The sequence below is a fragment of the Azospirillum brasilense genome (genome assembly GCF_008365405.1).
GTDB lineage: Bacteria > Pseudomonadota > Alphaproteobacteria > Azospirillales > Azospirillaceae > Azospirillum > Azospirillum brasilense_D.
This window is the reverse complement of the sequence record NZ_QOKV01000023.1, coordinates 1-93,014: the sequence shown is the minus strand read 5'-3', so window position 1 is coordinate 93,014 and position 93,014 is coordinate 1. Positions and strand designations below refer to the sequence as shown.

Sequence of the window (93,014 nt, the reverse complement as noted above, 5' to 3'; positions counted from 1 at the left end):
CCGAGGCCACGGTGATCGTCACCGTCACCGTGTCGCCGACCTTGGCCGCCTGGTCGGGGATCGTCACCGTGGTGATCGACGGCGGCGTCGTGTCGGCCGTGTTGTTCGTCACCGACTGGTTGGTGACCGTCGCGGCATCGCTGCCGCCGGTCGCGTTCTGGATCGCCGCCACATCGTTGCCGCTGGTGGGATCGGTGTAGCTGACGGTGACCGTCTGCCCGTGCTGGACCGCCTGGGCCAAGGTCAGCGTGACCGTCTTGTTGACGCTGTTCACGGCGACGCTGGAGACGGTGACCGTGCTGCCGCCAGCCTTGACCTCGAAGGCGCCTGCCGCCGGACCGTTCACGGCGTCCAGCGCGACGTCGTAGGTCAGGACCAGCGTCGTGCCCTCGACCTCGGCGCTTTGCAGGACCGGAGCGGGCGGGGCGAGCGCCACCAGGACGGAGCCGGACGAAATCGACACCTGAGGATACAGGCCGCTGGTGGAGGTGAAGATGCTGATGGGGAAGTGGCCGGCCGTGTCCGTGCCGGACGCTGTCACGTCGAAGGTCAGCGTTTGGACCCCGATCGGAATGACGCCGGTCAGGATGTTGTTCGCGGACCCGTTGAGCTGGAGATTCGCGATCGTCCAACCGCTCGGGGCGGCAACGTCGAAGTGGACATTGCTTCCCACCAGCGTCAGCGCCGTGCTGATGTTCACCGAGAAGGAAAGCTGGGTCGAGGTGCCGCTGGCGAAGGTGGCGGTCGGGTTGTCTGGCGTGATGGTGATGGGGGAGAGGCTGTCCGGCTGCGTCCCGAACGACGCGGTGACGAGCTTGTTGACCTCGGTCGTGTTGTTCGCGGCGCCGCTGTCGGAGATCGAGCGCAGGACGATGGGGCGCGTTTCGCTGAATCCGGAATTGGTCTGGCTGAGGCTGGAAACCAAGAATGCCGTGGTCTTGTAGGCGATGCCGTCGATCAGCGTGCTCATCGCGCTGTTGCTCAGCGCCATGCCGCTGATCGCCACCGTCGCGACGCCGTTCACCAGGGTGACCGCGTAGTTGCCGCCGGTGAAGCTGCCCGAGGTTCCGTCGCTCAGCGTGATGTCGGTTCCGGCGATGGTCAGGAACTCGTCGGTGCCGGTGCCCGCGACGTGGTGGACGGTCAGCACCATGCCGGTGAAGGTCTGCCCGCTGTCCACCGTGGAGGCGGTGACGGCATCGAACAGGTCGAAGGTCGGGTTGCCCATCACGAGCTGGCCGTAGCCGTTGACCGGCGTGAGCGTCAGTGTCGGCGGGGTGCCGTTCGGGTCGAGCGTGGTGTTGGTGACCGACTGGGCGGCGAAGGACGCGGCATCGGTGCCCGTGGTGCTCTGGACGGCGTTGGTGTCGTCGCCGGCGGTCGGGTCGGAGTAGGCGACCGTCACGGTGTCGGTGTGGGCGACCGCCTGACCGAGTGTCAGCGTGACCGTCTTGTTGACCCCATCCACCGCGACGTTGGTGACGGAGACCGTCGAACCGCCGATCTTGACCGTGAAGCCATTCGCCGCCGGGATGTTCGTGCCGTCCAGCGCCATGTCGTAGGTCAGCACCAGCGCCGTGCCGTCCACCGCCGCGCTTTGCAGGATGGGGGCGGGCTCGGCGATGGTCACCATCGTGGATCCGGACTTGACCGCGATCGTCGGGATGGGGGAGATGGTGTCGCTGTACCCCGCGGTGATGCTGATAGGGAACGCGCCGCTGGTGGTCGTGCCCGTGTTCGTCACGTTGAAGGTCAGGGTGTAGGTCCCGGGCGAGGCTCCGAAGGCGAAGACAGGCAGGCCGCCGTTCATCTTGACGTTCGAGATCGTCAAGCCGTCCGGTGCCTTGACGTTGAAGAAGAGGGCTCCGTCCCCGATTGTCGCCGGGTTGGCAACGGTTACGGTGAACGAAACCGCGGTTGTCGTGCCTGGTGCGAAGGTGACCGTCGGAACGGTCGGCGTCACCGTGATCATCGGGGACTGCGAGTCCTTCTGACCCAGCGACACCGTGGCGACCTTGTTCAACACGGTGGTGTTGTTGGAGGCGCCACTGTCCGTGATGGAGCGCAGGACGATGGAGCGCGTGTCGGTGAGGGGGAGCTGGTCGGAAGGGGCCAAGCTGATCCCCGCGTTGTCGCAGGCGTAGGCGAGGTCGTCGATCAGCGCGTTCATCTCGCTGTCGGTCAGGCTCATGCCGGACAGCGTCACCGTGGCGACGCCGTTCACCACCGTCACCACATAGTTGCCCTTGGAGAAGACGCCTGTCCCCGCCGTCAGCGTGATGGAGGTGCCGCCGATCGTGAGACGCTCGTTGGGGCCGGTGAGGACACCGTGGACCGTCAGCACCATGCCGGTGAAGGTCTGCCCGCCGTCGACGGTGGAGGCGGTCACCCCGTCGAACAGGTCGGCGGTGACGGTGCCGAGAGCCAACGACTGGCCGTAGGTGTCCTCCGCGGTGAGGGTCAGTGTCGGCGCGATGGACGTGGTGGAAGCACCCGCGACGCTGACGGTGGTGGAGACGCCAGTGAGGCTGGCGGTGTTGTTGCTGCCGCCGCCGTCGGTGACGCTGGTGACGGTGATGACGCGGTCACCGGGCGTGACGGTGCTGCTGCTGTTGGTGTAGGTCAGCCCGTCGATCAGCGCCGCCAGTTGGGAGTCGCTGTGGTCGAGCCCGGTCAGGGTGATGGTCGCCGTCGTGCCGGTCTTGGTGACGCTGGCGACGACCCCCATTCCACTGCCGATGATCCCCGGCACGACGACGGGGGCGCTGCTGGACAGGGCAAGGGGGTTGGTGCCGATGCCGAGCAGCGCCTCGTCGTCGGTGACGTTGGTGATCGTCAGGGTCAGGCCGGTGAAGACCTGCCCGCTGTCGTTGGTGCTGGCCGTCACTCCGGAGAACAGGTCTGCGCCCGACGCGTCGCCCTGGGTGTAGGTCGGCGCGTTGCCTGTCGCGGTCAGGGTCGGCAGGCTCGAAGCCGGCGTGCCGACGTTGATGGTTGCGGAAACCCCGGTGATGTCGCCTGTGTCGACGCTGCCGCCGTCGTCGGTGAGGCCGGTGACGGCAATGATGCGCTGGCCGTCGGATGGAGTGCCGGCCGCGTTGTAATAGGTGATGTCGTTGATGAGCGAGGCCATTTCGGCATCCGACAGGGCCATGCCGGAGATCCTGATGGTCGCTGTGCCGTTGCTGACGGACACCGTCCCGGTGACCCTTGTCGCGCTCATCTGCACGGGGTCCGCAAAGTGGGACGCGCCATCGACCAGGTAAAGTTCAAGCGGACCCATCATACCGGGCACGGTGAAGTACAACGCTTCGTTGGCGCCATCCAGCATGCCGGTCACGGTAACCGTCATGGCGGTGAAGATCTGCCCGCTGTCATTGGTGCTGGCGGTGGCCGATGAGAACAGGGGCAGCGTCTGGGAACCGCTGTAGGTCGGCGTGCCGCCCGTAGCGGTCACCGTGGGGGCATGAAGTTGAACCGTGAAGCTGGTTCTGAAATCCGGAATATCGACGCCGCCCTGGTTCTGGATGGCGGTGGTGCTGTCCACGGTGTCCCCGTCGTAATAACGGAGGGAGACAGCATCCCCACTTTGGAAAATATAACCGTTGCCAACCTCAACGATGACGGTGCTGCCAATGACGTCGACGCCGGAAACATTATAATAGACGCCGTTGATGCGAATCTGTCCCGACGTCGACGAGGAGCCGAAGAACTGCTGGATGGACGGGGGATTGTTGTCATCCAGCGCCTGATCGAAGGACAGGACGACCTTGTTACCTCCGCTTTGCGCAGATGCGGAGACGAATGCCGGAGGGCGAGCGGTCAGAACCGTAACGGAGACGTCCACCGAAAAGGTGTCCAGGCCGTAGGGGGCCTGGATGACGCCGGTCGCGTCGTCACCCGCCGGGTCCTCGTAGCGGAAGGCGACGCTGTCGTTCAGCTGGAACTGGTGGCCGACGGTGAGGGTCACGAGGTTGTCGGAAACCACGGCGCTGATCAGGGCGACCGGCGTTCCATTGATCAGAATGGAACCGGTGCCCGCGTTCACGGTGCCGTTGGTTGCCACGAAATGGGTCAGCAGCGGGTTGCTCGTGCTGTCCAGGCTGTCGTCGTACTTGAGGGTGATGGTGTTTTCGCCGGTGTAGGCGAACGCTTCGTCGAAGAACGGTGCGGCCAGCACCCCGCGATACTGGTCGATCCGCAGGGCTTCGGTCCGCACCGTGCCACGCGTCCAGGAGAGATCCCAATCGCCACCCAACTCCGCGGCGCCCGTCAGGGTCCGGGACGCCGCCATGGCGGCGTCGGTGATGCCGGCCAGCGCGTCGAGGAACGACTCGCCATGGCCGCTCGCCACGTTGCAGCCGTAGAGCAGGATGTCGCCCTCCTGGGCGAGGCAGGCGCCGATGGCCGTCAACTCCGCCTCGCGCGCCGTCAGCGCCGCTTCGTCGAGCCGGGCCGCGCCGAGTTGCAACCCGCCCTCGAAGCCGTGGCACAGCACATGGAGCGCCCGGATGCCGTGGCGCCCAGCCAAAGCCTGCGCCATGACCGCCACGCCGTCGCGGCCTTCGCCGATCAAGACCGCCTCCACGCCGGGGGGAAGCCCCGCCCGAAGATCCCGCCAGCCGGCAAGGGCGGTGTCGATGACGGCAATCTCGGTTGCCGTGCGGAGGAAGCGACCAGAGGTGGTGACGCGCGTGGTGGGGGCGACGGTGGACGCTTCGGACATGGCGGGCGTGTTTCCTGAATGGGATGCAATTAGGGGTAGAGATTTCTCGAAAGAAACGATTACCCCTTTTGATTTCACATACCCACAACATGATGGCTCGGTCAATACGTCCAATGCATAGAAGTGGCATTTGACACAGCTGTTCTGCTGTCATTTGCAAGAATAAGCACTCATTGTAATGTTTCATATTGCAGCATATTACGTTATTTGGTGCATTAATGCATTGTTAATGTGCAGAGTCGTTCCGATAAATTCATGAGTTTACTTGGTTTTAACTTCACAGATCTGCGAAGGGTTGTGAGGAATACCAGTAAAAGTGGCGCAAGCGGAAATTGCGACAGCAAGCAATGCCCGCGGTTTGCTGCGCCTCGCGTCTTGGCATGACGCAGCGACGGCGGGCGGGAAGGCCGCTCATCCTCGGTCAGGCCCTCGTCCTTCTTCGTCCGAAGGTGGCAAGCCATTCGTTCTGTTCATCGGGACGATTGCGGAAAGCCCTCCAGGGCTGACCTCACCCGGCGGTGGTCGACTCCCGCACCCGGTCGGGGGTGAAGGGCAGGTCGCGCAGGCGCCGGCCGGTCGCCGAGCGGATGGCGTTGCCGATGGCCGCGGCGGTCGGACCCTGCGCCGCCTCGCCGGTGCCGAGGAAGGGATCGCCGGGCCGCTCGACGATGTGGACGTCGATGCGGTCGGGCACGCTGGCGAAGCGCAGGATGGGGTAGCTGGCCCAATCCACCGAGGTGACGCGGGTGTCGTCGTAGGCGACGCGCTCGAACAGGGTCCAGCTCATCGCCTGGATGATGCCGCCTTCCGTCTGGTTGCGGATGCCGTCGGGGTTGACGATCTCGCCGCTGTCGATGGCGGCGGTGGCGCGGGTCATCCGCACCCGCCCGCTGCCGCGGTCCACCGACAGTTCCACGGCCAGCGCCAGATAGGCGGCGTGGTTCTTGTAGCGGGCGAAGGCGAAGCCATGGCCGAAGCCCGGCGCCGGTGCGGCGCCCGTCCAGCCGAAGCGCTCCGCCGCCAGTTCCACCACCCGGCGGGCGCGCGGGTCCTCCAGGTGGCGCAGGCGGAACTCCACGGGATCGGCACCGGCCAGCCGCGCCAGATCGTCCATCATGCTTTCCAGCGCGAAGACGTTGGCGTAGGCGCCGAGCGACCGCAGCGCCGACACCCGCAGCGGCATGTCGGGCAGGAAGTGCCAGAGGACGCGGCTGTTCGGGATGGCGTAGAGCGGGATGGCGTTGCGGTCGCCGTTGCCGGCGGGGGTGATCTGCAGCGCCGCCGGTTCGGCCGGGAAGGGGTCGGCCCGATGGCGGGCGGCCAGCAGGGCGCCGGCCCCGCCGGGGCGGGTGGTGTGGGTGTTGGACCAGACGTCGAAGGTCCAGCGGTCGATGCGCCCGTTTCCGTCCAGGGAGGCCGCGGCCTCGATCATCATGGCCGGGCCATAGGGCTCCCCGGCATGCTCCTGCTCGCGCATCCATTGCACCCGCACCGGGCGGCCCGGCAGCTTGCTGGCGATCAGCGCCGCGTCCGCCGCCGCGTCGTCGGCGCCGTTGTGGCCGTAGCAGCCGGAACCCTCCGTGTGGATCACCCGCACCCGCTCCACAGGCAGGCGCAGCATCTCGGCGATGGCCTTGCGGTCGGGATAGACGCCCTGGGTGTGCGACCAGACGGTCAGCCCGTCCTCGCCCATCACCGCCACGCCGCAGGACGGCCCGATGGAGCCGTGAAGCTGGTAGGGGCGGGTGAAACGGGCGCGCAGGCTGCGCGGCCCGTCCGCAATGACGCCGGCCTCGCCCTTCGCGGCCACCGTGCCGACCTCGCGCTCCAGCCCGCGCAGCAGGTCGGGCAGGGGAGTGTCGCCGGGTAGGGTCGCCGGTTCCTCCCAGCGGGCGGCGGCGGCGAGGGCGCGCATCGCCTTGACCGCCCGGTACTCCTTGTCGGCCACCACGGCGAGGAAGGTCCCGTCGCGCAGCACGGCGACCACCCCCGGCATCGCCTCCACCCCGGCGGCGTCGAGCGCGGTCAGCCGGGCGGCGGGGCTGGGGGGGCGGACGACGCGGGCGTGCAGCATGCCCTCCAGCCGAAGGTCCTGCACATAGGCCGCGCCGCCGGTCACCTTGGCCGGAATGTCGACGCGGGGCAGTGGCTTGCCCATCACCGACAGGCGGTCCGGCGCGGTCAGCGGGGCGTCCGCCGGCACATCCACGGTCAGGTCGAGCGACGTGGCCAAGTCCCCATAGCCGAGCACCCGCCCGTCCGGCGCCGTCACCCGCTTGTCGGCAAAGCCCAGCGCGTCGGCCGGCGCGCCGAGGCGCCGCGCCGCTTCCTCCGCCAGCAGGGCACGGGCCTGGGCGGCGGCGGCGCGGATGGCGGTGCCGCTGTTCTGCATGGACTGGCTGCCGGCGGTGTAGCCCTCGTTCGGGGTGCGGGCGGTGTCGGCGGTGACCAGGGTTATGGCGGCGGGCGGGACGCGCAACTCCTCCGCCGCGACCTGGAGTAGGGCGGTGCGGATGCCCTGACCCAGTTCGGCCTTGCCGGTGAAGACGGTGATGGCGCCGTCCGCGCCGATGCGCACCCAGGCGTCGAGCCGGGGCGTCTGGGAGAGGCTTCCGGGCCTTGCGTTACCGCTTGCTCCGGTCTGGGCGACCAGTGGGCGGGCCAGCGACACGGTGACGACCAGGGCGCCACCGCCGGCCAGCAGGCCGCGGCGGGTCAGCGGGAACGGGGTGTGGTCGCTCATCCGCCGGCCCTCCCGTTCGGAGCGCCGGTCTCGGCGTGGCGCATGGTGTCGGCGGCGCGGCGGATGGCCCGCAGAATGCGCATGTGGGTGCCGCAGCGGCACAGGTTGAATTCCAGCGCGCGGCGGATCGCGGCGTCGTCGGCGTCCGGCCGCTCCTGGAGCAGGGCCTGCGCCCGCATCATCATGCCGGGGATGCAGTAGCCGCACTGGGCCGCCTGCTCCTCGATGAAGGCGCGCTGCATGGGGCCTGGGGCCTCGGCGGTGCCCAGCCCCTCCACGGTGGTGACGGCGCGCCCCTGCATCAGCAGGACCGGCGTGACGCAGGACAGCACGGCGCGTCCGTCCACCATCACCGTGCAGGCGCCGCATTGGCCCAACCCGCAGCCGAACTTCGCCCCGTTCAGCCCCAGATCGTCGCGCAGCACGTAGAGCAGCGGCGTGTCCGGGTCCGCCTCAACCCGCTGGAGGGTGCCGTTCACCGTGAGGTCGATCGCCATGATGGGCTCCCTTCATTCAATCCGTGGCGCCGACGTTGCGGGGCGCCCGTTCGATGCCGTCGGCAGGGCGGACGGCGACATGGTGCGCGCCGCTCCGCGTGTCGGCCACCAGCCGCTCCAGCCCGTCCCACGGCGGCTGCTCGCTGAAGCGCCCGCGCAGGAAGCGCAGCAAGGCCACCATGTCGGCGTCGGACAGCGCGCCGCCGAAGGCGGGCATCACCGCGCTGACGGTGCCGTCGCCGGGCGGCAGGCCGAACAGCGTGACGTTGACGATGTTCTGGGGGGTGGACGCGTTCACCGCCGTGCTGAGCGCGAAGGGCAGCCCGCCGAAGGGCAGCGGCCGCCCGGACTCATGGCAGGTAGCGCAGGTCGTGCGGTAGATCGCCTCGCCCCGCTCGTCAGCTCTGGACGGAGCCCCTTCAGAGCCCGCGGCAGGGGGCCGGTTCAGGCTGTCGGCGGCGGATAGGCTGGAGCCCGGCGGCGTCCCGGCTTCGGCGGTGAGGCGCGGAACCAGGGCTTGCAGGTCTTCGCCGCGGCGCTGGCGCTCGGCGCTGGGGGGACCCATGCGGTCAGCGACATAGGCGGCGATGGCGGCCACGTCGGCGTCGGGCAACCCGGCGAGGTTGCCGGTGACCTCCGCCATCGGCCCGCGCGACACGCCGTGGGCGGGGTGCCAGCCGTGCCGCAGGTAGAAGGTCAGGCTGTCCGCCGTCCAGGGGACGGGCGCCGGGGAGTGTTCGTTGATGGGGTAGGCGGTCCAGCCCTCGGCCTCGCCGCCGGCCCAGGCGCGGTCCTCGTCCACCGCGCCCAGCGCGTTGCGCGGGCTGTGGCAGGCGCCGCAATGGCCCAGCCCCTCCGCCAGATAGGCGCCGCGGTTCCAGACCTCCGGCTTGGCCGGGTCGGGGGTGAAGGCGCCCTCGCGGAAATAGAGCAGCTTCCACCCGGCCACCGCCATGCGGATGTTCAGCGGAAAGGGCAGGTCGTTGGCCGGCGCCTCCGCCCGCACCGGGGAGCGCGTCATCAGGTAGGCGTAGAGCGCCCGGTTGTCGGCGTCGCCGACCCGCGTGTAGTGGTCGTAGGGGAAGGCGGGGTAGAGATGACGCCCCTCGCGGTCCACCCCGCGCCGCATGGCGCGGGTGAAGGCCGCCTCGCTCCAGCGGCCGATGCCGGTTTCCTCGTCCGGCGTGATGTTGGTGGAGTGGATGGTGCCGAAGGGCGTCGGCAGGGCCAGCCCCCCGGCGAAGGACCGTCCGCCCGGCACGGTGTGGCAGGCGATGCAGTTCCCCACCGCCGCCAGCCGCGCCCCTTCCGCCACCAGTTCCGGCGCGAAGCCGTCCGCCGCCGGGCGCGGCTGCGGCGGGATCGCCGTCTCCCACGCCCAGGCGACGGCTCCGGCACTCACCGCCCCGGCGCCCAGCGCCAGCAGGATGGCGACCTTGCCGATCAAACCACGCCGTGTCCTCCTTCGCCCCATGCGCGCCCCTCCCACGATGCGAACAGGCGGAGCGGGGGATTGTTCTGGAGACTCACCGCTCCATGACGTCGTCCAGCGTGGCGGCGAGGTCGCCGGGCTCCACCGGCTTGTGCAGCAGGCGGCAGCCGATGTTGCGGGCTTCGCGCAGCCGTTCCGGCGCCGTGTCGCCGGTGATGATGACGACCGGCACGTCCCAGCGGCGGCGCACCAGTTCCGCCACCGTGCGCCCGGTCTGTCCGCGTGGGAGCCGGTGGTCGGCGAGAACGACGTGCGGACGGCTGCGCAGCCGGGGCAGGCGGTCGGCCAGTTCCTCCGCCGAGCCGACGGCGGTCACCTGGACGCCCCAGCGTTTGAGCAGCATGGTCATGGCGTGGCGCACCCGCTCGTCGTCCTCCACCAGCAGCACCCGCCGGCCCTTCATCCGGTCCGTCGGGGATGCCGTCGCCGCGGCGCTGGTGGCCGCCGCCGCCATGGCGCGGGCAGCGGCGGTCAGGCGGCGGTCGGGATCTGAGATGCCGGGATCGGAGGCGCCGGGTTCGGTAGCGTCGGGTTTGGTGAGGACGGCGCGGGGTACGGTCACCGTGAAGACCGTGCCCCGCCCGACTTCCGACCGCAAATCCAGCGTCAGGCCCAGCAGCCGCGCCGTGTGGGCGACCAGCGGCAGGCCGAGCCCGAAACCCTTGACCGCGCTGCGCTCCGGATTGTCGAGTTGGTGGAACTCCTCGAAAATGGCGGCGCGGGCGTCGGGGGGGATGCCCCGCCCGTCGTCCCACACCTGGAATTCCAGCGCTCCGGGCCGCCGCCGGCAGCCGAGCAGGACGCGCTTTCCGCTCCCTCCGCCGTGGCGGATGGCGTTGGACAGCAGATGGGTGAGTATCCGTTCCAGAAGCCGCGCGTCGGTCCGCACCGCCACACAGGAGGGATGGACATGCAGGCTCGTCCCCTCGGACGTCGCGCTCTCCCGGAACTCCTGGGCCAGACGGCGCATCAGCGCGTCGGGGCGGAAGTCCGAGACCGCGACGTCCACCGCGCCGGCCTCCAGCCGGGCGAGGTCGAGCAGGCCGCTCAGCATGCCGCTCAGGCTGTCGATGGAGGCCTGGAGCAGGTCCGCCGCCTCTCTGGCCGCGGGGTTCGCGCCGACCGCGCCGCTCAGGATGTGGGCGTAGAGCGCCGCTGCCTGGATGGGTTGGCGCAGATCATGGCTGGCGGCGGTCAGGAAGCGGGCCTTGGCCCGGTCGGCACGCTCCGCCGTCTCATGGGCGTGGCGCAGCTCCTCCGCCCGAGCGGCGCGGCTGTTCTCGGCGCGATGCAGACGGTCGCGGAGCCGGCCCATCTCGCGCCGTTGCTCGACCAGTTCGGCGGCAAGCCGCGCGCTTTCTTCGACCAGACGACTGGCGTCGCGTTGCAGGCGGTCCGCGGTCCGCAGCCCCTCGGCGAGGTTGCGGTTCAGCGCCCCCAGGCTTTCCCGCAACGCTTCCCCGGTGGTTGACCCACCTTTGTCCGGTTTGTCCGAATCCGCTTTCTTGTTCGGCATTGACGTCTCCACGATGGCCCCCGCTCACCGCCGCAAAACAACTTTCGGCTCATAGATCCACGCATGTCGGGTCATAACAGCGCAGAACAGGAATTGTTTTCGAACCAGCAACGATTCACGCGCGTGCAAAGTTCCTGATCATCACCCCAAGGCTGTCGATTGCGGGGCGGCGACACGCGGTGCCCAAAAGGGCGGCAGATTGTCGCGCATATGACATGTCCTGTCGGCGACAGGATGGAAGGTGGAGGGCACCGGGACGGTCGTTGCACTGTTGAGTCCCGAGACGCCGTTCCGGCGTCGATACGGACGCCATGGGCCAATCAGGTGGAGTCTCAAGGCGATACGGGAACCCAGCGGCGTGGCGTGGCACCCCTGCGCCGTCGCCCCCGGCCGCTGGCACGACGGTTGCTTTGTGAACAAACGGACGCAGGTTTCCACCATGCGGGATGTTCTTGATCTTGTTCGTTTGACGAACAATCTAACGTTTCTGGCGCCTGCGCGGCCCGTGGCTGGTGCATTTGGAGGCAGGTTTGATCAACCCTATGATTACAGCCACCGCTGGTTGGTCCGAGGCGGTGGAAGAGCGGGCGCAACGCCTGCTTCGCTATCAGGTGGGGACCGAAGGGCCGGAGGGCGATCCGGTGACCGTACAGACCATGTTCGAGCGCTGCGGCTTCACGCCGGTTGCCAGCGCCCGCTTCCTGATGTGCATCCCGCCGATGACGGCGATGCACGAACTGACCAAGACCGTCACGCGCTTCCGCATCGACGGCGAGGTCTGCCCGGACCCGGCGGGCATGGCGAGGGCGGCGCTGTCCTTTGCCGGGCGCGCTGTGGCGGTGCATGAATTGCACCCGGAGCGCCGGTTCGTCGCCGGACTCATCTCCTCTCTCCTGGGGTTGCAAGGTCCCAGTCGGCGGTAGGGCGGGGCGATCGTCGGACGTGCCTTCGGCCCATGCGGAAAACCAAGGGCCGTGCGGTTTCGCGCGGCCCTTCACCCTGTCCGGCTGGGGGAATTCCCTATTCTTTAAAAGTTGTAACCGTCCTTTGGTTGCTCGTTCGGCGGACTCGCTTTATCAGTGTTCGACTGTATGACCATGGGCTGGTCCCACCAGTACCCTGGGCTCGGGCGAAGGAGGGTGCGGCGATGGACAGGAAGCCGGTCGACTACGGGCAGTACAGCATCCTGGTCATCGAAGATCAGCCCTTCGTGCGCCGGACCATCATGCAGATCCTTTCGCAGATCGGCTTCCGCTCGATCGCCGAGGCCGACAACGGGGAGACCGGCATGCGGGAATGCATCCGCGCCACCCCCGACGTGATCGTCTGCGACATCGACATGAAGCCGGTGTCCGGCCTGCAGTTCCTGGCCGAGCTGCGGGCCAGTGCCGAAGTGCGGAACCGCCGCACGCCGGTGGTCTTCCTGACCAACCACACGGAATCCGAAATCGTGAAGAAGGCCATGGCCCTGGGCGTCAACGGCTTCGTCGTGAAGCCGCCGTCCTTCGGCGCCCTGAAGGAGCGGGTTGACCGCCTGCTGGCCGGCAAGTGAGGACCGGCAAGTGAGAGAGAGGATGGGGGGCGTGGTGCGGCGTGCGGTGCTGTGCGGTCTGGCGGTGCTGCCGCTGGCCGCCTGTTCGGGGGAGCCGGGCGAGTCCGACATGCGCAAGCTGGTGGAATCGCACACCAAGCGAGCGCTGGATGGCCAGGGGCAGGGCGGCTTCCGCGGCTTCGAGGGCTTTCGCAAGCAAGGCTGCGTGGACACCAAATACCGGAACGGCGCCCCGAAGCCGGACGACAAGCAGTATGACTGCTATTACGCGGCGACCTTCGCGCCGCAGCCGGGCGTGCCGGCGATGACCGTGAACGGCAAAGGCCGCTTCACCCGCACCGACAAAGGCCTGACCTTCGAGGATCTGGGAGCGCAGCCACGTTGATATGGCGCGCTGATGCGGCAACAGTTCAGCGTTGTCTGGAAAAGGAAACGGCCGGCCATGACCCTGTCATGAACCGGCCGCGTCAGATGGTGGAAGGGGCTGGATTTGAACCAGCGTACGCTTACGCGGGCAGATTTACAGTCTGCTGCCTTTAACCACTCGGCCACCCTTCCGCTGATGCTTGACGCGACCATCGGAGACCTGCCGTTCATCGGGCCTTGCTTGGCCTTCCGTCCGGCGGGTGGCGTTATCTAACGGGTGGCGGCGCTCCGGTCAAGCGGCTTTCTTCACCCGCAACGCATCTTTGTTCACGCCCCTTCGTTCACGCCCCTTCGTTCACGCCCCTTCGTTCAGGACCCCTCGCCACGGGCCACGCGGGCCAGGGCGCTCAGCGGGTCGCCGTCCTCCGCGCTGAAGCAGGCGCTGAAATCGTCGCACACCTCGCAGTTCGGGGATTTGCAGAGCATCAGCCCCTCGCGCTCGCACAGTTGGCGGTAGAAGAACTTCTTCCACTTCATGTCGCCACTGTTCAGCGCGACCAGCGACGGGAAATGGCGGCGGAACATGGCGTTCAACTCCCGCCGGTTGGCGAAGCCCATGTCCTGCCAGAGATGGTTCGGCCCCAGCGTGCGGCGGGCGACGATGGCGGCCAGCCACTCCTCCTCGACCGTCCCGGCGGCACGGTGGTCGAGCAGGAAGGCCCGCAAGTCCTCCTCCTCGATGGCGTCCTCGCCGCTGCCGTCCGGCAGGGTGGCGAGAAGATGGGCGAAGCCCGCCGCGTGCCGCCGGATCAGTTCGACCAGCGCGTCGCACCCCAGCCCCAGCGAGGCGGTGACGCCGCCGGGATGCTGCGCGGCCAACCCCACGATGCGGGTGAACAGCAGCCGGTCGAGCGCCGGACCATCCGGAACGCGATCCAAGGCGTCGGCGGGCGGATGGATGGGGAAGGCCGCGGAATCGGCAACCTCCGCGGTCATGGGGTCGGCAATCATGGTCGGCGAACTCCCGCATCGGGGGGTTGTTCGGTCATGACCATGATGGTGGATCAAATTCCCGCAACTGCGAAGTGGTTTTTTGCGGGTGCGTTACTGGAGCCTGCCCGGCATCCGCTTCAGCCGTTCAGGACCTCCACCGTGAAGCGCTCGAAGAAGCCGTCGATGACGCGGTCGGCCTTGGCCTTGACCAGCTTGACCGCCAGCCGCCCGACGGCCCCGCCCAGCGCCGCCGCGAGGGTGAAGGACAGGTGGGTGTGGCCGTCCACCTCCTCCAGCGTGATGCGGGCCTCGCCCTTGACCGCTCCGGCAAGGCCGCCCTTGCCCTCGGCGTAGAGGATGTAGAAGCGCGGCGCGTCCTCCGGCGCCACCCGGACGTTGCCGGCGAAGCGCGCGTTCAGCGGCCCGACCGTGGCGCGCACGCGCGCGGTGTATTCGGTGGGCGACAGCCGGTCCATCTCCTCCAGCACCGGGATGCAGCGTTGCAGCACGGCGGGATCGCAGAGCGCGGTGAAGACCCGCTCGCGCGCCGCCGGAATCCGGCACTGGCCGTTCAGTTCCATGGATCACCTGTTGTTGGTCGGGAACGCCAAGCGATTTGGTGTATGGATGACCCGCTTCCAAGACGAGCAATCGAGCACGGAGGGCGACAAACATGCGGCAGGCCGTCACGACGCTGACCACCCGGACCCGCGGCCAAGGGCTGTTCGAGGTGACGGAGCCGGTGGCCCGCTGGGTCGCCGCCCAGGGCGTGGAGACCGGTCTGCTGACCGTCTTCTGCCGGCACACCTCGGCCTCTCTGGTCATCCAGGAGAACGCCGACCCGGATGTGCGCGGCGACCTGGAGCGATTCTTCAAGCGGCTGGTGCGGGAAGACCCCGCGCTCTACGACCACACGCTGGAGGGGCCGGACGACATGCCCGCCCACATCCGCAGCGCGCTGACCACGGTGCAGTTGTCCATCCCCGTGCTGGAGGGGCGGATGGCGCTGGGCACCTGGCAGGGGATCTACCTGTTCGAGCACCGCACCCGGCCCCACGACCGGTCCCTGGCGCTGCATCTGCTGGGCGAATGAGGGGAAGGCGTCCGCGCGTCTACCCCAGCCAACCCGCGACATGGGGTTCGAGCCACCAGAACAGGGCAGCGGCGGCGACCAGCCAGAGCCCGACCATCAGCGCGGCGGCGGCGTAGCTGACCGGTCGGGCGGCCAGCCGGGCGGCGGTGGCGCGGTGTTCCTCCAGAACCGCCGGCGGGATCAGGCGGATGACCAGCAGGATGCCGAGCGGCACGATCAGCAGGTCGTCCAGATAGCCCAGGACCGGCACGACGTCGGGGATCAGGTCGATGGGGCTGAGCGCGTAGGCCGCCACCGCGGCGGCGGCCACACGGGCGTACCACGGCGTCCGCGGGTCGCGCGCCGCCAGATAGAGCGCGATCACGTCGCGCTTGATCCGCCGCGCCCAGCCCTTCGCCGCGGCCAGCATCGCGGCCTGTCAGCCCGCCGCCGGGACGGGGGCCGCACTCTGACGCAGCCGCTCCAGCAGGGACTTGGTGGCGAAGCCGTCCGGCACGGCGCCGATCGACTGCTGGAAGCGGCGCACGGCGTTGCGGGTGTTGGCGCCGACGATGCCGTCCGCCGTCCCCGGCTCCATGCCCAGCGAGGCCAGCCGCTCCTGAAGCTCGATCCGCTCGTCGCGGCTCAGCGCCGGTTCGTGGCGCGGCCAGCTTCCCTGCACGCCGGAGCGGCCGGCGAGACGGTCGGACAGCAGCGCCACCGCCAGCGCATAGCTGGTGGAGGGGTTGTACTTCATGATCGCCCGGAAATTCTCCCGGACCAGGAAGGCCGGTCCCTGCGCCCCGGCGAGCATCAGGACGGCGGCCCGCTCCTCCTCGCCTCCCAGGTCGTCGCCGTTCAGCGGGCGCACGCCCAGACGGCGCCATTCGGAGACCGGCTTGCTGATGTTGTATTCGGCCTGCTCGTAGGGGAACCCGGCGGGCAGGGTGACCTCCTCGCCCCAGCGTTCGCCCGCGCGCCAGCCGTTGGCCTGTACGAATTTGGCGGTGGAGGCGAAGACGTCGGGCAGGCTGCCCCAGATGTCGCGCCGGCCGTCGCCGTCCTCGTCGGTGGCGTGCTTCAGGAAGATGGTCGGCATGAACTGGGTCTGGCCCATGGCGCCGGCCCAGGAGCCGCTCATCCGCTCCGGCGGGATGTCGCCGCTGTCGAGGATGCGCAGGGCGGCCAGCAACTCCGTCCGGAAATAGCTGGCGCGGCGGCCCTCATAGGCCAGCGTGGTCAGCGCGTCGACGACGGAGAAGCCGCCGGTGAAATTGCCGAAGTCGGTCTCCACGCCCCAGAAGGCCACCAGGATCTCCGCCGGCACGCCGGAGCGCTGGCTGATGCGGCGCAGCAGCGCGCCGTTGTCCTGGATGCGCTGGCGCCCGGCCTGGACGCGGCGGTCGTTGACCGCGCTGTCCAGATATTGCCAGGGCTGGCGGTTGAACTCCGGCTGGGAGGAATCCAGCTCGACCACCCGGTCCGACAGCTTCACGTTGGCGAAGGCGCGGTCGAAGGTCTGGGCGCGGATGCCCTGGCCGAGCGCCTCGGCGCGCAGGGTCTTCAGCCAGTCGGCGAAGCTGACGGCGGGCTGGACCGGGGCCACGCTGGCCGGGGCGGCGGCCGTCGCCTTCGCGGTTCCGGACGTGGTGGTGGCCGACACGGGCGGGGCGCCCGTCGTCTGGCAACCGGCCAGGATCGTGGTGGCGAGCAGGAGGCGGACGGGAAGGGACAGCAGGGGGCGCATGCGCTCTCGTGACCTACAGGGAAAAGCTGTGCCGGAGCCTAGGACGGACGGCCCTTTCACTCAACGGACAAGTTCAGGAAAGGCGCCCGAACAACCGTCAAAGCAGCCAGGGCTTGACCATGAACAAAACTTGAACATACGGGCTGAAATCCCCATATCCAAGGCATTCCGGAACCAGAGAAGAGACGTTCGCGGCCCGCCCCCCGGCGCGCCGCCGAGAGGGTTCGCCATGCCGTATTTTCCGACCATCGAGCTCACCCCGCAGGTGTCCCTGCTGCTGGCGCGGGGGGCTCTGCGCCTCAATCCCGGCCAGTGGGTGCGGGGTCCGAAGGGGCATGGCCGCTACCTGCGCACCGACCCGCGCAGCGGCACCACCTATGTGAGCTGGCTGCGCCCCGGCGACGATTGGGAAACCGCGTCGCAGCGCTTCCGCCGGGCCTGCCGGAAGGGCTTCATCGGGCGCTACCGCGGCGGCTACGAGGCGGAGAAGGCACGCCGGGAGATGGCCCGCCTGATCGCCGACGCTGACCACGCCGGTGGCGTTCCAATGCGGGACGAGCGGCAGCCGACGCTGTTCTAAGGCGGGAACGCACGCGCCCAGGGAGAGCAGAGGCTTGGCCGAAGGGACCATCAACAGCATCCGCATCGGCTGCGCCGGCTGGAGCATCCCGAAACCCTCCGCCCCGGCCTTCCCGGCGGAGGGCACGCATCTGGAGCGCTACGCCCGCGTCTTCCCGATGGTGGAGGTCAACAGCCGCTTCTACCGCCCGCACAAGCCGGAGACCTGGGAGCGCTGGGCGGCCTCGGCGCCGCCGGATTTCCGCTTCGCGGTCAAGCTGCCGCGTGCCATCACGCACGAGCAGCGTCTGAAGGACTGCGCCGCCCCGCTGGAGCATTACCTGCACGAGGTCGGGCATCTCGGCGACCGGCTGGGGCCGCTGCTGGTGCAGTTGCCGCCGACGTTGCGGTACGAGCCGGCGGTGGCCGGCCCCTTCTTCGCGGCCCTGCGCGAGCGGTTCGCCGGTCTCGTCGTCTGCGAGCCGCGCCACCCGAGTTGGTTCGCGGCGGAGCCGGACCGTCTGCTGGTCGACCACGCCGTCGCCCGCGCCGCCGCCGATCCCGCTCCGGTGCCCGCGGCGGCGGAGCCGGCGGGCTGGGACGGCATCCGCTACTGGCGGCTGCACGGCTCGCCGGTGATGTACCGCAGCGCTTACCCGCTGGACGTGCTGGACCGGTTGGCCCGGCGCTTCCGGGACGAGGCGCGGGAGCGTCCGGTCTGGTGCGTCTTCGACAACACGGCGGACTTCCACGCGGTCGACGACGCGCTGACGCTGATGAGCCGTTTGGGTGCCTCCACAGGTCAGAGAGACAAGCCCGGCGCCTGACCGCTATCGTTGCGCGAACGCAAGCGCAGCCGGGACGGTCGGGCATGGACGTCATTCTTCTGGTGCTGATCGGGGCCATCGTCGCCCACCGATTCAACCGCCGGCTGACGGCGCAGGAGCGCGAGATCGCCCGGCTGCGGCAGGCGCTGGAGCGGATGCAGGGTCCGGCGACGGTTGACGCCGCGCCGGTCGAGGCTCCGGTCGCGGACACCGCCGTCATGGTGGAGGCTCCGCCGGAGCCGCCGCCGATCCAAGCGTCGCCGATCCAGCCGCCGCCGAAACCCTCTCCACCCCCGCTGTCCGTGTGGAGCCGGCTGGAGGACGCGCTGGCCGGGCGCTGGCTGATCTGGCTGGGCGGGGCCACGGTCGCCCTGGCGGCGGCCTTTTTCATCAAGATGTCGATCGAGCAGGGCTGGCTCGGCCCCGGCGTGCGCGTCACGCTCGGCCTGCTCTCCGCCGCGGCGCTGATGGTCGGCGGGGAATGGCTGCGCCAGCGCGGCGGAGGGGCGGAGCCGGGTGGGCGCGATCCAGTGCCGCCGGCCCTGACCGCGGCCGGGCTGTTCACCGGTTTCGCCAGCGTCTATGGCGGCTATGTGCTCTACGACCTGTTCGCCCCGCCGGTGGCCTTCGCGCTGCTCGGCGGGCTGGCGGCGCTGGGGATGGCGCTGTCATTGCTCCAAGGGCCATACATCGCGGCGCTGGGGCTGCTCGGCGGATTCGCCACGCCGCTGCTGGTTTCGTCCATCGGGGGATCAGCCTGGGGGCTGTTCGCCTATCTGCTGGCCCTGTCCGGCGCCGGGATGACGGTGGTGCTGTGGCGCGGCTGGCGCTGGCTGGGGCTGGGCACGCTGATCGGGGCGGCGGGCTGGGTGCCGGTCTGGTACGTCGGCGGCTGGAACCCCGGCGACGCCCTGCCGGTCGGGATCTATCTGCTGCTGACCGCCGGGCTGTTCCTGATGCCCGCCCTGCTGGCCGGGCCGGTCGAGGCGATGCCGCGCACCACCCTGTTCGACCTGCTGCGCTGGAGGGGGCGCCCGCGCGCCGACCGTCTCGCCGTCGCGGCGGTGGCGGTGCTGGGGCTGCTGATGGCGATGCTCGTCACCGTGGACGGCCACCGCACCGGATCGCTGGTGATGCTGGCCCTGTTCGGGCTGCTCTGTATCGCTGCCGGTCGCCGGGTCGAGCGGATCGCCGGCATAGCCTGGATCGGTGCGCTGGCGGTTCTGCTGGCCTTCGCCGGCTGGACGGTGCCGCGCTGGCCGCTGCCGCCGCCCGCCGTCACCGCCGACGGGCATCCCATCGTTCCATCGCCGGGCGCGGGGTTGCCGTTCCAGTCCGGGCGGTTCCTGTGGGCGGTGGGCGGCTTCGCCCTGCTCTACGGGATGTGCGGCTTCATCGCCCTGTGGCGGTCGACGCGGGCGGCGCTGTGGTCGTCGCTGGCGGCCTGGATGCCGGTGGTGCTTCTGGCGCTCGCCTACTGGCGGTTGGACCCGCCGCAGGCCGACACGCTGTGGCCGGTGGCCAGCCTGGCGCTGGCGGCGCTGCTGGTCGCCGGAACCGGCCCGCTGGCCCGCCACCGCCACCAGCCGGGCGTCGGTCTGGGGCTCGCCGCCTTCGCCGCCGGGGCCGCCGGGGCGCTCAGCCTCGGCGCCGTCATGATGCTGCGCGAGGCGTGGCTGACCGTGGCGCTGGCCGCCCAGGTGCCGGTGCTGGCGTGGCTGGAGCGGCGGATGGGGCTGCGCTCGCTGCGCGCGGTGATCCTGCTGGTGGCCGGCGCCGTCCTGGTCCGGCTGGCGCTTAACCCGTCCGTGCTGGAGTATGGGGAGGACGGGCTCGGCTGGATCGTCTACGGCTACGGCCTGCCGGCGGCGGGCTTCTTCCTGGCCGCCCATTGGCTGCGCTCCGCGCCGGACGGCAGGGGGGATGACGGGGTGGTGGCGCTGCTGGAGGCCGGCGGGCTGGCCTTCGTCACGCTGCTGCTGTCGCTCGCCATTCAGGCGCTGACCCGCGGCACGCTGGACGAGCCGCCCGACACGCTGCGCGAGGTGGCGCTGCACACGCTGGTCTGGCTGGCGCTGGCCCTGCTGCTGGCGACGGGGCGGCGCTGGCGGACGCGGCCGGTGGCGGTGTGGGGGCGGCGCATCCTGGCCGGGCTGGCGGCGCTTCAGGCGGCGGCGCTGCATCTCGTTGCCCTGAATCCGTTGTGGAGCGACGAGGCGGTGGGCGCGTGGCCGGTGGCGAACACGCTGCTGCTCGCCTATGGGCTTCCGGCCCTGCTCGGGCTGCTGTTCCTATGGGTGGAGCCGCTGCCGGCCCGCCTGCGCCCCTGGGTCGCGCTGCTGCCGCTGGCGCTGCTCGGCATGAATCTGGCGCTGGAGATCCGCCACGCCTTCCAGGGACCGGTGCTCTCCGGTCCGGACCTGCCGGACGCCGAATGGTACGGCTATTCCGTCGGCTTCCTGGCGGCGGCGGTGCTGATGCTGGTGGCCGCCCTGCGGTACCGGCTGGGCTGGCTGCGCCACGCCGCGATGGCGCTGATCCTGGCGGTGGTCGCCAAGGTCTTCCTCAGCGACATGGCCGAGCTGGGCGGGCTGTACCGCGTCGCCTCCTTCCTCGGGCTGGGGCTGAGCCTGATCGGCGTCGGCTATCTCTACCGGCGGCTCCAGAGCGCTGCGCCGGAGGGAGGGCAAACAATCGCCTGAGCGAACGGTCGGGTTGACAGCCGCCCCCCTCCCGCGCTCCGATGGTGGGCAACCAATCCAGAAAAGCAAAACCAGGGAGGCCCGCAGCCATGACCAGCCCCATCGCCCATCCCATCCTGCCCAACGGCGACAGCGGCTTCACGGTGGAGGCCGCGTCGATGAAGTTCGGCCGCGGCATGCTGGCGGAGGCGGGGAACGACGCCAAGGCCATGGGCATGCGCCGGGTGGCCCTGTTCACCGACCCCCATGTCGCCGGGATCGCGCCCTTCGCGGCGGCGCTTGAGTCGCTGAAGGCGGCGGGGCTGGACGTTGCCGTCTTCGACCGATGCGCGGTGGAGCCGACCAGCGCGTCCTTCCTGGAGGCGGCGGATTTCGCCCGCGACGGCCGGTTCGACGGCTATATCTCCATCGGCGGCGGGTCGGTGATCGACACGGCCAAGGCGGCCAACCTCTACGCCACCCACCCGGCGGACTTCCTCGCCTACGTCAACAAGCCGCTGGGCGAGGGGCGCCCGGTGCCCGGCCCGGTCAAGCCGCACATCGCCTGCCCGACGACCTGCGGCACCGGCAGCGAGACGACCGGCGTCGCCATCTTCGACCATGTGGAGATGCGGGTGAAGACGGGCATCTCCTCCCGCTACCTGCGGCCGAATCTGGCGCTGGTCGACCCGGCGACCATCGACAGCCTGCCGCCGGGCGTCATCGCCTCCACCGGCTTCGACGTGCTGACCCACGCCATCGAGAGCCACACCGCGCGGTCCTACCGCTCCCGCCCCAAGCCCGACGCGGCCAACCCGCGCCCGCCCTACCAGGGCGCCAACCCCTGGTCGGACATCGGCAGCCTTCAGGCGATCCGGCTCGGCGGGCAGTATCTGGAGCGCGCCGTCAACGACCCGGCGGACGAGGAGGCGCGCGACGCCCTGATGTTCGCGGCGACGCTGGCCGGGCTGGCCTTCGGCAACGCGGGGGTGCACATCCCGCACGCCATGTCCTACTCGGTCGCCGGAATGAACCACCGCTTCACGGCGCGGGGCTACGAGAAGGCAAACCCGATGGTGCCGCACGGCATCTCGGTGGTGCTGAACGCCCCGGCCGCCTTCCGCTTCACCGGCTCCGCCGAGCCCGAGCGCCATCTGCGCGCCGCCGAGGCGCTGGGGGCGGAGGTGCGGGACGTGTCCCCGGCGGACGGCGGCGCCGTTCTGGCCGCCCGGCTGATCGCCATGATGCGCGCCACCCATCTGCCGAACGGCCTGTCGGCGCTGGGCTACGGCGCGGCCGACATTCCGGATCTGGTGCGAGGCGCGATGGCCCAGCAACGGCTGCTGACCATCGCTCCCCGCCCGGTGACGGAGGAGGATCTGCGCGGGCTCTACGCCGACGCCATGACCTATTGGTGAGCGCACCGGCAGGTGGCCTCATCCCGCGGGACGAGGCCACCCGCAACGATGTTACGGACGGTTCGGGTACAGCCCCTGGGTCGCGATGCAGACGGTCTGCCCGATCGCCGGAGACTGGGTGGAAACCTTCTGGGTGGCGCCGGCCGACGCGGGTGCGACGGCCACGGTGCCGCCGGTGATGCCGGTGTTGGGAATCGTGACGGTGCCGCTGGCCGTTCCGGCGACGCTGGCGGCCGTGCTCGGCGCCGGGCCGCTGGTGTTGTACGGTCCGATGATGGTGCTGCCGGCGCCGCCGTCGTCGACCGAGGTGCCACCGAGATAGACGGTGCCCGAGGTCGGGGCCGACACCGGGCTGCCGCCGGTGGTGATGGGCAGGCTGACGGTGCCGGTGAAGGGAACGGTGGTCGAGCCGCCCGAGCCGCCGCCGGTGCCGGTGAAGGTGGCGGTGTGGGTGTGCGGCTGCAGCGGGACCTGCGCCGCCGACAGCAGAAGCTCCTGCTGGCCGACCTTGGCGCCGATGGCGATGTTCGCCAGCCCGGGGCCGGTGCCGGACCCGATGGCGGCGCGGCCGCGCAGGTCGGGGATGCCGAAGAGATCCGCGTTGTTGCCGCCGTAGCGGTAGCCGATCAGGGCGAACAGTGCCTGGTTCTCGCGGACCGTCAGCGTGCGGCCGTCGGCCACCACATAGCCCTGCGGGCACCAGTCGAACGAGTAGGTGCAGATGGTGCCGATGTACGGTTCCACGTTGCAGGCGGCGGCGGGGGTGCTGAACAGAGCCAGGCCGCTGGTCATCGCAAAGGCGGCGGAGAGAAGAGTCTTGCGCATGATGTGTCCTCGGCGTTGAAAGGGGGCTTTTGTGGCAGCAACCCGTTACGGACGGTTCGGGTACAGGCCATTGGCTACGATGCAGATGGTCTGGCCAATCGCCGGGGACTGGGTGGAGACCTTCTGGGTGGCGCCGGCCGACGCGGGCGCGACGGCCACGGTGCCGCCGGTGATGCCGGTGTTGGGAATCGTGACGGTGCCGCTGGCCGTTCCGGCGACGCTGGCGGCCGTGCTCGGCGCCGGGCCGCTGGTGTTGTACGGTCCGATGATGGTGCTGCCGGCGCCGCCGTCGTCGATCGAGGTGCCACCGAGATAGACGGTGCCCGAGGTCGGGGCCGACACCGGGCTGCCGCCGCTGGTGATGGGAAGGCTGACGGTGCCGGTGAAGGGAACGGTGGTCGAGCCGCCCGACCCGCCGCCGGTGCCGGTGAAGGTGGCGGTGTGGGTGTGCGGCTGCAGCGGGACCTGCGCCGCCGACAGCAGAAGCTCCTGCTGGCCGACCTTGGCGCCGATGGCGATGTTCGCCAGCCCGGGGCCGGTGCCGGACCCGATGGCGGCGCGGCCGCGCAGGTCGGGGATGCCGAAGATGTCCGCGTTGTTGCCGCCGTAGCGGTAGCCGACCAGGGAGAACAGCGCCTGATATTCGCGGACCGCCAGCGTCCGGCCATCGGCCGGGATGTAATTGCGGGGGCACCAGTCGAACGCGAAGGTGCAGACGGTGCCGATGTACGCCTCGTCGTTGCAGGCGGCGGCGGGGGTGCTGAACAGAGCCATCCCGCTTGCCATCGCAAGCGCGGCGGTGAAAAGAGCCTTGCGCATGATGTGTCCTTCGCGTTGGGATTGTTTTTTGAGTTTTGACGACGGGTTGTCACACAAGTGAATGATTTTCTTTTTTCACGAATTTATTATCTCATATCCCTCTTAGGTGGTTAAACGACATTTTTATACAAATTCGTTCATAGTTGGGTCCGGTCTGTAATCGACACGCAAAGGGTGTGGCGTCGGCAGGAGAGCGGCAGGTCGGCCGGCCGGGGGCCCCTGGGGCACCCCCTCCGCGCGGGTCCGGCGCCCGGAACACGATCGGACGGAGCACGTTGTTCCGGAAGGGCCATCGGGATGGAGGCTCGGGGGCGGAGGCATGGCGCCAACATCATGAAAATCATCATCTTCGGACAGTCCATCAGCTCCTCCTGGAGCAACGGGCACGCCACCCTGTGGCGGGGGCTGGTCAAGGCCCTGGCGCGGCGCGGCAACCGCGTCGTCTTCCTGGAGCGCGACACACCCGAGCGCGCGGAGCACCGCGACCTGTGGGACATCCCCGGCGGGGAGCTTCTCCTCTACGACCGCTGGGAGGATGTGGCGGCGGCGGCGCAGCGTCACGCCGACGAGGCGGACGTCGCGATGGTGACCTCCGGTTGTGCGGACGGAGCGGCGGCCTCCCACCTCGTGCTGGGGTCGAAGGCGCAACGCACGGTCTATTACGACCTCGACACGCACATCACCCTGTCCCGTTCCGAAACGGGGGAGCGGCCGGCCTATCTGCCACCGGAGGGGCTGGGCGGATTCGACACCGTGCTGAGCAGCACCGGTGGGCAGGCGCTGGAGGCGCTGAAGACGCAATTGGGCGCGCGGTTCGTGGCACCGCTCTACGCCTGGGTCGACCCGGACCTGCACCGTCCCGCCGATCCGGTACGGCGCTATCTCGGCGACCTCTGCCACCTCGGCGCCTGGGTCGAGGACCGGCGGGCGGCGCTGGAAGCGCTGTTCATCGAGCCGGCCCGGCGGCTGGGACGGCGGCGCTTCTTCCTGGCCGGCGGCGGCTATCCGGACGACGCGTCCTGGGGGGCCAACATCCAGCGTGTCCGGCATCTGCCGCCGGCGGAGCACGCGGCCTTCTTCTGCTCCTCCACCCTGACGCTGAACGTGACGCGCCAGCCCCTGAAGGCGATGGGCTGGTGCCCGTCCGTCCGGCTGTTCGAGGCGGCGGCCTGCGGTGTTCCGGTGATCTCCGACGAATGGGAGGGGATCGGCGCCTTCTTCGAGCCGGGACGCGACATCCTGGTCGCGCGGGAAACCGACGACGTGACCACGGCGTTGATGCTGCCGCGCGGCCATCTCGCCACGCTGGCCCAGCGCGCGCGGTCGCGCGTTCTGGAGGAGCACACGGCGGAACGGCGGGTGCGGGAATTGCGCTCCATCCTCGACATCAAGGGGGGCGGCGATGATTGATCCGACGTTCCCCGGTTGCCCGGCTTGCCTCTGTTGGAAGTAAGCCGCCCTGGGCGTCCTGACCGTCCGGTCGGGTTCCCGGTTCCGAGGTCGGCAACCCGGTGCAGGACGGCTATCCCTTCCGCGAGTCGATCCACTTCCAATACCCCGGTTACCGGCGACGCATTTTCGTAGAAAACAATAACAGGGCAATGGCAACAGGACTGTCCCGATTCCGGCTTTTCTCCGGGCCGCCAAGATGTCGGAGAGAAAGAAGAGCGTGCGTCAGACAATAAGTTCCAATGAATAACACCACAGGGACATGGGATGAACGAAGCGGTGATGCGCAGGAACAGGCCGGCTGGAAAACGTCACCCGAGCGTCGGCGCCCCTTCGGGCCTTCGTTTTCTGGAGGCGGCACGATGGGATTGACCATCCTCACGGTGGCGTCGCCTTTCGCCCCGGTCGGTGCCGATCCGGAGAACGAAGGCACGGCCGAGCAGGTGGCCGGCGCCATCGACGCCGCCCTGGTCCGCGCCGGGCACCGCTCGGTCGTCATCGCGCCGGAGGATTCGGCGGTGGCGGGAACGCTGATCCCGCTGGCGCGCGTCCATGGCGGGGCCCATGGGCAGGCGCCGGACGAGCGGGCGCAGGCCGCCGTTCTGAGGCGGGTCGCCACCGTGGTCGCCAAGGCGGTGGAGGATCATGCGCCGGATCTCGTCCACCTCCATGTCCGTGACTTCGACATCCTGCTGCCGCCGCAGGACGTTCCGGTCCTGGCGACGCTCTACCAGCCGCTGGACCGCTACCGGCCGGAAGCGCTGACGTCCCCGCGGCCGAACCTGCACCTCCAGCCGGTGTCCGCCGCGCAGGTGCGCGGGGCTTCGCCCGGCCTGACGTTCCTGTCGCCGCTGGAGATCGGTGTGGCGGTGGACCGCCTGCACATCCGCGTGCCAAAGCGCCGCTTCGCCGTCTGCCTGGGCGACATCGAGCCGGAAATGGGTTTCCACATCGCGCTGGACGCGGCGCGGCAGATCGACATGCAGCTTCTTCTCTGCGGCGGCCTGTCCCGCGGCGCGGAGGAGCAGCGCTACCTTCAGGAAGAGATCCGGCCCCGGCTGGACCCCAAGCGCCGCTTCCTCGGGCGGATCGGCTTTGGGCGCAAGCGCTGGATGCTGGGGGCGGCGCGCTGCCTGCTGGCGCCCAGCCTGATGTCGGAGCCGACCCCCGTCGCGGCGCTGGAGGCGCTGGCCTGCGGCACCCCGGTGGTGGCGTTCCCGACCGGCGCCCTGGCCGACCTCGTGGAGCCTGGCGTCACCGGTTTCCTGGTCAAGGACGCCGAGGAGATGGCCCGCGCCATCGAGGACTGCGAGGGCTTGGACCCCGACGCCTGCCGCGCCGTCGCCCGCGCCCGCTACTCGCTGGATGGCATGACGGAACGTTATCTGGCGCGGTTCGAGGAGTTGGTCGCGGGACGTCCGGCGGCAGCGGCGGGGGTGGCGTAGCGCCCCTTCCTTTACGGCTTGGCTCCATAGAGCCTGGCCATCGACACCTGGTCGGCCAGCCGCCCGTCGATCAGGCTGTGGCGGCGGGCCACCGCCTCCTCCTCGAAGCCATGCTTGGCGTAGAAGCGCCGGGCGCGGCTGTTGTGGCCGAACACCCAGAGCGACAGCCGGTGCAGCCGCCGCGCCTGCGCCCAGAGCTCCGCCGCGACGATCAAGCGTCCGCCGACGCCCTGCGCCCAGAAGTCCCGGCGCACCGCCAGCCCCAGACCGGCCTCGTGCGCGGTGCGGGCGTAGGCGCCGGTCCACAGTGACAGCGACCCGGCGATGGTGCCGTCCGCGACGGCCAGCAGGGTGGCTGTCCGGTCGCCGATCCTCTGTTCGGCAAGGAAGCGCCGGGCCGCCGCGACATCCGGCAGGGATTCGGCGGCGCTGCGCATCAGGAAGTGGGTTTCGCTCCGCACCGCGCGGTCGTAGGCGAGGTAGGCGGCGGCGTCCGCGGGCAGGGCGGGGCGGATTTCCAACCGCCCGATCCGCGCCTGGAATGGCGCTTCGACGGTCAGGCCGGGCATCGGGACCGGCCATTCGGGAACGCCCTCCGCCCCGAGGACCTTGCCCATCAGCCGCTCGCTGCGCCACGCGCCGTTGACGCGCAGAACGTCGCGCATCAGCCCCTCGTCGAGAAAGCCGAGCCGTTCGTAAAGGGACAGGGCGCGGCTGTTGCTCTCGGCCACGGTGAGTTCCAGCCGGTGCGCGCCGGTCCGCCGCGCCCAGGTCTCCGCCGCGGCGAACAGCGCGGTGGCGACGCCGCGCCCGTTCCAATCGCGCCGCACGCCCACCGCCAAGGTCACCGCGCCGCGGTTGCGGCGGAACCGCCCGCCATGGGCGCTGAGATAGCCGACGAGGTCCGCGGAATGGTTGCCGACAGCCTCGGCGACGAAGATGGTGGAGTTGCCGGACGCCTGGAAGGCGGCGAGGTCGCGCGCCCAGAAGGGCCGCTCGCCGGGCTCGCGCAGGAGAAAATCGCTTTCCGCGTCGATCCGCGCGACCAGAGCCAGCAGGGCGTGGCGCTCGCCGGGCCGGGCTTCGCGGACGGAAAAGCCGCCGATGGTCTGGATGTCCCGCATGGCGCGCAGCCTAGGCCCACCGCCGGCGGATGGCAAAGCGGTTGTTGCCGTGTGGCCGGCGCGGCTATCGTCGCGCCATCGTGAGATCTGGAGTTGCCATGCCCACCGTGACCGTCCGTCCGGCCGTCGAGGCCGATTGCCCGACCATTCTCCGCTTCGTCCGGGAACTCGCCGCGTTCGAAAACGAGCCCCACGCCGTGAAGGCGAGCGAGGCGGACTTCCGGCGCGACGGCTGGGGCGAGCGTCCGGTGTTCGAGGCGCTGATCGCCGAACTGGACGGGGAGCCCGTCGGCTTCGCGCTGTGCTTCCGCAACTATTCCACCTGGGAAGGGCGGGCTGGCCTGTTCGTGGAGGATCTCTACGTCACCCCGCAAGCGCGGCGCTATGGCGTTGGCCGGAAGCTGCTGGCGACGGTGGCGAAACTGGCGGCCGAGCGGGGCTGTCGCCGTGTCGACCTGAATGTGCTGCACTGGAACCCGGCACGCGATTTCTATCTGCGCATCGGCTTCAAACAGATGGAGGAGTGGCTTCCCTACCGTCTCACCGGCGATGCGATCGCCGCATTGGCCGCGCAGGCGGATGAGGCTTGAGGGAACGTAAGTATCGGACTGTTCCGGTGGGCTGACGGTCGGGGCTTGTCGACGGCCCCGACCTCATCGCCACCACGCGGTACTTATGCCCGGGTGCTTATGCCCAGGTCGTCCGGGACCCTCAGGCGGCCTTGACCGGCATCGCGGCGTTCAGCAGGTCCAGGTAGCCGGACCGCTCCTCGCGCAGGGTGGACAGCAGGTCGGCAAGGCTTTCGCGGACGAAGGGGTCGTTCTGGCCGTCGATCCGGTTCAGCGCCAGCTGGATGAACTCATCGACCAGGGCGATGTGAACGCGAGAGGACGAGGTAATCTGTTCGGTGGTGGTGGCGATCAGCATTTTAAAACTCCGTTTTGTCTTGTGTGTTCGTGATGTCTCTATTTGGCCATGTCCCGGTTAACGACTTACTAACGGGGCCTCCGCCGGGCTGGTGTCTTGAGGGGTAATCCCGTGACCGACAAATATAGGGGGATTTTACCCGGAAGGATTACCACTTTTCTTGAAATGAGCAGGCGCTTTTCTGAGGCTGTGAGACTTTTCAAGGACTTCCGGCAAAGGTCGTAGCGGCCGAACCGTCATAGGCGGGAGGGAAGCGGAGCCTTAACGGCGGCGTCCGCAAGCCTTAAGCCGCCACGGCGGGACGTTAACAGGCCGTCCCGCCGGGCGGGGTACGTCCTTTGTGGGGCCCGGTGCGCCGGGCGTAGCTCCTTACGCGGCGCGCGGCAGCCGACCCGCGGCGTGGTCGATGCGGTCGGCGCGCTCCAACGCCTGGGCGACCAGATCGTCGAACAGATCGTTGACCAAGGCCAACAGGCGAACCGGTGCGCCGCCAAGCTGCGGCCCTTCCATGAGCAGGGAGCCTTCCTCGCCGGGGCCGACCACGCGCCAGCCCTTCGCCGTCATCTCGGCGACGCGGGTCTTGGCGATGAAGGCGCGGACATGGTCCGTGGCGAAGTCGCTCATTCGAATCTCCCAGGGCTGGAGAGGGGCAGCGGGATGGGGGCGGGATGGGATGCAGGGCCGGTCACGCCGAAACGGTAACGCAGGAAACGGAACGCAACAAGAACAAATTCGGCCGGACCCTTGCCCAAAGGGGATTCCGCGTTGATTCCCCTTGCCCGGCGGGCGATTCGGGAAAAAATTCGCTGACCGGAACGATGTTCGAACCGACGAGGACCTGACCATGACCGGTAAGACCGGGATGCGCACCGAGACCGACAGCTTCGGACCGATCGAGGTTGCCGCCGACCGTTACTGGGGCGCCCAGACGCAGCGCTCGCTGCGCAACTTCCGCATCGGCGGGGAGCGCATGCCGCCGGCGCTGGTGCGCGCGCTCGGCATCCAGAAGAAGGCGTCGGCGCTCGCCAACATGGCGCTGGAGGTGCTCGACCCCCGGCTGGGCCGCGCCATCGTCGAGGCGGCGGAGGAGGTGATCGACGGCACGCTCGCCGATCATTTTCCGCTGGTGGTCTGGCAGACCGGCTCCGGCACCCAGACGAACATGAACGCGAACGAGGTCATCTCCAACCGCGCCATCGAGGCGCTGGGCGGCGAGATGGGGTCGAAGAAGCCGGTCCACCCCAACGACCACGTCAACATGGGGCAGTCGTCCAACGACAGCTTCCCCACCGCCATGCACATCGCCGCGGCCGAGCAGATCCACCACGAGCTTCTGCCGGCGCTGGAGCATCTGCACGCGGCGCTGGCCGCGAAGGCGGCCGAGTTCGCCGACATCGTGAAGATCGGGCGCACCCACCTCCAGGACGCTACGCCGCTGACCCTGGGGCAGGAGTTCTCCGGCTACGCCACCCAGATCGCCTACGGGATCGAGCGGGTGAAGGCGTCGCTGCCGCAGCTCTACCGGCTGGCCCAGGGCGGCACGGCGGTGGGCACCGGGCTGAACGCCAAGACCGGCTTCGCCGAAGCCTTCGCCGAGGAGGTGGCCTCCATCACTGGGCTGCCCTTCGTCACCGCCGAGAACAAGTTCGAGGCGCTGGCGAGCCACGACGCGCTGGTGGACGCGCATGGCAGCCTGAACACACTGGCCGTGTCGCTGATGAAGATCGCCAACGACATCCGCCTGCTCGGCTCCGGCCCGCGCTGCGGCATCGGGGAGATCGCGCTGCCAGAGAACGAGCCGGGCTCCTCCATCATGCCCGGCAAGGTGAATCCCACCCAGTCGGAGGCGATGACCATGGTCTGCGCCCAGGTGATGGGCAACCAGACCACCGTCAGCATCGCCGGCGCCACCGGCCATTTCGAGCTGAACGTCTTCAAGCCGGTGATCGCCTACAACGTGCTGCAGTCAATCCGGTTGCTGGCCGACGCCTGCAACAGCTTCACCGACAACGCCGTCGTCGGCATCGAGGCGAACCGCGAGCGCATCGGCCAATTGCTGAACGAGAGCCTGATGCTGGTCACCGCGCTGAACCCGCACATCGGCTACGACAACGCGGCGACGATCGCCAAGAAGGCCCACAAGGAGGGAACGACTCTGAAACAGGCCGGCGTGGCGCTTGGCCTGCTGACCGAGGAGCAGTTCGATCAGTGGGTCAAGCCGGAAACCATGGTGAAGCCCCGGTGACCGGGGCCGTGCGCCGTCCATGAAAAAGCGCTCCGTCCTCATCGCCGGGCACCCGACCAGCGTCTCCCTGGAAGAGGAATTCTGGGAGGCGCTGAAGGGCCTCGCGCAGGTGCGGGGGATGTCGGTCAACGCGCTGATCGAGGAGATCGATTCGACCCGCAGCGGCAACCTGTCGAGCGCGATCCGGGTCCATGTGCTGAACGCGGTGCAGAGGCGAGGGTAGGGGCGTCCTGCCCCACCGGGGCGCCCCTGGACAGGCGGCGGGGGGACGGCTACACCCTTGCGCCGGACCGACCCCTTCCCCTCGCGCCAGAGTGTCCGCCCGTGACGCCCGACATCACCTTCCTCGACACCGTCGCCTTCCTGTGGTTCCTCGCCTGCTGGGCGGGTTTCACGCTGATCCAGGACCACATGCTGGGCGGGCGCATGGTCGTCAACCAGCATCTCAAGAAGGTGCGCCGCCATTGGATGGAGCGGATGCTGGAGCGCGACAACCGCATCATGGATTCGCAGCTCGTCGGCCACACGATGCAGAGCTGCACCTTCTTCGCCAGCACGAACATGCTGATCCTGGCCGGTCTGGTCGGTGCCTTCGGCGCGGTGGAGAGCGCCCACAAGCTGGTCGGCACGCTGTCCTTCACGGTGCAGACCACGCGCGAGTTCTTCGAGTTGAAGATGCTGCTGCTCGTGGCGATCTTCACCTTCGGCTTCTTCAAATTCACCTGGGCGTTGCGCCAGTACAATTACTGCTGCGCCCTGATCGGCTCCGCACCGCTGCCCCCGGTGCCGGCGGAGGAGAAGACGGCGATGGCCGACAGCATCGCCGCCGCCATGACGCTGGCCGTCAAGGCGCTGAACGGCGGCATGCGCGCCTATTACTTCGCCATGGCGGCGCTGGCCTGGATGCTCGGCCCCTGGTTCTTCATGGTGTCCACCGCGGCGGTCATCGTCGTCCTGACCCGCCGGCAGGGCTTCTCCGCGACGGAAAAGGTCATCCGCGTACAGGTGGATGCGCTTGAGAAGCTCGAGCGGCGATGATGCACGTTTTTGGCGATAAATATGTTAAAATGTTCTAAATCTGCGACGTTATGGCCAATACGCTGCAGCGCAAATTAATGCTTTTGTCATAGCCGCCTGATGAACGCGTGCATTGCAGCACGCCATGTTAAGGGGGCGGCCATGGACATCGACACAGCGGTATCGGTCTTGAATTCGCTGGACGAGGCGGAACGGCTTCTGGCGGAAGTCCGGCTGCATCCGGGGGCCTGCGGTGCCGCCAAGGAGTTCATGGACCGCAACCGCGAGCTTCTCGCCCAGGCACGCCACTGCATCGATGCAGCGCACGAACTGGCTTGATGCCGGCCTGATGCCGGCTTGACGATGGGCGGGAGCGGCCGGTTCCCGCCGCGCGTCAGCCTTTCCGGAGAACCTTGCCGCCTGTACCGGCCATCTTCGCCCAGTCCTTCGCGAAATAGGCGAAGTCGCGGGAGGGGCGGCTGTAGAGGTAGCCCTGCGCCAGCGGCACCCCCAGCTCCGTCAGGAGCTGCGCGTGCTCGGGCCCTTCCACCTGCTCCCCGATCAGCCCCAGCCCCAACTGGCGGCACACGTCCACCATGGACCGCAGCATGGCCATGTCGCGGCCGCTGTCCACGGCGCCGCGGACGAAGTGGCCGTCGATCTTGGCAAAATCCGCCTGGATGCCGTAGAGCGATTGAAAGGAGGTCGATCCGGCCCCGACGTCGTCCAGGCAAATACGAAAACCGGCGGCGCGGAGCTTTTGCAAAACCTCGTTCAACTTGGCGATGTCGGTGACGACGACGGTCTCGGTCACCTCAATCAGCAGCTTGCGGGCAAGCTCGCCATAGGGCTCCGTCACCGCCAGGAACTGGCGCAGGAAAATAGGGCTCATCAGCGTCTTGGCGGACAGGTTGATCGCCACGTCCGGCAGGGTCGGCTCCTTGCGGTGGGCGTGCATGGTGTCCAGCACCGACTGCGTCAGCAGCAGGTCGAAATCGTAGATCAGCCCGACATCCTCGGCGAAGGTGATGAAGTCCGCCGGGGACGGCATGCCCTCCACCCGCGTCAACGCTTCGAGATGATGGACGGTCCGGGTCCCGATATCGACGATGGGCTGGTAGACCACGAAGAAGTCGCGTTTCTCGATGGTCGCGCGCAGCCGGCCGATGCGGTCCACCGCGTCGGACAGCATGCGCTTGGCGCCGTCCTCCAGGCTGGAGATGGTGAACTCGCCGCCCTGGGCGGAGGCGAAGGCCTGCACCGTGTAGACCAGCGCGCGCGCCGCGTCGGCGGGGTCCAGCCGCTCGTCCGACACGTCCAGCGACCAGGTGCGGATGCCGCCGGGCAACTCGCCGCCGGCGCTCTGGATGATCTGGGTGATGTGGGCCTGCACCTCCTGCCCGTCGATGTCCGAGGCGTGGACGACGCCGTAACGGTCGGTGGCCAGTTGCCCGGCGCTGTCGCCGTTGGCGGAGATCGCCCGCAGATAGGCCTCGATCCCCTGCATCACCTCGCTCGCCGCCCCCTCGGGCAGGGCGTCCACCATCGACTGCAGGCCGTCGATCAGCAGCAGGGTCAGGGCGTTGTCCAGCCCCTTCTCCCGCGCCTTGATGATGCGGTCCTCCAGGATGTGGCTGAAGGCGTTGCCGTCGAGAAGCTGGCCCGCCGCGGCGAGCGCCTCGTTCGTGTTGCGCGGGCCGGAGGCCAACAGCACGGTCAGGAACAGCGACCCGGGGCAGGAGTCGAGCCGGCAGCCGCCGAGCAGCGCCGGAAAGCGGTTGCCGTCGCAGCCCTGGAAGACGACGCGCGCCGGCTTGATGCGGCCCTTGTCCTGGATGCGCTTGAACAAAACGGTGACGTATTTGCGGTCGTTCGGCGCCACGACGTCGAGCAGGCTGGTGCCGACCAAGCCGGCCACGTCCCCTTCGGTCAGGCGGCAGCGCGCGCCCGCGCAGAACAGAATGCTTCCGCGCCCATCCGTCTCGATCAGCAAATCCGCCGCGGCGAAAGCGAAACCGACGAAGCGGTCACGCTCGCGGTGCGACGGGCGTCGGACCTGCGCGTTGGTCTGCGGCACCGGGCGTCTGATCGAGTCATGCGCAAGCTGCATCGGCAATAGCCCGAAATTGAGAAAAAGTTTATCGAATTGCGTTCATTCATTGAGTGGAGACTAGCCGTGTTCCCGCCGTGAAAAAAGCGGCAAGATTCACCGCGTCATTCCAAACAAAATATCGGAACCTAGAATTTTCAATGATTTAAAGAGAAATGTGGTTTTGAGCCGCGCCGGATTATCGCACCCGACGCGAGAAAAAACGACGGCGGGCCGTTTCCGAACAGGAAACGACCCGCCGCGGCGGTCGGACGGAGGGAATCGACCGGAAGGGTCAGGAGCGGGGACGGAGCCGGGTCACATGGCCCATCTTGCGGCCGGGACGGGACTCCGCCTTGCCGTAGAGGTGCAGGCGGGCGCCGGGCTCGGCCATCAACTCCGGCCAACGGTCCGCGTCGGCGCCGATCAGGTTCTCCATCTCGGCGTCGGCCACCCGCTCCACCGAGCCCAGCGGCAGGCCGCAGACGGCGCGGACGAACTGCTCGAACTGGCAGGAGTGGCAGGCGTCCATGGTCCAGTGGCCGGAGTTGTGCGGGCGCGGGGCCATCTCATTGACCAGCACGCCGCCATCCGGAGTCACGAACATCTCGACCGCCAGCACGCCGACGAGGTCCAGCGCCTCGGCGATCCGGCGGGCGACCCGCTCGGCCTCGGCCGCCGTCTCCGCCGCAACGCGGGCCGGGGCGATGGTCCTGTCGAGGATGCCGTCCTTGTGCCGGTTCTCCACGGCGGGGTAGGCGGCCATGCTGCCGTCCAGCCCGCGGGCGACGATCACCGACACCTCGCAGGTGAAGGAGACGAAGCCCTCCACGATGCCGGCGTCGGAACGGATGGCCGCCCAGGCCTCCGCCGGGTCGCTGCCCGGTTCGATCCGCGCCTGCCCCTTGCCGTCATAGCCGAGGCGGGTGGATTTCAGGATGCAGCGCGGGCCGATCTCCGCCACCGCCTTCGCCACCTCGTCGGCGCTGCGCGCGGCGCGCCAGGGGGCGGTGCCGATGCCCAGCGCGTTGACGAAGGACTTCTCCTCCACCCGGTCCTGGGCGACCGACAGAACCTTGCCGCCGGGATGGACGGGGGTGAAGCGGCCGAGATGCTCGACCACGGCGACCGGGACGTTCTCCCATTCCAGCGTCACCACGTCGACGGAGCGGGCGAAGGCCTCCAGCGCGTCGAGGTCGTCCCAGCCGGCGGAGGTGACGGCCGCCGCGACCTGGGCGCAGGGGCTGCCCTCCGATCCCGGCGCGTAGACGTGCGTCTTGTAGCCCAGCCGGGCGGCGGCGAGCGCGGTCATGCGGCCGAGCTGGCCGTCGCCCAGCATGCCGATGGTCGAACCGGGCGAAAGAATGCGGTGGGCCATGGCTCAGGCGGGCTCGTCGACGGGGGCTTCGGCGACGGCGGCGGTCTGTCGGGCGCGCCAGGCGTCCAGCGCCTCGGCCACCTGCGGGTCCATCAGGGCGATGACCGATCCGGCGAGCAAGGCTGCGTTGATCGCGCCGGCCTTGCCGATGGCCAGCGTGCCCACCGGAACGCCGCCGGGCATCTGGACGATCGACAGCAGGCTGTCCATGCCCTTCAGCGCGTGGCTTTCCACCGGGACGCCGAAGACGGGCAGGGGGGTCATGGAGGCGGCCATGCCCGGCAGGTGGGCGGCGCCGCCGGCCCCGGCGATGACCACCTTCAGGCCGCGGTCGCGGGCGGTGGTGGCATACTCGACGAGGCGCTGCGGGGTGCGGTGGGCGGAGACGATCCGGACCTCGTGCGGGACGCCGAGCGCGGTCAGCGTCTCGGCGGCGTGCTTCATGGTGGTCCAGTCCGACTGGCTGCCCATGATGATGCCGACCAGCGGCTTGCGGTCGGTGGTGGCGGCGATGGATGCGGACACGGCGCGCGCTTTCCTCTAGGTCCGGAAAGCGGCGCATTATAGAAAGCGCGCGCGCGGAGTCCAGCGCGACGCGCGACGCCGGGCCATGTTCCCCGCCGAAAAGCCGCCTCAGGCGATGATGTCGGGCAGCATGCGACTTTCCAGGACCATGATCTGGTCCTTGAGCGCGAGTTTGCGCTTCTTCAGACGTTGCATCTGAAGCTGGTCGAACGGCGCACGTTCGTGCAGTCGGGCGATCACGTCGTCGAGGTCGCGATGCTCGCTGCGAAGCGTGGCCAGTTTTTCCTTCAGCATCTCTTGTTCGTTCATACGCGCGGGGCCCGCTGGCTGAGCGGCGGGGACTATACCAGATTTCCGCCGCAACGGCAGTGCGAAACCACGCATTCTTCGCAGGGTTATAATCCGGTCGCCGGAATGTAATATACTCGGAGGACCAGAACCATTGCGGTGGAGCAACGTTCTGGTATGACTACCTTTCGCAGCGGTTCCAGACGACACGGGACAGTCTCCATGACAGCAGGCAAGCGCATCGGCATTCTCACCAGCGGCGGCGACTGCGCCGGGCTGAACGCGGTCATCCGCGCGGTGGTCCACCGGGCCGTCCTGACCTACGGCTGGCAGGTCCTGGGCATCAAGGAAGGCACCCAAGGGTTGCTGCAGCGTCCGGTGCAGTATCAGGTGCTCGACCTGCCGCAGGTCGACGGCAACATGATGCGCATGGGCGGCACGATCCTCGGCACGACCAACCGCGGCGACCCCTTCGCCTACCCGATGGCCGACGGCACGCAGAAGGACCGGTCGGACGAGATCATCGGCGGCTACCGCGAACTGGGGCTGGACGCCCTGATCGGCATCGGCGGCGACGGCAGCTTCGCCATCCTGAAGAAGCTGGCCGACAAGGGCGGCTTCCAGATGGTCGGCATCCCCAAGACCATCGACAACGATCTCGGCCTGACCGAGGTGTCGGTCGGCTACGACACCGCCGTCGGCGTGGCGGTCGAGGCGCTCGACCGGCTCCAGCCGACCGCGGCCAGCCACGCCCGCGTCATGGTGCTGGAGGTGATGGGCCGCGACGCCGGCCACATCGCGCTGGCCGCGGGCATCGCCGGCGGCGCCGACGTGGTGCTGATCCCCGAGATCGCCTATTCCATCGAGAAGATCGCCCAGAAGATCAAGCAGGTGCGCTCGACCGGCCGCAACTTCGCCCTGGTCGTGGTGTCGGAGGCGGTGAAGACCGTGGACGGCACCGGCGTGCAGAAGCTGTTCCAGGGCGGCCAGAAGCGCTACGGCGGCATCGGCGACTACATCGGCGAGAAGATCGCCGACGCGACGGGGGCGGAAACCCGCGTCACCGTCCTGGGTCACGTCCAGCGCGGCAGCATGCCCAGCCCGCGCGACCGTCTGGTCGCCTCGGCCTTCGGCGTGCACGCCGTGGACCTGATCGCGGAGGGCAAGTTCGACCGCATGGTCGCCTGGTCGGACCGCGGCGTCATCGACGTGCCGATCACCGACGCCATCGCCAAATACGCCTGCGTGGAGCTGGACGGCGCCATGGTCAAGACCGCACGCGGCCTGGGCATCAGCCTGGGCGACTGAGCGGGGGCTTCGGGGAGGCAGGCGCGGCGATGTCGGAAAACCCGCTCTGGGACTTCGCGCTCGCCGTCTACGGACGGCCCGGCGTGCCCGCCGCCTGCCTCGACCTTCAGGACCGGCTCGGCCAGGACGTGAACCTTCTGCTGTTCGCCGCCTGGGCGGGCATGGCCTGCAACGCCGACCTGCCGGTGGAGGAGCTGGCGCGGATCGACTCCGCGGTCGCCCCCTGGCGGGCCGAGGTGGTCCGCCCGTTGCGCGCCGTCCGCCGCCGGGCGAAGGGGGAGGACGACGCCCTCTACCGACGCCTGAAGGCCACGGAGTTGGAGGCGGAGCGCGTCCAGCAGAACCGCCTCTTCGCCTTGTCCGGGCTCACGCCCAGGCCGGGGGGCGGCGTCGCGCTGGCCGCGGCCAACCTCTACCGGCTGGTGCCGGAGGGCGACCCGGCGCTGATGACGCTGCTGGCGGCGCTCGGCACGCCGCCCGAGCCCTGACGGAACCGGTGCGATGGCGCCGCTTGTCACCCTCACCTCTTCCCGTCTGATCCTGCGTCCTTGGCGCGGCGGGGACGCCGACGCCTTTCACGCGCTGTCGCAAAATCCCGCGGTGATGGAGCATCTGCTGCCGCTTCCCGACCGCGCGGCCAGCGATGCGGTGATCCGGCGCATCGGCGAGCATTTCGACCGGCATGGCTTCGGCTTCTGGGCGGTGGAGCGACCCGGCCACAGCCCCTTCATCGGCTTCGTCGGGCTGGCCCGCGTGACGTGGGAGGCGCCCTTCGCCCCCGCCGTGGAGGTGGGGTGGCGGCTCGACCCCGACCATTGGGGGCAGGGGCTGGCGACCGAGGCCGCCGCGCTGGCGCTGGCCCACGGGTTCGGTGCGGTCGGTCTCGACGAGATCGTGGCCTTCACCGTGCCGGCGAACCGGCGGTCGCGGCGGGTCATGGAGCGGCTGGGGATGGAGCGCGACGCGGCGGCCGACTTCGACCACCCCCGCGTTCCCGACGGTCACCGCCTGAAGCGGCATGTCCTCTACCGCATCGGGCGCGACCGCTGGCGGGATGGAATCAGCGCGGGTGTCAGCGGACCAGGATGAGGCTGTTGCGGTCGCCCGTCTCGTCGGACACCTGGAAGGGCTTGCCGACGTAGAAGGCCTGGCAGCGCTTGCCGCCGGACAGGCGGGTCAGTCCGGCTTCCCACTCCTGGCCGCGCGGGCCGAGGATGCGCAGTTTCAACTGGTCGAGCAGCGGGAAGATCTGATAGCCCTCGAGGTCCAGCGGCTCCCCCTTCGTGGCGAAGGCCTCCTGGTTCAGCGTGAGGGTCTTGCCGTTGAGGTCCAGCTTGACATCCTGCGCCCACGGGCAGCCGCCGCCGGCGGGCTTGTCGCTGGCCGCGGCCGGTTCCACGGTCAGGACCGCCGGGACGAGGGCACAGGTCAAGGCGAGCGCGCAGATGTTCACGGTGCTTTTCATCGGCAAGGTGCTTTTCATGGGCGGGACTTGGTCCTCGCGCTGAATACCCCGGTATGCTTCGGGGCGATGAATGCAGCATAATTTTAGCAAAAGTGAAATGCAACGCAGGGCTTCTCGTGGGTGGGTTGCGGGAACGGCAGGACTTGTGACCAATCCGTCAGCGACCCCGCCTGTTTCACCGGCCTCCGGTACCCCTCACACCCTCGGGCACCTCCCATGGCGACGATCATCGAGGCCCTTCTGGCCGCCATCGACCATCACCAGTCAGGCCGTCTGGCCGAGGCGGCGACGCTCTATGGGCGAATTCTGGAGGCCGACCCCGAACAACCCGACGCCGCGCAGTTCCTGGGCGTGCTCCACGCGCAGACGGGCCGTCCAGCGGAAGGGGAACGCCTGCTCCGCCGGTCGCTGGCGCTGCGCCCCGACTCGGCGGGCGCGCAATCGAATTTGGCTGGCGCGCTTCAGACCATGGGTGACGCGGCGGGGGCGGAGGCCGGCTATGCCCGCGCCCTGCGGCTGGACCCGTTGCTGGCCGACGCCCACGCCAGCCGGGCCGGCGCTCTGCGCGATCTGAACCGGGTGCCGGAGGCCGCCCGCTCGGCGCGGCGGGCGCTGGCGCTGCTCCCCGCCTCGGCGGAAGCCTTGGTGAACCTCGCCGAAACGGCCCTGGCCGGACAGCGGGCGGAGGAGGCGGAGCGCGCCGCCCGTCGTGCCGCCGCGCTGGCGCCGGGGTCGCCGGCGGCCCTGATGATGCTCGGCTCCGCCTGTACGGCGCAGAAGCGCTGGGACGAGGCGGAGGCCGCCTACCGGGGGGCGCTGGACCTCGCCCGCGGCTATGGCGCGGCGTGGGGAAATCTGGGGTCGCTGCTCGCCGGGCAGGGCCGCTTCGACGAGGCGCTGGAGGCCTTTGCCACGGCCGAGAGGCACGGCTTTTCCGGCCCGTCCCTGTGGGCGGCGCGCGGTGGTGCGCTGCTCGCCATGGCCCGGCCGATGGAGGCTCTGGCCGACTTCGACCGGGTGCTGGAGGCGCGCCCCGGTGACGCCGGGATGCGCTGGAACCGCGGCTTCGCCCGGCTGCTGGCCGGGGATTGCGAGGGTGGCTGGCCGGAGTTCGACTGGCGCCGCCACGACGCACGGGCGGAACCACCCTGGCGCCGCTTCGCCCAGCCCACCTGGACCGGCGGCGACATCGCCGGGCGCACCATCCTGCTCTACGCCGAGCAGGGGTTGGGCGACACCCTGCAGTTCGTCCGCTACGTCCCGTTGGTGGCGGGGCGCGGGGCGCGGGTGATCCTGGAGGTTCAACGGCCCTTGATGAGCGTCCTGTCGGGTCTGCCGGGGGTGGAGCGGCTGATCGCCCGCGGCGACCCGCTTCCGGATTTCGATCTGGAATGCCCGCTGATGAGCTTGCCGCGCGCCTTCGGCACGAAGCTGGACGACGTGCCCGCTGCCGTGCCCTATCTGCGCCCCGACCCGCAACGCGCCGCCGCCTGGAGCGGTCGGCTGGCGGATGGGCAGGGGCTGCGGGTTGGGCTGGTCTGGGCGGGAAACCCACGCTTTCCCGGCGACGCGCTGCGTTCGCCCCGGCTGGCCGGGCTGCGGCCCGTTCTGGATGTGCCGGGCGTGCGCTTCTACGGGCTTCAGAAGGGACCGGGACGGGAGGATCTGGAGCGGGGGGACATGCCGCCGTCCTTCACGGACCTTGGGCCGGACATCGCCGATTTCGCCGACACCGCCGCGATCATGGCCAATCTCGACCTCGTGATCTCCTCCTGCACCGGGCCGGCGCATCTGGCCGGGGCGCTGGGGGTGCCGGTCTGGGTGGTTCTGCCGTTCTCGCCGGACTGGCGCTGGCTGCTGGGGCGGGACAACAGCCCCTGGTATCCGTCCGCCCGGCTGTTCCGCCAGACGCGCGTCGGCGACTGGGCGGAGGTGGCCGGCCGCGTCGCCGATGCGCTGCGTGCCGCGGCTCTTACGACTTGAGCGTGATCGTCGTCGTGGTCATCTCGTCGGCGGTGGACACCAGCTTGGAGGCGGCGGAGTAGGTGCGCTGCGCCTGGATCAGCGTGGTGAACTGCTCCTCGATCTTGACGTTGGAGCCCTCGACGCTGGCCGTGCTCAGCGACGCCCCGACGGTCTTCGGCGCGCTGGTGCCGGTCTCGTTGGTCAGGTTGCCGAAGGAGTTCAGGCGGATGGCGCCCGAATTGGCGCTGGTCCGGAACATGGTGCCGGACACGCTTTCCAGATCGGTCGGGTTGATCACCGTCGCGTCGGGGATGCGGTAGATATAGCGCTGCTTACCGCCCTGGAAGTTGGCGGCGACGAAGCCGTCCTCGGTCAGCTCCGCCCCCTGATAGGTGCCGGCGCGGATGCCGTTGTTGCCCTGGACGATTCCCAGATCCATGCCGGCGATGGTGGTGATGGAGTTGGTCATCTTCCCGTAGGAACCGAGATCCAACGTCGTCTGGGCGAAGTCGCCGCCGGGATTCAGGGTCAGGGTCGCCGGGCTGCCGGTGGGGCCGCCGGTCAGCGTGCCGTTGCGGGCGAAGTTCAGCGTGCCGAGCGATTGCCAGGTGGTGGGGTCGTTCACGTTGCCGTTGCCCACCGGTTTGCCGTCGGCGCCGATGACGCCGGCGTTGAAGACCTGCCACGTCGAGGTGCCGTCCTCCGCCTGCCCGGTCTTCACGAACCGCAGGGCCATCGCCCCGTCGGCGCCGTTCTTGTCCACCATGTTCAGAACGACGCCGGTGGTGTTCGCCGTGGTGATCGGACCGGTCACCGGCTCCTGGTCGTAGGGCAGGTTGAGATTCAGCGACGCCTGGGTCGAGGCTTCGCGGTAGTCCTGCAACCCGCTCAGCGAGACCGGAGTCATGCTGCTCAGGCTGCCGAAGGAGCCGGTGCCGCTGGCAGGGTCGAGCTTGAACCCCATCAGCGCCTTGCCGGCGCCGTTCACCAGACGGCCCTCCTTGTCGGGAGAGAAGTCGCCGGACCGCGTCAGGAAGACCGAATCGTCGCTCGTCCGGGTGGCGGTCGCGGTCGTGCCGGTCTGGGCATCCAGATCCTGGACGAGGAAGAAGCCGTTGCCGACGATGGCCGCGTTGGTGGTGACGCCGGTCTGGGTGACGGTGCCGCCGCTGTGGTCCAGACGCTCGAAGGCACGCACACCGTTGCCGGGGTCCTTGTTGCCGGTGCGGTCGCCCAGCACGAAGTCGGCAAACTGGGTTTCCGACGCCTTGAAGCCGGACGTTGAGGCGTTCGCGATGTTGTTCGAAATGGTGCCCAGGGCGCGGTTCTGCGCCGTCAGCCCGAGAACGCCATTGTTGAAGATCGTGGTGATGCCCATGGTCCGGCCGCCTCATTCCCGTCGACGCGCGTCCGCCGGAACGCGCCGAACAGGAAACTGCAACCGTCGTGCCAGAAGGCGGGGAGCCGCTGAAACAACCTTCTTCCATGGCAGCGGAGGGATTTGTTCAGGCCGCGGAATCAAGGGATGGGCAGAAATTTCCCGGCGGACTTGGCTTATCACCGTCCGCTGGGCAGCTTTCGCCCACCCGGCACCTTCAATCGACCGGCCTCAATCGACCGGCTCGAACATCTTGGTCTGGGAGTTGATGGCCCACAAATCGCCGCTGTCCAAGTCGAACCACCAGCCGTGCAGTTCCAGCGTCCCGGCCTCCACCCGCTCGCGGACGAAGGGGAAGGTCATCAGGTTGTCGACCGAGGTGCGAACGGCGGCGCGCTCGATCACGTCGGGCTTCTGCTGAAGGCGCTCGAACTCGGCTTTGCGCCGCTCCTCGTCGGTCTCCCCTTGGGCGGGCGGGATGTAGGGATCGAGCGCCGCGCTGGCGATGGACACCCAGGGCGACACGAAGTCGTTCTGGTCCGGCTCGCCCTTGCGCAGGCGGATCAGCCCCTGGATGCCGCCGCACAGGGCGTGGCCCAGGACGATGACGTGGCTGACCTGAAGCACCCGCACCGCGTATTCGATGGCCGCCGAGGTGCCGTGATAGCTGCCGTCCGGCTGGTAGGGCGGGACGAGGTTGGCGACGTTGCGGACGACGAACATCTCGCCCGGCTCCGCCTGGGTGAGCAGCGCCGGATCGACGCGGCTGTCGGAGCAGCCGATCATCAGGATCTTCGGCTTCTGCCCCTCCTCGACGAGCTGGCGCATGCTGTCGGGCCGGCGCTCGTAGTAGCGGGCGCGGAAACCTTTCATCCCGGCGAGAAGCTGACGAATCGGAACGTCCTGGTCGCGGGTGTGTGGCATCGTTCTGATACCCCTCTACGGTCGGGATTTAGCGGATGCGGTATAGCCCAGGCCGGATCATGTTTCCAGAACCTCCGCAGGCGCCGGCTCGCCCCAGCGGCGGACGATGCCCGCGTCCAGCCCGAACAGGTCGAGCGCCCGCCCAACGGCGTGGTCCACCAGATCGTCGATGGTCTGCGGGCGGCTGTAGAAGGCGGGGACCGGCGGGGCGATCACCGCGCCCATCTCGGCCAATTGGGTCATCGTGCGCAGGTGCCCCAGATGCAGCGGCGTCTCGCGCACCATCAGCACCAGCGGGCGGCGCTCCTTCAGCGTGACGTCGGCGGCGCGGGTCAGCAGGGTGGAGGTCACGCCCGTGGCGATCTCGCTCATCGTGCGGACGGAGCAGGGGGCGACGATCATGCCCATGGCGCGGAAGCTGCCGCTGGCGATGGCCGCGCCGATGTCGGCGGCGGCGTAGGACACGTCGGCCAGAGCGCGCAGCTCCGCTACCTTCATGTCCGTTTCATGGGCCAGGGTGACCTCGGCGGAGCGGCTGACGACGAGGTGCGATTCGACGCCGATCCGGCGCAGCACGGACAGCAGCCGGATGCCCAGGATCACGCCCGAGGCTCCGCTGATGCCGACGACAAGACGGGAGGGTGCAGTCATGCCGAAGAAGTAGCGTGCGGGCCGGGCGTCGTCCAGAGCGCGGTCTTATGGACCCCTTCACGGGCCCGGCGCCGGGGGCGGAGGGACGGGCCGCACCCGGCGCATAAAAGCAAAAAGCCCCCCTCCCGCCGGGGGAGAGGGGCCGGGAAGGCGGCGTCAGCGCGCCTCTTCCTGCTCCGAATAGGGCGACTCGTCGCCGTAGCCGTCTTCGCCGTCCTGGGCCTCGCGCTCCTCTTGCGACAGCGGGACGCCGCCGCGACGGACGGCTAGGGCCAGCGCCTCCTCCAGCTCGCGCTGGGTGCACAGGCCGAGCAGCACCGGGTTGCGCGGCTTGATGTTCGGGGCGTTCCAGTGCGTGCGGTCGCGGACCGCCGCGATGGTCGGCTTGGTCGTGCCGATCAGGCGGCAGAGCTGGGCGTCCGACAGCTCCGGATGGTGCTTCAGCAGCCAGGCAATGGCGTCCGGCTTGTCGCCGCGCTTGGTGATCGGGGTGTAGCGCGGCCCCTTGGACCGCGCCGCCGGCAGCGGCAGGTCGGGGACCAGCAGCTTCAGGCGCAGATCCTGGTTGCGCTCGCAGCGTTCGATCTCGCCCTTGGTCAACTGACCGTTGGCCACCGGGTCCAGCCCGACCATGCCGACCGCCACCTCGCCATCGGCGATGGCCTGGACCTCCAGGGAATGCAGGCCGCAGAAGGCGGCGATCTGCTCGAAGGTCAAGGATGTGTTCTCGACCAGCCAGACGGCCGTCGCTTTCGGCATCAAGGGCAGTGCCATCGTCCCTCCTGACAACTCCAACCCGACCGCACCCGCTGGCGGGTGGCGCGATCGGCCATACTTTACCGGATGGTCCCGAGCTTCGCCCTCCATATAGGGCCGGAACCGGTCGATGTAAGCGTGCTCGGGCAGGCGGCCGGGAAAACCCGGACACCGATCCCTCTGCTAACCGTCTTGGCGCGCTTTAGCAAGCCCACCCGGCTGTCCGGGAACAAGAATGAAGCGAAAAAATTGCTTGAATGGGAATTCCCGGCTGTGAAACCGGGGAACTCCCTTCGCAATCCAACGGTTCGCGGGTGCGGCGACGGTCAGCCGCCAACCGTCATGACGATCTTGCCGATGTGCGCGCTGGATTCCATCAGAGCGTGCGCCTCGGCCGCCTGCTCCAGCGTGAAGACCTTGTGGATCACCGGCTTGACCGTGCCGCCTTCCAGCAGCGGCCAGACCTTCTCGCGCAGGGCGGCGGCCATGCGGCCCTTCTCCTCGACCGAGCGGGCGCGCAGGGTGGAGCCGGTGAGGGTCAGGCGCTTGGTCATCACCGGGAACATGTTGATGGAGACCTTCGGCCCCTGGAGGAAGGCGATGGAGACGTGCCGCCCGTCCGGAGCCATGATGCCGATGTCGCGGGCGATGTAGTCGCCGCCGACCATGTCCAGCACCACGTCGACGCCGCGCCCGCCGGTCTCCTTCTGGATGACCGCGGCGAAGTCCTCGGTCTTGTAGTCGATGGCGCGGTCGGCGCCGAGTTCCTCGCAGGCGCGGCACTTCTCGGCGCTGCCGGCGGTGGTGAAGACTCGTGAGCCGAAGGCCTTGGCAAGCTGGATCGCCGTGGTGCCGATGCCGCTGGACCCGCCATGGACCAGCAGCGTCTCGCCGGGCTTCAGCGCGCCGCGCTCGAACACGTTGGTCCAGACGGTGAAGAAGGTCTCCGGGACGGCGGCGGCCTCGACCATGCCATAGCCCTTCGGCACGGGCAGGAGCTGCGGCGCCGGGACCACGCAATACTGGGCATAGCCGCCGCCGGCGATCAGGGCGCAGACCGCGTCGTCGGCCGCCCAATCCATCACCCCTTCACCCAGGGCGACGACGCGCCCGGCGATCTCCAGGCCGGGCAGGTCGGAGGCGCCCGGCGGCGGGTCGTAGCGGCCCTGGCGCTGCAGCATGTCCGGACGGTTGACGCCCGCCGCCTCCACCGCCACCAGCACCTCGCCGGGGCCGGGCACCGGGGCGGGGCGCTGCACGGTGCGCAGGACCTCCGGGCCGCCGGGTTGCGAAATCTCCACGCAGGTCATGCTGTCCGGCAGGGCGATGCCCATGGTGTCTTCCCCATTCCTCGTTGATGCGGTGTCCACCGATCCGGCGCCGATCCGGTCATCTGCAATCCAGGCGGCCGGGCCGTTTGTGTCCGCAGGCGTCCAAAGTTAGAATTCCGCACCGGCGCTGACAAGCACGCCCCGCCGGCCTTTCCGACGGGCGGGAAGCGGACGGCGCGGGGCAGGGATGCGCGGATACGGGAGGAGAAGCCCTATGGACATCGACGAGCTGGAGCCGCGCAAGGCCAAGCCGGTCTTGAAGGACCTGACCGCGTTGGGCGTGGCGGAGTTGAAGGACTACATCGCCGGGCTGGAGGCCGAGATCGCCCGCGCCCGTGCCGCCATCGCCGCCAAGGAGGCGCAGAAGAACGCTGCGGAGGCCTTCTTCAAGAAACCGTCTTGAAGGATGGGAAAAGCCCCTCGCCCGGGATGGGAGAGGGGCATCGGGCCGTAGAACATCAGTCCGCGCCGACCAGATCGCGGTAGCAGTGCCAGGAGGCGTGGCCGATCAGTGGCAGGGCCAGCGCCAGGCCGAGGAAGCCGGTGACCATACCGGCCGCGGTGAACAGCACGATCAGGAAGGCCCAGCCGGCCATGGTCCGCAGATTCTTGCGCAGCACCGCGACGCTGGTCGCCATCGCGGTGAAGCTGTCGGTCTCGCGGTCAAGCAGCATCGGGATCGACACCACGCTGATGGCGAAGACCGCCGTCGCGATGACGCCGCCGACGATGGTGCCGGTCAGCAGGAACGGGATCGTCTGGGCCGAGAAGAAGATGCGGTCGACGAGCTGGTCGAAGGCCGGCGGCTCCGTCGCGAAGAACAGCGCGAACAGCAGGAAGGCGATGCGGATCCAGGCCAGCATGGCCAGCATCAGCGCCAGCCCGATCCCGGCGATCTGCACGCCGTTGCGGCGGTAGGCCCCGGCGACCTTCATCAGGGTCGGCGTCTCCCCCCGCTCCAGCAGGCGGCTGGTCTCGTAGAGACCGACGGCGAAGACCGGTCCCAGCAGCATGAAGCCCGCCGCCATCGGCAGCACCAGATACTGCATGTCCTGCATCGACAGCACCGCCACCAGCGCGAGGCTGGACAGGACCGCCAGCAGGCCGTAGGCGGCGCTGATCATCGGGCTGGCGCACATGTCGCGCCAGCCGGCGCTCAGCCACACCCAGGGGCGGTCGACGTCGACGCTGCGGATTCGCGGAAGATAGGGTGCCGGCTTGTGGAATTCAGAGGGTTCCTTGCGCCGGACCGGCCGATGAAATTGGGACGCACCGCGGTGAGACGACATGTCGACCATAATGATGGTCCTCCCCTTTGCCCATTGCGCCTCTCGTGAGGGAGGAGTGTAGCAAAGCGGTCCGCAGCGTTCCAGATTGTCTTACGGACGAATTGTTTGAATACCTAATTGTCACAAAAGCGATACCAAAGCACGGGCTTGGCCGTCATTTGTCCTCTGTCCCGCCCTCGACCTTCTTGCCGTCCAGCTCCGCCGCGCGGCGCTCGGCCTCCTGGCGGTCGCGCAGCTTCTCGGTCTTGGTGCGGCCGAAGCGGATGCGGTTCGCCTCCGCGTTTTTTTCACGCTCTTCCTTCTGGCGCATCTTCCGGAAGCGGTTCAGGTTGACGACATCGGCCATGGGGGAAATCTCCGCAGGGCGGGGCATTTGATCCTTCGTTCAACGCGGCCGTTGGAATGCCCAAATTGCTTGTTTTCTTTCGGGACGATAGTTTAGCGGAACCCCGTGCCACCCGGAAGACCGGAGCGGGCGCCAGCGGTTCTCGCGGCTTGTGGCGGCAACACGGCGACTCAACAGCCGAACGGTGGGGAAGGCGCGTCAACCGGTGAAGAGATTCCTGATCGCAGCTCTGATAGTCGTCGGTCTGCTGGTGGCCGCGGTGCTGATCGTGCCCAGCGTCGTCGATTGGAACGCCTACAAAGCCCAGATCGCGGAGCGGGTGTCCGCCGCGACGGGGCGTGAGGTGGAGCTGAGGGGCGACATCGGCCTGTCGCTGCTGCCGGCCCCGGCGCTGACCGTGCGCGACGCCCGTCTGGCCAACGCGCCCGGCGGGTCGGAGCAGGACATGGCCCGCCTGAAGGAGCTGGACGTCCGCGTGGCGCTCGGCCCGCTGCTCAGCGGCCACATCCAGGTGCAGAGCATCCGCCTGATCGATCCCACCTTCCTGTTCGAAACATTGCCCGACGGGCGCTTCAACTGGGACCTGTCCGGCGCAGGGCGACCGGCCGGAGCGGAGCGGAGCGGCTCCGGCGACGGGCTGGCCTCGGCGGTCAGCTTCGACCAGGTGACGGTGCAGAACGGCACCATCCAGTACCGCGACGCCCGCACCGGCCAATCGGAGGTGATCGACCAGGTCGACGCGCGCATCGTCGCAGGCAGCTTCACCGGGCCGTTCCAGGGGCAGGGCAGCTTCCGGGCGCGCGGCGTGCCGCTGCGCGGGGAGATGTTCGTCAGCCGGCTGATCGACGGCGCCGCCGTCCAGGTCCGGGCCGCCCTGTCGATGGCCGACACCGACGCCACGCTGCGCTTCGCCGGGATCGTGACCAACCCGCCGGGCAACGGCGGGTCGCGCGCCCAGGGCGACCTGCGCGCCGAGGGCAGCGACCTGTCCCGCGTCATTGCCCTGGTCCGCAACGGTGCGGCGGCCGGCGAGGACAGGAAGGCGAACGCGCTGCTCGCCCAGTCCTTCGGCATCCGCACGGCGGTCGAGGCGTCGCCGACCACGGCGACCTTCACCAATCTGGAGGCGCAGCTCGGCGACACGCGCGCCACCGGCACGGCGACCCTGCGCAGCGGAACGTCGGCGCGGGCGGAACTGACCCTGGCCCTGAACCGGCTCGATCTCGACGCATGGCTGGAGCGCGCTCGGTCGAGCGGCGGAACGGAGACCGGCACCCCGTCGGCCGCCCGCAACGGCAATGGGGGCAAGGGCGCGGCGCCTGGCGTTCCGTCCGCCGGCGCACCATCCGCCGGCGCCCCCTCCGCCGGCGCTCCTTCGGGTGGCGCTGGCCAGCCGGGCGGCTTCGCCCTGCCGGACGCGCTGGACGCCAAGCTCGACCTCGCGGTGGACGGCATCACCTACAACGGCGGCGTGATGCGCCAGGGGCGGGTGGAGGCCAGCCTGACCGGCGGCACGCTGAACATCGACCGCGTCAGCGCGCTGCTGCCCGGCGGGTCCGACATCGTGGCGGCGGGCGAGCTGGCGGCGGCCAACGGCCAGCCCAACCTCAACCTGCGGATCGAGGCGAACGCCGACAACCTGCGCGCCCTGCTGGAGTGGCTGCGGGTGGACGTCCGCGCCGTGCCGGCGGATCGCCTGCGCCGGGCCTCGATCGCCGCGCAGTTGCAGGGCCGGCCGGGGCGTGTGGACGTGAGCGGGCTTGACCTGCGGGTGGACGCCAGCCGGCTGACCGGCGCCGTCGCCTATGTGGACCGTGGCCGGCCCGCCTTCGGGGCGCGGTTCGACCTCGACCGGCTGAACCTCGACGCCTATCTGCCCCCGCCGGGCGGCGCCAACGCGGCCCAGACCGCTCCCGCTGCGAACGGGACGGCCGCCCCGGCGCGCAACGGGAGTTCGTCCGGCAATTCGTCGATGACCCCGGCCCGGCTGCTGGCCGGCGTGGACGCGAACCTGGAAGTGTCGGTCGGCCAGTTGACCGTGCGCAACACGCCGGTGCAGGGGCTTCGGCTCGACGCCACCGCCGCGGGCGGCGCCCTGTCGATCAAAGAGGCGACGGTGCAGGACGCCGCCGGGGTGAAGCTCCGCCTCGACGGGCAGATCGCCGGGCTGGAGCCGCTGCGCGGTGCCCATCTGACGCTGAACGCCGAGGCCCCCAGCCTGGATGGGGTGGCGCGCGCCGTTCCCTGGCCGGAGGGTGCGCCCTCGCCGGAGCGGCTGGGCGCGGTGAAGGCGCAGGCCCGCCTGTCGGGTGACGCCGACCGTCTGGCGGTCGAGCTGGGCGTCGAGGCGGTCGAAGGCTCGCTGGAGGCGGGCGGCACGCTGTCGAACGTCGAGAAGGACCCCAGCGCCGACCTCAAGCTGCGCGCCAAGCATCCGGAGCTGGCCCGGCTGGCCAGCCTGTTCGCCGACACGCCGCCCGCCGGTGGCGCGGTGCCGGCCTCCTACGGCCCGATGGACCTCTACACGGAGCTGGCGGGGACGCGGAAGGCCTTCACCCTGGGCAACATCCAGGGGACGGTGGCCGGCGTCACCGTCAAGGGCAAGGCCAGCGCCGACCTCAACGGCAGCAAGCCGCGGGTCGAGGCCGACCTGCAGACCGGCGACCTGGAGCTGGACCGGCTGGCGGCGCTCCCCGCCGCGGCGGCCCGCCCGGCGGCCGCCCCATCTCCGTCGGCCGAGACGTCCTCGGGCGCGCCCGTCGCGGCGGGGGATTTCAGCGGGCTGCGCCGCTTCGACGGGCGCTTTGCGCTGACCGCCTCCGCCCTCGTCAAGGGCGGCACGCGGATCGAGAATCCCGCCCTGCGAGCCACGGTGACCAACGGCGTGCTGACAGTGGAGCGGTTCGACGGCACCCTGATGGGCGGGCAGCTTGGCGCCACCGGGCGGCTCGCCGCGCCGGGCAACCAGACGCCGACCGCCGAGGCCGCCATCACCCTGTCCAAGGCCAAGCTGGCCGAGGCGGTGGGCGGCGGGCTGGGCGGCGGTGCGCTGGAGATCGCCGGCGGCGTGCTGGACGCCGAGGCCAACCTGACGACCAGCGGGGCCGGCGGCGACGCCATGCTCAAGGCGCTGGCCGGTCAGGGCCGCATCAGCGCCCGCGACGGATTGCTGCGCGGCTTCGACCTGGGCGCCCTGCGCGACCGGCTGACCAAGCTGGAGCGTCCGCAGGAGCTGCTGGGCGCGGTGATGGGCGGGCTTCAGGGCGGCGAGACCCGCTTCGCCCGGCTGGACGGCAGCTTCGCCATCGACAAGGGCGTGGCGCGCACGGAGGACACGCGCCTGACCTCCGATCTGGGCGAGGCGGTGGCGGCGGGGCAGGTCAACCTGCCGGCGCAGACCATCGACATGCGCGTCCGCCTGACCGTGCAGTCCGACCAGGCTCTGCCGCCGCTGACCGTCCGTATGACCGGCGCGCTCGACAAACCCACCCGCTCCTTCGAGATGCAGGAGGTGCAGGAGTATTTCGCCCGCCGCGCCGCCGAGGGGCTGCTGAACAAGGTGGTGCCGAAAGATCTGCCGATCCCCGGCGGCGGCAACGCGCCGAAGCCGGACGCGCTGTTGAAGGGGCTGATCGACGGTCTGCGGCGTTGAGAGTGGACGCGCGTGACGCATTGCGCCCAAGCCCCGTGACGCATTGCGTCCAAGCCCCGTGACGCATTGCGCCCAAGCCCCGTGACGCATTGCGTCCAAGCCCCGTGACGCATTGCGTCCAAGCCCCGTGACGCATTGCGTCCAAGCCCGTTGAAGTTCCGTGGGGCGGGTCCCATAATGCGGCAGACAAGAAGCGGATTTTGAGTCGATGCAGGTGGACAATAAGATTCTGGACGATCTGGCCCGCGTTGCGGGCGGCGCGCTCGGCGCGCTGTCGTCCCTGCGCGAGGAAGCTGAGGCGCAGATGCGCCAGCAGTTCGAGCGCGTTCTGTCGCGGATGGACGTGGTGAGCCGCGAGGAGTACGAGGCCGTCCGCGCCATGGCCGCCAAGGCCCGCGAGGAGCAGGAGGCGATGGCCGAGCGGCTCGCCGCGCTGGAGGCCACGGTGGCCGGCCTGCAGGCCGGACGCGAACCGAAGCCGGCGGCGGGCGCCGCCGCTCCCCCTGTTGGTCCCATCGCCGGAGGGGGCACCGGGCCGGTCTGATCCGGCCCTCCCTCCCGTCTCCGATCCTTCACGGATGCACCGCCGAAAACCAGTTGCGCCGGCCAGACCCTTTTGGCACGGTGCATCGGGTGGTACCCATCCGTCTGCCAGCCACAACATCTCGGGGCTTCCCCTTCTTGCGCGAAGGCGGACCGGCCCCGGGGCGGTTCCGTCCACCGCGCCTTTACAGGAGGACGCCGACATGTCGGCTGTTGCCGTCGACACCCCCTCATCCGCGCACAATCCCCTGGACATCGTCGAGGAGATCGTCACCGCCAACGAATGGCCCTTCGAGCGGGCCGGCGAGGACGAGCTGATCGTCGAGATCGGCGGGCGCTGGTGCGATTACCGGCTCTATTTCGTCTGGCAGTCCGACGTCAGCGCGATGCAGTTCTCCTGCCAGTTCGACATGAAGGTCCCGGCGGCGCGCCGGTCCTCGGTCAACGATCTGCTGGCGGAGGTGAACGCACGCATGTGGCTGGGCCATTTCGACGTCTGCTCCGAGGAGCACACCCCGATGTTCCGCCAGACCATGCTGCTGCGCGGTTCGCGCGGCGCGACGGTGGAGCAGCTCGAGGACCTCGTCGAGATCGCCCTGTCGGAGTGCGAGCGCTTCTACCCCGCCTTCCAGTTCGTGATCTGGGGCGGCAAGTCCGCGTCGGAGGCGGTGTCCGCCGCCATCCTCGACACCGCCGGGGAGGCGTGAGCGTTATGGCGCAGGGTGGAACGCAGGGGTGCACGTTGCTTCTGGCCGGCTGCGGCAAGATGGGCGGCGCGATGCTCGACGGCTGGCTGAAGGCCGGCATCGCATCCAGCGTCGCCGTGGTGGAGCCGTCCGGCCTGCCGGAGTCCCTGCGCGGCAGCCCCGCCGTCGTCCTGGCGAGCGGCCCGGACGCCGTGCCAGCCGGCTTCGCACCGGATGTCGTCGTTCTGGCCGTCAAGCCGCAGGTGATGGACTCGGTCCTGCCGGCCTACCGGGCGCTGGTCCGTCCCGGCACGGTGTTCCTGTCCGTTGCCGCCGGCAAGACCATCGCCTCCTTCGAGGCGGCGCTGGGGGAGGGGGCGGCCATCGTCCGCTCCATGCCCAACACGCCCGCCGCCATCGGCCGCGGCATGACCGTCGCCGTCGGCAACCCGGTGGTCACCGAGGCTCAGAAGACCCTGTGCGATTCGCTGCTGCGCGCGGTCGGCGACGTAGCCTGGGTCGAGGACGAGTCGCTTCTCGACCCGGTGACCGCCGTCTCGGGCAGTGGCCCGGCTTACGTCTTCCTGATGGTCGAGGCCATGGCGAAGGCCGGCGAGGCCGCCGGGCTGCCCGCCGAGCTTGCCATGCGTCTGGCGCGGGCCACCGTTGCGGGGGCGGGCGAACTGCTCCATCAGTCTCCGACCGCTGCCGCCGACCTGCGCAAGGCGGTGACCAGCCCCAACGGCACCACCCAGGCGGCGCTCGACGTCCTGATGGCCGGGGACGGCATGCAGCCGCTGCTCGACCGCGCCGTCGCCGCCGCCGCGAACCGCTCCCGCGAGCTGGCGAAGTAAGGCGCCATGGCCGCCCTCAGCCCCTCCGCCCAACGGGTCCAGGCCTTGCTGGACGGATTCGGCCATGGCCACAGCGTGGTCGAGCATGAGGGCAGCACCCGCACCTCGGAGGACGCCGCGAACGCTGTGGGCTGCGCCGTGGCGCAGATCGCCAAGTCCCTGATCTTCCGTGCGAAAGACAGCGGCCGTCCGGTGCTGGTGGTGGCCAGCGGGGCCAACCGTGTGGACGAGAAGGCGGTGGGCCGGCTGATCGGCGAGAGGATCGAACGGGCCGATCCGGACTTCGTCCGCGAGAGCACCGGCTTCGCCATCGGCGGAGTGCCGCCCATCGGCCACGCCGTGCCGCCGCTGGTCCTGATCGACGCCGACCTGATGAGCCTCGACGCGATCTGGGCCGCCGCCGGTACGCCCAACGCGGTCTTCCGCCTGACCCCAGCGCAACTCGTCGCCATCACCGGCGGGCGGGTCGAAGCCGTCCGCAAGGGCTGACCGCCCGCGGATCGATCCGGTCAACCGGGCAGGATGCCGCAGCGCGGCATGACCGCGCATCGCCCGGCCACCCCTCTTCCAAGCCTCTGGATTCTCTGGCAAGACTCATCCCAACGAGTTCTTGAACAGAGACGCATCAGGGAGGCCCCCCGTGACTGACGCCCGGCATAACCCGTACGAGACCGACCTCGACCAGAACGCCGCAAACGCGGTGCCGCTGTCGCCGCTCTCGTTCCTGCGCCGCACCGCCGCCGTCTATCCGCAGCGCATCGCCGTGATCCACGGCCCGGTCCGCCGCACCTGGGCGGAAACCTACGAGCGCTGCGTGCGCCTCGCCTCGGCCCTGGCCAAGCGGGGCATCGGGCTGGGCGACACGGTCGCGGTCATGGCCCCCAACACGCCGGAATCCTTCGAGGCGCATTTCGGCGTGCCGATGACCGGCGCGGTGCTGAACGCCCTGAACATCCGCCTGGACGCGGAGGCGCTGGCCTTCATCCTTGAGCATGGCGAGGCCAAGGTCCTGCTGACCGACCGGGAGTTCTCCGGCGTCATCTCCAAGGCCGTCCACATGCTGGAGCCGAAGCGCCGCCCGATCGTCATCGACATCGACGACCCTCAGGCCAAGGGCGGCGAATTGATCGGCGAGCAGACCTACGAGCAGTTCCTGGAGACCGGCGACCCGGCCTACGAGTGGCCGATGCCGGCCGACGAATGGCAGGCCATCGCCCTCAACTACACCAGCGGCACCACCGGCAATCCCAAGGGCGTCGTCTACCACCACCGCGGCGCCTATCTGAACGCCATGGGCAACGTGCTGACCTGGGCGATGCCGCACCATCCGGTCTATCTGTGGACGCTGCCGATGTTCCACTGCAACGGCTGGTGCTTCCCCTGGACGGTCACCGCCATGGCCGGCACCAACGTCTGTGTCCGCACCATCACCGCCAAGGGCATCTACGACGCTCTGGCCGACCTCGGCGTCACCCACATGTGCGGCGCCCCCATCATCATGGGCCTGATCGTCAACGCGCCGGAGGACCAGAAGCGGGAGATCCCGACCGGCGTGAAGATGATGACCGCCGGCGCCGCCCCGCCGGCCGCGGTGATCGAAAAGATCGAGCGGCTGGGCTTCGACGTCACCCACGTCTACGGCCTGACCGAGGTCTACGGCCCGGTCACCATCTGCGCCTGGCATGAGCACTGGAACGACCTGCCGCTGGAGGAGCGCGCGGCACTGAAGGCGCGGCAGGGCGTGAACTACGCCACGCTGGAAGGGCTGATGGTCGCCGACCCCAACACGCTCCAGCCGACCCGCAAGGACGGCGTGACGATGGGCGAGATCTTCATGCGCGGCAACACCGTCATGAAGGGCTACCTGAAGAACCCGCGGGCCACGCAGGAGGCCTTCTCCGGCGGCTGGTTCCACACCGGCGACCTCGGCGTCTGGCATCCCGACGGCTACATCGAGTTGAAGGACCGGTCGAAGGACATCATCATTTCCGGCGGCGAGAACATCTCGACCATCGAGGTCGAATCGGTGCTCTACAAGCATCCGGACATCGTCGAGGCCGCCGTGGTCGCCCGCCCGGACGAGAAGTGGGGCGAGACTCCCTGCGCCTTCGTCACCGTGAAGGAGGGCAAGCAGCTGACGGAAGCCGAGGTGATCGCCTATTGCCGCGAGCATCTGGCCCACTTCAAATGCCCGCGCACGGTCGTCTTCACCGCCCTGCCGAAGACCTCGACCGGCAAGATCCAGAAATACGTGCTGCGCGATCAGGCCCGCGCGCTGAACGGAGCGAAGGTGTGACCGCTGTGACCGGGGGCTTCGGCCCCCTTCTGCCCGAGGAGCGGGCGGACGCCGCGGCCCTGGTCCGCCAGGGCTTCGGCATCCCCCGCGAGTATTTCGACCGGTCGGTGGAGTTGTTCGGGCCGGACGTGATGCGCGGCCTGCGCGCCGGGCCGGAGGCCGGAAGCACCGGTCAACTCGTCGCCTGCGCCGCCGTCTGGCCGATGGATCAGTGGTTCGGCGGGCGCGCGGTGCCGTCCTGCGGCGTGGCGGCGGTGGCGGTCGATCCGGCGGAGCGCGGGCGCGGCTACGGCACCGCGCTGATGCGCAGTCTGCTGGAGGAGGCGCGGGCCGGGGGCGCCGCGCTGTCCGTGCTTTATCCGGCGACCCTGCCGGTTTACACCCGCCTGGGCTTCGGGCGGGGCGGGGTGTCCTTCGACTGGAGCGCGCCGCCGGCCGCCCTGGCCGCCGGGCCGCCGCCGGAGGACGGGTGGATTCGTCGAACCGACGCCAGCGACGCCAGCCAGCTTGCGGCGCTACGCCGCAGCCTGCTCACCACCGCCAACGGTCTGGTGGAGCGCAATGAGGGGCTGTGGAGCTTCGCCCTCTGTCCGGACGGCGCTCCGTCCGATGTTTACACTTTGGGTGGTCCAAGGGGGTTGGAAGGATACGTCGCGGTGGCGCCTCCATCGGACCGGAAGCTGGTGGTTGCGGACGCATGCCTGCTCAGCCCGCGAGCGGTGCGGCTGGCGCAGGGTTTCCTGGCCGGCTACCGGGCGCAGGTCGACCGCGTCTCCTGGCGCGGCGGGCCCGACGACCCTTTGGTCCTGATGGCGCCGGACAGCGGTCCGCGTGCCGACGCTCGGGACGAATGGCTGTTGCGCATCCTCGACCTTCGACGCGCCTTGGAGGCCCGCGGCTATCCACCTGGGGTTGCCGGCGAATTGACGCTGGACGTCACGGATGCGGTGATTCCGGAGAATTCCGGCACTTTCCGGTTGCGCCTGTCCGATGGAAAGGCTGGCGTGGACCGGATTCCGGAGAAGACGGGCGGCGGCGGAAAAGCGGCCGGATCGGGGCTTTCCCTGTCCATCGCGGCCCTCGCCGCCCTCTACAGTGGCCACAAAGGCCCGCAGATTCTCCGGCAGGTTGGCCTTCTGCGTGGAGGCGAGGATGCGGTGGCGCTGGCGGCGCGGTTTTTCTCGGGACCGGCACCGTGGATGCCGGACCGGTTCTGAAGCGGTGATACCAGTTGCGTTTATCAAACCAGAAATTAACCCTTTCTGATGTATCCCTTAGCGACAAAGGCATGACGACGGCCGGCGTATGAGGCCGTCCGATCCGGGGGGAGCCCGATTTCATGACGATTGGAACGCGGATTGCGCTCGGTTTTGCGGCGGTCCTTCTGATGACGGTCGCGGTGGCGTTCGTTGGCTGGAACAGCCTGCGCACCTACGCCGGACGCGTCGATCTGGCGGCCCACACCGCCGAACTGGATGCCCGGTTGAAAACCGTGCGGATCGAGGAAGCCCGCTTCGTCACGGAGCGCGACTCCAAGGCCGCCGACAACGTGCCCGGCATGCTGGACCGGCTGCGCGACGAAGCGCAGGGCACGCGGTCCGCGCTGGAGGACGCCGGCAGCATCCGGCTGGTCGACGAGATCCTGGCCGGCATCGCCGGCTACCGCAGCGCCTTCGCCAACTTCGTTGCCCAGGACAAGGAGGCCCGCGCCCGCACCCAGAGCATGGAGACGCGCGCCCAGGCCCTGCGGGAGATCGCGGAAAAGATCGGCAACCAGCAGTCCGACCGCTACGAGCAGAACATGGTCAGCCTGAAGGACGCGGAGCACGCCGTGCGGCAGAGCCGCGACACCTCCGACCGCGCCGACCGGCTGATCGAGATGGTGCTGGAGGCGCGGCGCCTCCAGTCCGACTTCGCGCACACCCGCAATCCCGCCACGATGGCGGCCGCCGGGGAGGCCATCGCCGTCCTGCTGGCCAACGCCGAGGCCATCGAGAAGGATCTCGTCGGCACCAACGACGAGGAACTGGCCCAGCGGATCGTCACCATCGCCGGCGCCTACCGCATGGTGTTCGAGCAAGCCGGCGCCGAAGGCGCCGGCGATTCGGCCAGCGGCCGCATCCAGGCGCTGGATCGCCATGCCCATGAGATCCAGAACCTCGCCCACGAGATGCAGGAGAACCAGGCGATGGTCTCCAGCGCGTTGCAGGAGGCCGCGAACTTCGCCCAGAGCGAGGTGAACGAGGCGGTCCAACTGCGCGGCATCGCCATGCGCCTGATCCAGGGCGCGCAGTCCGCGATGCTGGGGCAGCGCGACTTCGTCCTGATGAACGGGGACGATGCCGGCGCGCGGGTGCATGGCGCGGTGAAGGAGACGCTGACGCTCGCCAACCAGGCCGGAGCCGTGCTGGTCGACTCGGAAGGCCGCGCGTTGATCGCCGCCATCACCGAAGCGGCCCAGGCCTTCGACCGGGAGTTCGCTGCCCTCGTCACCACCAGCGAGAGCCAGCGCACCGCCTCCAAGACCATGGCCAAAGCCGCGGGCGACGTCAGCGAGCAGGTGACCCGTCTCGTCTCCATCCAGCGCGACGATCGCGAGAACGGGCGCAGCGGGGCGGAACTGATCATCATCATCGGCGCCGCCGTGGCGCTGGCGCTCGGCATGGTCATGGCCTGGATCATCGACCGCGCCATCACCCATCCGATGCACGCCATGACCAAGGCCATGGGACGGTTGGCCGAGGGCGACCTGACGGTGAACATCCCCGGCGGCGACCGCAAGGACGAGCTGCGCGCCATGGCCGACGCGCTCAGCGTCTTCAAGGAGAACGCCCTGGAGATGCAGCGCATGGAGGGTGAGCGGGAGGAGATGCGCCGGCAGATCGACGCCGACCGCCGTAGGACGATGAACGAGTTCGCCAACGGCTTCGAACAGGCGGTGTCGGGCGTCGTGCTGTCGCTGACCGAGTCCGCCGGCAACCTGGGCCGCGACGCGCAGGAGATGTCGTCCGACGCCGCCCTGACCACCGCCAAGTCCAGCGCCGTCGCCGCAGCGTCGGAGCAGGCCTCCAGCAACGTGCAGACCGTCGCGGCGGCGGCGGAGGAGCTGTCCTCGTCCATCGCCGAGATTTCCCGCCAGCTCAACAGCAGCTCGCAGGTGGCGGTGGGGGCGGCGGCCAAGGCGACGGAGACCAACGGCATCGTCGAAGGTCTGGCCGAGGCGGCGCAACGCATCGGGCAGGTGGTGGACCTGATCGGCGAGATCGCCGAACAGACCAATCTGCTGGCCCTCAACGCGACCATCGAGGCGGCGCGGGCCGGGGAGGCCGGAAAGGGCTTCGCGGTTGTGGCGACCGAGGTCAAGAACCTCGCCGGCCAGACCGCCAAGGCGACCGAGGAAATCTCCAACCAGGTGGCGCAGATGCAGGCGGCGACGGGCGGGGCGGTGGGCGCCATCCGCACCATCTCCGACGCGGTCGGGACCATCAGCAGCACGGTCACCGAGATCGCCCGCGCCATGGAGCAGCAGGGTCTCGCCACCCGCGAGATTGCCCAGAACGTCAACCAGGCCGCCGAGGGCACGCAGGAGGTGATGCACCACATCGCCGAAGTGACCAACGCCGCCACCAAGACCGGCGGCGCCGCCGACGCGGTGCTGAGCGCCAGCCGTACTCTGGCTTGTCAGGCCGACCATCTGCGCTCCGAGGTGCAGGGCTTCCTGAACAAGGTGCGGACCGCCTGATCGCGGTACAACGGGGAGCCGGGGGGCCGAAAAATCCCCCGGCCCGTTCCCGTTGCTTTCGCACGGGGCATCTGTTAAGCCGCGCCGTGCCTCACGGACGCGAGATCTCATGGCCTTCCCCTTGTCACAGCGCGACTCCGCACGGGGAATACCCGACGCGATCCTGGCGGGTCTGGCCGGTGTGGCGGTCGCGGCGCTTGGCCCGTTGGCCGCCATGGCGCCGCGCGGTTTGCCGGTCTGGGCGATCCTGATCGCGCTGGTCGGGCTGGCTGGCCTGGCCCGCCGCGGCGCCCTGGGGCGGCTGCAACGGGCGATGCCCGGCACGGCGGTGGTTCTCGCCTTCCTGGTCCTGGCCTCTCTTTCCATCCTGTGGAGCCCATCGCCGCGCGCCGGCCTGACGGTGGTGGAGATCGGCTACATCGGCCTCGGCGCGCTGGCCGGCGGGGCGTGGCTGTCCTCCCTGCCGGGGGTGGAGGCGCGGCGGCTGACCGGCCTGTTCCTGGTGGGCGTGTTCGCCGGCGTCCTGCTGTTCGCCGTGGAGGCGGCGCTGGATTTCCCGCTGCACCGCTGGTGGAACCATGTGCCAGCGGGCGTGGAGATCGCCGAGACCAACGTGCCCAAGCGCACCGCGGTTCTGCTTTGCCTGCTGGTCTGGCCGGCGGCGATGGCGCTCGACCGGGCCGGGAGGCGGGGGTTGGCCGTCGCACTTCCCGCGGTCTTCGCGGCGGCCTGCCTGCTGCTGACCAGCCGGTCGGCCATGCTGGGCATTGCCGTCGGCGGGGTGGCCTTCGCGCTGGCTGTGTGGTCGCCGCGGCTTGTCCGCGGGGTGCTGGCGGCGGTGCTGGGGGTGGCCTTTGCCTTTGTGCTGCCGCTGGTGCTGCTGTTCGACCGCGTGCTGAACCTGGACGGTGCCGACTGGCTGTTCCGGTCCGCCCAGCACCGGGTGGAGATTTGGGGCATGGCCGCCAGCCGGGCGCTGGAGACGCCCATCTTCGGACAGGGCATCGACGCTTCCCGCGCGCTGGAGCCGGAGGGGGCGGTGTCCCGCTTCGGCACGCTGACCGACAGCCTGCTGCCGCTGCACCCCCACAACGCCTTCCTGCAGGTCTGGCTGGAGCTTGGCGCCTTCGGCGCCGTGCTGGCCCTGGCGGCGGCGTTGCTTCTGCTGCTCGGCACGGGGCGGCTGGAACGGCGGCTGCAACCCTTCGCGCTGGCCCTCTTCGCGTCCGCGCTGGCGATGGCGAGCACGGCCTACGGCATCTGGCAGGCGTGGTGGATGGGCGGCATGCTGGCCGCCGGCCTGATGCTCCGCCTGGCCGCGCGCACCCCGGCGGGGGGAGAATGACGGTGGAGAGCGGCAACGAACCCCGCCGCGTCCTGCTCATCAAGCTGGGTGCCTTCGGCGACTTCTTCCTGGCCCAGACCGCCTTCTCGGCCATCCGGCGGCACCACGCCGCCGACCATCTGGCGCTGTTGACCCTGCCGTCCCTGGCTCCGCTCGCCCGCCTCAGTGGCCTGTTCGACGAGGTTCTGGAGGACCCGCGGGAGCGGTCCCTCGGGGCGTATCGGCGCGTCCGCCGCCTGCTGCGCGTCGGGCGCTTCGACCGGGTCTACGACCTTCAGGCGCAGCCGCGCACCGACCGCTACTGGTGGCTGCTGGCCCCCGGCCCCTGGCCGGAATGGTCGGGCACGGCCTGGGGCGCCTCGCACCGCGACCAGTATCCGGGGCGCCGCAAGGTGCCGGTGATCGAGCGCTACACCCGGCAGTTGGCGCCCTTCGGCATCGTGCCGGACGCGGTGCCGGACCTGTCCTGGCTCGACGCCGACATCGGCGGGTTCGGCATCGCCGCGCCCTACGCGCTGCTGATTCCCGGCTCCTCCCCCGGGCGGCCCGACAAGCGCTGGCCGGTCGAGCGCTATGGCGAACTGGCGCGCGCGCTGGCGGCGCGCGGCATCACGCCGGTCGTCCTGGGCACGGCCATCGAAGCGGACCTCGCGCGGGCCATCGCCGCCGCCTGTCCACAGGCCGTGGACCTGACCAGCCGCACCAGCGTGCCGGAGATCGCCGGGTTGGCCCGCCGGGCCTGGGCGGCGATCGGCAACGACACCGGCCCCACCCATCTGGTGGCATCCGTCGGCTGCCCGACGCTGGGGCTGTACTGCGACGTGTCCGTTCCCATCCAGGCCAACGGACCGCGCATGGCCGTCCACCACCGGCCGTCCTTCGCCGACATGGACGCGGCGGGCGTGTTGGCGGCGGTGGACGCTCTTCCACCGAACCGGTAGAGTGCCGGCCGGACATTTTCCAGGAGTCATGAAGGATTTGAGCAGCCAGGACGCCAGCGCCATGCCCGCCGAAACGGTCACCCTGCCCGAGGGGAAACCGGGCGGGCGCCTGATGCTGCTGGCCAAGCTGGCGGTGACCCTGGGGGTTCTGGGCGTGCTGGGGGTCAAGGCCGACTGGCCGGCGCTGCTGGCGCGCGTCGCCGGCGCGGACCCGGTCTGGTTGGCCGCCGGTTTCCTGGCCAAGTTTCTGTCGGTGGTCTGCGCCGCGGAGCGCTGGCGCGACTCCCTGTGGGCCGCGGGCGAACGGGTGTCGCATGGCTTGGCGATGCGGCTGATGTTCACCGGCCTGTTCTTCGGGCAGGTGCTGCCGGGCGCGCTGGGTGGCGACGTGGTGCGCGGCTGGCTGACCTACCGGGGCGGGGCATCGTCGGCCGCCGTGGTGCTGGCGCTGGTGCTGGACCGGCTGCTGGCCCTGATCGGCTGCATCCTGCTTCTGTTCCTCGGCCTGCCGCATCTGGTCGCCACCGCGCCGCCCTCGGTGGCCTGGGCCGGTCCGGCGGCGGTCGTTCTGCTCGCCGTCGGCCTCCTGGCGGGGCTCCAGGTGGACCGCATTCCCCTGCCGGGCATCCTGCTGCGCCCGCCGGTCCGGGCGGCGCAGGCGCAGGTGGCGCGGCTGCGCGGTGCCTTGTTCAGCCGGGCGGCGCTGGTCGGGCTGCTGCACAGCGCGGCGGTGCATCTGTGCACCATTTTCGCGGTGATCGCCTACGCCCACGCGCTGGGCATTCCCGTGCGGGTGCTCGACGCGCTGGCCGTCGTGCCGATGACGATCTTCGCGGCGGCCCTGCCCATCTCGCTGAACGGCTGGGGCGTGCGGGAAGGGGCCTTCGTCGCCGGCTTCGCGCTCTACGGCCTCGGTGCCACCGACGCGCTCGCCCTGTCGCTGATGATCGGGCTGTCGGTCACGCTGTCGTCCCTGCCCGGTGGCCTGCTCTGGCTCAGCCTGAAGGGCTCTGGGCGGCCCTGAGCCGGGCCAGCGCCCAGCCGGCGGCGTCGCGCACCACCTCGCTCGGGTCTTCCAACAGGCGTTCGGCCGCCCGTTCGGCTGCTGCGGCGTGGCGGGCGTCGCCGCTGTTGCCCAGCGCCGTCAGCACGTTGCGCACGAAGCGGTCGCGCCCGATCCGCTTGATCGGGGAGCCGCTGAAGACCTGCCGGAAGCCGGCATCGTCCAACTGCGCCAGATCGGCCAGCCGCGGCGCCGTCAGCTCCGCCCGCGGCAGGAAGGCCGCCTCGCGCGAGCGTCTTGCGAATTTGTTCCAGGGGCAGGCGGCCAGGCAATCGTCGCAGCCGTAGATGCGGTTGCCCATCAGCGGGCGCAGCTCCTCGGGGATTGGCCCCTTGTGCTCAATGGTCAGGTAGGAGATGCAGCGCCGCGCGTCCAATTGGTTGGGGGCGGGGAAGGCGGCGGTGGGGCAGGCGTCCAGACAGCGCCGGCACTGGCCGCAGCGGTCCGTCCCCGGCGGGTCCGGCGGCAGCTCCAGCGTCGTGTAGACCTCGCCCAGGAACAGCCAGGAGCCGTGGGACCGCGACACGAGGTTCGTGTGCTTGCCCTGCCAGCCCAGCCCGGCCTTCTCGGCCAGCGGCTTCTCCATCACCGGGGCGGTGTCCACGAAGACCTTCAGCTCCGCCTTGAAGCGGTGGGCGATCCATTGGCCCAGAGTCTTCAGCCTGCCCTTGATGAGGTCGTGGTAGTCGCGGTTCCTCGCATAGACCGACACGATCCCGCGGTCTGGATGGGCCAGCAGGGCGCGCGGGTCCTCCGCCGGGGCGTAGCTGGTGCCGAGCGCGATGACGGTCCGTGCCTCCGGCCACAGGGCCTGGGGATGGACACGGCGGTCGGCCTTGTCCTCCATCCAGCCCATGTCGCCGTGGCGGCCCTGGCGCAGGAACTCGGCCATCCGCTCCTTGACCTCCTCGCCCAACTCCGCCCGAGCGAAACCGACCGCGTCGAAGCCCAGCGACAGGGCTCGGTCGCGGATGGCTTCGCGGATGGAGGTGTCTTGGTCGGGCATGGTGATGCGTTGGACCGTGTGGAATGTGGAAGCGTCCCTCTCCCGCCCCGGGAGAGGGAGGGGACCCGCGCACCGCGCGGGAAGGGTGAGGGTACCGCCAAGGATCGAAGCCTCAATCCTCGCGCGACCCTCACCCGGCCGCTTCGCGGCCACCCTCTCCCGGGGCGGGAGAGGGGCTGGCGTGGATGAGGATCAGCCGCGGCCGCGGTAGGTCTGGACGTCCTGCGATGGAATCCACACGCCCTTCGGCGGCTCGCCGGTGGCGTAGAACACGTCGATGGGGATGCCGCCGCGCGGGTACCAGTAGCCGCCGATGCGCAGCCATACCGGCGTCAGCTCGTCCACCAGACGCTTGCCGATGCCGACGGTGCACGCCTCGTGGAAGGCGCCGTGGTTGCGGAAGCTGGTCAGGAACAGCTTGAGCGACTTCGACTCCACCAGCCACTCGCCTGGAACATAGTCGATGACCAGATGGGCGAAGTCCGGTTGGCCGGTGATCGGGCAGAGCGAGGTGAACTCCGGCGCGGTGAAGCGCACGACGTAGTTCTCACCGGGATTCGGGTTCGGCACGCGCTCCAGCACCGCCTCTTCCGGCGTCTTCGGCTGGACGGTGGCGCCGCCGAGCTGGGTCAGGCCGGAATAGATGGTCTCAGACATCAGCGGATTCCTTCTTCGCGCTTTTCGCCGGCTTGGCCGGCTTTACCTTCAGGGCGGCCAGCGGGTCCTCGGTGGCCGGGACGTCGCCCTCGTTCAGGCGGGCCTCCAGCGCGCTCGCGACCTCTTCGAACCGGCCGTCCTCGATGGCCTGCCGAAGCTCGGCCATCAGGTCCTGGTAATAATGCAGGTTGTGCCAGGTCAGCAGCATCGGCCCCAGCATCTCGCCCGCCTTGAACAGGTGGTGCAGATAGGCCCGGCTGTGGTTCCGGCACGCCGGGCAGCCGCACGCCTCGTCGAGCGGGCGCTCGTCGTGGGCGTGGCGGGCGTTGCGGATGTTGATGGTGCCGCGCCGCACGAAGGCCTGACCGGTGCGGCCCGAGCGGGTGGGCATCACGCAGTCGAACATGTCGACGCCGCGCCGCACCGCGCCGATCAGGTCGCTGGGGCGGCCGACGCCCATCAGGTAGCGCGGGCGCTCCTTGACCATCAGCGGCTCGGTGAAGTCGAGCACGGTGAACATCGTCTCCTGGCCCTCTCCCACGGCCAGCCCGCCGATCGCGTAGCCATCGAAGCCGACATCGGTCAGGGCCGCCACGCTCTCCGCCCGCAGGTCGGCGTAGACGCCGCCCTGGACGATGCCGAACAGGCCGTAGCCGGGCCGCTCGACGAAGGCGTCCTTGCTGCGCTTGGCCCAGCGCATTGACAGGCGCATGGACGAAGCCGCCTGCGCCTCGGTCGCCGGGAAGGGGGTGCACTCGTCCAGGCACATGGTGATGTTGCTGTCCAGCAGGTGCTGGATCTGGATGGAGCGTTCCGGCGTCAGATGGTGCTTGCTGCCGTCGAGGTGGGATTTGAAGGTCACCCCCTCCTCGGTCATGGTGCGCAGGTCCGACAGGGACATGACCTGGAACCCGCCGCTGTCCGTCAGGATCGGCTTGTCCCAGTTCATGAAGCGGTGCAGGCCGCCCAACTGCCCGACGCGCTCCGCGGTGGGGCGCAGCATCAGGTGGTAGGTGTTGCCGAGCAGGATTTCCGCGCCGGTGGACTTCACCGCGTCGCTGGTCATCGCCTTGACGGTGGCGGCGGTGCCCACGGGCATGAAGGCCGGCGTGTTGATGACGCCGTGCGCGGTGGAGACCCGCCCGCGCCGGGCGCGCCCGTCGGTCTTCAGAAGCTCGAACCCGATCCCGGTCATCACACCCTCCGGAGCAGCGACGCGTCGCCGTAGCTGAAGAAACGATAGTTCTGGCCGATGGCGTGCGCGTAGGCCGCCTTCATCGTGTCCATGCCCGCGAAGGCGCAGACCAGCATGAACAGGGTGGAGCGGGGCAGGTGGAAGTTGGTCACCAGAAGGTCCACGATCTTGAAGCGGTAGCCGGGGGTGATGAAGATGTCGGTGTCGCCGCTGAAGGCGCGGATGCTGCGGTCGTCCAGCCCCGCCGTCTCCAGGATGCGCAGCGCCGTGGTGCCGACCGACACGATCCGCCCGCCCGCGGCGCGGGTGGCGTTGATGGCCTCGGCGGTCTCGGGGGAGACCTCGCCCCACTCGCTGTGCATGCGGTGCTCGGCGATGTCGTCCACCTTGACCGGCAGGAAGGTCCCGGCCCCGACATGCAGCGTCACCGGAACGCGGCGGACGCCGCGGGTGTCGAGCGCCGCCAGGAGTTCCGGCGTGAAGTGCAGCCCGGCGGTGGGGGCGGCGACGGCGCCCTCGCGCGCGGCGAAGACGGTCTGGTAGTCCGCCGCGTCCTGATCGTCCGCCTCGCGCCGGATGTAGGGGGGCAAGGGCATCCGGCCGTGGCGGTGCAGCGCCTCCATCAGCTCCGCTCCGCCCTTGGAGAAGCGCAGGCGCACCTCCATCCCGTCCTTGGCGACGACCTCGGCCGCGAAGTCGTCGGCGATGGCGATGACATCGCCGGGTTTCAGCCGCTTGCCGGGGCGGGCGAAGGTCGCCCATTCCCGCTCGCCCTCGCGCTTGTGGAGCGTGATCTCCACCCGCACCTCGCCGCGCCGGCCGTCCAGCCGGGCGGGGATGACGCGGGTGTCGTTGACGACCATCAGGTCGCCCGGCTCCAGCAGGGCGGGCAGGTCGCGCACCGTGCGGTCGTGCAGACGCTCCGCCACGTCGAGCAGACGGGCGGCGTCACGCGGCTTGGCCGGATGCTCGGCGATGCGGTCCGGCGGAAGGTCGAAGTCGAAATCGGCGGTCTTCATGGGAGCCGCTCGTATAGACCAAAGCGGTGGGACGGGGGAAGCATTACGAGTCGGGGTTCATTCGGGCAAAGGGAGTCCCTGGGCGGTCAGGGCGGCGGTCTGGCGGGCGTGCAGGACATCCACGTCGAAGCCCTGGATCATCTCCTGGAACAGCCGGTACCAGTTCACCTCGGCCTGGAGGTGCAGGAAGACGGAGCCCAGGCCGATGGCCGCGCGGTCCATGAAGACGAACTCCCGCGGCACCTCCACCCCGCCGACGCGGCGCAGCTCGGCATGGACCTTGGCGGCGGTCTCGCGGCCATAGTGTCCGGAGTTGGTTTCCTCGATGCGGCGGCTGCGGTCGTCCATGATCGGGGCGTAGACGAAGCGCGCCCAGATGTTCAGCACGTCCACCAGCTCCTTGGTCGGGTTGCCGAAGCCCCAGGTGCGGTAGGCCTCCACCGCCTTGTCCTGGTTGCCGGTCTGCAGCGCGTCGTAGAGATCGATCACCCCCTTCACGAAGCGGGCCGGGAAGACGCGGACGCAGCCGAAATCCAGCAGGTTGATGGAGCGGTCGGGCCGCACCGTGTAATTCCCCAGATGCGGGTCGCCATGGATGATGCCGTAGCCGTAGAAGGGGACGTACCAGGCCCGGAACATGTTCATCGCCAGCGCGTCGCGGGCGTCCGGATGGTCCTTCACGAACTCCAGGATCTTGCGCCCCTCCACCCATTCCAGCGTCAGCAGGCGCCGGGTGGAGAGGTCGGGCACCACCGCTGGCACATGAACACCAGAGGTGTCGGCCAGCATGGCGCGGTAGAGGCGGGCGTGCTTGGCTTCGCGCTCGTAATCCAGCTCCTCGCGCAGCCGGGCGCCGATCTCCGCCTGGATCTGCTTGGTGGAGATGGCGCTGTCGGTGCGCTCGAAGATGGCGAAGATCAGGCCGAGCTGGCGCAGGTCCGCCTCCACGGCGGAGGCCATGTCGGGGTATTGGAGCTTGCAGGCGAGGCTTTGCCCGTCCAGGCCAACGGCCCGGTGCACCTGCCCCAGCGAGGCCGCCGCCGCGGCGGTCTGTTCGAAGTGGCGGAAGCGCTTGTGCCAGGCGGGCCCCAGTTCGCTCGCCATACGGCGCTTGACGAAGGGCCAGCCCATCGACGGTGCGTCGGCCTGGAGCTGCGACAGCTCCTGCACATACTCGCGGGGCAGGGCGTCGGGGATGGTGGACAGCAGCTGCGCCACCTTCATCAGCGGCCCCTTCAGCCCGCCCAGCGCGGCGCGCAGTTCGGCGGCGTGGCGATCCCGCTCCAGGGGGATGCCCAGCACCCGTTCTCCGGCGAAACGGGCCGCAAGGCCCCCCACGGCGGTCCCGACCCGCGCATATCGCGCGATCCGGCCGCCCAGCCTGTTCTCATCCGTGTTCGGCATGCCGAATAGGTGGGTGCGGCAAGGCCGAAAGGCGAGTCCCAGGCTGGACGAAACCGGAACGCACCGGCGCCGTCACCCGCCCGGCGCGATGTTCTGGTTCACGCAGAAGAGGTTGCCGGGGTCGTATTTCGCCTTCAGCGCCCGCAGGCGTTCGTAGTTCGGCCCGTAAGCGGCCTGGACGCGCTGTTCGTCGTCGGTGACAAAGTTCACGTAGACCCCGCCCGTGGCGTAGCGGGCGGTCCGGTCGGAAACGCCGCGCGCCCATTGGATGCAGGCGCTGTCCTCCGCTGGGGTGTTCCAGCGCGCGTGCACGTTCATCACGAACAGGGCGTCGCGGTGCGGATAGGCGGTGGTGTCCGCCGGCACGCGGTTGGCCGCAGCGCCAAGCAGGCCGACAAAGATTTCGCACTGGTCGGAGGGCAGCCGTCCGGCCTCTTCGACCAGCGCATCGATCAGCCCATCCTCAAGACCGGTGAAGTTCTGAGACTTCCAATAGTTCCGCGCACCTGGCACCAGAAGCGGGTCGAAGGCCGCCTGCCACGCCGCGTAGGGCATGAGGCCGACATGCTCCCCGACCGGTGTGCCCAGCGACAGAACCGGTTCCAGCGCCTTGCGGGCCGTCGCCTCGTCGTCGCCGGCGCAGATGACGGGCATGACCACCACCTCCTTGCCGTGCACGTCCGGCGGCAGGAAGGGCAGGGGCGGCGCCTTGCGCAGCACCATCCAGGCGGTGGCCTCGTCGGGCAGGTTCGCCGTGGCGTCGCGGTAGCGGCGCATCAGGTCGCCGGCCCCCGCGAAGGGATGGACGACAAGCCCGGCGAAGACCATCGGTCCCACGGGGTGCAGGCGGAAGGTGAAGGAGGTGACGATGCCGAAATTGCCGCCGCCGCCGCGGATGGCCCAGAAGAGGTCGGCGTTCTCGTCGGCGCTGGCGCGCAGGAACTTCCCGTCGGCGGTGACCACGTCGGCGCCCAGCAGATTGTCCACCGTCAGACCGTATTTGCGGGTCAGCCAGCCGAACCCGCCGCCCAGCGTCAGCCCGGCGATGCCGGTGGTGGAGTTGATGCCGACTGGCACGGCCAGCCCGAAGGCCTGCGTTTCCCGGTCGAGGTCGCCCAGCGTGGCGCCGGGCGCCACCCGCGCCGTCAGGCTGATGGGGTCGACATGGACGAAGCGCAGGGCGCCGAGGTCGATCAGCAGACCGCCGTCGCACAGGGAATTGCCGGCGATGTTGTGACCGCCGCCGCGCACAGAGACCAGCAGCCCGTTCTCCCGCGCGAAGCGCACCGCCTGCATGACGTCGGCGGCGCCGGCGCAGCGGGCGATCAGGCCGGGCCGGCGGTCGATCATGGCGTTCCAGATCGTCCGGGCCTCGTCATAACCCGGCGACTGCGGGGTCAGCAGCGGGCCGCGCAGACGGGCCGCAAGATCGTTGACGGCATCCTCGGAAAGGGTCGCGTCCCGCCGGTCGGCGGTGCGAAGCGTGACATCGCCCATCAAGCACCTCCCACGTCAAAGCAGCAATTTTCGCGAATATCCGAAGCGAATCGGCGCAACAAGGGTAAAGTTTCACCCGTGTTCAGGCCATCCGGGAAAGGGCTCCCTCCGGTGTTCTTCCGGACGGAGCCACCCCTCAATTCGGTGTCGGCGCGGCTTTGACGGTGGAGGGCGGTGGATCAGCCGCCCTGGCTGCGGATCCAGGCGGCGGTGGCGCTGTCCATGGTGTTCTTGTGGTTGATGAACCACTCTGGCACGACTTCGGTCAGATAGCCGCGGACCAGGGCCAGATTGCCGGCGGCCATGCGCTTGGCGATGCCTTCCAGCTCCAGACGGACGCGGTTGTGCTCGTGCACATGGATGGGCGTCGGCGGGAAGCCGTACTGGTGCATCAACTCCTCCTCGCGGGCCAGATGATCGCGGAGGTGCTGGGCGAAGGTCGTGAAATGGGCGGGCAGGTCGGCGTCCGACGCCTTGGCGGCCTCGGCGAGAAGCTCGATGGTTTCCTTGTGGTCGGCGTCGATGATGGCGTTGCCGACTTCCAGGGACGGGCTCCAGGCGGGGATCGAGAGGGTGGGCATGGTGCTCTCCGAAGGGATCGTTGGAAGCACCATACCCATCCCGCGATTATGGATTCTTGACGTCCGTCAAGAAAACCCGGTCAGGACTGATTTTCCAGCTCGTCAACAAAGCCGCGGATGACGTTCAGCCCCTTCTGCCAGAAGGCCGGATCACTGGCGTCCAGCCCGAAGGGGGCCAGAAGTTCCTGGTGGCGCAGCGTGCCGCCCGCCGACAGCATCGCCAGATACTTCTCGGCGAAGCCCTTTTCCGACTCCTGGTAGACCGCGTAGAGCGAATTCACCAGGCAGTCGCCGAACGCGTAGGCGTAGACGTAGAAGGGCGAGTGGATGAAGTGCGGGATGTAGGACCAGTAGTGCCGGTAGCCCTCGTCGAAGCGCAGCGCCGGGCCGAGGCTTTCGGTCTGCACCGCCATCCAGATCTCGCCCAGCCGCTCCGCCGTCAGTTCGCCCTCGCGGCGCTCGGTGTGGACGCGGCGCTCGAAGTCGAAAAAGGCGATCTGGCGGACCACCGTGTTCAGCATGTCCTCGACCTTGGAGGCCAGCATGATCTTGCGGCGCTTCGGGTCGGTCTCGCGGTCGAGCAGGGCGCGGAAGGTCAGCATCTCGCCGAACACTGACGCGGTCTCGGCCAGGGTCAGCGGCGTGTCGGACAGCAGATGCCCCTGCCCGCCGGCCAGGATCTGGTGCACGCCGTGGCCCAGCTCATGAGCCAGAGTCATCACGTCGCGCGTCTTGCCCTGGTAGTTGACCAGCAGATAGGGGTGGACGCTGGGCACCGTGGGGTGGGCGAAGGCGCCCGGCGCCTTGCCGGGGCGCACCGGCGCGTCGATCCAGGCGTTGTCGAAGAAGCGCTTGCCCAGTGAGGCCAGATCCGGCGAGAAGCGGCCATAGGCGCCCAGAACCAGATCGCGCGCCTCGTCCCAGCGGATGCTGCGGTCGGCGTCGTCGGGCAGCGGCGCGTTGCGGTCCCAGTAATCCAGATGGTCCTGCCCGAACCACTTGGCCTTCATCGCGTAGTAGCGGTGGGACAGGGCCGGGAAGGCGTCCTTCACCGCCGCGGCCAGCGCGTCCACCACCTCGTCCTCGACGCGGTTGGACAGGTTGCGGGCCGAGGTGGGCGCCTTGTAGTTGCGCCACTTGTCGTCGATCTCCTTGTCCTTGGCCAGGGTGTTGGTGACCAGGGCGAACAGGCGGATGTTGTCGCCCATCACCCGGCCGATCACCGCCCCGGCCTCCTTGCGGACCTCCGGACGGCGGTCGGACAGGCGGTTCAGCGCCTCGGCGCAGGTCAGCTCCTTCCCGCCGATGGGAAAGCGCAAGCTGGCGATGGTCTCGTCGAACAGGCGGTTCCAGGCGGCGCGCCCGACCACATGCTTCTCATGGAGCAGCCGTTCGACCTCGTCGGAGAGTTGGTGCTCGCGGAACAGGCGGACGTCGCGCAGCCAGGGGGCGTAGCGGGCGAGGTCCTTCGACGCCGTCAGCTTGGCGTCCAGGACCTTATCCTCCAGCCGGTTGATCTCCAGCGTGAAGAAGACGAGGTGGGTGGAGATGCCGTTCACCCGCTCCTGCGCCGACTGGTAGAACTTGGCGATGGCCGGGTCGGTCATGTTGCCGTTGTAGACCAGCCCGGCGTAGGACATCACCCGCGACAGCACCTCGTCGATGCGCTCGTACTCGCGGATGGCGGCGGCAAAGGCGTTGCCGTCCAGCCCGGCGAGCTTGGTCGCGTATTGTTCGTAGAAGTCCTTGGACGCGCTCTCCATCCGCTCCAGGTCGGCCTTCAGCTCCGGCGAGTCCATGCCTGGATAGAGGTCCGTCAGGTCCCAGGAGGGCAGGGCGCCGAGGTCCGGCCCGTCCCCCGCGGCGGCCAAGGCGGTGTCGGGCATGGTGGTTTGGGGAGCGCCAAGGAAATCGCCAATCGGGTGCCGGGTGGCGCTGCGGGTCATCTGTCCCTCCGTTCTGGGCTTGGGCCGATCTGTGCTTGGGACGGGATATAAGCGCCGCGCGCGGTCGGGGGAAGGCGGAACCGGCTCAGGGAGCCTGGCTGTCCTGCGCGCGGCGGATCGCCGCCTCCACGCATTGCAGATGCAGCTTCTTGCGGGCGAGCTGGCGGGTCCGCCGCTCCTCGAGGTCGGTGGTGGGCATCGCCTCGATGGTGCAGCCGCGCCAGCCGTTGGCGTCCAGTGCGCGGGCGACCTCCGCATAACCGAAATAGCCTTTGTCCGGCTGCTCCCACGGCGCGCGGAAATCGGCGCGGCGCAGGACGAAGCGGTTGGACTGGCTGGACCCGCCGAGACTGGTCAGCCGGGCCACGATCAGCCGTTCGCCGTTCGGGTGGACGACGGTCAGGATCGGGCGGATGCCGAAGACGGGCGGGTCGCTGCTCATGGCGACATGCATAGCGCTCCGGCGCTGGTTAGGCCAGCAACAATGGCCAGCAATAACTGGATGCGATGCCGATATCTGCGCCGGTCAATTTTCGCTCGGATGGGCATCCACTCTTAGTGAAGAGTAAACCAAGAGTGACCGCGGGATTGTCGAATAACATACCGCAGTATGATTGTTCTAATTGGCTCGGAGATTGGCTGTCTGGTAGGTCATCATTGCTTTATATTTTGCCTTGTCCGCAATCGTGATAGGCGGCATCATCGGTCCTTAGGGTGAAACGGAGAGAGCATTATGGCGCTAGGAGCATGGCTGCGCGTGTCGCTGGTGGTAGCGATCATCGGGCTATCGACCCTTTTGTCGGGGCATGCCTCGGCGCTGTCACCGCTTAACTATCGTTGGGACGAACTGCCGGGCGATGCCTTCAACGCCCAGGGCAGTGCGCTCAAGGCGAGCGTTTACGTATCCGTGGGCGCGCGGGTGCGGGGCAAGGCTCCGCTTCTGGTCCTTCTTCACGGCTGCGAGCAGGATGCGTCGTCCTTCTTCACGGATTCTGGATGGATGGACATAGCTGACCGCTACGGCCTCATCGTCCTGCTGCCGGAGCAGCAGCACAATCCCTTTGCCATGGTCGGAGGGGCCTCACGCTATGGCAACCCCCTCGGCTGCTTCAATTTCGCCGACCGCCTGACCAGTCCGCTGAAGGGCGGTGTCCCACGGGAGGCGGGGGCTATCGTCTCCATGGTCGACGCGGTGCGCGCGGGCAAGGGGCTTGACCGCGACGGTCCCCGAATCGAGGACGGGCGTGTCTATGTCACCGGCCTGTCGGCGGGGGCCGGCATGGCGGCGGTTCTGCTGGCCGACTTCCCGCAGGTCTTCGCGGGCGGAGCGCTCTTCGCGGGCGTTCCGGCGCTGTGCGCGCAGAGCATGCAGTCGGCCGCGTCGCTCTGCGGCATCTCGGTTATGCGCGGCTGCGCCGAGGTGAAGGCGCGCTCCGGCGGCTATGACAGCCGCGAATGGACGAAGGCGGTCCAGCGCGCCCAGCACCCCGCCGGGCGTCCGCGCGTGCTGATCGTCCAGGGGACGGCCGACTGCACCGTGGACCCGCAGAATGCCCTCTACCTGACCAACCAGTGGACGGCCTTCCACGGCCTGAAGGCGGATGCCCCCGTGGTCTTCGGTCAGGAGCCCTCCTGGCCGGAGCGGGCGGTGCGGCAGGGCTACGCCCCGGCGGGCGCCAACGCCCTGTGGGTGGAGACGGTGCTGCTGAAGGGCGTCGGCCACGTCATGCCCATCGAAACCGGCAACCCGCAGCGCCCCTGCGGGCGGGTGAGGGTGTCGGAGACGAAGACCTACATCGAGGATGTCGGGTTCTGCGGCGCCGCGCTGGCCGCCGGCTTCCTGCAACTGGAGCAGTAATACCCGCCGAAGGGGCGGCGGGCGGGTTCGGCACTCACCAAAGTGGTGCGACAGCCCGCCGCACCTTCCGGAATGCCGTTTGCCAAACGATGCAGATCTGACGCAGATTGGGGCCGCTGCGTGAACGTTCATTGCGCGGCTGCGGAGAAACGCGAACCAAACAAAATATAAGGGACGCCCCCCATGAGCCAAAGCTCGGCCGATCGCTACAACCAGATCCATGCCCGCTCCCTGTCCGATCCCGACGGATTCTGGGGCGAGGCGGCGGAAGACATCACCTGGATCAAGCGCTGGGACAAGGTGCTGGACGACAGCAACGCGCCCTTCTACCGCTGGTTCACCGGCGGCGTCCTGAACACCTGCTACAACGCCGTCGACCGCCATGTGGAGGCCGGACGCGGCGCCCAGGCGGCGATCATCTACGACAGCCCGGTCACCAAGACCGTCCAGACCATCACCTACGCCGAACTCCAGGATCAGGTCGCCCGCTTCGCCGGCGCGCTGCGCGCCCAGGGCGTGGAGAAGGGCGACCGCGTCATCCTCTACATGCCGATGATCCCGCAGTCGCTGGTCGCCATGCTGGCCTGCGCGCGTCTCGGCGCCGTGCATTCGGTGGTGTTCGGCGGCTTCGCCCCGCACGAGCTGGCGACCCGCATCAACGACTCCCGGCCGAAGGCCATCGTCTCGGCCTCCTGCGGCATCGAGCCGAACCGCGTCGTCAAGTACAAGCCGATGCTCGACGCCGCCATCGAGCAGGCGGAGCACAAGCCGTCCAGCGTCATCGTCTTCCAGCGCCCGCAGGAGACCGCGACCCTGGTCGAGGGCCGCGACGTGGATTGGGCGGAGGCCGTCGCCAAGGCCGAGCCGGCGGAGTGCGTGCCGGTGGCCGCGACCGACCCGCTCTACATCCTCTACACCTCCGGCACGACGGGCCAGCCGAAGGGCGTGATCCGCGACAACGGCGGTCACGCCGTGGCGCTGAAGTGGACGATGAAGAACATCTACAACGTCGAGCCGGGCGAGGTGTACTGGGCGGCGTCGGACGTGGGCTGGGTGGTCGGTCACTCCTACATCGTCTACGGCCCGCTGCTGCACGGCTGCACCACCGTGGTGTTCGAGGGCAAGCCGGTGGGTACGCCGGACGCCGGCACCTTCTGGCGGGTGATCGAGCAGCACAAGATCGGCACGCTGTTCACCGCCCCGACCGCCTTCCGCGCCATCAAGCGCGAGGACCCCAACGCCGAACTGCTGAAAAAGTACGACCTGTCGCACTTCCGCGCCCTGTTCCTGGCCGGCGAGCGGTCGGACCCCGACACGCTGCATTGGGCCGAGGACAATCTGAACGTTCCGGTCATCGACCATTGGTGGCAGACCGAGACCGGCTGGGCGATCTCCGGCAACCCGCTGGGCGTGCAACTGTTCCCGATCAAGTACGGCTCCGCCACCCGCCCGATGCCGGGCTGGGACGTGCGGATCCTGAACGCCGAGAACAAGGAAGTGCCGCGCGGCGACATCGGCGCCATCTGCGTGAAGCTGCCGCTGCCTCCGGGCACGCTGCCAACGCTGTGGAACGCCGACGACCGCTACAGGAAGTCGTACCTGTCCGATTATCCCGGCTACTACCAGACCGGTGACGCGGGCTTCATCGACGACGACGGCTACGTCTACATCATGGCCCGCACCGACGACATCATCAACGTCGCCGGCCACCGCCTGTCCACCGGCGGCATGGAGGAGGTTCTGGCCAGCCACAAGGACGTGGCGGAATGCGCGGTGATCGGCGTCGCCGACGACCTGAAGGGGCAGGTGCCGCTGGGTTTCCTCTGCCTGAAGGCCGGCGTCACCCGTCCGCACGAGGAGATCGTCAAGGAGGTTGTGCAACTGGTGCGCGAGCAGATCGGCCCGGTCGCCGACTTCAAGCGCGCCGTCGTGGTGGAGCGCCTGCCGAAGACCCGTTCCGGCAAGATCCTGCGCGGCACCATGCAGAAGATCGCCGACAACCAGGACTACAAGACGCCGGCGACCATCGACGATCCGGGCATCCTGCCGGAGATCGCCGAGGCGCTGCAGTCGCTGGGCTACGCCAAGTCGCATCAGGCTGGTTGACGGCCCCGCCGGCACGGCTCTGCGTTCCAAGCCCCTTCCCCGGCACTGCCCGGGGGAGGGGTTTTCTTTTTCCGGCTAAGCCCTGTCCAGCGCGCTCAGGGAGTCGTCCAACTCGTCCAACCGGGCCTGTTCGGCCTCCAGTTCCGCGAGCGCGCGGCGGGCGTTGGCGATGTCGAGGTCGAGCTGGTCGCGCCGCCGCCGGATCAGGTCTTCCAAAGGGGTCAGCTCCTCCATGGCCAGCGCCTGGGCGATGGCCGCATTGCTGCCGCCCCCCAGCGCCAGCCGCACCATGCGCGCGGTCGGGCGGATGCCCTGCGCCTCCAGATGGCGGGCGGTGACCAGGATCTCGATGGTGTCGTGATGGCGTGCCATGGCCCCGCCCTTATGACGCAGTGCAAAGGATTGTGCCAAGCCGCGCGCCCAAACCGGGGGCTTATCCGCGCGCAGCGGCGATTTGCCACAAGACGGCGCCCCGAGGGGCAGTTTGCGGCCCCGCCACCTTTCCGCCGAATTTTTGCTGCACGGGCATCAAAGTCTGGAATAAACGATGGGCGGGGGGCGTTCATCCTGGCGTACCGGGTCCTGAATGGGGCTCGGCCCTGGGAGGCCGCGCCGCCCGTTCCTACCTGAAGGAGTGCCATGATCCGCCACCCGGCGGTCCGTGGAGCCTTCGAGGCAACAATCGGGTGCGCGGTTGAGCACGTTCGGGGTCGAGCTGGAAGTCCACATTGCGTCGCTGCGCCGCTACGCGCGCGCGTTGCTGCGCAACCGTTCGGATGCCGAGGATCTGGTGCAGGAGGCGTTGACGCGCGCGGTGGCGCGCGCCGACACCTTCAAGGCGGGGACGAACCTGCGGGCGTGGCTTTTCACCATCCTGCACAACGTCCATGTCAATCAGGTCCGCTCCAAAGCGTCGCGGCCCGACGAGGTCGATGTGGACAGCGTCGAGTCGAAGCTGGTGACGCCGGCCCGGCAGGAGGAACGTGTGGAGTTGCGCGAGATGATGCGCGCGCTCGACGACCTGCCGGAGGAACAGCGCAAGGTGCTGCTCCTCGTCGCGCTGGAGGGCCTGAAATACGAGGAGGTCGCCGAGACGCTCGGCGTGCCGATCGGGACCGTCATGTCGCGCCTCTCGCGGGCGCGCGAGGCGGTCAGGGCGAAGCTGGCGAACGAGGGCTCGGTGGCCCTCAGGCGGGTGAAGTGATGAACGCGCATTGCGTAACGGACGACGAACTGCACGCCTACGTGGATGGGCAACTGGCTCCGGAACGCCGGCTCTTCGTGGAGCGATGGCTGGCCGACGACCCCGAAGCCGCCCGCCGGGCGGAGGATTACCGCGCCCAGGCCGCGCTGCTGCACGAACTCTTCGACCCCGTGCTGCGCGAGCCGGCCAGCGGCCCGGTCGAGGAACTGACGGGCAAGCTGCGCGGGCGCATGCCCGGCAACGACAACGCCGGCCCCTGGCACGCCCGCTCCTGGGTGCGCATGGCCGCGGCGGTGATGCTGATCGTCGGCGGTGCCGGCGGCGGCTGGCTGGGCCGCGGCGCGGTGGACCAGTCGCCGGTCGTCCAGCAGCGCCAGACCCTCCAGACCTTCGCCGAGGAGGCCACCCAGGCCCACCGCTTCTACACCTCCGACGAGCGCTTCCAGGTCGAGCTTGGCGCCGACAACCAGGACGAGCTGAACAGCTGGCTGTCCAAGCGCGTCGGGCGCGACGTCTTCGGCCCGGACCTGGGCAAGGTCGGCCTGCGGCTGATCGGCGGGCGCTCGCTGCCCACCGAGCTGGGCGCCGGCGCCCAGTACATGTACGTGAACGAGGCGAACAAGCGCGTCACCCTGTTCGTCGGCGCCCCGCGCTCCGGCAACCCGGCGAAGTTCGGCTTCTCGCAGAACGGCGACGTGGCGACCATCTACTGGGTGGAAGGTCCGCTGGCCTACGCGCTGGCCGGGCGGATGTCCAAGGAGGACCTGTTGCGCGTCGCCGAGGCCGTCTACAACGACGTCAAGGCCGGCCCGCGCCGTCCCGAGCCGCAACAGCAGGACCAGCAGAACCCGCAGCCGCAACAGGAGCAGCAGCCCCAGCAACAGCAGGACCAGCCGCCCGCCGGCGTCCAGCCGATCAGCGACACGCACAAGCCCAAGGACAGCTGAGGCGGGAAAGGGCGCGCTTTGCGAGGGGCGACCGCCGCCCTTCGCGCTTCCCGCAAAAGGGCGGTGTGGCTTCTGAAGTCAATGAGTTGAAATAGGCTTCCCACTCTTCGTTTCCCGGTTTACTCCCACCCCGCCGCCGCCCCACAATGCGCCGGTGGTGGCGTGGGTCGTAAGGCATGCGGGATTGGTTCTTCATCGGCGACAGCCACGTGCAATCCTTCGAGATCGCCGCGACGATGCGTCTGCTCAATCGTCCGGCGCGCTGTCTGCCGGTTCCCGGAGCGACCTCGGTCGGCCTGCGCAACCCGGAGAGCCAGACCCACGCGGTCACTCTGTTCAAGGAGGCGCTGCTGCCCGCCGATCCGGACGCCATCCCGGTGATCCAGCTCGGCGAGGTCGATTGCGGCTTCGTCATCTGGTGGCGGGCGCAGAGGCATGGCGACTGCGTCGAGCGGCAGTTGGAGGACTCGGTGTCCGCCTGCGCCGCCTTCGTGGACGATCTGCTGGTGGGCGGCTATCCCACGTTGGTGCTGACCGGGGCGGTGCTGCCGACCATTCGCGACGGCGAGATCCGGGGCAAGGTCGCGCGCGCCCGGCACGAGGTCACCGCCACGCTGCGTCAGCGCACCGATCTGACTCACCGCTACAACGCCCGCCTGCGGGACGAGGCGGAGGCGCGCGGGCTGCCCTTCGTCGACATCACGCCGCGCATCGCCGACCCGGAGAGCGGGCTGGTCGCCGAGGCGTTCCGCAGCCCGAATCCCGGCGATCACCACCTGCATCCCATCCGCGCCGCCGAAGTCTGGGCGGAGGCTCTGAACGCGCTGGACCTGCCATGATCCGGATCCGATCGTCATCCCAGGAGGTCGCGTGACCGACGCGATGGACTTTCTCCGGGCGGGCGCCGCCGCCCTTCAGCAGGGCGACCGGGTGGGGGCGGAACGCCGGGTCGTCCGAGCCCTGGCGCTGGTCCCCGGCCACGGCGAAGCCTGGAACATCCTTGGCGTGCTGGCCGTCTCCGCGGGCGATCCTGCGGGAGGCGAGGCGCGCTTCCGCCGGGCCTCCGCTTGTGCGCCGGAGAACCCCGCCTATGCGCGTAGCCAGGCGGAATGCCTGAAGCGCCAAGGGCGGGGGGACCGGGCGGCGGCCCTGCTGGCCGGCGCCGTGCGCCGCGGTGTGCTGTCGCCCGATCTCGCCTGCGACCTTGGCGACCTGCGGCTGGGCACGCGCAATGTCGCGGCGGCGGCGGTGCTGTACCGGCTCGCTCTGGTCCTGGCCCCCGGCCACGCCCGCAGCCAGAACAACATGGCGGAGGCGCTGGGCAAGGCGGAGCGGCCGGACGCGGCGGCCGACGCCTTGGCCCGGCTGGCGGTGCTGCGCGGCACGGCCGCCGCCTGGGGGGCGGCGGGGGCGGCGCTGCTGGCGGCGTGGCGGCAGGACGAGGCGCGCAAGGCGCTGCGCCGGGCCGTCGCGCTCGACCCGTCCACGGCCGAGCACTGGGCCAACCTGGGCTTCGCCGGGCTGGGACGGCACGCGGTCGTCCTTGCCGAAGCCGCCTTCGACCGCGCCTCGCGCCTGTCGCCGGGGATGGACGCGGCGCGGGCGGGGCGCGGGACGCTGCGAATGCTCGCCGGGCGCCTGCGCGACGGGGCGGCGGACTATGAGGCGCGGCTGAGCCTGCCCGCCTTCCTGCCGTCGCGATCCTACACCCGGCCGGTCTGGGACGGTCGGGTTCGGCCGGGCAAAACGCTGCTGATCCACGCCGACCGCGGTTATGGCGACGCCATCCAGTTCATCCGCTACGCCCCGCTGCTGCGAGCCCAGGGGATGCGCGTGGTCTTCCACGGGCCGGAGGGTTTGCTCGACCTATTCCGCGCGTCGGAGCTGGTGGACGACCTGTCCGGCCTCGACGGACCGCCACCGGCCCACGACGTCCAAATCCCCATCATGAGCCTGATCCACCGGGTGGGCACCGATCTGGACAGCGTGCCCGCCGCCGTTCCCTATCTGCGGGCGCCCGACGCGGCGGCGCGGCGTTGGGCGGACCGGCTGGCCGGGCTGCGCGGGGTGAAAGCGGGGCTGGTCTGGCACGGTTCGGTCGCCTTTCCCTATCACCGCCAACGCTCGCCGGGGCTGGAGGCGGTGCTGCCGCTGACCAGCGTCTCCGGCGTGACGACAGTCCTGCTCCAGGTCGCCAACGGCCGTGCGGATCTTGAGCGCCACACCCCGCTCGGCCCGGTCCTTGACCTGGGGACGGAGCTTCGCGATTTCGCGGACACCGCCGCGGCGATCCAGGCGCTGGACATCGTGATCAGCCCCTGCACCGCCGTGGCCCACCTCGCCGGAGCGCTGGGGAAGCCGGTGGCGGTGCTGCTCGATCAAGGGGCGGAGTGGCGCTGGATGTGTGGGAGGACGGATTCTCCCTGGTATCCAACGGCACGCCTCTACCGCCAATCCGTGTTCGGCGACTGGACGGAGCCGGTGGAGCGGCTGCGCCGCGATCTGGCGGCGCTGAAGGACCCCTTGCAGGACCGACCATGACGACGCTGTGCGCGACCGGCGCCAACGCGCGCTATTTCATCACCACGCTGGCCTTTCTGGAGGGGCTGGCGGGCCGCTTTCCGCTGGAGCGGGTGCGCGTCTGCGATTTCGGCCTGACTGATGGGCAGCGTGCGTACCTGCGCGCTGCCGGCCTGCTGCTTGACCGCCCGAAGATCCTGCCGGCGGACGCACATCCCTATCTGTGCAAGGGGCACCTGTCGGAATATTGCGCGGGCGAGGCGTGGGACAGCCTGCTGTGGCTGGACGCCGACATGATGGTGGGAGCCCTCGACCTCGCCATGGCCGAGCGGCTGGCGGAGGATCTCCGGCGCTCCGGCAAGGCGGTTGCGCTCACCGGCACGGTGGACCGCATGACCGTCGGCGGGATGATGGGCGAACTGCGCAACGGCGGCCATTACGTCACGCCGGCGGAACGCCTGTTGCGGGACCGCGGAATCGACCCGGAAACCCCCTACCTGTCGTCGGGCCTCATGCTGTGGGTATCGCGCGGGCTGCTGGCGCACTGGGCGGTGACCTGTCGGGGCGTGGCGCAGCACGCGCTGTGGGAGCAGAATGTGCTGAACGCGCTGGTCCTGCCCGATCCCGCCTGCGTGGAGGTGCTCGACGCGCGCCTATGGCAGGTCTACGACGCGCCTCTGGCCGATGTGACGATGCCGGACCCGCGGAACCGCCACGGCTTCGTGCTCGACGGGCGGTCCGTCATGACGGTTCACGCCTCATCGCGGAAGGGGCATCACCTGGACGCCGACCTTGCGCTGAACTTCGGGGAGCATGTGCTGAAGGGCTACCTGCGCACCTTCGCCAATCCGGCCCTTCAGCAGCAGCACCTGCGCCATCTTGCCGCCGCCGTCACCCGCAACCGCGCCGCCCTGGCGGAGATCGGCGTCCTGCAGCCGCGCTGAAGGGTACGGGAGGCAAACCGCCCCCCGCACCCGGTCGCATCGGTCACAAACCTTGGGTCACAAACCTTGCGGTCACTCCGCCGCCATCGGCTGCGGGGCGGCGGGCTGGCGGAAGCCGTCCAGCAGGGCGGCCTCCTTCGCCTTGGCCGCCTCGACGTTGCGGGCCTTCACCGGGCCGTAGCCGCGCATTTCCTGCGGCAGGCGGGCGATCTCCACCGCCGTGGCGTGGTTGTCGCGGGTCAGGCCGTGCAGGATCTCGCCCATGATGGCCTCGTACTCCGCGATGAGGCGGCGCTCCATGCGGCGCTCGGCCAGCCAGCCGAACGGGTCGAGCGGGCTGCCGCGCAGGCGCTTGCCCTTGGCGAGCAGGCGCAAAGCCTTGAGCATCCAAGGGCCGAAGCGCTTCTTCTTCGGCTCGCCGCCATCCTCGCCGCTCTCGCCCATCACCGGCGGGGCCATGTGGAAGACCAGCTTGTAGTCGCCCTCGAACATCCGCCCGACCTGCTCGACGAAGCCGGTGTCGGTGTAGAGCCTGGCCACCTCATACTCATCCTTGTAGGCGAGCAGCTTGAAGTAGCCCTTCGCCACGGCCTCGGTCAGGGCGGTTGAGCCGGGGAACCTCTGCCCCTCGACGCGCCGCGTCCAGTCGACCAGCGCGTGGTAGCGGCTGGCGTAGGCCGCGTCCTGATAATCGGTCAGGAAGGCGGTGCGGCGGGCGATGGCCTCGTCCAGGCTGGCCGATGGGCGGCGCTGGTCGAGGATGAACAGGTCGTGGGCTGCGGCCTGCTCCTGCGGCGGGTTGGCGGCGGCCTCCACCGCGGCCAGATCGACGGCGGCGCGGCGGCCCCAGTTGAAGGCGTCGGTGTTCATCTTCACCGCCACGCCGTTCAGCTCGATGGCCTTCAGGATGGCTTCGGCGGTGATCGGGATCAGCCCCTTCTGCCACGCGTAGCCCATCAGGAAGGGGTTGGTGGCGATGCTGTCGCCCATCAACGCGGTCGCCAGCTTGGTCGCGTCGAAGGCGTTCACCGCCCCCTCGCCGCAGGCTTTGCGGATGTCGGCCACCAGATCGCGGACCGGCACGGTGAAGTCCGGCTTCTTCAGGAAGTCCACGGTGATGGTGTCGTGGGTGTTGATGACCGCGCGGGTGTGGCCGTGCGCCATCTTCGACAGGGCGTCGCCCGCCCCGGCGACGATCAGGTCGCAGCCGACCACCGCGTCCGCCCCGCCCGCCGCGATGCGGACGGAATGGATGTCCTCCGGCGTGGCGGCGATGCGGATGTGGCTGGTCACAGCACCACCCTTCTGGGCGAGGCCGGTCATGTCGAGCACGCCGACGCCCTTGCCCTCGATGTGGGCGGCCATGCCGAGCAGGGCGCCGATGGTCACCACGCCGGTGCCGCCGACGCCGGTGACGTAGATGCCCCAGGGCCGGTCGAGCGCGGGCAGGGTGGGGGTGCGCAGGTCTGACGGGTCGGCGCCGGCCTTGGCGGCGCCCGCCTTCGCTTCGACCGGCTTGGGCTTGCGGAGTTGGCCGCCCTCCACCGTCACGAAGCTGGGGCAGAAGCCCTTGGTGCAGGAATAATCCTTGTTGCAGCTCGACTGGTCGATCTGGCGCTTGCGCCCGAACTCCGTCTCCAGCGGCACCACCGACACGCAGGAGGATTTCACGGAACAGTCGCCGCAGCCCTCGCAGACCAGCTCGTTGATGATCACGCGCTTGGCCGGGTCGACCATCTTGCCGCGCTTGCGGCGGCGACGCTTCTCGGTGGCGCAGGTCTGGTCGTAGATCAGGGCGGTGACGCCGGAAACCTCGCGCATCTCCTTCTGCACGCGCTCCAGGTCGTCGCGGTGCTCGACGCTGGTGTACTGGGGCAGGCCGTCGCCGATGCCGTACTTCTCCGGCTCGTCGGAGACGACGACGATGCGGCCCACGCCCTCGGCGCGGAGCTGGCTGGCGAGCGACTGGACGGTCAGCGTGCCGTCCACCGGCTGGCCGCCGGTCATCGCCACGGCGTCGTTGAACAGGATCTTGTAGGTGATGTTGGCCTTCGCCGCGATGGCCTGCCGGATCGCCAGGATGCCGGAGTGGTAGTAGGTGCCGTCGCCCAGGTTGGCGAAGATGTGCTTCTCCTCGGTGAAGGGCGCCTGCCCGACCCAGGGCACGCCCTCGCCGCCCATCTGGGTGAAGGTGTCGGTCTTGCGGTCCAGCCACGTCGCCATGTAGTGGCAGCCGATGCCGCCCAGCGCGCGGCTGCCCTCCGGCACATGGGTGGAGGTGTTGTGCGGGCAGCCGGAGCAGAAGGTCGGCTTGCGGATGACGCGGGCCTGATGGGCCTTCTGCTTCTCCTGCGCGTCCAGGAAGGCGACGCGGCGTTTCAGGTTCTCGTTGTCGACGAAGCGCTCCAGCCGGCGCCCGATGACCACGGCGATTTGGGCCGGGGAGAGTTCGCCGGCGGAGGGGAGAATCCACTCGCCGTGCTCGTCGAACTTGCCGACCACCTTCGGGCGGACGTCGGGGTGCCAGTTGTAGAGCTGCTCCTTGAGCTGGTTTTCGATGACCGCGCGCTTCTCCTCGACCACGACGATCTCGTCGAGCCCCTCGGCGAAGTGGCGCACGCCGTCGCGCTCCAGCGGCCAGGGCATGCCGACCTTGTAGACGGTCAGGCCCCAGTCGGCGGCCATCTCCTCGGTGATGCCCAGCTCGTCGAAGGCCTGCCGGACGTCCAGATAGCTCTTGCCGGTGGTGACGATGCCGAAGCGCGGGCGGGGGGAGGACACCATCACCTTGTCCAGCCGGTTGGCACGCGCGAACGCCAGGGCGGCGTACAGCTTGTGCTTCATCAGCCGGTATTCCTGCTCCAGCGGCGGGTCGGGCCAGCGGATGTTCAGGCCGCCCGGCGGCATCGGGAAATCGGCGGGGACGATCGGGCTGACGCGGTGGGGATCGATGTAAACCGACGCCGAGGTGTCCACCGTCTCGGCGATCGTCTTCATGGCGATCCAGCAGCCGGACCAGCGGCTCATCGCCCAGCCGATCAGGCCGTAATCCAGGATCTCCTGCACGCCCGACGGGTTCAGCACGGGGATCATCGCGTGCATGAAGGCGTGTTCGGACTGGTGCGGGAAGGTGGAGGACTTGGCGTTGTGGTCGTCGCCCGTCAGCACCAGCACGCCGCCGTTGCGCGAGGTGCCGGCGGCGTTGGCGTGCTTGAACACGTCGCCCGAGCGGTCGACGCCCGGACCCTTGCCGTACCACATGGAATAGACGCCGTCATATTTGGCGCCGGGGAACATGCCGACCTGCTGGCTGCCCCAGACGGCGGTGGCGCCCAGCTCCTCGTTCACGCCGGGCTGGAACTGGATGTGGTTCTTCTCCAGGAACTTGCGCGCGTTCCACAAATTCTGGTCGAAGCCGCCCAATGGCGACCCACGGTAACCCGAAATGAAACAGGCGGTGTTCAACCCGGCGGCAAGATCGCGCTGGCGCTGCATCATCGGAAGGCGCACCAGCGCCTGGGTTCCCGTCAGGTACACGCGCCCTTGTTCAAGCGCGTACTTGTCGTCAAGGGTCACGGTTGCGAGAGCCATTGTTCCATCCCCTTTGTGGCGCCCTGAAAAGCGCTGTTCGGGGCGCGTTTCGCCGCGCCGCTTGTTGTGTTTGTTCGACAAGCAAAAAGGTAACGAAGGCTGTCTTATTCGGCAACCGGTGCGGGGCCGCCGCGTGCAAAAAGCAAGGAACGGTCCGGCGCTCGCAGCGCTGTGAAACGGACGGGCGGGAATCGCCCTCCGGCGGGACATTCCCGCTCGCGTTCCAATGCGTTTGACCGCTGCCCCCTCCCTAACCCTCCCCCTCTTCGAGGTGGAGGGGATTGCCGCCGCTTCGCAGAAGGCACCCTCTCCCGCGATAGCGGGGGAGGGCTGGGGTGGGGGCCACTTATCGGATATGGGAAGTCTTCAGGCGGGCGGCAGGGGAGAGTGACCGGGAGAATGACCCGCTTCGCCCCCGCGATCCGGCGCGCCGAAGGCGCCGTCCGGCCACAGGCTGGGACCATTGCCGTCGCGTAGGCTGAGGCTGCGCACCATGGCGCGCAGGGCGCCGATCATCACCCGCAGGGCGGCGGAGGAGTCCGCCCCGCCGCCGATGCTGATGGTCCAACGCAGGGCGTCCATGTGGGCCTGCACCGCTTCCTGGAAGCTCTCTCCGTCATGCTCCACCCAGGTGACGCAGGTGGACAGCGACGCGACGATGGCGGTGGCCGCGGCGTTGCCGGCGGCGGCCAGCTGCAGGTCTGACACCGCATGGCGCAGCCGCGTGCCCAGCGCGTCGGGGCAGGCCAGCGCCCTTTCCATCCTGTCGAGCGCCAGCACCAGACGGACCATCTTCGGGTCGGTCGAGCGCAGCGGACCCGTTCCCGTTGTGGACGGGCCGGGCAGGCGCGGCGGCGGGGGCGGCAGACGGAGGGGGGCGGGACCGGCAGAAATCGCCGGGCGGGCCGGCGCCGGGCGGGAATGTGGCGGCGTGTTGTTGTTCGTCGGCTTGGCCGTGGCCGCCTCGGCTTGGGAGCGGCCGCCCCGGCGCGGGTTGTTCAGCACGGTTTCGATCCGCCGGGCGATGGTGGCGGCGGAGGCCGGCTTGGCGAGGACGGTGTCCGCCCCGGCGTCCCAGGCGGCGCGCACGGTGGCGACGTCGGCGTTGGCGGTCAGCACGATGATCGGCAGATCGGGGCTGAGGCAGCTGGCCGAACCGCGCACCCAGCGGACGAGCTGCCCGCCGCCCACCGGTTCCATCACCCAGTCGGTGACCATCAGGTCGTAGGGCTCGCGGCGGAGCAGTTCCATGGCCTCCTGCCCGTTGGCGGCGGAGGCGACTTGCCCGACCCCCCAATGTTCCAGCATGTCCCGCAGGGCCCGCAGCAGCAGCGGGTTGTTCTCGACGACCAGGATCTTCAGGTGGGTCGGGTAGCGGCGTGGCATGTCGGGTCCGAAGGTTCGGGAACGAAGCGTTACCGAATATCCGAACGCCGCCCTGGGATTTCAGGGCGCGGAGACGTGTTAGCGCCAATCAGCGCGCGACCGGGGGAGCCTTTTCGCCTCATGGAGTGCGCTTGGTCTTCGGCTCCCCCGTCCGGGGGCTTGGGCGAGGTCCGGGGTGCCTCTAGCGGACCAATGCGAGATCCTTCAGGACAGCCACCTCGTGGGCCTGCTCGTCCAGGCGGGCCTTCACGGCGTCGCCGATGGAAATCACACCGGCGAGGTCGCCCGCCTCGTTGCACACCGGCACGTGGCGGTGGCGGCGCAGCGTCATCATCTGCATCAGGTCCTTGATCGTGTCCTCCGGCCGGCAGGTCTTGACCTGACGGGTCATCAGATCCTCCACCGGCATGTCCAGCGCGTCGGCGCCATGCATCGCCACGGCGCGGACGATGTCGCGCTCCGACAGGATGCCGGCCAGCCGGCCCCGGCGGTCGCACACCACCAGAGCGCCGATGCGCCGGTCGGTCAGCGTGCGGGCGGCGGTCCGGATGGATTCGGACGGCAGAATCGATGCGACGTTATGGCCTTTGCGGTTCAGAACCTCGGAAACGACGGTCATGTCCACCCTCCCAATTTTGGGGTTGGCGAATCGGCGGGGACCGATTCGGAATGAGCGTGGAGCGGCCGGCGGTTCCGGCAAGGGCGTGACGGCCGGGATCGCAAAACCGGTTTTGCCGCCTCGTCGGGGCCGCTATGCATGAATGGCTGACGCTGAGTGACGTGTGGACGGGGAAGGGAGCGCGCATGACCACCGAGCAGAAGGTTCTTCGCCTGTCCATCGCCGTCACGGTGCTGCTGGCGGGCACCGGCATCCTGTTCGGCCTGCTGTCGGGCTCCTTCGCCATCGTCTTCGACGGCATCTATTCGCTGGTGGACGCCAGCATGACGATGGTGACGCTGCTGGTGTCGAACCTGATCGCCGCCTCGACCGCCACCTTAAGCACGGGCGGCCCGCGCCGCGGCAAACTGGCCGAACGCTTCACCATGGGCTTTTGGCATCTCGAACCGATGGTGCTCGGGCTGAACGCCACCCTGCTGATGGGGGCGGCGATCTACGCGCTCATCAACGCCGTGGGCAGTTTGATGACGGGGGGTCGCGACCTCGCCTTCGACCACGCGATCGTCTACACGGCGGTGACCGTTGTCGTGGCGGCCGGCATGGCGGTCTTCGCGACGCGGGCGAACCGGACGGTTCGCTCCGACTTCCTGGCCCTCGACGCGAAGGCCTGGATCATGGCGGCGGCGCTCACCGCGGCCCTGCTCGTCGCCTTCGTCTTCGGGTACCTGATCCAGGGCACCCGGCTTCAGTGGATGTCGCCCTACATCGACCCGGCGGTGCTGGCCCTGGTCTGTCTGGTGGTCATTCCGATCCCGGTCGGCACGATGCGGCAGGCGCTGGCCGACGTCCTGCTGGTCACGCCCGCCGACCTCAAGCGGCACGTCGACGCCGTCGCGTCGGACATTGTGCGGCGCCACGGCTTTGCCTCCTACCGCGCCTACGTCGCGCGGGTGGGGCGGGGGCGGCAGATCGAGCTGTTCTTCATCGCCCCGGCCGGCTGGCCGCCGCGCGCGCTGGAGGAATGGGACAGGATCCGCGACGAGGTCGGTGCGGCCATCGGCGGCGAAGGTCCGGACCGCTGGCTCACCATCGTTTTCACCAGCGACCCGGAATGGGCGGAATGACGGCCTGCCCTATGGACGGGCCGGAGCGCGTACATTAGCTTTCCATGAGAAACGGAGCGCGTGGAGCGGGCGGAGGGTGACGGAATGGCCGGCAATTGCTGTGGCGGTTCTTGCGGGAGTGGCGGGGGCGGCGGACGACCGGCCGACTACCGCCGCACCCTGCGCATGGCGCTGATCGTCAACGGGCTGATGGCCGCCGTTGCCCTGGCCGCGGGGCTGGAGACGCAGTCCATGGCCCTGCGGGCGAGCGCGCTGGATTTCCTGGCGACCGCGATGATCCACGGTGCCGGCCTGTGGATGATGGGGCGGGGTCTGGAGGCCCGGGGCTGGGCCACGCTGGCGAGAGGGCTGGCGCTGACCGTCCTCGGGCTGGGGCTGGTGGCCGCCACCGCCTGGAGCGCCTACGCCGGCACCGTTCCCGACGCGCCGGTGATGAGCCTCGTCGCGCTGCTCGGGATGGGGGCGAGCCTGTCGGTGGCGGTCCTGCTGTTCGCCGGACGGCGCGGCGGAGTGTCGCTGCGCGCGGTCTGGCTGTGCGCCCGCAACGGCGTGCTGACCAACGCCGCGGTGATGCTGGCGGCGGCGGGGGCCTGGACGATGGGGCAGGGTTGGCCGGACCATCTGGTCGCCGTGGCCATCGCCGCGACGGTGATGTCCGCCGCCCTCACGGCGCTGCGTCAGGCGGTGACGGAACTCCGCGCGTGGCACGCGCCCGCCGACCCGACCGGTTCGGGGAAGGGGGCTTGACAGGGCCGCATCCCTGTGGCGAACTCGACGCCATGATTTTCGTTGCGCCCTCCCTGTCGTGTCGTTGGTGGTGGCCCGTCTAACCGGGCCAGCCAGCCGACGCGCGTGAGCGCACACACCATCGAAAGGCCGCCCGGAGCTTCCGGGCGGCCTTTTTCCTGACCAGGGAATCCAGGTGTCGAGCAAGGGAACTCCGGGTGTCCGTCCGCCAACGGATCGACCACCGGAGACCCCGCCATGTATCCCGCCGACCTCCTCGCTTCGCCCGACCTCCTCGAACCGCTGCGTTTCCGGACGCGCGGCGGCGTGACCGTGACCCGGCGCGCCACCGCGCTCGACCCGCGCAACGCCCTCGACCCGGTGATCGACGCGCTGGACCGCCGCCGCGGCCTGCTGCTGTCCAGCGGGGTGGAGGCGCCGGGCCGCTACCGCCGCCACGCGCTGGGCTTCACCGACCCGCCGCTGGCCGTCACGGCGCGCGGGCGGACGCTGCGCCTCGACGCGCTGAACGCGCGGGGTCGTATGCTGTTGCCGGCCATCGCCGAGGCTCTGCGCGGCCTAGAGGCGCTGGCCGGTCTTGAGGAGGCGCCGTCACGCCTCACCGCCCTGGTCCGCAAGCCCCGCCACCCCTTCCCGGAGGAGGAGCGCAGCCGCCAGCCCTCCGTCTTCTCGGCCCTGCGCGCGGTGCTGAACCTGTTCGCCGCCCCTGACGACCCGTTGCTCGGGCTCTACGGGGCCTTCGCCTACGACCTCGCCTTCCAGTTCGAGCCGATCCGCCTGCGGCTGGAGCGGCCCGACGACCAGCGCGATCTGGTGCTCTACCTGCCGGACCGGCTGGTCGCTCTGGACCCTGGGACGGGCGTCGCGCGGCTCATCGAGTATGAGTTCGCCACGGCGGCGGGCAGCACCGAGGGGCTGGAGCGCGGCGGGCGCGACCATCCCTACCGCCCCGACACCAACGCCGAAGGCGGCTGCGACCATGCCCCTGGCGAGTATCAAGGGGTCGTCGAAACCGCCAAGGCCGCCTTCCGCCGCGGCGACCTGTTCGAGGTGGTGCCCGGCCAGACCTTCGCCGAGCCCTGCACCGACGCGCCTTCGGCGGTGTTCCGGCGGCTGCGCGCCGCCAACCCGGCGCCCTACGAAGCCCTCGTCAATCTCGGGCGGGGGGAGTTCCTCGTCGCCGCCAGCCCGGAAATGTATGTGCGGGTGTCCGGTGGGCGGGTGGAGACCTGCCCGATCTCCGGCACCGTGGCGCGGGGGACCGACGCGCTGGGCGACGCCTCGCAGATCCTGCGCCTGCTGACCTCGGCCAAGGACGCGGCGGAACTGACCATGTGCACCGACGTGGACCGCAACGACAAGGCGCGGGTGTGCGAGCCGGGGTCCGTCCGGGTGATCGGGCGGCGGATGATCGAGCTGTATTCCCGGCTGATCCACACGGTCGACCATGTCGAGGGGCGGCTGCGGCCCGGCCTGGACGCGCTGGACGCCTTCCTCACCCACACCTGGGCGGTGACGGTGACCGGGGCGCCCAAGCGCTGGGCCATGCAGTTCCTGGAGGACACCGAACGGTCGTCGCGCCGCTGGTACGGCGGGGCCTTCGGGCGGCTGGGCTTCGATGGCGGGATGGACACCGGCCTGACCCTGCGCACCATCCGCATGGCCGAGGGCGTTGCTTACGTGCGGGCCGGGGCGACCCTGCTGTCCGACAGCGACCCGGACGCGGAGGACGCGGAGTGCCGCCTGAAGGCCGCAGCCTTCCGCGACGCCATTCGTGGGACGACGGCAGGTGCGGCGCCCGCTCTTCCCGCGGCTCCCCGCGGCGGGCGGGGCCGGCGGGTGCTGCTGGTGGATCACGACGACAGCTTCGTCCACACGCTGGCCGACTATCTGCGCCAGACCGGCGCATCGGTGACGACGCTGCGTCACAACCACGCACGGGCGGCGCTGGCCGAGCAGAGGCCGGATCTGGTCGTGCTGTCCCCCGGTCCGGGCCGCCCGGCGGATTTCGACGTGGCGGGGACCATCGACGCGGCGCTGGCGCTTGGCCTGCCGGTGTTCGGCGTCTGCCTGGGCTTGCAGGGGATGGTGGAGCGCTTCGGCGGCGCATTGGACGTGCTGCCTGAGCCGGTCCACGGCAAGGCGACGGAGGTCCGGGTGCTGGGCGGCGCGCTGTTCGCCGGCCTGCCGGAACGGATGACGGTCGGGCGCTACCATTCGCTGGTGGCGCGGTGCGACCGGCTGCCGGCGGACCTCACGGTGACCGCGGAGACTGCTGACGGTCTGGTGATGGCGGTCGAGCACCGGCGGCTTCCGCTCGCCGCCGTGCAGTTCCACCCCGAGTCGATCCTGTCGCTCGACGGTGGGGCCGGTCTCGCCCTGCTGGGCAACGTGATGGACCGGCTGGCCGCCGGCGCCCTGACGGACGCGGCGGCGTGAGGAAAGGGCCGGGGGTGGTTACTCCACCATCCCCAGCGCTTCCTTGTAGAGTTCCAGGATGGCTTCCTGCTCCTGGCGGTCGGCCTTGTCCATTTTGCGCAGCCGGATGATCTGGCGGATGATCTTGGTGTCGAAGCCGGTGCCCTTGGCCTCAGCATAGACTTCCTTGATGTCCTCCTGCAGGCCGCGCTTTTCCTCTTCCAGGCGCTCGATGCGCTCCACGAAGGATTTCAGGCGATCCGCCGCAATGCCGCCGACGTCGGACATGATAAGGGTAACCTCAAATTGGGTGCTTCCGGGGAATCCGGCGCGGACGATATCGGCGGGCGCCGTCGATGGCAAGCGACTCCCGGCATCGTCGGCGCGGATGCCACAGGCCGCGTCGATCTGCGTCGCGGCCTCGGCCGGGTGTGCCCGGATAGTGGGATGCGCCCGTGGCGACGACTGCCGCCTCGGACGGACGCCTGATGCGAAAGACCGATGGCGGGACCTTGCGAAAGCGGCGACCTTGCACTTTCCGTTGCACGTGGGCGTGCCAACCCTCTCCGAGCTGTTGCGCCGCACCCATCACCGCTGGTAATACCATCGACGCTCAAGAGCTTCACAAAGTCACATAAATCCGGCATTGATGCCGACGGTCTAGGCTGATTGCACGCAAATCGGCCACTTGCGGCAGGGGAGATAAAGAACCATGAAAATCGCCATACCCAGGGAACGGCGCGCGGGGGAGAATCGCGTCGCGGCTTCTCCGGAGACGGTCAAGAAACTCAAAGCCCTCAGCCTGGAAGTGGTCGTGGAGACCGGCGCCGGTCTGGGCTCGAACCTGCCGGACCGGGTCTATCAGGACGCCGGCGCGGAGATCGCGCCGGACGCCGCGTCGGCGCTGGCCGACGCCGACATCGTTCTGAAGGTGCAGCGCCCGCTGCTGGCCGGGGAAGGGGACCTCGACGAGCTGGCGCTGATCAAGCGCGGCGCGCTGCTGTTCGCCATCCTCAACCCCTACAACAGCCGCGACCACGTGGCGGCCTACGCCGCGGCCGGGGTGAACGCCTTCGCCATGGAGTTCATGCCGCGCATCACCCGCGCCCAGGTCATGGACGTGCTGTCCTCGCAGGCCAACCTCGCCGGCTACAAGGCGGTGGTCGATGCCGCCAGCGAGTATGGCCGGGCCTACCCGATGATGATGACCGCGGCGGGCACCGTGCCGCCGGCCCGCGCCTTCATCATGGGCGTCGGCGTCGCGGGGCTGCAGGCCATCGCCACGGCCAAGCGGCTGGGCGCCATCGTCTCGGCGACCGACGTGCGCCCGGCGGTCAAGGAGCAGGTGCAGAGCCTCGGCGGCAGCTTCGTCGCGGTGGAGAACGACGAGT

The 93,014-nt window shown here is 69.5% G+C and carries 80 protein-coding genes, 1 tRNA gene and 2 pseudogenes; 42 read left to right on the top strand and 41 right to left on the bottom strand.

Annotated elements, in window-relative coordinates:
* The 5 genes from DS837_RS26405 to DS837_RS26385 all read right to left on the bottom strand — a co-directional run.
* Positions 1 to 4,726 (bottom strand): SwmB domain-containing protein (locus tag DS837_RS26405; protein ID WP_149167453.1); only part of this gene is annotated, 4,726 nt, incomplete at its 3' end.
* 508 nt (positions 4,727 to 5,234) lie between these two features.
* The gene (locus tag DS837_RS26400) at positions 5,235 to 7,469 is read right to left on the bottom strand and encodes a xanthine dehydrogenase family protein molybdopterin-binding subunit (RefSeq protein ID WP_149167452.1); all 2,235 of its coding nucleotides are present in this window, start codon (positions 7,467 to 7,469) and stop codon (positions 5,235 to 5,237) included.
* A complete protein-coding gene (locus DS837_RS32435) occupies positions 7,466 to 7,966 on the bottom strand; it encodes a (2Fe-2S)-binding protein (RefSeq protein ID WP_149167451.1) in 501 nt (166 codons plus the stop codon). The genes DS837_RS26400 and DS837_RS32435 overlap by 4 nt, the downstream gene beginning before the upstream one ends.
* A 16-nt stretch (positions 7,967 to 7,982) precedes the next feature.
* Entirely contained in the window at positions 7,983 to 9,413 is a 1,431-nt protein-coding gene (locus DS837_RS26390; protein ID WP_211102416.1) for a cytochrome c, read from the bottom strand.
* Between the two features lie 79 nt (positions 9,414 to 9,492).
* Complete coding sequence (locus tag DS837_RS26385) at positions 9,493 to 10,974, bottom strand: ATP-binding response regulator (RefSeq protein WP_149167449.1); 1,482 nt, start codon at positions 10,972 to 10,974, stop codon at positions 9,493 to 9,495.
* Positions 10,975 to 11,516: 542 nt separating this feature from the next.
* On the opposite strand from DS837_RS26385, the gene DS837_RS26380 reads away from it, so the two are divergent.
* From DS837_RS26380 to DS837_RS26370, 3 genes are all read left to right on the top strand, one after another.
* The gene (locus DS837_RS26380) at positions 11,517 to 11,897 is read left to right on the top strand and encodes a hypothetical protein (RefSeq protein WP_149167448.1); all 381 of its coding nucleotides are present in this window, start codon (positions 11,517 to 11,519) and stop codon (positions 11,895 to 11,897) included.
* Positions 11,898 to 12,121: 224 nt separating this feature from the next.
* Complete coding sequence (locus DS837_RS26375; RefSeq protein ID WP_109068072.1) at positions 12,122 to 12,526, top strand: response regulator; 405 nt, start codon at positions 12,122 to 12,124, stop codon at positions 12,524 to 12,526.
* A gap of 22 nt (positions 12,527 to 12,548) precedes the next feature.
* Complete coding sequence (locus DS837_RS26370) at positions 12,549 to 12,911, top strand: hypothetical protein (protein WP_149167458.1); 363 nt, start codon at positions 12,549 to 12,551, stop codon at positions 12,909 to 12,911.
* An 87-nt stretch (positions 12,912 to 12,998) separates the two neighbouring features.
* Here the strand turns inward: DS837_RS26370 and DS837_RS26365 are convergent.
* The 3 genes from DS837_RS26365 to DS837_RS26355 all read right to left on the bottom strand — a co-directional run bounded on the left by DS837_RS26365 (position 12,999) and on the right by DS837_RS26355 (position 14,466).
* A tRNA-Tyr gene (locus tag DS837_RS26365) sits at positions 12,999 to 13,084 on the bottom strand.
* Positions 13,085 to 13,261: 177 nt separating this feature from the next.
* Positions 13,262 to 13,903, bottom strand: a complete 642-nt coding sequence (locus DS837_RS26360; RefSeq protein WP_247890140.1) for a nitrogen fixation protein NifQ — start codon at positions 13,901 to 13,903, stop codon at positions 13,262 to 13,264.
* A 119-nt stretch (positions 13,904 to 14,022) separates the two neighbouring features.
* Positions 14,023 to 14,466 (bottom strand): SRPBCC family protein, encoded by a 444-nt coding sequence (locus tag DS837_RS26355; protein WP_149167447.1) that lies wholly within the window; start codon positions 14,464 to 14,466, stop codon positions 14,023 to 14,025.
* Between the two features lie 92 nt (positions 14,467 to 14,558).
* Here DS837_RS26355 and DS837_RS26350 point away from each other — a divergent pair, with 92 nt between their 5' ends.
* Positions 14,559 to 14,978 (top strand): secondary thiamine-phosphate synthase enzyme YjbQ, encoded by a 420-nt coding sequence (locus DS837_RS26350; protein ID WP_149167446.1) that lies wholly within the window; start codon positions 14,559 to 14,561, stop codon positions 14,976 to 14,978.
* A 19-nt stretch (positions 14,979 to 14,997) separates the two neighbouring features.
* Here the strand turns inward: DS837_RS26350 and DS837_RS26345 are convergent.
* Both DS837_RS26345 and DS837_RS26340 read right to left on the bottom strand, forming a co-directional pair.
* Positions 14,998 to 15,381: pseudogene (locus DS837_RS26345) on the bottom strand (YkvA family protein); the annotation flags it as partial.
* A 15-nt stretch (positions 15,382 to 15,396) separates the two neighbouring features.
* Positions 15,397 to 16,704: a lytic murein transglycosylase gene (locus DS837_RS26340; protein ID WP_149167444.1), complete on the bottom strand. Its 1,308-nt coding sequence runs from the start codon at positions 16,702 to 16,704 to the stop codon at positions 15,397 to 15,399.
* Positions 16,705 to 16,933: 229 nt separating this feature from the next.
* Here DS837_RS26340 and DS837_RS26335 point away from each other — a divergent pair, with 229 nt between their 5' ends.
* From DS837_RS26335 to DS837_RS26320, 4 genes are all read left to right on the top strand, one after another.
* The gene (locus DS837_RS26335) at positions 16,934 to 17,284 is read left to right on the top strand and encodes a hypothetical protein (protein ID WP_149167443.1); all 351 of its coding nucleotides are present in this window, start codon (positions 16,934 to 16,936) and stop codon (positions 17,282 to 17,284) included.
* A gap of 34 nt (positions 17,285 to 17,318) precedes the next feature.
* Positions 17,319 to 18,089: a DUF72 domain-containing protein gene (locus tag DS837_RS26330; protein WP_149167442.1), complete on the top strand. Its 771-nt coding sequence runs from the start codon at positions 17,319 to 17,321 to the stop codon at positions 18,087 to 18,089.
* A gap of 44 nt (positions 18,090 to 18,133) precedes the next feature.
* The gene (locus tag DS837_RS26325; RefSeq protein ID WP_149167441.1) at positions 18,134 to 20,791 is read left to right on the top strand and encodes a DUF2339 domain-containing protein; all 2,658 of its coding nucleotides are present in this window, start codon (positions 18,134 to 18,136) and stop codon (positions 20,789 to 20,791) included.
* Positions 20,792 to 20,880: 89 nt separating this feature from the next.
* Complete coding sequence (locus DS837_RS26320; RefSeq protein WP_149167440.1) at positions 20,881 to 22,188, top strand: hydroxyacid-oxoacid transhydrogenase; 1,308 nt, start codon at positions 20,881 to 20,883, stop codon at positions 22,186 to 22,188.
* Between the two features lie 51 nt (positions 22,189 to 22,239).
* Here DS837_RS26320 and DS837_RS26315 read toward each other — a convergent pair whose 3' ends face one another.
* Positions 22,240 to 23,013 (bottom strand): phage tail protein, encoded by a 774-nt coding sequence (locus DS837_RS26315; RefSeq protein ID WP_149167439.1) that lies wholly within the window; start codon positions 23,011 to 23,013, stop codon positions 22,240 to 22,242.
* A 45-nt stretch (positions 23,014 to 23,058) separates the two neighbouring features.
* A complete protein-coding gene (locus DS837_RS26310) occupies positions 23,059 to 23,832 on the bottom strand; it encodes a phage tail protein (protein WP_149167438.1) in 774 nt (257 codons plus the stop codon).
* A gap of 333 nt (positions 23,833 to 24,165) precedes the next feature.
* Between DS837_RS26310 and DS837_RS26305 the strand changes: the two genes are divergently transcribed.
* Positions 24,166 to 25,242, top strand: coding sequence for a CgeB family protein (locus DS837_RS26305; protein ID WP_149167437.1), 1,077 nt, complete (start codon positions 24,166 to 24,168; stop codon positions 25,240 to 25,242).
* A gap of 401 nt (positions 25,243 to 25,643) precedes the next feature.
* Positions 25,644 to 26,726, top strand: coding sequence for a glycosyltransferase (locus DS837_RS26300; protein ID WP_170295984.1), 1,083 nt, complete (start codon positions 25,644 to 25,646; stop codon positions 26,724 to 26,726).
* 11 nt (positions 26,727 to 26,737) lie between these two features.
* On the opposite strand, the gene DS837_RS26295 is transcribed toward DS837_RS26300, so the two are convergent.
* Entirely contained in the window at positions 26,738 to 27,850 is a 1,113-nt protein-coding gene (locus DS837_RS26295; RefSeq protein ID WP_149167435.1) for a GNAT family N-acetyltransferase, read from the bottom strand.
* A 98-nt stretch (positions 27,851 to 27,948) separates the two neighbouring features.
* Between DS837_RS26295 and DS837_RS26290 the strand changes: the two genes are divergently transcribed.
* Positions 27,949 to 28,440, top strand: a complete 492-nt coding sequence (locus DS837_RS26290) for a GNAT family N-acetyltransferase (protein ID WP_149167434.1) — start codon at positions 27,949 to 27,951, stop codon at positions 28,438 to 28,440.
* A 121-nt stretch (positions 28,441 to 28,561) separates the two neighbouring features.
* Here DS837_RS26290 and DS837_RS26285 read toward each other — a convergent pair whose 3' ends face one another.
* Both DS837_RS26285 and DS837_RS26280 read right to left on the bottom strand, forming a co-directional pair.
* Positions 28,562 to 28,777 (bottom strand): hypothetical protein, encoded by a 216-nt coding sequence (locus DS837_RS26285; protein ID WP_149167433.1) that lies wholly within the window; start codon positions 28,775 to 28,777, stop codon positions 28,562 to 28,564.
* A 369-nt stretch (positions 28,778 to 29,146) separates the two neighbouring features.
* Entirely contained in the window at positions 29,147 to 29,401 is a 255-nt protein-coding gene (locus DS837_RS26280) for a hypothetical protein (RefSeq protein ID WP_149167432.1), read from the bottom strand.
* Between the two features lie 220 nt (positions 29,402 to 29,621).
* Here DS837_RS26280 and fumC point away from each other — a divergent pair, with 220 nt between their 5' ends.
* The 4 genes from fumC to DS837_RS32195 all read left to right on the top strand — a co-directional run bounded on the left by fumC (position 29,622) and on the right by DS837_RS32195 (position 32,378).
* Entirely contained in the window at positions 29,622 to 31,022 is a 1,401-nt protein-coding gene (gene fumC / locus DS837_RS26275; protein WP_149167431.1) for a class II fumarate hydratase, read from the top strand.
* Positions 31,023 to 31,041: 19 nt separating this feature from the next.
* Positions 31,042 to 31,245: a ribbon-helix-helix domain-containing protein gene (locus DS837_RS26270; RefSeq protein WP_149167430.1), complete on the top strand. Its 204-nt coding sequence runs from the start codon at positions 31,042 to 31,044 to the stop codon at positions 31,243 to 31,245.
* A 101-nt stretch (positions 31,246 to 31,346) separates the two neighbouring features.
* The gene (locus tag DS837_RS26265) at positions 31,347 to 32,060 is read left to right on the top strand and encodes a DUF599 domain-containing protein (protein WP_149167429.1); all 714 of its coding nucleotides are present in this window, start codon (positions 31,347 to 31,349) and stop codon (positions 32,058 to 32,060) included.
* Between the two features lie 141 nt (positions 32,061 to 32,201).
* The gene (locus DS837_RS32195; protein ID WP_170295983.1) at positions 32,202 to 32,378 is read left to right on the top strand and encodes a hypothetical protein; all 177 of its coding nucleotides are present in this window, start codon (positions 32,202 to 32,204) and stop codon (positions 32,376 to 32,378) included.
* A gap of 55 nt (positions 32,379 to 32,433) precedes the next feature.
* Here DS837_RS32195 and DS837_RS26260 read toward each other — a convergent pair whose 3' ends face one another.
* The 4 genes from DS837_RS26260 to DS837_RS26245 form a co-directional block, all read right to left on the bottom strand.
* Positions 32,434 to 34,149, bottom strand: a complete 1,716-nt coding sequence (locus tag DS837_RS26260; protein WP_170295982.1) for a sensor domain-containing phosphodiesterase — start codon at positions 34,147 to 34,149, stop codon at positions 32,434 to 32,436.
* A 274-nt stretch (positions 34,150 to 34,423) separates the two neighbouring features.
* The gene (locus DS837_RS26255) at positions 34,424 to 35,506 is read right to left on the bottom strand and encodes a 5-(carboxyamino)imidazole ribonucleotide synthase (protein WP_149167428.1); all 1,083 of its coding nucleotides are present in this window, start codon (positions 35,504 to 35,506) and stop codon (positions 34,424 to 34,426) included.
* A 3-nt stretch (positions 35,507 to 35,509) separates the two neighbouring features.
* On the bottom strand, positions 35,510 to 35,977 hold the full coding sequence (gene purE / locus DS837_RS26250; protein ID WP_145628644.1) for a 5-(carboxyamino)imidazole ribonucleotide mutase: 468 nt from the start codon (positions 35,975 to 35,977) through the stop codon (positions 35,510 to 35,512).
* A 162-nt stretch (positions 35,978 to 36,139) separates the two neighbouring features.
* Complete coding sequence (locus DS837_RS26245; RefSeq protein ID WP_014239909.1) at positions 36,140 to 36,325, bottom strand: YdcH family protein; 186 nt, start codon at positions 36,323 to 36,325, stop codon at positions 36,140 to 36,142.
* Between the two features lie 216 nt (positions 36,326 to 36,541).
* On the opposite strand from DS837_RS26245, the gene DS837_RS26240 reads away from it, so the two are divergent.
* The 3 genes from DS837_RS26240 to DS837_RS26230 are packed head-to-tail and all read left to right on the top strand — an operon-like array spanning position 36,542 to position 38,716.
* Positions 36,542 to 37,627 (top strand): ATP-dependent 6-phosphofructokinase, encoded by a 1,086-nt coding sequence (locus DS837_RS26240; protein WP_145679549.1) that lies wholly within the window; start codon positions 36,542 to 36,544, stop codon positions 37,625 to 37,627.
* A 29-nt stretch (positions 37,628 to 37,656) separates the two neighbouring features.
* A complete protein-coding gene (locus DS837_RS26235) occupies positions 37,657 to 38,115 on the top strand; it encodes a TIGR02444 family protein (protein ID WP_149167427.1) in 459 nt (152 codons plus the stop codon).
* A 13-nt stretch (positions 38,116 to 38,128) separates the two neighbouring features.
* On the top strand, positions 38,129 to 38,716 hold the full coding sequence (locus DS837_RS26230) for a GNAT family N-acetyltransferase (RefSeq protein WP_149167426.1): 588 nt from the start codon (positions 38,129 to 38,131) through the stop codon (positions 38,714 to 38,716).
* Here DS837_RS26230 and DS837_RS26225 read toward each other — a convergent pair.
* On the bottom strand, positions 38,700 to 39,110 hold the full coding sequence (locus DS837_RS26225) for a hypothetical protein (RefSeq protein WP_247890139.1): 411 nt from the start codon (positions 39,108 to 39,110) through the stop codon (positions 38,700 to 38,702). The genes DS837_RS26230 and DS837_RS26225 overlap by 17 nt on opposite strands.
* Positions 39,111 to 39,308: 198 nt before the next feature.
* Between DS837_RS26225 and DS837_RS26220 the strand changes: the two genes are divergently transcribed.
* On the top strand, positions 39,309 to 41,075 hold the full coding sequence (locus DS837_RS26220) for a tetratricopeptide repeat protein (RefSeq protein WP_149167424.1): 1,767 nt from the start codon (positions 39,309 to 39,311) through the stop codon (positions 41,073 to 41,075).
* Here the strand turns inward: DS837_RS26220 and DS837_RS26215 are convergent.
* The 5 genes from DS837_RS26215 to DS837_RS26195 form a co-directional block, all read right to left on the bottom strand.
* Complete coding sequence (locus DS837_RS26215) at positions 41,065 to 42,435, bottom strand: flagellar hook-basal body complex protein (protein ID WP_149167423.1); 1,371 nt, start codon at positions 42,433 to 42,435, stop codon at positions 41,065 to 41,067. The two genes, DS837_RS26220 and DS837_RS26215, sit on opposite strands and share 11 nt — an antisense overlap.
* 231 nt (positions 42,436 to 42,666) lie before the next feature.
* Entirely contained in the window at positions 42,667 to 43,359 is a 693-nt protein-coding gene (locus tag DS837_RS26210) for a carbonic anhydrase (RefSeq protein ID WP_149167422.1), read from the bottom strand.
* Positions 43,360 to 43,416: 57 nt separating this feature from the next.
* Positions 43,417 to 44,010 carry a UbiX family flavin prenyltransferase gene (locus tag DS837_RS26205; protein WP_041810970.1) on the bottom strand — a complete coding sequence of 198 codons (594 nt, stop codon included), beginning with the start codon at positions 44,008 to 44,010 and terminating at the stop codon, positions 43,417 to 43,419.
* Positions 44,011 to 44,166: 156 nt separating this feature from the next.
* The gene (locus DS837_RS26200) at positions 44,167 to 44,784 is read right to left on the bottom strand and encodes a DUF1013 domain-containing protein (protein WP_014239918.1); all 618 of its coding nucleotides are present in this window, start codon (positions 44,782 to 44,784) and stop codon (positions 44,167 to 44,169) included.
* Positions 44,785 to 45,092: 308 nt separating this feature from the next.
* The gene (locus DS837_RS26195) at positions 45,093 to 46,100 is read right to left on the bottom strand and encodes an NAD(P)H-quinone oxidoreductase (protein ID WP_149167421.1); all 1,008 of its coding nucleotides are present in this window, start codon (positions 46,098 to 46,100) and stop codon (positions 45,093 to 45,095) included.
* A 211-nt stretch (positions 46,101 to 46,311) separates the two neighbouring features.
* Here DS837_RS26195 and DS837_RS26190 point away from each other — a divergent pair, with 211 nt between their 5' ends.
* Positions 46,312 to 46,500, top strand: coding sequence for a DUF1192 family protein (locus tag DS837_RS26190; protein WP_149167420.1), 189 nt, complete (start codon positions 46,312 to 46,314; stop codon positions 46,498 to 46,500).
* A 55-nt stretch (positions 46,501 to 46,555) separates the two neighbouring features.
* On the opposite strand, the gene DS837_RS26185 is transcribed toward DS837_RS26190, so the two are convergent.
* A complete protein-coding gene (locus DS837_RS26185) occupies positions 46,556 to 47,395 on the bottom strand; it encodes a DUF2189 domain-containing protein (protein ID WP_149167419.1) in 840 nt (279 codons plus the stop codon).
* 145 nt (positions 47,396 to 47,540) lie between these two features.
* Entirely contained in the window at positions 47,541 to 47,732 is a 192-nt protein-coding gene (locus DS837_RS26180; protein WP_149167418.1) for a DUF4169 family protein, read from the bottom strand.
* 205 nt (positions 47,733 to 47,937) lie between these two features.
* On the opposite strand from DS837_RS26180, the gene DS837_RS26175 reads away from it, so the two are divergent.
* The 11 genes from DS837_RS26175 (at position 47,938) to DS837_RS26125 (ending at position 62,815) form a co-directional block, all read left to right on the top strand.
* Entirely contained in the window at positions 47,938 to 51,384 is a 3,447-nt protein-coding gene (locus DS837_RS26175) for an AsmA family protein (RefSeq protein ID WP_149167417.1), read from the top strand.
* Positions 51,385 to 51,592: 208 nt separating this feature from the next.
* Positions 51,593 to 51,928, top strand: coding sequence for an accessory factor UbiK family protein (locus DS837_RS26170; RefSeq protein WP_149167416.1), 336 nt, complete (start codon positions 51,593 to 51,595; stop codon positions 51,926 to 51,928).
* 202 nt (positions 51,929 to 52,130) lie between these two features.
* Positions 52,131 to 52,634, top strand: coding sequence for a type III secretion system chaperone family protein (locus tag DS837_RS26165; RefSeq protein WP_109068036.1), 504 nt, complete (start codon positions 52,131 to 52,133; stop codon positions 52,632 to 52,634).
* 5 nt (positions 52,635 to 52,639) lie between these two features.
* On the top strand, positions 52,640 to 53,467 hold the full coding sequence (proC, locus tag DS837_RS26160) for a pyrroline-5-carboxylate reductase (RefSeq protein ID WP_149167415.1): 828 nt from the start codon (positions 52,640 to 52,642) through the stop codon (positions 53,465 to 53,467).
* A 6-nt stretch (positions 53,468 to 53,473) separates the two neighbouring features.
* Positions 53,474 to 53,956 carry a YbaK/EbsC family protein gene (locus tag DS837_RS26155; RefSeq protein WP_149167414.1) on the top strand — a complete coding sequence of 161 codons (483 nt, stop codon included), beginning with the start codon at positions 53,474 to 53,476 and terminating at the stop codon, positions 53,954 to 53,956.
* Positions 53,957 to 54,107: 151 nt separating this feature from the next.
* Positions 54,108 to 55,763 (top strand): acyl-CoA synthetase, encoded by a 1,656-nt coding sequence (locus DS837_RS26150; protein WP_149167413.1) that lies wholly within the window; start codon positions 54,108 to 54,110, stop codon positions 55,761 to 55,763.
* Entirely contained in the window at positions 55,760 to 56,980 is a 1,221-nt protein-coding gene (locus tag DS837_RS26145; RefSeq protein WP_247890138.1) for a GNAT family N-acetyltransferase, read from the top strand. The genes DS837_RS26150 and DS837_RS26145 overlap by 4 nt, the downstream gene beginning before the upstream one ends.
* A 122-nt stretch (positions 56,981 to 57,102) precedes the next feature.
* Complete coding sequence (locus DS837_RS26140) at positions 57,103 to 59,505, top strand: methyl-accepting chemotaxis protein (protein WP_149167411.1); 2,403 nt, start codon at positions 57,103 to 57,105, stop codon at positions 59,503 to 59,505.
* A gap of 109 nt (positions 59,506 to 59,614) precedes the next feature.
* The gene (locus DS837_RS26135) at positions 59,615 to 60,850 is read left to right on the top strand and encodes an O-antigen ligase family protein (protein ID WP_149167410.1); all 1,236 of its coding nucleotides are present in this window, start codon (positions 59,615 to 59,617) and stop codon (positions 60,848 to 60,850) included.
* Positions 60,847 to 61,791 (top strand): glycosyltransferase family 9 protein, encoded by a 945-nt coding sequence (locus DS837_RS26130; RefSeq protein ID WP_149167409.1) that lies wholly within the window; start codon positions 60,847 to 60,849, stop codon positions 61,789 to 61,791. The genes DS837_RS26135 and DS837_RS26130 overlap by 4 nt, the downstream gene beginning before the upstream one ends.
* A gap of 28 nt (positions 61,792 to 61,819) precedes the next feature.
* Positions 61,820 to 62,815, top strand: coding sequence for a lysylphosphatidylglycerol synthase transmembrane domain-containing protein (locus DS837_RS26125; protein WP_149167408.1), 996 nt, complete (start codon positions 61,820 to 61,822; stop codon positions 62,813 to 62,815).
* Here the strand turns inward: DS837_RS26125 and queG are convergent.
* From queG to DS837_RS26075, 9 genes are all read right to left on the bottom strand, one after another.
* Entirely contained in the window at positions 62,787 to 63,860 is a 1,074-nt protein-coding gene (gene queG / locus DS837_RS26120; RefSeq protein ID WP_149167407.1) for a tRNA epoxyqueuosine(34) reductase QueG, read from the bottom strand. The two genes, DS837_RS26125 and queG, sit on opposite strands and share 29 nt — an antisense overlap.
* Before the next feature lie 192 nt (positions 63,861 to 64,052).
* Positions 64,053 to 64,517, bottom strand: coding sequence for a preQ(1) synthase (gene queF, locus DS837_RS26110; protein WP_211102415.1), 465 nt, complete (start codon positions 64,515 to 64,517; stop codon positions 64,053 to 64,055).
* Positions 64,510 to 65,712, bottom strand: a complete 1,203-nt coding sequence (gene tgt, locus DS837_RS26105) for a tRNA guanosine(34) transglycosylase Tgt (RefSeq protein ID WP_149167404.1) — start codon at positions 65,710 to 65,712, stop codon at positions 64,510 to 64,512. The genes queF and tgt overlap by 8 nt, the downstream gene beginning before the upstream one ends.
* On the bottom strand, positions 65,712 to 66,731 hold the full coding sequence (gene queA / locus DS837_RS26100) for a tRNA preQ1(34) S-adenosylmethionine ribosyltransferase-isomerase QueA (RefSeq protein ID WP_149167403.1): 1,020 nt from the start codon (positions 66,729 to 66,731) through the stop codon (positions 65,712 to 65,714). The genes tgt and queA overlap by 1 nt, the downstream gene beginning before the upstream one ends.
* Before the next feature lie 57 nt (positions 66,732 to 66,788).
* Entirely contained in the window at positions 66,789 to 68,135 is a 1,347-nt protein-coding gene (locus DS837_RS26095) for an ABC1 kinase family protein (protein ID WP_149167402.1), read from the bottom strand.
* Positions 68,136 to 68,207: 72 nt separating this feature from the next.
* Positions 68,208 to 69,632: an FAD-binding oxidoreductase gene (locus tag DS837_RS26090; RefSeq protein WP_149167401.1), complete on the bottom strand. Its 1,425-nt coding sequence runs from the start codon at positions 69,630 to 69,632 to the stop codon at positions 68,208 to 68,210.
* Positions 69,633 to 69,811: 179 nt separating this feature from the next.
* Positions 69,812 to 70,213: a bacteriohemerythrin gene (locus DS837_RS26085; RefSeq protein WP_170295981.1), complete on the bottom strand. Its 402-nt coding sequence runs from the start codon at positions 70,211 to 70,213 to the stop codon at positions 69,812 to 69,814.
* 80 nt (positions 70,214 to 70,293) lie between these two features.
* On the bottom strand, positions 70,294 to 72,099 hold the full coding sequence (locus DS837_RS26080; protein ID WP_149167455.1) for a M3 family oligoendopeptidase: 1,806 nt from the start codon (positions 72,097 to 72,099) through the stop codon (positions 70,294 to 70,296).
* Between the two features lie 145 nt (positions 72,100 to 72,244).
* Positions 72,245 to 72,601 carry a hypothetical protein gene (locus DS837_RS26075; RefSeq protein ID WP_145628592.1) on the bottom strand — a complete coding sequence of 119 codons (357 nt, stop codon included), beginning with the start codon at positions 72,599 to 72,601 and terminating at the stop codon, positions 72,245 to 72,247.
* Positions 72,602 to 72,892: 291 nt separating this feature from the next.
* On the opposite strand from DS837_RS26075, the gene DS837_RS26070 reads away from it, so the two are divergent.
* The gene (locus DS837_RS26070) at positions 72,893 to 74,017 is read left to right on the top strand and encodes an extracellular catalytic domain type 1 short-chain-length polyhydroxyalkanoate depolymerase (RefSeq protein WP_149167399.1); all 1,125 of its coding nucleotides are present in this window, start codon (positions 72,893 to 72,895) and stop codon (positions 74,015 to 74,017) included.
* Between the two features lie 183 nt (positions 74,018 to 74,200).
* Positions 74,201 to 76,123 (top strand): propionyl-CoA synthetase, encoded by a 1,923-nt coding sequence (locus tag DS837_RS26065; protein WP_149167398.1) that lies wholly within the window; start codon positions 74,201 to 74,203, stop codon positions 76,121 to 76,123.
* Positions 76,124 to 76,198: 75 nt separating this feature from the next.
* Here DS837_RS26065 and DS837_RS26060 read toward each other — a convergent pair whose 3' ends face one another.
* On the bottom strand, positions 76,199 to 76,495 hold the full coding sequence (locus DS837_RS26060) for a DNA-binding protein (RefSeq protein ID WP_149167397.1): 297 nt from the start codon (positions 76,493 to 76,495) through the stop codon (positions 76,199 to 76,201).
* A gap of 322 nt (positions 76,496 to 76,817) precedes the next feature.
* On the opposite strand from DS837_RS26060, the gene DS837_RS26055 reads away from it, so the two are divergent.
* From DS837_RS26055 to DS837_RS26035, 5 genes are all read left to right on the top strand, one after another.
* On the top strand, positions 76,818 to 77,327 hold the full coding sequence (locus DS837_RS26055) for a sigma-70 family RNA polymerase sigma factor (RefSeq protein ID WP_014239953.1): 510 nt from the start codon (positions 76,818 to 76,820) through the stop codon (positions 77,325 to 77,327).
* Positions 77,327 to 78,274 (top strand): anti-sigma factor family protein, encoded by a 948-nt coding sequence (locus tag DS837_RS26050; RefSeq protein WP_170295980.1) that lies wholly within the window; start codon positions 77,327 to 77,329, stop codon positions 78,272 to 78,274. Before DS837_RS26055 ends, DS837_RS26050 begins: the two co-directional genes overlap by 1 nt.
* A 176-nt stretch (positions 78,275 to 78,450) precedes the next feature.
* Entirely contained in the window at positions 78,451 to 79,113 is a 663-nt protein-coding gene (locus tag DS837_RS26045) for an SGNH/GDSL hydrolase family protein (protein WP_149167396.1), read from the top strand.
* A 31-nt stretch (positions 79,114 to 79,144) separates the two neighbouring features.
* Positions 79,145 to 80,815: a tetratricopeptide repeat protein gene (locus DS837_RS26040; RefSeq protein WP_149167395.1), complete on the top strand. Its 1,671-nt coding sequence runs from the start codon at positions 79,145 to 79,147 to the stop codon at positions 80,813 to 80,815.
* On the top strand, positions 80,812 to 81,738 hold the full coding sequence (locus DS837_RS26035; RefSeq protein WP_149167394.1) for a hypothetical protein: 927 nt from the start codon (positions 80,812 to 80,814) through the stop codon (positions 81,736 to 81,738). Before DS837_RS26040 ends, DS837_RS26035 begins: the two co-directional genes overlap by 4 nt.
* A 72-nt stretch (positions 81,739 to 81,810) precedes the next feature.
* Here the strand turns inward: DS837_RS26035 and DS837_RS26030 are convergent.
* The 3 genes and pseudogenes from DS837_RS26030 to DS837_RS26015 all read right to left on the bottom strand — a co-directional run.
* Positions 81,811 to 85,332, bottom strand: a pseudogene (locus DS837_RS26030) (indolepyruvate ferredoxin oxidoreductase family protein); the annotation flags it as partial.
* A gap of 363 nt (positions 85,333 to 85,695) precedes the next feature.
* Positions 85,696 to 86,715, bottom strand: coding sequence for a response regulator (locus DS837_RS26020; RefSeq protein ID WP_149167391.1), 1,020 nt, complete (start codon positions 86,713 to 86,715; stop codon positions 85,696 to 85,698).
* A 181-nt stretch (positions 86,716 to 86,896) separates the two neighbouring features.
* On the bottom strand, positions 86,897 to 87,334 hold the full coding sequence (locus DS837_RS26015) for a CBS domain-containing protein (RefSeq protein ID WP_014239962.1): 438 nt from the start codon (positions 87,332 to 87,334) through the stop codon (positions 86,897 to 86,899).
* A 185-nt stretch (positions 87,335 to 87,519) separates the two neighbouring features.
* Between DS837_RS26015 and DS837_RS26010 the strand changes: the two genes are divergently transcribed.
* The 3 genes from DS837_RS26010 to DS837_RS26000 all read left to right on the top strand — a co-directional run bounded on the left by DS837_RS26010 (position 87,520) and on the right by DS837_RS26000 (position 91,644).
* Positions 87,520 to 88,458, top strand: a complete 939-nt coding sequence (locus DS837_RS26010) for a cation diffusion facilitator family transporter (protein ID WP_149167390.1) — start codon at positions 87,520 to 87,522, stop codon at positions 88,456 to 88,458.
* A gap of 84 nt (positions 88,459 to 88,542) precedes the next feature.
* Positions 88,543 to 89,205, top strand: a complete 663-nt coding sequence (locus tag DS837_RS26005; RefSeq protein ID WP_149167389.1) for a cation efflux transmembrane domain-containing protein — start codon at positions 88,543 to 88,545, stop codon at positions 89,203 to 89,205.
* Between the two features lie 237 nt (positions 89,206 to 89,442).
* A complete protein-coding gene (locus tag DS837_RS26000) occupies positions 89,443 to 91,644 on the top strand; it encodes an anthranilate synthase (RefSeq protein ID WP_149167388.1) in 2,202 nt (733 codons plus the stop codon).
* Between the two features lie 18 nt (positions 91,645 to 91,662).
* On the opposite strand, the gene DS837_RS25995 is transcribed toward DS837_RS26000, so the two are convergent.
* Positions 91,663 to 91,911, bottom strand: a complete 249-nt coding sequence (locus DS837_RS25995) for a DUF2312 domain-containing protein (RefSeq protein WP_012973951.1) — start codon at positions 91,909 to 91,911, stop codon at positions 91,663 to 91,665.
* A gap of 424 nt (positions 91,912 to 92,335) precedes the next feature.
* On the opposite strand from DS837_RS25995, the gene DS837_RS25990 reads away from it, so the two are divergent.
* Positions 92,336 to 93,014, top strand: a 679-nt coding sequence (locus DS837_RS25990) for a Rossmann-fold NAD(P)-binding domain-containing protein (RefSeq protein WP_486599240.1), incomplete at its 3' end; no start/stop codon positions are given.

What these genes read in the sequence shown, in the direction of transcription:
- DS837_RS26310 (WP_149167438.1), bottom strand. Translation starts at nt 23,832, where the DNA reads ATGCGCAAGGCTCTTTTCACCGCCGCGCTTGCGATGGCAAGCGGGATG.
- DS837_RS26085 (WP_170295981.1), bottom strand. Translation starts at nt 70,213, where the DNA reads ATGCCCACCCTCTCGATCCCCGCCTGGAGCCCGTCCCTGGAAGTCGGC.
- DS837_RS26325 (WP_149167441.1), top strand. Translation starts at nt 18,134, where the DNA reads ATGGACGTCATTCTTCTGGTGCTGATCGGGGCCATCGTCGCCCACCGA.
- DS837_RS26230 (WP_149167426.1), top strand. Translation starts at nt 38,129, where the DNA reads ATGGCGCCGCTTGTCACCCTCACCTCTTCCCGTCTGATCCTGCGTCCT.
- DS837_RS26340 (WP_149167444.1), bottom strand. Translation starts at nt 16,704, where the DNA reads ATGCGCCCCCTGCTGTCCCTTCCCGTCCGCCTCCTGCTCGCCACCACG.
- DS837_RS26210 (WP_149167422.1), bottom strand. Translation starts at nt 43,359, where the DNA reads ATGCCACACACCCGCGACCAGGACGTTCCGATTCGTCAGCTTCTCGCC.
- DS837_RS26125 (WP_149167408.1), top strand. Translation starts at nt 61,820, where the DNA reads ATGAAGGATTTGAGCAGCCAGGACGCCAGCGCCATGCCCGCCGAAACG.
- DS837_RS26185 (WP_149167419.1), bottom strand. Translation starts at nt 47,395, where the DNA reads ATGGTCGACATGTCGTCTCACCGCGGTGCGTCCCAATTTCATCGGCCG.
- DS837_RS26080 (WP_149167455.1), bottom strand. Translation starts at nt 72,099, where the DNA reads ATGCCCGACACCGCCTTGGCCGCCGCGGGGGACGGGCCGGACCTCGGC.
- DS837_RS26205 (WP_041810970.1), bottom strand. Translation starts at nt 44,010, where the DNA reads ATGACTGCACCCTCCCGTCTTGTCGTCGGCATCAGCGGAGCCTCGGGC.
- DS837_RS26135 (WP_149167410.1), top strand. Translation starts at nt 59,615, where the DNA reads ATGGCCTTCCCCTTGTCACAGCGCGACTCCGCACGGGGAATACCCGAC.
- DS837_RS26035 (WP_149167394.1), top strand. Translation starts at nt 80,812, where the DNA reads ATGACGACGCTGTGCGCGACCGGCGCCAACGCGCGCTATTTCATCACC.
- proC (WP_149167415.1), top strand. Translation starts at nt 52,640, where the DNA reads ATGGCGCAGGGTGGAACGCAGGGGTGCACGTTGCTTCTGGCCGGCTGC.
- DS837_RS25995 (WP_012973951.1), bottom strand. Translation starts at nt 91,911, where the DNA reads ATGTCCGACGTCGGCGGCATTGCGGCGGATCGCCTGAAATCCTTCGTG.
- DS837_RS26295 (WP_149167435.1), bottom strand. Translation starts at nt 27,850, where the DNA reads ATGCGGGACATCCAGACCATCGGCGGCTTTTCCGTCCGCGAAGCCCGG.
- queA (WP_149167403.1), bottom strand. Translation starts at nt 66,731, where the DNA reads ATGAAGACCGCCGATTTCGACTTCGACCTTCCGCCGGACCGCATCGCC.
- DS837_RS26305 (WP_149167437.1), top strand. Translation starts at nt 24,166, where the DNA reads ATGAAAATCATCATCTTCGGACAGTCCATCAGCTCCTCCTGGAGCAAC.
- fumC (WP_149167431.1), top strand. Translation starts at nt 29,622, where the DNA reads ATGACCGGTAAGACCGGGATGCGCACCGAGACCGACAGCTTCGGACCG.
- DS837_RS26220 (WP_149167424.1), top strand. Translation starts at nt 39,309, where the DNA reads ATGGCGACGATCATCGAGGCCCTTCTGGCCGCCATCGACCATCACCAG.
- DS837_RS26300 (WP_170295984.1), top strand. Translation starts at nt 25,644, where the DNA reads ATGGGATTGACCATCCTCACGGTGGCGTCGCCTTTCGCCCCGGTCGGT.
- DS837_RS32435 (WP_149167451.1), bottom strand. Translation starts at nt 7,966, where the DNA reads ATGGCGATCGACCTCACGGTGAACGGCACCCTCCAGCGGGTTGAGGCG.
- DS837_RS26195 (WP_149167421.1), bottom strand. Translation starts at nt 46,100, where the DNA reads ATGGGCATCGCCCTGCCGGACAGCATGACCTGCGTGGAGATTTCGCAA.
- DS837_RS26260 (WP_170295982.1), bottom strand. Translation starts at nt 34,149, where the DNA reads ATGCAGCTTGCGCATGACTCGATCAGACGCCCGGTGCCGCAGACCAAC.
- tgt (WP_149167404.1), bottom strand. Translation starts at nt 65,712, where the DNA reads ATGACCGGGATCGGGTTCGAGCTTCTGAAGACCGACGGGCGCGCCCGG.
- DS837_RS26285 (WP_149167433.1), bottom strand. Translation starts at nt 28,777, where the DNA reads ATGCTGATCGCCACCACCACCGAACAGATTACCTCGTCCTCTCGCGTT.
- DS837_RS26360 (WP_247890140.1), bottom strand. Translation starts at nt 13,903, where the DNA reads ATGATTGCCGACCCCATGACCGCGGAGGTTGCCGATTCCGCGGCCTTC.
- DS837_RS26215 (WP_149167423.1), bottom strand. Translation starts at nt 42,435, where the DNA reads ATGGGCATCACCACGATCTTCAACAATGGCGTTCTCGGGCTGACGGCG.
- DS837_RS26020 (WP_149167391.1), bottom strand. Translation starts at nt 86,715, where the DNA reads ATGCCACGCCGCTACCCGACCCACCTGAAGATCCTGGTCGTCGAGAAC.
- DS837_RS26155 (WP_149167414.1), top strand. Translation starts at nt 53,474, where the DNA reads ATGGCCGCCCTCAGCCCCTCCGCCCAACGGGTCCAGGCCTTGCTGGAC.
- DS837_RS32195 (WP_170295983.1), top strand. Translation starts at nt 32,202, where the DNA reads ATGGACATCGACACAGCGGTATCGGTCTTGAATTCGCTGGACGAGGCG.
- queF (WP_211102415.1), bottom strand. Translation starts at nt 64,517, where the DNA reads ATGTCTGAGACCATCTATTCCGGCCTGACCCAGCTCGGCGGCGCCACC.
- DS837_RS26355 (WP_149167447.1), bottom strand. Translation starts at nt 14,466, where the DNA reads ATGGAACTGAACGGCCAGTGCCGGATTCCGGCGGCGCGCGAGCGGGTC.
- DS837_RS26070 (WP_149167399.1), top strand. Translation starts at nt 72,893, where the DNA reads ATGGCGCTAGGAGCATGGCTGCGCGTGTCGCTGGTGGTAGCGATCATC.
- DS837_RS26010 (WP_149167390.1), top strand. Translation starts at nt 87,520, where the DNA reads ATGACCACCGAGCAGAAGGTTCTTCGCCTGTCCATCGCCGTCACGGTG.
- DS837_RS26075 (WP_145628592.1), bottom strand. Translation starts at nt 72,601, where the DNA reads ATGAGCAGCGACCCGCCCGTCTTCGGCATCCGCCCGATCCTGACCGTC.
- DS837_RS26245 (WP_014239909.1), bottom strand. Translation starts at nt 36,325, where the DNA reads ATGCTGAAGGAAAAACTGGCCACGCTTCGCAGCGAGCATCGCGACCTC.
- DS837_RS26400 (WP_149167452.1), bottom strand. Translation starts at nt 7,469, where the DNA reads ATGAGCGACCACACCCCGTTCCCGCTGACCCGCCGCGGCCTGCTGGCC.
- DS837_RS26050 (WP_170295980.1), top strand. Translation starts at nt 77,327, where the DNA reads ATGAACGCGCATTGCGTAACGGACGACGAACTGCACGCCTACGTGGAT.
- DS837_RS26060 (WP_149167397.1), bottom strand. Translation starts at nt 76,495, where the DNA reads ATGGCACGCCATCACGACACCATCGAGATCCTGGTCACCGCCCGCCAT.
- DS837_RS26280 (WP_149167432.1), bottom strand. Translation starts at nt 29,401, where the DNA reads ATGAGCGACTTCGCCACGGACCATGTCCGCGCCTTCATCGCCAAGACC.
- DS837_RS26015 (WP_014239962.1), bottom strand. Translation starts at nt 87,334, where the DNA reads ATGACCGTCGTTTCCGAGGTTCTGAACCGCAAAGGCCATAACGTCGCA.
- DS837_RS26240 (WP_145679549.1), top strand. Translation starts at nt 36,542, where the DNA reads ATGACAGCAGGCAAGCGCATCGGCATTCTCACCAGCGGCGGCGACTGC.
- DS837_RS26375 (WP_109068072.1), top strand. Translation starts at nt 12,122, where the DNA reads ATGGACAGGAAGCCGGTCGACTACGGGCAGTACAGCATCCTGGTCATC.
- DS837_RS26000 (WP_149167388.1), top strand. Translation starts at nt 89,443, where the DNA reads ATGTATCCCGCCGACCTCCTCGCTTCGCCCGACCTCCTCGAACCGCTG.
- DS837_RS26130 (WP_149167409.1), top strand. Translation starts at nt 60,847, where the DNA reads ATGACGGTGGAGAGCGGCAACGAACCCCGCCGCGTCCTGCTCATCAAG.
- queG (WP_149167407.1), bottom strand. Translation starts at nt 63,860, where the DNA reads ATGCCCGACCAAGACACCTCCATCCGCGAAGCCATCCGCGACCGAGCC.
- DS837_RS26380 (WP_149167448.1), top strand. Translation starts at nt 11,517, where the DNA reads ATGATTACAGCCACCGCTGGTTGGTCCGAGGCGGTGGAAGAGCGGGCG.
- DS837_RS26270 (WP_149167430.1), top strand. Translation starts at nt 31,042, where the DNA reads ATGAAAAAGCGCTCCGTCCTCATCGCCGGGCACCCGACCAGCGTCTCC.
- DS837_RS26180 (WP_149167418.1), bottom strand. Translation starts at nt 47,732, where the DNA reads ATGGCCGATGTCGTCAACCTGAACCGCTTCCGGAAGATGCGCCAGAAG.
- DS837_RS26095 (WP_149167402.1), bottom strand. Translation starts at nt 68,135, where the DNA reads ATGCCGAACACGGATGAGAACAGGCTGGGCGGCCGGATCGCGCGATAT.
- DS837_RS26140 (WP_149167411.1), top strand. Translation starts at nt 57,103, where the DNA reads ATGACGATTGGAACGCGGATTGCGCTCGGTTTTGCGGCGGTCCTTCTG.
- DS837_RS26225 (WP_247890139.1), bottom strand. Translation starts at nt 39,110, where the DNA reads ATGAAAAGCACCTTGCCGATGAAAAGCACCGTGAACATCTGCGCGCTC.
- purE (WP_145628644.1), bottom strand. Translation starts at nt 35,977, where the DNA reads ATGGGCAGCCAGTCGGACTGGACCACCATGAAGCACGCCGCCGAGACG.
- DS837_RS26335 (WP_149167443.1), top strand. Translation starts at nt 16,934, where the DNA reads ATGCCGTATTTTCCGACCATCGAGCTCACCCCGCAGGTGTCCCTGCTG.
- DS837_RS26065 (WP_149167398.1), top strand. Translation starts at nt 74,201, where the DNA reads ATGAGCCAAAGCTCGGCCGATCGCTACAACCAGATCCATGCCCGCTCC.
- DS837_RS26370 (WP_149167458.1), top strand. Translation starts at nt 12,549, where the DNA reads ATGGGGGGCGTGGTGCGGCGTGCGGTGCTGTGCGGTCTGGCGGTGCTG.
- DS837_RS26290 (WP_149167434.1), top strand. Translation starts at nt 27,949, where the DNA reads ATGCCCACCGTGACCGTCCGTCCGGCCGTCGAGGCCGATTGCCCGACC.
- DS837_RS26190 (WP_149167420.1), top strand. Translation starts at nt 46,312, where the DNA reads ATGGACATCGACGAGCTGGAGCCGCGCAAGGCCAAGCCGGTCTTGAAG.
- DS837_RS26165 (WP_109068036.1), top strand. Translation starts at nt 52,131, where the DNA reads ATGTCGGCTGTTGCCGTCGACACCCCCTCATCCGCGCACAATCCCCTG.
- DS837_RS26090 (WP_149167401.1), bottom strand. Translation starts at nt 69,632, where the DNA reads ATGGGCGATGTCACGCTTCGCACCGCCGACCGGCGGGACGCGACCCTT.
- DS837_RS26350 (WP_149167446.1), top strand. Translation starts at nt 14,559, where the DNA reads ATGCGGCAGGCCGTCACGACGCTGACCACCCGGACCCGCGGCCAAGGG.
- DS837_RS26200 (WP_014239918.1), bottom strand. Translation starts at nt 44,784, where the DNA reads ATGGCACTGCCCTTGATGCCGAAAGCGACGGCCGTCTGGCTGGTCGAG.
- DS837_RS26385 (WP_149167449.1), bottom strand. Translation starts at nt 10,974, where the DNA reads ATGCCGAACAAGAAAGCGGATTCGGACAAACCGGACAAAGGTGGGTCA.
- DS837_RS26235 (WP_149167427.1), top strand. Translation starts at nt 37,657, where the DNA reads ATGTCGGAAAACCCGCTCTGGGACTTCGCGCTCGCCGTCTACGGACGG.
- DS837_RS26045 (WP_149167396.1), top strand. Translation starts at nt 78,451, where the DNA reads ATGCGGGATTGGTTCTTCATCGGCGACAGCCACGTGCAATCCTTCGAG.
- DS837_RS26005 (WP_149167389.1), top strand. Translation starts at nt 88,543, where the DNA reads ATGGCCGGCAATTGCTGTGGCGGTTCTTGCGGGAGTGGCGGGGGCGGC.
- DS837_RS26255 (WP_149167428.1), bottom strand. Translation starts at nt 35,506, where the DNA reads ATGGCCCACCGCATTCTTTCGCCCGGTTCGACCATCGGCATGCTGGGC.
- DS837_RS26170 (WP_149167416.1), top strand. Translation starts at nt 51,593, where the DNA reads ATGCAGGTGGACAATAAGATTCTGGACGATCTGGCCCGCGTTGCGGGC.
- DS837_RS26315 (WP_149167439.1), bottom strand. Translation starts at nt 23,013, where the DNA reads ATGCGCAAGACTCTTCTCTCCGCCGCCTTTGCGATGACCAGCGGCCTG.
- DS837_RS26320 (WP_149167440.1), top strand. Translation starts at nt 20,881, where the DNA reads ATGACCAGCCCCATCGCCCATCCCATCCTGCCCAACGGCGACAGCGGC.